The 112087-nt window shown below is 75.4% G+C and carries 96 protein-coding genes, 1 other RNA gene, 1 pseudogene and 1 CRISPR repeat array (1 of these 99 cut by a window edge); of the genes and pseudogenes, 47 read left to right on the forward strand and 51 right to left on the reverse strand.

Annotation, left to right across the window (positions count from 1 at the left end; genetic code table 11):
- Nucleotides 1–114 precede the first annotated feature (114 nt).
- A CRISPR array of direct repeats spans nt 115–2625; the repeat unit is 36 nt; unit sequence GTTTTGACCCCCTGAAAATCGGGTCTGCTGCTGAAA.
- A gap of 73 nt (nt 2626–2698) precedes the next feature.
- The 13 genes from cas2 to IEX99_RS00065 all read right to left on the reverse strand — a co-directional run bounded on the left by cas2 (nt 2699) and on the right by IEX99_RS00065 (nt 14865).
- A complete protein-coding gene (gene cas2, locus IEX99_RS00005) occupies nt 2699–3046 on the reverse strand; it encodes a CRISPR-associated endonuclease Cas2 (protein WP_188897190.1) in 348 nt (115 codons plus the stop codon).
- Between the two features lie 3 nt (nt 3047–3049).
- Nucleotides 3050–3811, reverse strand: coding sequence for a CRISPR-associated endonuclease Cas1 (locus IEX99_RS00010; protein WP_188897191.1), 762 nt, complete (start codon nt 3809–3811; stop codon nt 3050–3052).
- Complete coding sequence (gene cas1 / locus IEX99_RS00015) at nt 3804–4781, reverse strand: CRISPR-associated endonuclease Cas1 (protein ID WP_188897192.1); 978 nt, start codon at nt 4779–4781, stop codon at nt 3804–3806. The genes IEX99_RS00010 and cas1 overlap by 8 nt, the downstream gene beginning before the upstream one ends.
- 4 nt (nt 4782–4785) lie before the next feature.
- Entirely contained in the window at nt 4786–5070 is a 285-nt protein-coding gene (locus IEX99_RS00020) for a CRISPR-associated endonuclease Cas2 (RefSeq protein WP_188897193.1), read from the reverse strand.
- Between the two features lie 119 nt (nt 5071–5189).
- A complete protein-coding gene (locus IEX99_RS00025; RefSeq protein WP_188897194.1) occupies nt 5190–6458 on the reverse strand; it encodes a TIGR02710 family CRISPR-associated CARF protein in 1269 nt (422 codons plus the stop codon).
- The gene (gene csm5, locus IEX99_RS00030) at nt 6455–7600 is read right to left on the reverse strand and encodes a type III-A CRISPR-associated RAMP protein Csm5 (protein ID WP_188897195.1); all 1146 of its coding nucleotides are present in this window, start codon (nt 7598–7600) and stop codon (nt 6455–6457) included. Before csm5 ends, IEX99_RS00025 begins: the two co-directional genes overlap by 4 nt.
- Entirely contained in the window at nt 7597–8553 is a 957-nt protein-coding gene (gene csm4 / locus IEX99_RS00035; RefSeq protein WP_188897196.1) for a type III-A CRISPR-associated RAMP protein Csm4, read from the reverse strand. Before csm4 ends, csm5 begins: the two co-directional genes overlap by 4 nt.
- The gene (gene csm3, locus IEX99_RS00040) at nt 8553–9329 is read right to left on the reverse strand and encodes a type III-A CRISPR-associated RAMP protein Csm3 (protein ID WP_188897197.1); all 777 of its coding nucleotides are present in this window, start codon (nt 9327–9329) and stop codon (nt 8553–8555) included. The genes csm4 and csm3 overlap by 1 nt, the downstream gene beginning before the upstream one ends.
- Nucleotides 9326–9880 (reverse strand): type III-A CRISPR-associated protein Csm2, encoded by a 555-nt coding sequence (gene csm2, locus IEX99_RS00045; RefSeq protein WP_188897198.1) that lies wholly within the window; start codon nt 9878–9880, stop codon nt 9326–9328. The genes csm3 and csm2 overlap by 4 nt, the downstream gene beginning before the upstream one ends.
- 11 nt (nt 9881–9891) lie before the next feature.
- On the reverse strand, nt 9892–12381 hold the full coding sequence (gene cas10, locus IEX99_RS00050) for a type III-A CRISPR-associated protein Cas10/Csm1 (RefSeq protein ID WP_188897200.1): 2490 nt from the start codon (nt 12379–12381) through the stop codon (nt 9892–9894).
- Nucleotides 12371–13453: a CRISPR-associated ring nuclease Csm6 gene (gene csm6, locus IEX99_RS00055; RefSeq protein ID WP_188897202.1), complete on the reverse strand. Its 1083-nt coding sequence runs from the start codon at nt 13451–13453 to the stop codon at nt 12371–12373. The genes cas10 and csm6 overlap by 11 nt, the downstream gene beginning before the upstream one ends.
- Before the next feature lies 1 nt (nt 13454).
- Complete coding sequence (gene cas6 / locus IEX99_RS00060; RefSeq protein WP_188897204.1) at nt 13455–14348, reverse strand: CRISPR system precrRNA processing endoribonuclease RAMP protein Cas6; 894 nt, start codon at nt 14346–14348, stop codon at nt 13455–13457.
- Nucleotides 14349–14646: 298 nt separating this feature from the next.
- The gene (locus IEX99_RS00065; RefSeq protein ID WP_188897206.1) at nt 14647–14865 is read right to left on the reverse strand and encodes a transposase; all 219 of its coding nucleotides are present in this window, start codon (nt 14863–14865) and stop codon (nt 14647–14649) included.
- Between IEX99_RS00065 and IEX99_RS00070 the strand changes: the two genes are divergently transcribed.
- Entirely contained in the window at nt 14853–15734 is an 882-nt protein-coding gene (locus tag IEX99_RS00070; protein ID WP_188897208.1) for a transposase, read from the forward strand. The two genes, IEX99_RS00065 and IEX99_RS00070, sit on opposite strands and share 13 nt — an antisense overlap.
- 645 nt (nt 15735–16379) lie before the next feature.
- Complete coding sequence (gene trxA / locus IEX99_RS00075; protein WP_188897210.1) at nt 16380–16718, forward strand: thioredoxin TrxA; 339 nt, start codon at nt 16380–16382, stop codon at nt 16716–16718.
- A gap of 28 nt (nt 16719–16746) precedes the next feature.
- Here trxA and IEX99_RS00080 read toward each other — a convergent pair whose 3' ends face one another.
- The 4 genes from IEX99_RS00080 to petA all read right to left on the reverse strand — a co-directional run bounded on the left by IEX99_RS00080 (nt 16747) and on the right by petA (nt 20794).
- The gene (locus tag IEX99_RS00080) at nt 16747–17898 is read right to left on the reverse strand and encodes an aminotransferase class V-fold PLP-dependent enzyme (protein ID WP_188897212.1); all 1152 of its coding nucleotides are present in this window, start codon (nt 17896–17898) and stop codon (nt 16747–16749) included.
- 246 nt (nt 17899–18144) lie between these two features.
- Nucleotides 18145–18918, reverse strand: coding sequence for a cytochrome c1 (locus IEX99_RS00085; RefSeq protein ID WP_188897214.1), 774 nt, complete (start codon nt 18916–18918; stop codon nt 18145–18147).
- 4 nt (nt 18919–18922) lie between these two features.
- Nucleotides 18923–20194, reverse strand: coding sequence for a cytochrome b (locus IEX99_RS00090; RefSeq protein ID WP_188897216.1), 1272 nt, complete (start codon nt 20192–20194; stop codon nt 18923–18925).
- 15 nt (nt 20195–20209) lie between these two features.
- Entirely contained in the window at nt 20210–20794 is a 585-nt protein-coding gene (gene petA, locus IEX99_RS00095; RefSeq protein ID WP_188897218.1) for a ubiquinol-cytochrome c reductase iron-sulfur subunit, read from the reverse strand.
- A gap of 228 nt (nt 20795–21022) precedes the next feature.
- Here petA and hemF point away from each other — a divergent pair, with 228 nt between their 5' ends.
- Nucleotides 21023–21949 (forward strand): oxygen-dependent coproporphyrinogen oxidase, encoded by a 927-nt coding sequence (gene hemF, locus IEX99_RS00100; RefSeq protein ID WP_188897220.1) that lies wholly within the window; start codon nt 21023–21025, stop codon nt 21947–21949.
- 139 nt (nt 21950–22088) lie between these two features.
- A complete protein-coding gene (gene rnk, locus IEX99_RS00105; protein WP_188897222.1) occupies nt 22089–22535 on the forward strand; it encodes a nucleoside diphosphate kinase regulator in 447 nt (148 codons plus the stop codon).
- Nucleotides 22536–22587: 52 nt separating this feature from the next.
- Here rnk and IEX99_RS00110 read toward each other — a convergent pair whose 3' ends face one another.
- The 4 genes from IEX99_RS00110 to IEX99_RS00125 form a co-directional block, all read right to left on the reverse strand.
- On the reverse strand, nt 22588–23034 hold the full coding sequence (locus IEX99_RS00110) for a hypothetical protein (RefSeq protein WP_188897224.1): 447 nt from the start codon (nt 23032–23034) through the stop codon (nt 22588–22590).
- Nucleotides 23035–24099 (reverse strand): GTP 3',8-cyclase MoaA, encoded by a 1065-nt coding sequence (moaA, locus tag IEX99_RS00115; protein WP_188897226.1) that lies wholly within the window; start codon nt 24097–24099, stop codon nt 23035–23037.
- 105 nt (nt 24100–24204) lie between these two features.
- Nucleotides 24205–24960, reverse strand: a complete 756-nt coding sequence (locus tag IEX99_RS00120) for a sulfite exporter TauE/SafE family protein (protein WP_229677708.1) — start codon at nt 24958–24960, stop codon at nt 24205–24207.
- On the reverse strand, nt 24957–25112 hold the full coding sequence (locus tag IEX99_RS00125; RefSeq protein WP_373285143.1) for a DUF3553 domain-containing protein: 156 nt from the start codon (nt 25110–25112) through the stop codon (nt 24957–24959). The genes IEX99_RS00120 and IEX99_RS00125 overlap by 4 nt, the downstream gene beginning before the upstream one ends.
- A gap of 117 nt (nt 25113–25229) precedes the next feature.
- Between IEX99_RS00125 and IEX99_RS00130 the strand changes: the two genes are divergently transcribed.
- From IEX99_RS00130 to IEX99_RS00155, 6 genes are all read left to right on the forward strand, one after another.
- Nucleotides 25230–25871, forward strand: a complete 642-nt coding sequence (locus IEX99_RS00130; protein ID WP_188897230.1) for a histidine phosphotransferase family protein — start codon at nt 25230–25232, stop codon at nt 25869–25871.
- A 79-nt stretch (nt 25872–25950) separates the two neighbouring features.
- Nucleotides 25951–28620 (forward strand): hybrid sensor histidine kinase/response regulator, encoded by a 2670-nt coding sequence (locus tag IEX99_RS00135; RefSeq protein ID WP_188897232.1) that lies wholly within the window; start codon nt 25951–25953, stop codon nt 28618–28620.
- Nucleotides 28621–28771: 151 nt separating this feature from the next.
- Nucleotides 28772–29239, forward strand: coding sequence for a chemotaxis protein CheW (locus IEX99_RS00140; RefSeq protein WP_188897234.1), 468 nt, complete (start codon nt 28772–28774; stop codon nt 29237–29239).
- Between the two features lie 16 nt (nt 29240–29255).
- On the forward strand, nt 29256–29699 hold the full coding sequence (locus tag IEX99_RS00145) for a response regulator (protein ID WP_188897236.1): 444 nt from the start codon (nt 29256–29258) through the stop codon (nt 29697–29699).
- Nucleotides 29696–31036 carry a chemotaxis-specific protein-glutamate methyltransferase CheB gene (gene cheB, locus IEX99_RS00150; RefSeq protein WP_229677709.1) on the forward strand — a complete coding sequence of 447 codons (1341 nt, stop codon included), beginning with the start codon at nt 29696–29698 and terminating at the stop codon, nt 31034–31036. The genes IEX99_RS00145 and cheB overlap by 4 nt, the downstream gene beginning before the upstream one ends.
- Nucleotides 31033–31929, forward strand: a complete 897-nt coding sequence (locus IEX99_RS00155; protein WP_188897238.1) for a CheR family methyltransferase — start codon at nt 31033–31035, stop codon at nt 31927–31929. Before cheB ends, IEX99_RS00155 begins: the two co-directional genes overlap by 4 nt.
- Before the next feature lie 238 nt (nt 31930–32167).
- Here the strand turns inward: IEX99_RS00155 and ctrA are convergent, their stop codons facing one another.
- A complete protein-coding gene (gene ctrA / locus IEX99_RS00160) occupies nt 32168–32944 on the reverse strand; it encodes a response regulator transcription factor CtrA (RefSeq protein WP_188897240.1) in 777 nt (258 codons plus the stop codon).
- Nucleotides 32945–33062: 118 nt separating this feature from the next.
- On the opposite strand from ctrA, the gene IEX99_RS00165 reads away from it, so the two are divergent.
- The gene (locus tag IEX99_RS00165; RefSeq protein ID WP_229677710.1) at nt 33063–34523 is read left to right on the forward strand and encodes a FliI/YscN family ATPase; all 1461 of its coding nucleotides are present in this window, start codon (nt 33063–33065) and stop codon (nt 34521–34523) included.
- Nucleotides 34510–34962 (forward strand): hypothetical protein, encoded by a 453-nt coding sequence (locus IEX99_RS00170; protein WP_188897242.1) that lies wholly within the window; start codon nt 34510–34512, stop codon nt 34960–34962. Before IEX99_RS00165 ends, IEX99_RS00170 begins: the two co-directional genes overlap by 14 nt.
- A gap of 770 nt (nt 34963–35732) precedes the next feature.
- On the opposite strand, the gene IEX99_RS00175 is transcribed toward IEX99_RS00170, so the two are convergent.
- Nucleotides 35733–36461, reverse strand: coding sequence for an oxygen-binding di-iron domain-containing protein (locus IEX99_RS00175; protein WP_188897244.1), 729 nt, complete (start codon nt 36459–36461; stop codon nt 35733–35735).
- Between the two features lie 210 nt (nt 36462–36671).
- On the opposite strand from IEX99_RS00175, the gene IEX99_RS00180 reads away from it, so the two are divergent.
- From IEX99_RS00180 to IEX99_RS00215, 7 genes are all read left to right on the forward strand, one after another.
- On the forward strand, nt 36672–37037 hold the full coding sequence (locus IEX99_RS00180; RefSeq protein ID WP_229677711.1) for an ArsR/SmtB family transcription factor: 366 nt from the start codon (nt 36672–36674) through the stop codon (nt 37035–37037).
- Nucleotides 37021–37965 carry an SRPBCC domain-containing protein gene (locus tag IEX99_RS22240; protein ID WP_229677712.1) on the forward strand — a complete coding sequence of 315 codons (945 nt, stop codon included), beginning with the start codon at nt 37021–37023 and terminating at the stop codon, nt 37963–37965. The genes IEX99_RS00180 and IEX99_RS22240 overlap by 17 nt, the downstream gene beginning before the upstream one ends.
- A gap of 82 nt (nt 37966–38047) precedes the next feature.
- Nucleotides 38048–38986, forward strand: coding sequence for an SRPBCC family protein (locus IEX99_RS22245; protein WP_229677713.1), 939 nt, complete (start codon nt 38048–38050; stop codon nt 38984–38986).
- A 32-nt stretch (nt 38987–39018) separates the two neighbouring features.
- Complete coding sequence (locus IEX99_RS00200) at nt 39019–39501, forward strand: DUF1579 domain-containing protein (protein ID WP_229677714.1); 483 nt, start codon at nt 39019–39021, stop codon at nt 39499–39501.
- Nucleotides 39502–39998: 497 nt separating this feature from the next.
- Nucleotides 39999–40907: an S-methyl-5'-thioadenosine phosphorylase gene (locus IEX99_RS00205; RefSeq protein WP_188897246.1), complete on the forward strand. Its 909-nt coding sequence runs from the start codon at nt 39999–40001 to the stop codon at nt 40905–40907.
- 200 nt (nt 40908–41107) lie between these two features.
- Nucleotides 41108–41785 (forward strand): tyrosine-protein phosphatase, encoded by a 678-nt coding sequence (locus tag IEX99_RS00210; RefSeq protein ID WP_188897247.1) that lies wholly within the window; start codon nt 41108–41110, stop codon nt 41783–41785.
- Nucleotides 41786–41882: 97 nt separating this feature from the next.
- On the forward strand, nt 41883–42284 hold the full coding sequence (locus IEX99_RS00215; RefSeq protein ID WP_188897248.1) for a hypothetical protein: 402 nt from the start codon (nt 41883–41885) through the stop codon (nt 42282–42284).
- A 159-nt stretch (nt 42285–42443) separates the two neighbouring features.
- Here IEX99_RS00215 and hemA read toward each other — a convergent pair whose 3' ends face one another.
- Complete coding sequence (gene hemA, locus IEX99_RS00220) at nt 42444–43673, reverse strand: 5-aminolevulinate synthase (protein ID WP_188897250.1); 1230 nt, start codon at nt 43671–43673, stop codon at nt 42444–42446.
- 211 nt (nt 43674–43884) lie between these two features.
- Here hemA and IEX99_RS00225 point away from each other — a divergent pair, with 211 nt between their 5' ends.
- From IEX99_RS00225 to IEX99_RS00235, 3 genes are all read left to right on the forward strand, one after another.
- Complete coding sequence (locus tag IEX99_RS00225) at nt 43885–44838, forward strand: glycosyltransferase family 2 protein (protein WP_188897251.1); 954 nt, start codon at nt 43885–43887, stop codon at nt 44836–44838.
- A 35-nt stretch (nt 44839–44873) separates the two neighbouring features.
- Complete coding sequence (locus tag IEX99_RS00230; RefSeq protein WP_188897253.1) at nt 44874–45686, forward strand: phosphodiesterase; 813 nt, start codon at nt 44874–44876, stop codon at nt 45684–45686.
- A 201-nt stretch (nt 45687–45887) separates the two neighbouring features.
- Nucleotides 45888–46793 (forward strand): EamA family transporter, encoded by a 906-nt coding sequence (locus IEX99_RS00235; RefSeq protein WP_188897255.1) that lies wholly within the window; start codon nt 45888–45890, stop codon nt 46791–46793.
- Nucleotides 46794–46806: 13 nt separating this feature from the next.
- On the opposite strand, the gene IEX99_RS00240 is transcribed toward IEX99_RS00235, so the two are convergent.
- The 3 genes from IEX99_RS00240 to IEX99_RS00250 all read right to left on the reverse strand — a co-directional run bounded on the left by IEX99_RS00240 (nt 46807) and on the right by IEX99_RS00250 (nt 48761).
- Nucleotides 46807–47844, reverse strand: a complete 1038-nt coding sequence (locus IEX99_RS00240; RefSeq protein WP_188897256.1) for an enoyl-CoA hydratase/isomerase family protein — start codon at nt 47842–47844, stop codon at nt 46807–46809.
- Nucleotides 47845–47892: 48 nt separating this feature from the next.
- On the reverse strand, nt 47893–48330 hold the full coding sequence (locus IEX99_RS00245) for a hypothetical protein (RefSeq protein WP_188897258.1): 438 nt from the start codon (nt 48328–48330) through the stop codon (nt 47893–47895).
- Between the two features lie 62 nt (nt 48331–48392).
- Nucleotides 48393–48761, reverse strand: a complete 369-nt coding sequence (locus IEX99_RS00250; protein ID WP_188897260.1) for a DUF883 family protein — start codon at nt 48759–48761, stop codon at nt 48393–48395.
- 150 nt (nt 48762–48911) lie between these two features.
- Here IEX99_RS00250 and IEX99_RS00255 point away from each other — a divergent pair, with 150 nt between their 5' ends.
- Nucleotides 48912–50060 carry an ABC transporter ATP-binding protein gene (locus IEX99_RS00255; protein WP_188897262.1) on the forward strand — a complete coding sequence of 383 codons (1149 nt, stop codon included), beginning with the start codon at nt 48912–48914 and terminating at the stop codon, nt 50058–50060.
- A gap of 136 nt (nt 50061–50196) precedes the next feature.
- Complete coding sequence (locus IEX99_RS00260) at nt 50197–51258, forward strand: ABC transporter substrate-binding protein (protein WP_188897264.1); 1062 nt, start codon at nt 50197–50199, stop codon at nt 51256–51258.
- Between the two features lie 161 nt (nt 51259–51419).
- Here IEX99_RS00260 and IEX99_RS00265 read toward each other — a convergent pair whose 3' ends face one another.
- Nucleotides 51420–52424, reverse strand: coding sequence for a hypothetical protein (locus tag IEX99_RS00265; protein ID WP_188897266.1), 1005 nt, complete (start codon nt 52422–52424; stop codon nt 51420–51422).
- 328 nt (nt 52425–52752) lie between these two features.
- On the opposite strand from IEX99_RS00265, the gene IEX99_RS00270 reads away from it, so the two are divergent.
- Nucleotides 52753–53988: an argininosuccinate synthase gene (locus IEX99_RS00270; RefSeq protein WP_188897268.1), complete on the forward strand. Its 1236-nt coding sequence runs from the start codon at nt 52753–52755 to the stop codon at nt 53986–53988.
- A 15-nt stretch (nt 53989–54003) separates the two neighbouring features.
- Here the strand turns inward: IEX99_RS00270 and IEX99_RS00275 are convergent, their stop codons facing one another.
- Entirely contained in the window at nt 54004–56994 is a 2991-nt protein-coding gene (locus tag IEX99_RS00275; protein ID WP_188897271.1) for an N-6 DNA methylase, read from the reverse strand.
- 74 nt (nt 56995–57068) lie between these two features.
- Here IEX99_RS00275 and IEX99_RS00280 point away from each other — a divergent pair, with 74 nt between their 5' ends.
- The gene (locus IEX99_RS00280) at nt 57069–57536 is read left to right on the forward strand and encodes a hypothetical protein (protein ID WP_188897273.1); all 468 of its coding nucleotides are present in this window, start codon (nt 57069–57071) and stop codon (nt 57534–57536) included.
- A 105-nt stretch (nt 57537–57641) separates the two neighbouring features.
- On the opposite strand, the gene IEX99_RS00285 is transcribed toward IEX99_RS00280, so the two are convergent.
- Genes IEX99_RS00285 through IEX99_RS00310 form a run of 6 tightly spaced genes read right to left on the reverse strand, consistent with a single transcriptional unit; the run spans nt 57642 to nt 64025 of the window.
- Nucleotides 57642–58529 (reverse strand): glycosyltransferase family 2 protein, encoded by an 888-nt coding sequence (locus IEX99_RS00285; protein WP_188897276.1) that lies wholly within the window; start codon nt 58527–58529, stop codon nt 57642–57644.
- Entirely contained in the window at nt 58526–59419 is an 894-nt protein-coding gene (locus IEX99_RS00290; RefSeq protein ID WP_188897278.1) for a glycosyltransferase family 2 protein, read from the reverse strand. Before IEX99_RS00290 ends, IEX99_RS00285 begins: the two co-directional genes overlap by 4 nt.
- Complete coding sequence (locus IEX99_RS00295; RefSeq protein ID WP_188897280.1) at nt 59416–60546, reverse strand: glycosyltransferase; 1131 nt, start codon at nt 60544–60546, stop codon at nt 59416–59418. The genes IEX99_RS00290 and IEX99_RS00295 overlap by 4 nt, the downstream gene beginning before the upstream one ends.
- Nucleotides 60543–61628, reverse strand: a complete 1086-nt coding sequence (locus IEX99_RS00300) for a glycosyltransferase family 4 protein (protein WP_229677715.1) — start codon at nt 61626–61628, stop codon at nt 60543–60545. The genes IEX99_RS00295 and IEX99_RS00300 overlap by 4 nt, the downstream gene beginning before the upstream one ends.
- A complete protein-coding gene (locus IEX99_RS00305; protein WP_188897282.1) occupies nt 61625–63184 on the reverse strand; it encodes an oligosaccharide flippase family protein in 1560 nt (519 codons plus the stop codon). Before IEX99_RS00305 ends, IEX99_RS00300 begins: the two co-directional genes overlap by 4 nt.
- Before the next feature lie 49 nt (nt 63185–63233).
- Nucleotides 63234–64025, reverse strand: coding sequence for a sugar transferase (locus IEX99_RS00310; protein ID WP_188897284.1), 792 nt, complete (start codon nt 64023–64025; stop codon nt 63234–63236).
- 372 nt (nt 64026–64397) lie between these two features.
- Here IEX99_RS00310 and IEX99_RS00315 point away from each other — a divergent pair, with 372 nt between their 5' ends.
- A complete protein-coding gene (locus tag IEX99_RS00315; RefSeq protein ID WP_188897286.1) occupies nt 64398–66098 on the forward strand; it encodes a DUF6311 domain-containing protein in 1701 nt (566 codons plus the stop codon).
- A 22-nt stretch (nt 66099–66120) separates the two neighbouring features.
- Here IEX99_RS00315 and IEX99_RS00320 read toward each other — a convergent pair whose 3' ends face one another.
- The 11 genes and pseudogenes from IEX99_RS00320 to mdh all read right to left on the reverse strand — a co-directional run bounded on the left by IEX99_RS00320 (nt 66121) and on the right by mdh (nt 79994).
- Complete coding sequence (locus tag IEX99_RS00320) at nt 66121–67368, reverse strand: MFS transporter (RefSeq protein WP_188897288.1); 1248 nt, start codon at nt 67366–67368, stop codon at nt 66121–66123.
- Complete coding sequence (locus tag IEX99_RS00325; RefSeq protein ID WP_188897290.1) at nt 67365–68819, reverse strand: FAD-dependent oxidoreductase; 1455 nt, start codon at nt 68817–68819, stop codon at nt 67365–67367. The genes IEX99_RS00320 and IEX99_RS00325 overlap by 4 nt, the downstream gene beginning before the upstream one ends.
- Nucleotides 68812–69240: a PadR family transcriptional regulator gene (locus tag IEX99_RS00330; RefSeq protein WP_229677716.1), complete on the reverse strand. Its 429-nt coding sequence runs from the start codon at nt 69238–69240 to the stop codon at nt 68812–68814. The genes IEX99_RS00325 and IEX99_RS00330 overlap by 8 nt, the downstream gene beginning before the upstream one ends.
- 87 nt (nt 69241–69327) lie before the next feature.
- Nucleotides 69328–69612 carry a PGPGW domain-containing protein gene (locus IEX99_RS00335; RefSeq protein WP_188897293.1) on the reverse strand — a complete coding sequence of 95 codons (285 nt, stop codon included), beginning with the start codon at nt 69610–69612 and terminating at the stop codon, nt 69328–69330.
- Nucleotides 69609–70685 carry a DNA adenine methylase gene (locus IEX99_RS00340; protein WP_188897295.1) on the reverse strand — a complete coding sequence of 359 codons (1077 nt, stop codon included), beginning with the start codon at nt 70683–70685 and terminating at the stop codon, nt 69609–69611. Before IEX99_RS00340 ends, IEX99_RS00335 begins: the two co-directional genes overlap by 4 nt.
- A gap of 34 nt (nt 70686–70719) precedes the next feature.
- Complete coding sequence (gene lpdA / locus IEX99_RS00345) at nt 70720–72111, reverse strand: dihydrolipoyl dehydrogenase (protein ID WP_188897298.1); 1392 nt, start codon at nt 72109–72111, stop codon at nt 70720–70722.
- A gap of 383 nt (nt 72112–72494) precedes the next feature.
- Nucleotides 72495–73754, reverse strand: a complete 1260-nt coding sequence (gene odhB, locus IEX99_RS00350) for a 2-oxoglutarate dehydrogenase complex dihydrolipoyllysine-residue succinyltransferase (protein WP_188897300.1) — start codon at nt 73752–73754, stop codon at nt 72495–72497.
- Between the two features lie 36 nt (nt 73755–73790).
- Entirely contained in the window at nt 73791–76658 is a 2868-nt protein-coding gene (locus tag IEX99_RS00355; RefSeq protein WP_188897301.1) for a 2-oxoglutarate dehydrogenase E1 component, read from the reverse strand.
- A gap of 206 nt (nt 76659–76864) precedes the next feature.
- Nucleotides 76865–77743 (reverse strand): succinate--CoA ligase subunit alpha, encoded by an 879-nt coding sequence (gene sucD / locus IEX99_RS00360; RefSeq protein ID WP_188897303.1) that lies wholly within the window; start codon nt 77741–77743, stop codon nt 76865–76867.
- 4 nt (nt 77744–77747) lie between these two features.
- Nucleotides 77748–78950: pseudogene (gene sucC, locus IEX99_RS00365) on the reverse strand (ADP-forming succinate--CoA ligase subunit beta); the annotation flags it as partial.
- A 90-nt stretch (nt 78951–79040) separates the two neighbouring features.
- Nucleotides 79041–79994 carry a malate dehydrogenase gene (gene mdh / locus IEX99_RS00370; RefSeq protein ID WP_188897307.1) on the reverse strand — a complete coding sequence of 318 codons (954 nt, stop codon included), beginning with the start codon at nt 79992–79994 and terminating at the stop codon, nt 79041–79043.
- 258 nt (nt 79995–80252) lie between these two features.
- Between mdh and IEX99_RS00375 the strand changes: the two genes are divergently transcribed.
- Nucleotides 80253–80762 (forward strand): hypothetical protein, encoded by a 510-nt coding sequence (locus IEX99_RS00375; RefSeq protein WP_188897309.1) that lies wholly within the window; start codon nt 80253–80255, stop codon nt 80760–80762.
- Nucleotides 80763–80804: 42 nt separating this feature from the next.
- Here IEX99_RS00375 and IEX99_RS00380 read toward each other — a convergent pair whose 3' ends face one another.
- Together IEX99_RS00380 and zapE are read right to left on the reverse strand one after the other, a co-directional pair.
- Nucleotides 80805–81080, reverse strand: a complete 276-nt coding sequence (locus tag IEX99_RS00380) for a hypothetical protein (protein ID WP_188897311.1) — start codon at nt 81078–81080, stop codon at nt 80805–80807.
- A gap of 436 nt (nt 81081–81516) precedes the next feature.
- Nucleotides 81517–82713 carry a cell division protein ZapE gene (gene zapE / locus IEX99_RS00385; RefSeq protein ID WP_188897313.1) on the reverse strand — a complete coding sequence of 399 codons (1197 nt, stop codon included), beginning with the start codon at nt 82711–82713 and terminating at the stop codon, nt 81517–81519.
- A gap of 211 nt (nt 82714–82924) precedes the next feature.
- On the opposite strand from zapE, the gene IEX99_RS00390 reads away from it, so the two are divergent.
- Nucleotides 82925–84601 (forward strand): glycosyltransferase, encoded by a 1677-nt coding sequence (locus IEX99_RS00390; protein WP_188897315.1) that lies wholly within the window; start codon nt 82925–82927, stop codon nt 84599–84601.
- Between the two features lie 174 nt (nt 84602–84775).
- Here the strand turns inward: IEX99_RS00390 and IEX99_RS00395 are convergent, their stop codons facing one another.
- The gene (locus tag IEX99_RS00395) at nt 84776–85255 is read right to left on the reverse strand and encodes an urease accessory protein UreE (RefSeq protein ID WP_188897317.1); all 480 of its coding nucleotides are present in this window, start codon (nt 85253–85255) and stop codon (nt 84776–84778) included.
- A 1110-nt stretch (nt 85256–86365) separates the two neighbouring features.
- Between IEX99_RS00395 and IEX99_RS00400 the strand changes: the two genes are divergently transcribed.
- From IEX99_RS00400 to IEX99_RS00410, 3 genes are all read left to right on the forward strand, one after another.
- Nucleotides 86366–86689 carry an NIPSNAP family protein gene (locus tag IEX99_RS00400; RefSeq protein ID WP_188897319.1) on the forward strand — a complete coding sequence of 108 codons (324 nt, stop codon included), beginning with the start codon at nt 86366–86368 and terminating at the stop codon, nt 86687–86689.
- Between the two features lie 133 nt (nt 86690–86822).
- On the forward strand, nt 86823–88238 hold the full coding sequence (locus IEX99_RS00405) for a class II fumarate hydratase (protein ID WP_188897321.1): 1416 nt from the start codon (nt 86823–86825) through the stop codon (nt 88236–88238).
- Entirely contained in the window at nt 88235–88483 is a 249-nt protein-coding gene (locus IEX99_RS00410) for a ribbon-helix-helix domain-containing protein (RefSeq protein WP_188897324.1), read from the forward strand. Before IEX99_RS00405 ends, IEX99_RS00410 begins: the two co-directional genes overlap by 4 nt.
- An 81-nt stretch (nt 88484–88564) precedes the next feature.
- Here the strand turns inward: IEX99_RS00410 and IEX99_RS00415 are convergent, their stop codons facing one another.
- Nucleotides 88565–91480: an AsmA family protein gene (locus tag IEX99_RS00415; RefSeq protein ID WP_188897326.1), complete on the reverse strand. Its 2916-nt coding sequence runs from the start codon at nt 91478–91480 to the stop codon at nt 88565–88567.
- Nucleotides 91481–91531: 51 nt separating this feature from the next.
- On the reverse strand, nt 91532–95140 hold the full coding sequence (locus IEX99_RS00420) for a hydantoinase B/oxoprolinase family protein (protein WP_188897328.1): 3609 nt from the start codon (nt 95138–95140) through the stop codon (nt 91532–91534).
- Nucleotides 95141–95243: 103 nt separating this feature from the next.
- Between IEX99_RS00420 and IEX99_RS00425 the strand changes: the two genes are divergently transcribed.
- The 15 genes from IEX99_RS00425 to murC form a co-directional block, all read left to right on the forward strand.
- Nucleotides 95244–95810, forward strand: coding sequence for a hypothetical protein (locus IEX99_RS00425; RefSeq protein ID WP_188897330.1), 567 nt, complete (start codon nt 95244–95246; stop codon nt 95808–95810).
- A 119-nt stretch (nt 95811–95929) separates the two neighbouring features.
- On the forward strand, nt 95930–96706 hold the full coding sequence (locus IEX99_RS00430) for a TerB family tellurite resistance protein (RefSeq protein WP_188897332.1): 777 nt from the start codon (nt 95930–95932) through the stop codon (nt 96704–96706).
- An 88-nt stretch (nt 96707–96794) separates the two neighbouring features.
- Nucleotides 96795–97589, forward strand: a complete 795-nt coding sequence (locus tag IEX99_RS00435; protein ID WP_229677717.1) for an N-acetylmuramoyl-L-alanine amidase — start codon at nt 96795–96797, stop codon at nt 97587–97589.
- Between the two features lie 35 nt (nt 97590–97624).
- Nucleotides 97625–98071: RNase P RNA component class A (gene rnpB / locus IEX99_RS00440), an RNA gene on the forward strand.
- A 388-nt stretch (nt 98072–98459) separates the two neighbouring features.
- Nucleotides 98460–98957 carry a division/cell wall cluster transcriptional repressor MraZ gene (locus tag IEX99_RS00445; RefSeq protein ID WP_188897335.1) on the forward strand — a complete coding sequence of 166 codons (498 nt, stop codon included), beginning with the start codon at nt 98460–98462 and terminating at the stop codon, nt 98955–98957.
- The gene (rsmH, locus tag IEX99_RS00450; RefSeq protein ID WP_188897336.1) at nt 98954–99955 is read left to right on the forward strand and encodes a 16S rRNA (cytosine(1402)-N(4))-methyltransferase RsmH; all 1002 of its coding nucleotides are present in this window, start codon (nt 98954–98956) and stop codon (nt 99953–99955) included. Before IEX99_RS00445 ends, rsmH begins: the two co-directional genes overlap by 4 nt.
- A complete protein-coding gene (gene ftsL / locus IEX99_RS00455; RefSeq protein ID WP_188897338.1) occupies nt 99952–100767 on the forward strand; it encodes a cell division protein FtsL in 816 nt (271 codons plus the stop codon). The genes rsmH and ftsL overlap by 4 nt, the downstream gene beginning before the upstream one ends.
- A gap of 13 nt (nt 100768–100780) precedes the next feature.
- Complete coding sequence (locus tag IEX99_RS00460; RefSeq protein ID WP_188897340.1) at nt 100781–103075, forward strand: peptidoglycan D,D-transpeptidase FtsI family protein; 2295 nt, start codon at nt 100781–100783, stop codon at nt 103073–103075.
- Between the two features lie 4 nt (nt 103076–103079).
- Nucleotides 103080–104555, forward strand: coding sequence for a UDP-N-acetylmuramoyl-L-alanyl-D-glutamate--2,6-diaminopimelate ligase (locus tag IEX99_RS00465; RefSeq protein ID WP_188898214.1), 1476 nt, complete (start codon nt 103080–103082; stop codon nt 104553–104555).
- Nucleotides 104552–105937 carry a UDP-N-acetylmuramoyl-tripeptide--D-alanyl-D-alanine ligase gene (locus tag IEX99_RS00470; RefSeq protein ID WP_188897342.1) on the forward strand — a complete coding sequence of 462 codons (1386 nt, stop codon included), beginning with the start codon at nt 104552–104554 and terminating at the stop codon, nt 105935–105937. The genes IEX99_RS00465 and IEX99_RS00470 overlap by 4 nt, the downstream gene beginning before the upstream one ends.
- Nucleotides 105934–107022 carry a phospho-N-acetylmuramoyl-pentapeptide-transferase gene (gene mraY / locus IEX99_RS00475; RefSeq protein WP_188897344.1) on the forward strand — a complete coding sequence of 363 codons (1089 nt, stop codon included), beginning with the start codon at nt 105934–105936 and terminating at the stop codon, nt 107020–107022. Before IEX99_RS00470 ends, mraY begins: the two co-directional genes overlap by 4 nt.
- Nucleotides 107019–108413, forward strand: coding sequence for a UDP-N-acetylmuramoyl-L-alanine--D-glutamate ligase (gene murD, locus IEX99_RS00480; protein WP_188897346.1), 1395 nt, complete (start codon nt 107019–107021; stop codon nt 108411–108413). The genes mraY and murD overlap by 4 nt, the downstream gene beginning before the upstream one ends.
- A gap of 1 nt (nt 108414) precedes the next feature.
- Entirely contained in the window at nt 108415–109554 is a 1140-nt protein-coding gene (locus tag IEX99_RS00485; protein ID WP_188897349.1) for an FtsW/RodA/SpoVE family cell cycle protein, read from the forward strand.
- A complete protein-coding gene (gene murG / locus IEX99_RS00490) occupies nt 109551–110705 on the forward strand; it encodes an undecaprenyldiphospho-muramoylpentapeptide beta-N-acetylglucosaminyltransferase (RefSeq protein ID WP_188897352.1) in 1155 nt (384 codons plus the stop codon). Before IEX99_RS00485 ends, murG begins: the two co-directional genes overlap by 4 nt.
- Nucleotide 110706: 1 nt before the next feature.
- A protein-coding gene (gene murC / locus IEX99_RS00495; RefSeq protein WP_188897354.1) for a UDP-N-acetylmuramate--L-alanine ligase crosses the window boundary here: on the forward strand, nt 110707–112087 show its 5' portion. Its footprint extends 74 nt past the window's final position; 1381 of the gene's 1455 nt are visible here — the first part of the coding sequence; it begins with the start codon at nt 110707–110709; its stop codon lies beyond the right edge, outside the window.

The following is a 112087-nucleotide window of genomic DNA, read 5'->3' on the forward strand; positions in this document are numbered from 1 at the left end:
TGCTGCCATCACTGGAACAGCCTCGTCGATCAGCCATGGCGCATCATGTCCATCGGCCTGCGCGAATGGGCTCATGGGTTCCGATCAGTGGGAGTTGGTATAAGGCGGACCTCGGTTTTGACCCCCTGAAAATCGGGTCTGCTGCTGAACTCATCGAAACGGGAAGGGAGATGCTGGGCACGCTGGGTTTGACCCCCTGAAAATCGGGTCTGCTGCTGAAAAGTCATCGTATTGATGAATATTCTTGCGGGGATGGCTGTTTTGACCCCCTGAAAATCGGGTCTGCTGCTGAAAGGGGCCCTGGCGGGGAGATTGCTCCATGGCCGTTCGGTTTTGACCCCCTGAAAATCGGGTCTGCTGCTGAAAACACACCGGTCCGGTGCCACGCCGAGTTGGCCGGCGTGGGTTTTGACCCCCTGAAAATCGGGTCTGCTGCTGAAAGCCCCGCGAGGGGTCGCCAGAGCCCCCGCCAACCGGTTTTGACCCCCTGAAAATCGGGTCTGCTGCTGAAAAGGCGTATGGCGCCTATAGTCGGGTCATCGGGTGTTTTGACCCCCTGAAAATCGGGTCTGCTGCTGAAATTCTTGCGGACGTAGAGGCTCTGGAACGCCGCGCGTGTTTTGACCCCCTGAAAATCGGGTCTGCTGCTGAAACTTTTGCGGAGGATCACGGCCGGCGAGGCCGTCCGTGTTTTGACCCCCTGAAAATCGGGTCTGCTGCTGAAAGCAATGGGGGAAGCGAAGCGCTATTGAAATCGCCGCGTTTTGACCCCCTGAAAATCGGGTCTGCTGCTGAAACATCCCCAAGGGGAGCAATCCCCATCCCACGGGTTTTGACCCCCTGAAAATCGGGTCTGCTGCTGAAACGGCCTGAACGCCTACACGAAGTAACTAGGAACCGGGTTTTGACCCCCTGAAAATCGGGTCTGCTGCTGAAAGAGGCAGGGGTGGTGCCCTGCCTACCGTCCCGGTGTGTTTTGACCCCCTGAAAATCGGGTCTGCTGCTGAAAATGGCCAGCGCTTCGCGCTGATCGCGAGCGCAAGCGGGTTTTGACCCCCTGAAAATCGGGTCTGCTGCTGAAATCGAGACGGTGTGACATTGAGGGCCGGGCGCTGCGTTTTGACCCCCTGAAAATCGGGTCTGCTGCTGAAAGGAGACAGACCATGACCAAGACCCACATCGTGACCTGTTTTGACCCCCTGAAAATCGGGTCTGCTGCTGAAGCATAGACATGTCCGCTGCCGCCTGGGAGCAGGTTTTGACCCCCTGAAAATCGGGTCTGCTGCTGAAGGGTGGTTCCCCGCACACCGTCCCGGTGCCGCGGTTTTGACCCCCTGAAAATCGGGTCTGCTGCTGAAACATTAAATGACATCCACAGTTACCGTCTGACTGACGTTTTGACCCCCTGAAAATCGGGTCTGCTGCTGAAAAGGGACCGGCGGGGGAACAACCCCAAGGGGGGTGACGTTTTGACCCCCTGAAAATCGGGTCTGCTGCTGAAACGCGCAGCTTCCGCCATTCCTGCCGCGCGAACCCGCGTTTTGACCCCCTGAAAATCGGGTCTGCTGCTGAAGGTGGCGACGGGGGACCCCGAGGGACCGGCGGGGTTTTGACCCCCTGAAAATCGGGTCTGCTGCTGAAACGGGGCGGGAGGGTGGCATAGTCACCCCTGTCAGCGTTTTGACCCCCTGAAAATCGGGTCTGCTGCTGAAACAATCCAGGCCTGGGTCGGTGGCGACGGGGGACCCCGAGGGTTTTGACCCCCTGAAAATCGGGTCTGCTGCTGAAACACCCTCATCGAGCGCGTCCTGCTCACCGCGCGGGGTTTTGACCCCCTGAAAATCGGGTCTGCTGCTGAAACTGTGAGAGCCGGGGCCTGAACCCGCTCACGCGGCGTTTTGACCCCCTGAAAATCGGGTCTGCTGCTGAAGCACTGGAGGCAGCGTGAGCGTCTGGGTCTCCATGTTTTGACCCCCTGAAAATCGGGTCTGCTGCTGAAGCCGCGGGCGGCGCGCGGTGGCCGACCCGCGAGGTTTTGACCCCCTGAAAATCGGGTCTGCTGCTGAAACATGCGGGCGTTCGACCTCCAGGCGGGCGTCGAGGTTTTGACCCCCTGAAAATCGGGTCTGCTGCTGAACCAACGCGGAGGACGAGCCGATGCCCGACGCCATGGTTTTGACCCCCTGAAAATCGGGTCTGCTGCTGAAGGCACTGGCTGCGATCTATATCCGGCGATCTAGCGTTTTGACCCCCTGAAAATCGGGTCTGCTGCTGAAAAACCGGAGGATACCACATGGCACTGGACAAGATGTTTTGACCCCCTGAAAATCGGGTCTGCTGCTGAAAGAGAGGCGACACACTGCCTCTAGTGCCATTCGTGTTTTGACCCCCTGAAAATCGGGTCTGCTGCTGAATTTTCTGTGAAGGGCAACACCCTGACCATCACGGTGTTTTGACCCCCTGAAAATCGGGTCTGCTGCTGAAACGCTGCCCTCTGCGAGGCCACCGTCCCGGACCTGGGTTTTGACCCCCTGAAAATCGGGTCTGCTGCTGAAACCTCCATCTCCCGCGCGACTCCATCGTCGCCGCGTTTTGACCCCCTGAAAATCGGGTCTGCTGCTGAAACCCCCTCCAAGAAACGCCAACGAGATCAAGCCCCTGCAAGGAGGCTTCGCAAGATTCGCCGGCCGCTGGAAGGCTATGCCCCTTCCGGCTCGGTGTCATCCGAGACGATGCCCGACCGCAGCAGCCGTTGCAGCGGCACGGATCCCACGCCGCCCACCACGACATCCTCGGGCCAGCCCATGCCCCACAGTTCCAGCTCCGCGTTCTCGGCCACCGGCCATGCGCGCACGTCGTCGCGGCGCGGGTGGATCAGCGCCTCCAGCCCCGCCCACAGCGCATCCAACTCCGCCGTGGTCCAGCACCCGACGAACAGCGAGTATTGAAGGCGATAGGCATGCTTCTCCAGCAGCCGCGCCACCCGCCGCAACCGCCGGGGAGAGGCGATGTCATACCCGATCAGCCAGGTGCGGCGGCGCGGCATCGCTCAACCCTCCGCCGCCAGGCACATCGCCAGCCGCGCCAGCATCTGGTCGCGCCGACCGCACGGGGCCGCCCGCTCGAACAGGCGGATCACCTCCCGCCGCGCCGCCTCCTGCGGCGCCGCGGCCAATGCGCGCAGCGCCGGGCACAGCGGCAGGACCAGCGCCTCCCCCAGCATCTCCGGCAGGGGGAAGCATCCGCTGCGGCGGGCCAGGAACTGCGGCCCCACGCCCCGCCGGGCCAGACCCTCGGCGACGGCGGCGGCGCCGAGCCCGCGCAGCAAGGTCCAGGCCGCCTGGGCCGGCGCACCCTCCGCGCCGGCGCCGAGCCACAGCCGCACCATCGCGCCCGGGCGCAGGTCCAGCCCATCGGGGCCGCGGCCCTCGGCGCGCAGCGCCTCCAGCACGGCGCGGCGCGTCTCGGCGCGGCAGAAATCCTCGAGCCGGCGGCGAAAGCCGGGCAGGCTGGCCGCCGCGTCGAGCGCCGCGGCCAGATCGCGCCGCTGGGCCGGCGGCGTCATCGGCACCAGCACCGCCAGCAGCGCGCCGCGCCTGCCCAGCAGCGCCACCGGCACGCCGGCCTCGGCGCAGGCCAGCAGCGCCTCCGTCCGCCACTGCACGCGCGGGCCATGCACCACCACGCGCGACAGCCGCGGCAGCGGCGCGAACACATCCGCCATGCCGGCCCGGCGCAGCCGCAGCGCCGGGCCATCCAGCAGGACCGCGACCGGCCGCTCGGCCGCATCCAGGTGCAGCGCCTCAAGCATCGCCGGCGTCCTCGGCCAGCAGGGCCCCGCAGGCGGCGCGCGCCGCGCGCACCAGCGGGCGCAGGCCGCGGCGCAGCAGCCGGCGTGCCGGCGCCACCGCCTCCTCCCAGGCGGCGTAGAAGGCAAGCCGCCCCGCCTTGCCGAGCAGGCAGGCCTCCCCGTCCCGCGTGAAATGGCCGGCACGCAGCCTTTCCTCGGCCAGAAGCCGCCAGGCCAGCCGCTCGCACAGCGGCCGCAGCGGCTCGACCAGGTCGCAGGCCAGGCTCTCGCGTCCGGGGAACAGCGCGTGCAGGAAGCCGATGGCGGGATCGAGCCCGGCCCGCTGCGCCGCCGCCACCGCCTCGAAATGCGCGAGGGTGTAGGCGAGGGAGAGCAGCGCGTTGGCCGGATCGCGCGGCGGGCGGCGGTTGCGCCCCGCGAAGCCGGCCGAGGGCGGCAGCAGCGCCGCATAGGCCTCGAAATAGGCGGCCGCCGCCGCGCCCTCGATGCCCATGAGTTGCGCCGGTGCCAGCGCCGCCGGCCCGCGCAGGCGCAGCAGCGCCTCGGCCAGCGCCTCCTGCCCGCGCAGGAGCGCCCGCCGCCGGTCGGGACGCCGGCGCAGCCCCTCGGCCAGCAGCCGGCGCTGGCCGAGGAGCTTGCGTCGCAGCACCGCGCGCGCGATCGCCTCCCGCGCGGCAGGGTCCAGCGCAAGGCGGAACTGCCCGAGCCGGATCGCGGCATCGGCATGGGCGCCCCCGGCCATGATGCCGGCCACCCGCCCCTGCCGCCCCGTCAGCACGAGCAGCGCCGCCCCCTGGCCCGCGATGGCGGCGATGGCGCCGGTGGTCAGGCTGGCGGGGCCGCGCAGCACCACGCGCTCCACGGGCGCGAGCGGCGTGCGCGCCAGCGTGCCGTCCGCCCCGCGCACCAGCAGGGTGCCGTCCTGCGCCTCGATGACCGCGTCGCGGCGGTCGAGATAGAGCGTGGTCATGCCCTCACCCGACGATGCGGAAGCCCGGAGGCTGCGGCGGTTGCGCGATGCCCATGCCGCGCGGCGGCAGCCGGGGGTCGAGGCGGATGGACAGCATCCGGTCCGCCCGCGGATGCAGCATGCCGCGCATGGCGCGCAGCAGCGCCGCCCGCTCCGTGCCCGTCACCCAGCACTCATGGGCCGATTTCTGCCCGCCGCTGGCATGGCGGCGCGCCGCATGCAGCGCCCTGCGCAGCCGCGCCGGATGCGCGACGTCGTAGGCCAGGAGATGCAGCGCCCGCGTGCTCATGCCCGCCGCGGATAGCCGGCCGGCGCGCCCGTTGCAGCATTGACAAGATTGTCGCCCGCCGCCCCGCGAGGGGGCGGCGAGGCCGGTCGGATGCGGTTGTCAAAGAGCGGCGCGCGGCCTCAGAGGCCGAGCGCGGAAGGGTCCCGCGGAAGCTGCGGCGGCGGTTCGTGCGGCGCACCGGCCTGGCGCAGCAGCGGGACGAGCACCCCCGCGCGCACGCGCTCGGCGAAGTCGAGCCACCGCGTCCAATCCGCCTCGGACAGCGGCCGCTCGCCATGGGCGAGGAGGGACTTGTTGCGCAGATCGAGCATGTCCCTCTGCCGCGCCTCGCCGGTCTTGCTCCGGTCGCGGTGGGGGAAGCGGTCCGCGAGGAAGCGGGCCATCGGCCCTGCCGGCTCCTTCGCCGCGATCAGCTTCCAGGTCTGGGCCAGGCCGGAGAGCGTGGGCTTGCCGGCGTGGTCCGCGAGACCGGCGCGCGCCTGCTCCTGCGGCGTCACCCGCGACCAGTCCATGTTGCCGGCGTCGAGCCCGTGGCGGTGCGCGAGCCACCATTGCGCAACCCATTCGGTCAGGCGGTAGAACCGCGCCACCGCGTCGTCGTAGCGGCCGCGCGCGGCGCAGCGCTCGGCGTTGCGCCAGAGGTCGAGGATGCGGGCGGGCACGCTGTTCGCGCAGGCCTGCGCCTGCTGCGCCCAGGGGCCGAGCTTCGGATGGCTGGCCGAGATCCTGCGCAGCCGGTCCGCGGCCTCGGTGTGCTGGAAGCGGTCCCAGAGGTCGAAGGCGCGCGACACCTCGGCGAGGTCGGCAAGGCGTCGGCGCAGCGCCCCGGGGGCCTTCTCGTCCGTGCCGAGATCCGCGTGCAGGGCGGCGAAGCCGGCGGCGGCGGTGGCGTAGTCGAAGCCCGCCCAGGCGGCGCGCAGGCGCGCCTCGCCGCGCTCGGCGATCAGCCAGCCGGTGGCGATGGGCGCTGGCCGCTCGGTGCCGTCCCTGACCTTGTCCAGGTCGTCGCGGCGGCCGAGCATGAACTGCACCCCGGCGTCGGGCGTGGCGATGGCGGCCTGGAACATCGCGCCGGTCATGGATTTCGTGCCGCCCGTGTAGTCGAAGAGCAGGGTGGCGCGCGGCTGCTCGGCGCGCAGCCGGGCGAGGCGTTCGCGCAGGACCAGGAAGATCGCCTCCGGATCGTCGGGCGGGACGGTCAGGATCTCGTGCGGCTGGTTCGGGCGCCGCGCCTTGGCCAGGATCTCCGGCACCTGGCCCGCCGAGCCGGGCTGCGCGCCGGACGGGGCCGAGGCGAGGAAGAGGACGCGGTCGGGCCGCTTCGCCGCGATGGCGGAGGCGATCGGATTGGGCGAGCCGCCGACCGAGGCGACGAGGATCAGGGTCACGGCCGCTCCTCCCTCACCACCCAGCCGATCACCCAGCCGAAGGGGATGGGGTTGCTGTCGGCGTCGCGGGTGATGGTGCGGGTCAGGCCCCAGGCGTTGGGCGGGCGGATCCTGTCGGCGGGGTTCTTGGCCTGCGGGAAATGGCCGCGGCGCACGCCCTCGAGCGACTTGCTCTCGAAGTGGCCGAAGCGGCCGAGGCGGAGGAGGAGGAAGCGCGGGTCCCAGGCCGTGTTCCCGAGCGGCAGTCGCCCGACCGGATCGCGATGGGCCAGGAGCTTCCGCTGGATCTGATCCATCGTCGTGCCCTGGAAGAAGCGCTTCATCTCGGCGTTGAACAGGCCGACGTGGAAGGCGCGGCACCGCCACAGCAGCAGGCGCGGATCGAAACGCGCGTCGGAACGGGGGACGCATCCTTCCTCCCCCGCACGGCCGTCAATCCCGATCGTCACGGTGAAATCCGGCGCCTCGCCGCCGTCGGTCAGCGCGCGGGTGCGCTCGTAGTGCATCTGCATCTTGCCCGCCTCGGGGTTCTTGCGGTCCATGACCTCGACGCGGTCGATCAGCGTGGCGCCGTCGGGGAGAAACGCGTCCGAGACGTGCAGGAAGCGCAGCGGGTCGGTCTCGGTCCTGTTCGCGTCAAGGCCGAAGGCGGCGCTGAGCGCGGCCTCATGGCGCCAGCCCCCCGGCGGCTCGCGATCGCGCGGCAGGGCGGCGGAGGCAAGCGCGGTGCGCAAGGCGCCCTTGATCGAGCTGCCGGGGATGCAGGGCCGCCCGCCGCTGCGGACGAAGGGCCTCACCTGGCCAGAACGCAGCGCCGGATCGGCGAAGGCCCGCTGCAACTCGTTCCTCGCGCGGCCGGAGATGGGGATGCGCTCGAGGATGGCGCCCGCGCCGGCCCTGCGCAGCGTCTCCGCCGCCTCGCCGAGCCTTCCGGCGTCGAGCGCGCGCTGGAAGGCGCTGCGCTGGGCGGGCGTCATCGCGCGCATCGCCTTCGCCTGGTCGAAGCGGCAGAGCGCACCGCCCTCCAGCCGATACTCGTCGAGCCGCATCTCCGTCCCGTCGCCGATATGGACCGGCGTCAGCGGCACGAGGCGCAGCGTGAGCCGCGTCAGCGCCCGCGGCGGGCCCGCATGGACGTTCACGCCGCGGCCTCCGTGTACGGGATGGCGAGGTGGAAGGCGTTGTGGCCGATGGGATCGGCCGGGTCCTCGTCCTGGTGCAGGCCCGTGACCCAGGCGCCGAAGGGCCCCGGTCCTTCGGGGGCGAAGGTCGCGCCGGCCTCGGCCAGCACCAGCGGCAGCTTCCAGGGGCGGCGGCCCTCGGCCGCCATCTCGCGCCCGAGCTTGCCGAACAGCACGAAGCGCTGCCAACGCGCCTGCCGCATGTTGGCGGTCATCACGCCCTGCGAGAGCGAGAGCATCCGCGCCGCGCCGCCCCCCGCCGGCGCCTCGGCGAGCCAGCCGGCATCCTCGCTGCCCTCGAGCGCGAAGCGGCCGCGGCCCGTCGAGGCGTCGCGGCCGAAGCCCGTCTCGCCGACATGGGCGATCAGCGCCTCCACCTCGCGCGCGGGCAGCGGGCTCCGCACATAGAGATCGGCCTCGATCCGCCGCGGGCCGTCCTTCGCGATGGCCGGCCAGAGTTCGTCGGCGAACCAGAGGCCGCCGCCGCCCGCTTCGGGCGTGCGCCCGCTCTGGCGATCCAGGCGGTTGTGGGGGGTGCGGGCGGACCTGAGGAAGGGCGGGTCGTCCTGCGCCTTGCGCAGCGCCTCGGCGAGCGCCTTGGCCGTGGCGCCGACGCGCAGGCCGCGCCAGGCATCGAGCGATAGATAGCGCCGGCGCTTCAGCGCCTTGGCGTCCTCGGCCTGGCTTTCCTCGCGCGCGGGCGGCAGGAGCGGGCGCGGCAGGTGCCCGGCCGGCAGCAGGTCGGAGAGGGCGAAGGGCTCCACGGGCAGCCGCGCGAGCCAGGCGCGCAGCGCCGCCCGCCCCTCGCGCGCGCGCTTCGCCCAGCAGAGATGGCCGAAGAGCGTGCCCGAAGTGGGCGGCGTGCCGAAGGGCGAGAGCGGGTCGAGCACCAGCCGGTAGCGGCGGAGTTCCATCAGGCGGGCACCCCGAGGATGTCCTCGGCTCGGACGATGCCGGGCGGCCGCTCGCGGCTGAAGCGGTGGCCGCGGAAGCGGTTGTCGAGCGCGAGCGGCGCCCGCTCCGGCACGTGCAGCGCGAGATCCTCGAAGGCGATGCGCCCATAGCCGCGCGAGCCGGAACCGCCCAGCGCGTCCTCCTCGAGGAGCGCGAGGCCCTGCAGCGTCCAGTCCAGGCATTCGAGGTCGCGCGCCGCTCCGTCGCCGAGATCGTAGAGGCGGAAGGCCAGCTCGAAGTCAAAGGCCACGCCGGCGGGGACGCGCTCCTGCGTTCGCAAACCCCCGTCCAGCGCTTTGCCTTGAATGCGGTTGATCGTGACCTCGGTCTTCTCCTCGAAGAAGGCCTCGGGCGCCTCGCGATACCGCGCGCGGTCCGCCTCGCAGAGCGGGGCGTCGCGCACCATCAGCCGCGTCGGCCCGCCCTTCCAGTCCTTCAGCGCATTGCCGAAGATGCGCAGCACCGGATCGGCGGTGTCCACCGGCTGCTTGCCGTCGAAGCCCCAGGCCTGGCCGTCCGCGCGCACCGCACCGAACGCCCATTCCAGCAGGAAGCGCAGCTTGCCCTTGATCGAGGAGCCGGGGATGTAGGGCTCGCCGGTGTGCGGGTGCTTGAGGACGGGGTTGTCGATGCCGCCGATCTCGACGGAATCCTTGCCCGCGCCGATGTGCAGGCCGGACTTCAGCCGGATCAGGCCGGTGACGCGCACGCGGCCGGCTTCGCGGATGCTGCTCATGCGGCGGCGTCCTTCTTCCTCTCGAAGACCTTGTGGAAGGCCATCACGGCCTCGAAATGCGGCTGGAAGCCGCGCAGGAAGTCGTGCCGCGTCCTCACGCTCGCCGCGTGGCGGGTGAAGAAGAGGACGAGCTCGTCCGGGTATTGCGTCTGGCGCCCCCAGGTGTAGGCGGCCTTGGCGCGCAGCAGCGTCAGGTGCGCGCGGATCTCCTCGTCGCTCGCGCCGGCGAGTTCGACGCGGCGCTTCAGCGCCATCACCTCGGCATAGAAGCGGCGGAGCTGGCTGGCCGGCACCCCGGCGAGCTTCTGCGCCACCTGCTCCGCCTCCGTGCCGAGCAGGCCCGCCTCGATGGCCTTCGGATCGTTGGCGGAGAAGTAGCGCAGCGGCTGGGCGGGCGGGCGCAGCAGCTCCTCGATCCGACCGCGCGACCGGTGCCGGTCGCCGGCCCCTTGCGGCGTGCCCCCCTGCGCCGGTCTCGCGCCGCCCAGCCCGAAGTCCTGCCGCGGCGGCGGCCCGCCGCCCGGCCTCCCCCTGTTCCAGTTTCCCGACATCCGCGCCTCCTTCACCGGTTCCGCCAGAGCGCAACAGTCATCGCGATCTCCGCATCCGCCTCGCCGCCCCGTCCGGGCGGCGGCAGGGCGCGCAGCAGCAGCGCCCGCAGACTGTCGCGGGCCGCGGCCGGCGCGCGCTCGAGGAAGCGGGCCTCCTGGTAGCGCCATTTCGGGTTCCAGTCGGCGGCGCGTGCCTCGCCCGCCTCCGCCGCGCGGCGGCGCGCGGCGAACCACCGCATCCGGTGCAGGAAGGTGGGCGGCAGATGCTCCGCGCGCACCGCCCCGTTCAGCGCCTCGGCGAGATCGAGCGTGGCGCCGAGCCCCGCCCAGCTCAGCACGCGGCCGAAGACGCCGAGCCGGTCGCGCCCGCCCCGCTTCGCGGCCTCCAGAGCCTCCTCCGCCTCCTCCACGGCGAGCGCCAGCGGGTGCCTCGGATGGACGAAGGCGATCCCGGCCGAGAGCGTCAGGTTCGGATTGCCGCCCGAGAAGGCGCCGAAATCCTCGCGCAGCGCGAGCGCCAGCGGCAGGGCGAAGCGCCAGGGCGCGACCAGCAGCAGATCATCGCCCCCGGCATAGACGGTGTAGGTCGTCGGAAAGCGGCGCGCGAGAAGCCAGGGCAGGCGCTCGGCGAAATAGCCGTCGAGAAGGCGGGAGAGCTGCGCGACGCGCGCCGGCGAGCGGTCGCGGCCCAGGCCGTCGGCGAAGACGCGGCCGAGGAAGTCCACGTCCGCCTTCACGATCGCCAGCAGGTCGCGGCCGACAATGCGGCCCGCGTGCATCTCCAGCGCCTCGGCGCCGATCGCGGCGAAGGTCATCAGCTCGCCCGCGGCGCCGCGTTCGTCCTCGGGGATGCCGGCATGGGCGTAGCGCGGATCGGCGGGATCGCGCACCAGCGGGACATGCGCCGGGGCGCGGAAGACGGCGCTGCCCGCGCCCTCGCGCGCGAAGGCGAAGCTCGCCCGCGCCGCGGCGCCGCGTTCGGACCAGGGGGCGAGGCGGAGTCCGCCGGGCAGCGCGGCCGGCGCATCCTCCCTCGCGGCGGCTTCGGGTTCGAGCAGGGCGAAGCCCTCCGCCTTCGGCAGGCGCTGGCCGAGGCGACAGGCCGCATCGCACACGGTGCAGCGCCAGGCGCGATCGAGCGGCGTCTCGATCACCGCCGGCCGCACGCCGCAGCTCGCGCAGGCGCCGCGCGCCGGGTCGAAAGGCGCCGGGATCACGCCGGTGCCGACGAGGCCGCCCTCTCCGCACCACCCCGCGAGGGGTCGGAGCTTCGCCGCATCCAGCGCCGCGGCGAGCTTCGCGCGTTCCTGCCGGTAGCCCTCGGCCACCGCGTTGTCCGGGCCGCGGCGAAGGAACTGCCCGGCGGCGAAGGGCGGGCCGGCGGCGAGGACCAGGGCGAGATCGCCCTGCCAGTGCGCGACCATCCAGCGATCGAGTTCCCCGCGCACCGCCTCCAGCCGCGTCTCGAGATCGGGCAGGTCGGGCAGCAGCAGCTCCGCCTTGCCGCCGGCATTGAGCAGCACCGAGGAGAAGGGCAGGCCGAGTTTCTCGAGCATCAACTCGAGCGCCGCCTCCACCGTCTGGCCCATCAGGAAGGAGCGCGCGCGCAGGATCCGGCTCGCGCCCTTCTGCCCATCGAGCCGCAACAGCGCCTTCTGGATGCCGGAGAGGTCGAGCGCGGCGAGGCGGAACTTCGGCACGGAGCGGTCCTTCACCGCCGCGACCTCGTTCGTGTCCTTCGCCCCGTGCCATGCCGCCAGTGCCGCGGCGATGGCCGCCACCGCCCGGGCGTGCTCGTGCAGCGACACGTCGGGCTGATCCACGGTGGAGGAAGGCACGGCCCAGAGCAGCCGCTCGGACAGGCCGAGCAGCGCCCGCTCGAAGCGGCGGGCGGAGAGCCCATGGCGGCCGAAGGCGCGCACGCCCTCCTGCCACGCCGTCCAGAGAAGGCCGAAGCGGCGCGGCTGGTCCTTCGGCGCGGACGCCTGTGGCGGCAGCGCCTCGGGCGAGGCCTCCTCGGCCGGATGCCACATCGCGCCCGGCACGGCGCCGCGGCCGATCGCGATCGCGGGCAGCAGCGCGCGCAGCTCCCGCTCGCGGAAGGTCCCGCCATGCGCCTCCTCCGCCTCGTCCCTCTCCTTGCGCTCCAGGCCGGAGGCGAGGCGGTCGGCCTCGGCAAGGATCCAGTCGGAAGGGTCGTCGTGGCGCGGGGCGTGGTGGCGCACGGCCACCGCACCGAGCCGCGCGCCGTTGACCTCCTTCGGCCAGCGCAGCCCTTCGCGCTCGGCCTCGCGGATCGCGAAGTCGCTCCAGAGCGCGTGGCGATGGGTGTAGCGGCCGTCGCGCAGCGGCAGGATCGCGCTCTCGGTGCCGCCGGGATCGCCGCCATAGGCCGCGCGCAGGGCCGCTTCGTCGGGGTGCGCGCGCTGGGCGAGCTTGCCGATGTCGTGCAGCAGGCCGGCGAGCGCCGCCTCCAGGGGGGTGATCAGCTCAGCGGCCACGGGCGTCCTCGAGGATGGTGATCGCCCCGGGCGGCAGGGCGAGGCGGTAGCCGGTCATCGGCCTGCGGCCTTCGGCGCGGATCAGGAAGGGCTCTGCCGCCGGTCCCAGAGCCTCGCGGAAGGCGCGGTTGAGGCGCGACACCTTCTCGGCGAGGTAGCCGCGCTCCATGCCCTGGGCGAGCGCCCGGCGGGCCGCCCCCAGATCCCGGTCACCGGCGGTGCGGGCGAGCGCGGCGAGGCATTCGTCCGCCAGCCGCCGCGCCTCCTGCGCGCCGCGCCAGGCGAGCGGCGGCGCGGCGGCGCGGGCACGCTCGGCGAGCCAGAGCAGGATGCCCAGGGGCGTGGGCGGCAGGCGCAGCCGCCGCTCGCCCAGCAGGACCTCCCGCCGGGCGACATCCACGCTCAGCCTCGGCGGCGCCAGCCGCTGCTGCGCTGCGGCCACCGCGGCGGCGAAGGCGCCGGCATCGCGCCCCGGTCGCCACTGCGCGCGCAGCCGCACGAAGGGGATCTCGGCGAGCGTGAGCCCCGCCTCCGCGGTGCTGACGGTGCCACCCTCGGGCAGCGTCAGCAGGGCGGGCGGATCGGGCGGGAAGAAGAAATCCGCGCGCCCGAGAAGGCGCGGATCCACCAGCACATGGGACAACACGTCGCCCTCGCGGCCGCACAGGCCGATCGCCAGGGCGGCGAGCGCGCCCATCGTCTTGCGCCCGCCGGCGATCGAGAGGTGGATGTCGCTCCCCTCGTCCAGCGTCGCCTCGGCCACGGCCGCGAAGATGGCGTCCGCCGCATGACGGTTGTCGGCCTCGGTCACGATGTCATCCAGCACGCCCCCGTCCGGCCCGGTCAAGAGCCTCCATTCCGGCATCGGAAGCGCGGCGCCAAGCTGGGCGCCGAGTTGACGCAGGGCCGGCGGCAACAGCTTCTCGGCCACTTCGCGCCCGGCGCCGGTGGTCAGCACCGTGATGCGCCGCGGCAGACGCGGCGAAGGGCCCTGGGCGAGGCACCAGATGGTCTCTGTCACCACCTGCGGCGACAGGCCGGCCAGCGCCAGGAGATGCAGCGGACGGGTCATGTCAGGCGGCCGCGGCCTCGATCCGGCCAAAGCCCATGCTGGCCCCCTTGCCGAGATGCAGGACGGACGCGGCCCAGAGCAGCGGCCAGACGTGCCGCGCTCTTTCCAGGTCGAGCAGGGCCTCGCCCACGATTCCGCCCATCTGCATCGCGCTGTTCTGGCGGCTGGAGAACCTGGTCGTCTCGACCCAGCCAAGCCGCGGCTGCTCGAAGCGCAGCGTGGCCGCTTCGGCGCGGGCGGCATCCGCCAGGGCGGGCGACGCGGGCAGGCCGAGGATGCGCAGGCGCCTCAGCGCGGCGCCGACCAGGTGGCCTGGAAGAAGGGTGCGACCGGTCAGCAGATCGCCTCCCAGCCGGATCCGCAGCGGGGTGGTCATGCGCAGCCGGACCCTGGCCGGTGGTGGCGGGCAGTGGATGGCTTCGGGCGGCGGCAATGATCCGCCGGGATCGATCGGCTGGCCGGTGCCGGCGTCGGCGATGGCACGGCAATCCAGCGGAACACGACGCGCCGAGACGCCGGCGGCGGCTGCTTCGAGCAGCGCGCGCACGGCGTAGGCTGCGGCCGATTCGGCGGAGGGGAGCAGCGTGAGGCGGACCCGGAAGGCCTGCCCGGGGCGGATCAGGCCATCGCGCGGCGCGCGGTCGGGGCACAGGATGTAGGGCCTGCCGGCCTCGGCGGCGCTGTCTGCGCCGAAGAAGGCCGGATGGATGCATACCCCCGCAAGGGGGCAGCCCTCGCATGGCCGGAGCCGCATGGCGCAGACCATGCGCTTCAGCGCATGGCCGAACGCACCGCGCCACGCCGAACCGGGATGCGCCTGCACCGCAAGGGTGGCGCGGGGCACGAAGGTGAAGTCCACCCGGCGGATGCCGTGCAGACTGAACGCGGTCGCCATGCGCGCATTGAAGCAAGCGGCTGCGGCCGATGCCAAGGACGACAACATTGTCGCCAAGCTCCCGTGCTGCACTCCGCCCACATCCGGCGACAACCCGATGCACGCAGTCGGTCATCGGTCAGCGAGGTCGGAAGCCGAAAGACGCCTCGCCCGCCGTTCATCAACCGCATCGGTGAACCGGCGCCTTGAGAGGCCTCTGCGAAACCCGCCTGCTCGGCCGATGGAGACGTGGCGGCGGCCGGGAGGTGGCCTTGGCGGTCGGCTCGGCCGCCTGGCGGTGGTGCCGCACTGACTTTCGTCAGGCGCGGAGGCGTTCGGCGCGGCGCAGGTTCATGGTGGCGCAGAGCAGGGGCAGATGGGCGCCGTTGCGCAGCAGGCCGCGATATCGGACCCGGCGCCAGCCATAGCTGCGCTTCCGCGCGCCGAGGGGGCGCTCGACCTGGGCGCGGGCCGGCGCCAGCGCCGCGTTCCCCAGCGCTGCCAGGCCGCCAACGGGCGGCGCGCATGGCCGCAGCATATGATGCCGTCGGCGATGCCGGCCTTGGCCGGCGCCTTACGCCGGGCCGCGCTGTCACTGGCCTTGCCCATGAACACCGCCGCCCCGTCGCCCTGCGCCAGCCCACCCGCGGCCGGGCCGTCGCCGACATCGGTGCCGGTCAGCACGGCGTCGCGGATCAGGTCCGCGTCGAGATCCGCCGCGACATGCGGACGCCTCGAAAAAACCCCTGCCGCTGGCGGCGCCGGACCGATCCGCTGCGGCCGCTGACAAGGGGGGCCGCAGATGGCGGGGCAGCCCGGGATGCCCGACGCGGAGCGGCAGCTGCGCGGACCATCCGTCCCGGCGATCCGCCGCAACGGCTGCGGGCGGTGGTGGAGTTCGGGGTGTTCCGTTCGGAGCTGGCATTGCCGCGGGCGGACCGCAGCCGCGACGGGTGCCCGCCCGGGGACGCGGTACTGATGTTCCGCGCCCTGGTGCTGCAGGCACTCGACACGCTGTCGAACGGCCAGGCCGAATACCAGCTGCGCGATCGGCTGTCGTTCATGCGCTTCGCCGGCCTGGCGCTGCACGACGCGGGGCCGGACGCCAGGACGATCCGGCCCTGCCGCGAGCGGCTGACGCGCGCGGGCGCCCTAGCCCGGCTGTTCGCCAGCTTCGATGCGGTGCTGGCCGAGCGCGGCTTCCCGGCGCGGGGCAGGCAGATCGTCGACGCCACCGTGGTCGGTTTGGCCGCAAAGCGGACAAACCGGCGCCGACGGCTGAGCCGGGAGCAGAAGGCGGTGCCGCGCGGGACGCCACACCCGCGGGCTGGTCGCAGGCGCGCCCGCGCCAGACCGATCGCGATCGCCGCTGGACCATCACGCGCGCCGCAAGGTGAGACCGCCTGAGGGCGGCGCGCCGCACCAGGCCGCGACCGAGATCGCGGTGCCGATGTTCGGCCACAAGGACCGCCTCGGCACGACCGCGCGCACGGCTTCAGCCGTCGCTTCGTGGCGACCGCCGCGGCGCGCCACAACGGCGCCCAACTCGGCGCCGTGCCGGGCCCGGCCAATACCGGCAGCGGCGTGTGGGCCGACACCGCCTGCCGCAGCCGGGCCAGCCCACCTCGCCCGCGGCACCCCCAGCCGGGCGCCGCTGCGCCGCCGGGTCGAGCACGTCTTCCCGCCCCGCAGGCGTTGCCTGCGGCTCGCCGCCGGGAAGCGCCGCCTGGACCTGGTCGTGCGCCGCATCGGCCCGCTCCGCGCCACGGTGCGGATCACCCTCGCCAACCAGGCCTGCGCCAGGCGCCGCTTGATCCGGATCGAGGGACAAGCCGTGCCCGCCTGATCAATCCTCGCCCCGAAAAGTCGCGCACCCCGCGCCGAAGAGCCAGGCAGGGGCCCAACACCGCAGCACCCTCCGCCTCCCCCGGCCTCAGCAGCATCCATCCGGCCGGTTTTCGGGGTGTCCGCTTGACCCATCCCACCGGTCCACCGACCTTTACCCCGTCGCGGGCTTTCCGAGTCCCTCGGCGCCCGACCAGGAGACGCGCGATGAGTGAACTGACCAAAGCGGTCACCGACGACAGCTTCCGCCAGGAGGTGCTGGAGGCCCCCGGGCCGGTGCTGGTGGATTTCTGGGCCGAATGGTGCGGCCCCTGCCGCATGGTCGCGCCGATCCTGGACGAGATCGCGCGCGAGTACCAGGGGCGGCTGACCGTCGCCAAGGTGAACATCGACGACAACCCGGTGACGCCGAACGAGTACGGCGTGCGCGGCATCCCGACGCTGATCCTGTTCAAGGGCGGCAAGCAGGTGGACACCAAGGTCGGCGCGCTGCCGAAGGGCGCGCTGAAGGACTGGATCGCCAACGCCCTCGGCGACGCCGCCTGAGCGCGGCGGCCCGCGGCCCGGCCCTGCCTCACCGGGCGAGGCGGCGGAAGGCCCGCAGGAACGCCTCGACATCCGCCTCGTCGTTGTAGACGTGCGGGCTGATCCGCATCCGCCCGAGCCGCGGCGCGACATGCACGCCCTCGGCGGCCAGCGCCTCGATCAGCCCCTCCTGCATGCCGCCGGGGAATTCGAGGCTCAGCACGTGCGGGGCGCGGACCCGCGCCTCCGGCACCCGCACCCCGGCGCCGCGCAGCCCCTCGGCGAGCATCGCCGTGAGCATGGCGAGCCGCCGCCCGATCGCCGCCTGCCCCCAGCCCGCCATCATCTCCATCCCGACCGCGGCCATCTCCAGGCTGATGAGGTGGTCGCGCTCGCCCATGTCGAAGCGCCGGGCGCCCTCGGCGAAGCGGAGATCGGCGAGGTAGGGCGCGCGCTCGGAGGCGACGGCGCGGCGCGAGTGGCTCGTCTGCTCGAGCGGGACGCCCTCCTCCTGCCGCCGCCTGGCGACGTAGAGGAAGGCGCGCGCGTAGGGGCCGAGCACCCACTTGTAGGTCGGGAAGACCAGGAAGTCGGGATCGGTCCGGCGGACGTCCACCGCCATGACGCCCACCGCGTGCGTCGCGTCCACCAGCAGCGCCGCGCCCGCCGCGCGCAGCGCCGGCGCCACGCGGTCGAGGTCCACGACGCCGCCATCGGCCCAGTGCACGCTTGAGATCGAGGCGAGCGCGAGCGGCGCCGCGCCGGGGCGCGCGATGGCGGCGAGCACCGCCTCGGTCCAGTCGCCGTCCTCCGGCCGCCGCACCGTCTCCACTTCGAAGCCCCCGGCCCCGGCGCGGGTCATCCATTCGAGGGTCGGCGAGGCGTGGTCGTCCTCCAGCACCAGGACCCGCGCGCCGCGCGGGACGGGGAGGATCCTTCCCGCGGTCGCGACGCCGTAGCCGACCGAGGGGATGATGGCGATGTCCTCCGGCTCGGCGCCGATCAGCGCCGCCGCGGCGGCGCGGGCGCGCGCGAACTGCCGCGCCTGGTGCTCCGCCCCCCAGGTCCAGGGCCGCGCCTTGCGCTCCACCCCCGCATGGCCGGCGGCGAGGACGGCACGCGGCAGGGGCGACCAGGAGGCGGCGTTGAGGTAGGCGACCTCGCGCGGGATGTCGAACGCGGCGCGCTGGCAGGGCAGCATGGCGGCGGTCCTCCGTCTCGGCGCAGCCTAGCCTGCCACTGCGCCGAGCGTGCATACCGAAGCCGGGAACGCCGGGACGCGGATCGCCGGCCTGGACGGGACGGACCTGCCTGGCCCGGACACGCCCTGGACGGTCCGGGTCTCGAACCGGCGCCCCCTCCGCACCCCAATGCGAAAGGGCTGACCCGTGGGGCAGCCCTTCCCGAACGCGCGCCGTGAGCGGGCGGAAGCCCGCGCCGCCGGGTCCTAATGGGCCTCGCCCCAGACCTTGCGCTTCACTGCGTAGACCAGGCCTCCGAGGATGGTCAGGAACAGCACGATCTTCACGCCGAGCGCGCGACGCTCCTCGAGCTCGGGCTCGGCGGCCCAGGCGAGGAAGGTGGTCACGTCGCGGGCCATCTGCTCGACGGTCGCCTCGGTGCCGTCGTGGAAGCTCACCTGGCCGGGGTTGAGCGGCGGCGCCATGGCGATCTGCTGGCCCGGGAAGTAGCGGTTGTAGTGCATCCCCTGCATCAGCTCGACGCCCTGCGGCGGGTCCGAGTAGCCGACGAGCAGGGCGTAGAGGTAGTCCGCGCCCCCCGCGCGCGCCTTCACCATCACCGACAGGTCCGGCGGATACGCGCCGTTGTTCGCCGCGCGCGCCGCCATGGCGTTCGGGAAGGGGCTGCGGAAGCGGTCCGAGGGACGGCCCGGCCGCTCGAACATCTGGCCCTCGTCGTTCGGCCCGTCCTGCACCTGCACGGTGGCGGCGATCGCGCGCACCTCGGCCTCCGACAGGCCGAGCTCGGTCAGGTTGCGGTAGGAGAGCTGGCGCAGCCCATGGCAGTTCGCGCAGACCTCCATGTAGACCTGCAGGCCGCGCTGGGCGGAGGCGCGGTCGAAGGTGCCGAACAGCCCCTTGAAGGAGAAGGGAATGCTCGGCGGCGGCTCGGCCTCGGCCGCGCGCGGCGAGGCGGGGGCGGCGGCGAGGAAGGCGGCGGCGCCGAGGGCGACGGCGATCTTGAACAGCGGGCGGCGCATCGTCTCAGGCCTTCTCCATCGGCTTCGCCGCGGCCCCGGCGGGCAACGGCCCGCCCCCGCGCAGCACGGGGCGACTGATGCTCTCGGGCAGCGGCAGGGTCCGCTCGAACCGCCCGAGGAGCGGCAGGATCACCAGGAAGTAGGCGAAGTAGTAGGCGGTGCCGAAGCGGGAGAGCCAGACGTAGATGCCCTCCGGCGGCTTCGCGCCGCAGTAGAGCAGCACGAAGAACGAGACGGTCCAGAGGAACAGCGCGATCCGGGCGATCGGGCGGAACCGCATCGAGCGCACCGGGCTGGTGTCCAGCCAGGGCAGGAAGAACAGGATCAGGATCGAGCCGAACATCAGCACCACGCCGCCGAGCTTGTCCGGCACCGCGCGCAGGATCGCGTAGTAGGGCAGGAAGTACCACTCGGGGACGATGTGCGCCGGCGTCACCAGCGGATCGGCCGGGATGTAGTTGTCCGGGTGCCCGAGCAGGTTCGGGAAGAAGAACACCAGCACCGCGAACACCAGGAAGTAGGCCACCAGCCCGACGCTGTCCTTCGCCGTGTAGTAGGGGTGGAAGGGCACGGTGTCCTGCGGCCCCTTCGGGTCGATCCCGAGCGGGTTGTTCGAGCCGGTGACGTGCAGCGCCGCGATGTGCAGGAACACCACGCCGACGATGACGAAGGGCAGCAGGTAGTGCAGGCTGAAGAAGCGGTTGAGGGTGGGGTTGTCCACGCTGAACCCGCCCCACAGCCAGGTCACGATCGAGTCGCCGACCAGCGGGATGGCGCTGAACAGGTTGGTGATGACGGTCGCGCCCCAGAAGCTCATCTGCCCCCAGGGCAGCACGTAGCCCATGAAGGCGGTGGCCATCATCAGCAGGAAGATCACCACGCCGAGCATCCACAGCAGCTCGCGCGGCGCCTTGTAGGAGCCGTAGTAGAGCCCGCGCCAGATGTGGACGTAGACGACGATGAAGAACATCGAGGCGCCGTTGGCGTGCACGTAGCGCAGCAGCCAGCCGTAGTTCACGTCGCGCATGATCCGCTCGACGGAATCGAAGGCGTGGTTGACGTGCGGCGTGTAGTGCATCGCCAGGAAGACGCCGGTCGCGATCATGATCAGCAGCGTGACCATCGCGAGGGCGCCGAAGTTCCAGAGGTAGTTGAAGTTGCGGGGCGTCGGGAACGTCCCGTACTCCTTCTGCATCATGGTGAACACCGGCAGGCGCGCGTCGATCCAGCGCACCACCGGGTTGGTGAATTCGCTCTGGTGCAGGCCGCTGGCCATGGATCGGAGCTCTCCTCAGCCGATGCGGATCTGGGTGTCGGAGGTGAAGGCGTAGGGCGGCACCGCCAGGTTGCTCGGCGCCGGCCCCCTCCGGATCCGCCCCGAGGTGTCGTAGTGGCTGCCGTGGCAGGGACAGAACCAGCCGCCGTACTCGCCCTTCGGGTCGGTCGGCTTCTGGCCGAGCGGCACGCAGCCGAGATGCGTGCAGACGCCGATCATCACCAGCCATTCGGGCCGGATCACGCGCTGCTCGTCGGTCTGCGGATCGCGCAGCTCGGACAGCGACACGGCCCGCGCCGCCGCGATCTCCTGCTCCGTGCGCCGGCGCACGAACACGGGCTTGCCGCGCCAGACCACGGTGACCGCCTGGCCGACCTGGATCGGCGAGAGGTCCACCTCGGTGGTCGAGAGCGCGAGCACGTCGCGCGAGGGATTCATCGAATGGATGAAGGGCCAGGCGATCGCGCCGGTGCCGACGACGGCGAAGCCCGCGGTCACCAGCTTCAGGAAATCGCGCCGCTTGCCCCCGGCCGCCGCGGCGGCGCGATGCGCCTCGGCTCCATGAGGCGCCCCGGGTTGGGTCGCCAGCGTCTCCGCCATGCCGTCTCGTCCCTAAACGACGACCGAGTCCCGCCTACCTACCGGACCCGGCCGCATGCCCAATCATCCCTCCGACCGACCGCGCCGCGCACGTCGCGCGGCGCCGATCGGGCCGAGCAGCGACCTGCGCTGCCGCCCTCGCGCCGCGCGCGCTTATAAGGGCACCTCCGGGGGGTGGCAATCCGCCCGGGCGTCCGCCGCATGGTCCAGGGAGACAGACGAAGCGCCATGAGCCCCGCCGCAGCCGCCGCGCCCGAGCCGCGCGCCCCCGACGACCCCCCGACGGCGGCGCCGATGGCGCGGCGCGCCCGTGCCTGGTTCGAATCGCTGCGCGACCGGCTCTGCGCCGCCTTCGAAGCGATCGAGGACGAGTGCGACGGCGGCCCCTTCGCCGCCCTGCCCCCCGGCCGCTTCGCGCGCACCGCCTGGGAGCGTCCCGGCGGCGGCGGCGGCGTCATGAGCCTCATGCGGGGCGGGCGGGTGTTCGAGAAGGTCGGCGTCAACGTCTCGACCGTGCACGGCGAGTTCTCCCCCGAGTTCCGCCGCCAGATCCCGGGAGCGGAAGACGATCCGCGCTTCCTCGCCACCGGCGTCTCGCTGGTCGCGCACCTGCGCAGCCCGCGCGTGCCGGCGGCGCACATGAACACGCGCTACATCGTCACGACCCGGGCCTGGTTCGGCGGCGGCGGCGACCTCACCCCCATGCGCCTCGACGCGCCGGAGAGCATCGAGGACGCCGCGGAGTTCCACGCCGCCCTCAAGGCCGCCTGCGACCGCCACGATCCGGGCTACTATCCGCGCTTCAAGGCCTGGTGCGACGAGTACTTCTTCCTCCCCCACCGCAATGAGCCGCGCGGCGCGGGCGGGATCTTCTTCGACTGGCTCGGCGACCGCACGCCCGGCCACGGCGCGGAGGCCGACTTCGCCTTCGTCCGCGACGTCGGCGAGGCCTTCCTCGCCGCCTACCCGGCGATCGTCCGCCGCCGCATGCGCGAGCCCTGGACCGCCGAGGAGCGCGAGCACCAGCTCGTCCGCCGCGGCCGCTACGTCGAGTTCAACCTGCTCTACGACCGCGGCACGCTGTTCGGGCTGCGCACCGGCGGCAATGTCGAGGCGATCCTGATGAGCCTCCCGCCCGAGGTGAAATGGCCCTGAGGCGGCGCCGGCGCCGCCCCGCAGGGACCGCCGCCGATCCGGCAGCCGGCCGCCGGCGTTCCGTTCGCGCGCCGCCGGGGTCCCCCGCCCTCGCCCTCCCCCCGGCCCGCGGCGGCGCGACGCGAGAAGGAGCCTGCCCATGGACCACGAGACCAGGGCCGAGACGCTGCGCCCGCCGCTGCTGATGTCGGAGGACGACCACGCGCGCCTGGTTGCGCTGGCCGGCGCCGCCGCGCGCCGCGACCCGCTGGTCGCGCGCCTGCTGATGGAGGAGGCCGACCGCGCCGAGGTGGTGCCGGCCGAGGCGGTGCCCTCCGGCGTCGTCGCGCTCGGCTCGCGGGTCGAGTTCCACGACTCGGCGACCGGACGCGTCCGCACCGTGCAGGTCGTCCTGCCCGGCGAGGCCGACATCGCCGCGGGGCGCATCTCCGCGCTGTCGCTGGTCGGCGCCGCGCTGCTCGGACTTGCCGAGGGGCAGTCCATCGACTGGCCGACCCAGGACGGCCGCATGCGCCGCCTGACCGTTCGGCGGGTGGAGCGCGGCGGCGGCGCGGCTCCCGCGGATGCGGCGCGGCCGGGGACGTGACCCGCGCGATGCGGCGTCCGCGGCCGCGGGCCGGTGGCGCCCCGGCCGCCGCCTACCGGCCGCCGGGGCGCGGCCAGTCGAGCCGCGGCTCGCTCCGGCCGCCGCGCGCGGCGGCCGGCGCGGGCGGCGGCGCGTCCGGCCATTGCGCCGGCGGCGGGATCGGCGGGGTCGCCCGCGGCGGCACGTAGTCGTCACGGCGCGACGGCGCCTGCGGCGGGTCGATCCAGTCGTCCTCCACCGCGGCCGCCGAGCCGCGGCCGCGTTCCCGCGGCGGGGCGTCGGCGACGCGCAGCGCCAGCGCGCGGATCTCGGCCTGGATCTCGTCGAGCTGCGCCTCGATGCCCTCCAGCCGTCCCTTCACCCCGAACACGCTGAACGGCATCAGCAGGTAGGCCAGCGCCAGCAGCCCGAGCAGCAGCAGGAGAACGAGGCCGACCCAGTCCGGCAGTCCGGGGATCGCCAGGCGCGCCGCGAGGGCCTGCAGGAACTCGCCGCCCATTCAGCCCCCGGTGACGCTCATGTGGCGGGCGAGCGCCGGCCGGCGGTGGCGCCGGTCGATGACGAAGTCGTGGCCGCGCGGCTTGCGGGCGATCGCCTCGCGGATCGCCGCCTCCAGCCCCGCCTCGTCCGTCCCCGGATCGCGCAGCGGGCGGCGCAGATCGGCCGCGTCCTCCTGGCCGAGGCACATGTAGAGGGTGCCGGTGCAGGTCAGGCGCACGCGGTTGCAGCTCTCGCAGAAATTGTGGGTGAGCGGCGTGATGAAGCCGATCCGCCGCCCGGTCTCGCGCACCACGTAGTAGCGGGCGGGCCCGCCGGTGCGGTAGTCGGTCTCCTCCAGCGTCCAGCGCTGCCTCAGCCGCGCGCGCACGAGCGAGAGCGGCAGGTACTGCTCCGTCCGGTCGCCGCTGATCTCGCCGAGCGGCATGGTCTCGATCAGGCAGAGGTCGAAGCCGTGCTCGCCGCACCAGGCGATCATGCGGTCGAACTCGTCCTCGTTGACGCCCTTGAGCGCGACGGCGTTGATCTTGACCGCGAGGCCGGCGGCGCGGGCGGCGAAGATCCCGTCCAGCGTCTGCTCGATCCGCCCCCAGCGGGTGATGGCGGTGAACTTCGCCGGGTCGAGCGTGTCGAGCGAGACGTTGATCCGCCGCACCCCCGCCGCCCGGAGCCCGTCCGCGAGCCGCGCGAGCTGTGTGCCGTTGGTGGTGACCGTCAGCTCGCGCAGCCCGCCGGCGCCGAGCCGGGCGCCGAGCGCGCGGACCAGGCTGATGACGTTCTTCCTGACCAGCGGCTCGCCGCCGGTGAGGCGGATCTTCTCCACGCCGAGGCGGATGAAGGCGCCGCAGAGCCGGTCGAGCTCCTCGAGCGTCAGCACCTCCGCCTTGGGCAGGAAGGTCATGTCCTCCGCCATGCAGTAGACGCAGCGGAGGTCGCAGCGGTCCGTCACCGAGACCCGCAGGTAGGTGATGCGGCGCCCGAACGGGTCCACGAGCGGGGCGGCGGCGCCGCTCGCATCGGCGGCGGAGGCCGCGGCGGCCGGAGGCAGGCGGATGTCGGCGGACATGGCGGAGGGGATTTGGGACCCTCCCATCCCGGCCCGCAAGCCCTCCCTGCGGCATTTCCGTCCCGCGCCGCTCCTCGGGGTCCGGCCGGACGGCCCCGGCCCGGCTCAGGCGAGCAGCGCCACCCCGCCGGACCCGAGCAGCGCCGCCAGCGCGAAGCGCCGGTACCAGCCGACCGGCACCACATGGAACAGCCGCGCCCCGATCTGCACCGAGACCAGCAGCACCGGCAGCAGCAGCGCCGCCCGCAGCAGCACCGGCAGGTCGAGCAGGCCGCCGAGGGCCGGCACGACGACCGAGACCACCGCGATCAGGGCGAAGAACAGGATCAGGTTGGCGCGGTGGCGCCGCGCCTCCTCCATCCCGGCCAGCAGGTAGAGGATCACCGGCGGGCCGCTCATCCCCGTCGCCCCCTTCAGCAGCCCGGACAGCGTGCCCACGAACAGGTTGAGGCGGAGCGGGCGGGTTCCCCGATACCTCCAGCCGGAGAGCAGCAGCAGGCCGAACACCAGCACGAAGGCGCCGATCGCCCGGCGGAGCAGATCGGGGTCGGCGGTCAGCAGCGCCCAGGCCCCGAACGGGGTGGCCAGCGCCGCGGCGCCGCCGAGCGGCAGCACCACCCGCCGGTCGGCATCGCCGATCGCGCGCGGCAGGAGCTGGACGGAGACCAGCAGCTCCATCAGCAGCATGACCGGCACCCCGGCCCGCGGCCCCCACAGCGTGCTGTAGATCGGCGACAGCAGCACCGCCGTCCCGAACCCGGCATAGCCGCGCATCAGCCCCGCGGCCGCGGTGGCGGCCACCGCGGCCGCCATCTCCCAGCCGAGAAGGCCGCCTCCGAAATTGAGAACCGTCTCGGTCACGCCGGAGGGTCGTCCAGAATCTGGAGAGTGATCTTCGTTGCGATGATCAGTACCTTGCCGGCATGCTCGAAGCTCACGGTGATCCGGTCCCCCACCACCGACTGCACCTGACCGACGCCCCAGTCCGGACGATCGGGGTGACGGACCCGCATCCCTGGTTCGATCAGTCCCGGCACGGTGCCTCCGGCGAAGGGAACGGTCCGCGAAACGGAGTGGTCAGCTTGCCCCCGAATGATAGCCCGATGCCGCCGCCGCAGGACCCATCCACCATGCCGCAAGGTTTCCGACTGGCCCAACTGATCGCCGCGCGCATCTGCCATGACCTGGGCGGGCCGGTGGGGACGGTGGAGGGCGCCCTCTCCCTGCTCGGCGCCGGCTCGGACGAGGCGATGGCGGTGGCGCGCGAGGGTGCGGCCGCGCTCCGCCAGCGCCTGACGCTGTTCCGCGCCGCGTGGGGCGGCGGGCTCGGCGACGCCACCCTCGCCGAACTGCTCGCCCTGCTCGACGGCCAGGTGGCGGGCGGCCGCGCCCGGCTCGCGGTGGCCGAGGGGCTGTCGCCGGGAACCGCGTTCGCCGCCCCGGTCGCGCAGCTCATGCTGAACGCGGTGCTGCTGGCGGGCGACGCCCTGCCGCGCGGCGGCGTCGTGCTGCTTGGCGGCGATCCGTCGGGGGTGCTGATGGTGCGCCCGGAAGGCGAGGGCGCCGCCTGGCCGCCGGGGCTCGCCGCGGCGCTCGCCGCCGGCGGGCTCGATCCCCGGCGCGCGGCGGACCCGCGCGCGGTGCGGGCGCCGGCGCTCGCGGCCCTCGCCGCCGATCTCGGGGTGCCGCTCGCGCTCGGCCTGGGCGGGCCGGGGGATGCGGGACCGGCGCCGCTGCTGATCGGCCCCGCGCCGCCCCCGCCCGCGGCGTAGCGGCCCCGCGGCGCGGGCTTTACCGAATCTTCGCCCCCGCCCGTCACGCTGCGGCGGAACCCGACCGCGCGGGGGCGCAATGGACGACCTGCTCGCCGACTTCCTCACCGAGACCAACGAGGGGCTGATCGCGCTCGACGCGGCGCTGCTGCGCCTCGAGCGCACGCCGGACGACCGGCCGACGCTGTCGGAGATCTTCCGGCTGGTGCACACGATCAAGGGCACCTGCGGCTTCCTCGGCCTGGCGCGGCTCGAGAAGGTGGCGCACGCGGCGGAGAACGTGCTCGGCCGCTACCGCGAGGGCACGCTGGCGGTCACGCCGGACGGCATCAGCCTGATCCTGCGCGCGCTCGACTGCATCAAGGCGATCGTCGCCGGGCTGGAGGCGGGCGGCGCCGAGCCGCCGGGCGACGACGGCGCGCTGATCGCCGCGCTCGACGCCGCGGCGGAGGGCGGCGAAGCGGGCGCGGCCGCCCCGATGCCGCCGGCGGCCGAGGCGCCCGGGCCGGCGCCCCCGTCCGTCGCGTCGCCCGAAGCGAATCCGGCCCCCGGCGCCGCCCTGCCGGAGGACGCCGCCCCGCCGCCGCCCGGCGGCCCCGGCGCGGCGGCGCCGCAGACGATCCGCGTCTCGGTCGAGGTGCTGGAGGACCTGATGACGCTGGTCAGCGAGCTGGTGCTGACGCGCAACCAGCTCCTCCAGCTCGCCCGCGCCACGGGCGATTCGGCGCTGACCGTGCCGCTGCAGCGGCTGTCGCACATCACCTCGGACCTGCAGGAGGGGGTGATGAAGACGCGCATGCAGCCGATCGGCAACGCCTGGGCCAAGCTGCCGCGGCTGGTGCGCGACCTCGGCCTCGAGCTCGGCAAGAAGATCGTCCTCGAGACGCGCGGCGCCGAGACCGAGCTCGACCGCCAGGTGCTCGAGCTGATCCGCGACCCGCTGACGCACATGGTGCGCAACAGCGCCGATCACGGCATCGAATCGCCGGAGGAGCGCCGCGCCGCGGGCAAGCCGGAGACCGGGCGGATCCTGCTCAACGCCTGCCACGAGGGCGGGCAGATCGTGCTCGAGATCGGCGACGACGGCCGCGGCCTCTCGGTGGAGCGGATCCGCGCCAAGGCGCTCGCCCAGGGCCTCGCGACCGAGGCCGAGCTCGCGCAGATGAGCGAGCGCGAGGTCCTGCGCTTCATCTTCCGCCCCGGCTTCTCCACCGCCGGCCAGGTCACCGCCGTCTCCGGCCGCGGGGTCGGGATGGACGTGGTGAAGACCAACGTCGAGCGGATCGGCGGCACGATCGACCTGCGTTCGCGCGAGGGCCGCGGCACCACCTTCACGATCAAGATCCCGCTCACCCTCGCCATCGTCTCGGCGCTGATCGTCGAGGCGGCGGGCGAGCGATTCGCCATCCCGCAGATCGGCGTGGTCGAGCTGGTGCGCGTCGGCGGCGCGGGCGGCGGCGACGGCGCGACGGAGGGACAGGCGCCCCGCGTCGAGCGGATCAAGGAGGCCCCGGTGCTGCGCCTGCGCGATCGGCTGCTGCCGCTGGTCTCGCTCGCCGAGCTGCTGCGGCTGGACCGCCCGGGGGTGGAGGAGGCCTCGGAAGGCGCCGGCGACGCGGCGGAGGAGGGCTTCGTCGTCGTCACCCAGATCGGCGCGCACGTCTTCGGCATCATCGTGGACCGCGTGTTCGACACCGAGGAGATCGTGGTCAAGCCGGTGGCGCCGATCCTGCGGCACGTGACCATGTTCTCGGGCAACACCATCCTCGGCGACGGCAGCGTGATCATGATCCTCGACCCCAACGGCATCGCCCGCGCGACCGGCGTGGCCAGGGACGATGCCGGCGAGGAGATCGCCGGCGGCGGCGCGGCGGCGGACCATGCCGGCCCCGGCGCGACGGCCCTGCGCTCGGAGGCGCGGACCGCGGTGCTGCTGTTCCGCGCCGGCGGCGAGGAGACGCCGAAGGCGGTGCCGCTCGGCCTGGTCGCGCGCCTCGAGGACATCCCGCGCGAGCGGATCGAGCGCTCGGGCGGCATGCCGGTGGTGCAGTACCGCGGCCAGCTCATGCCGCTCGTGCCCCTCGGGACCGAGGGCTGGGCGCCCGAGGCGGCCGGATCGGGCGGGCGCCAGGCGGTGCTGGTGTTCAACGACCGCGACCGAGCGATGGGCCTGATGGTGGACGAGATCCTCGACGTGGTGGAGGCGCCGCTCAGGATCGAGCGTGGCGCCGCCGAGCGCCCGGGCTTCCTCGGCAGCACGGTCCTCCAGGGCCGGGTGACGGACGTGATCGACACCGCCTGGTGGCTGCGCCAGGCCGGCGAGGACTGGTTCGCCGCGCCGGCAGGCGGCGAGCCCGGCCGCGGCGCGGCGCGCATCCTGCTCGTCGAGGACAGCGCCTTCTTCCGCCATCTCGTCGTCCCCGCGCTCTCCGCGGCCGGCTATGCGGTGACGGCGGTCGAATCGGCGCCGCAGGCGCTGAAGCTGCGCGAGGCGGGCGCGGCCTTCGAGGCGATCGTCTCCGACATCGAGATGCCGGAGATGGACGGCCTCGCCTTCGCCCGCGCCGTGCGCGAGGGCGGCGGCGACTGGGCGGCGCTGCCGATGATCGCGCTCACCTCCCGCGCCGATCCGGCGGACGCCGAGCGCGGCCGCGCCGCCGGCTTCACCGACTACGTCGGCAAGTACGACCGCGAGGCGCTGCTCGCCTCGCTGCGCGACTGCCTCGCGCCGCCGGTCGCGCTCGGCTGAGCCGCCGTGCGGTGCGGTCCGCGGTCCCCGCCAACCGGTCGCAGCGCCGCTCGGCGCGAAGGTCGTCGGCCGACGCGACCCTGACCATCCGCCCCGGGAAAGGCATCCGCCCGTGCAGAGCATGACGACGCACCCGCCGACGCGCGCTACCATGTCCGGCCCGCCCGCCGCCCTCGCCCTCGCCGGGCGGGGCGAGGAGGAGACCTTCCTCACCCTCACCGTCGCCGGCCAGCCCTGCGCCCTGCCGGTGCTCGCGGTGCGCGACGTGCTCGCCGCGCAGGCGATCACGCGGATCCCGCTTGCCCCGGCCGAGGTGGCCGGCAGCCTCAACCTGCGCGGCCGGATCGTCACCGCGATCGACCTGCGTCGCCGCCTCGGCCTGCCGTCCCGCCTGCCCGGCGAACCGGCGGCGATGAGCGTAGTGGTCGAGCACCAGGGCGAGCTCTACTCCCTCCTCGCCGACGCGGTCGGCGAGGTGATCCCGCTGCCGCGCGAGGGCTTCGCGCCCAATCCGCCGACCCTCGACCCGCTCTGGCGCGAGATCTCCCGCGGCGTGCACCGCGAGGACGGGCGCCTGCTGGTCGTGCTCGAGGTCGAGCGCGTGCTGGCGATCGGCTGATCCGGCGAAGGCTGCGATGGATCCCGTCGGCGGCGCGGCGGATGGCGGGCGCGAAGGCGGCGTGGCGCCGCCCCGCCGGATCTGCCTCGTGGTGGACGACAGCCGCGCCGTCCGCGGCGCGGTGCGGCGCATGCTCGAGCCGCTCGGCCTCGCGGTCCGCGAGGCGGAGGACGGCGCCCAGGCGCTGTCCGCCTGCCGGGCGGACCTGCCCGACGTGGTGCTGCTCGACTGGAACATGCCGGTGATGGACGGGATCGCCTTCCTGCGCCGCGCGCGCGCGGAGTTCGGGCCGGAACGGCCGGCGATCGTGCTCTGCACCACCGAGCGGACGCTCGAGCGGATCGTCGAGGCGCTCGACGCGGGCGCGCAGGAGTACGTGATGAAGCCCTTCGACGCCGCGATCCTCGGCGACAAGCTGGCCCGGCTCGGCCTGATCGCGCCGCGGGGCGACGCCGCGTGAGCGCCGCGGAAGCCGCCGGGGCTCCGGCCGGCGCCGCCCCGCCGGCGGAGGCGGAGCCGGTGCGCGTCATGTTGTGCGACGACAGCGCGGTCGTCCGTGGCGCGCTCGCCCGGCTGCTGCGGGCCGATCCCGCGATCCGCATCGTCGCGCAGGTCGGCGACGGGCGCGCGGCGCTCGCCGCCCTGGCGGACGCGCGGCCGGAGGTGGTGCTGCTCGACCTCGAGATGCCGGTGATGGACGGCATGACGGCGCTGCCGCTGCTGCTGCGTCAGCCGGCGGAGCTTCGTCCGGCGGTGATCGTCGCCAGCGCCCTCACCCAGCGCGGCGCCGCGGCGGCGATGGCGGCGCTGCGCGCCGGCGCCGCCGACTACCTGCCGAAGCCGGCCGCCGCCGGCGGCGGCATGGCCGACCCTCTCTTCCGGGCAGAGCTGCTGGAGAAGGTGAAGGGCTGGGCGCGGATTCGCCGACGCCAGCGGATGCCTGCTTCCGCTCCCCGGACCGCGGATGCCGCCGCCGTCGCGCGGCGCGGCGCCGGGCGGCCGGGACCGGCCCCCTCGGGCCGGGCGACGCCGCGCGTTCCGGCGCCCTGGCCGGCAGGCCCGGAAGCTGCGACGCATGCCGCCGTGGCGAGGCGCACCGCGGCCCTGCCGCGTGCCGTCCCGCCGCCGGACCGCGCCGCGCCGCCCGCGGCCGTCCGCCCGGAAGGGACGCCGGACCGCGCCGCCGCCGCGTCGCGCACCGCGCCGCGGGTGGTCGTGATCGGCGCCTCGACCGGCGGGCCGCAGGCGCTGGCCGCGCTGGTGCGGCGCCTGCCCTCCGCGCCCACGGTGCCGGTCCTCGTGGTCCAGCACATGCCGCCCGGATTCACGGCCATGCTGGCCGACCACCTCGGTCGCCTCGGCGGCCCGCCGGCTGCCGAGGCGCGCGAAGGCGAGCCGCTGCGCCCAGGCCGGCTCTACCTCGCGCCCGGCGATCGCCACCTGTTGGTCGAGGCGGGGACGGAGGGGGCGCTGTTCGCCCGCCTGTCCGACGGGCCGGCGGAGAATTTCTGCCGGCCCGCCCTGGATCCGCTGCTGCGCAGCCTGGTCGCGGCCTGCGGCGGCGCACGGCTGCTGGTGGTGGTGCTCACCGGCATGGGGCAGGACGGGCTCGCGGGCTGTCGCGCCGTCGCCGCGGCCGGCGGCCAGGTCCTGGCGCAGGACGAGGCGTCCTCCGTGGTCTGGGGGATGCCGGGCGCGGTCGCGCGGGCCGGGCTTGCCCGGGTCGTGGCGCCGCCCGAGGTCCTGGCGGAGCGGATCGCCGCCGCCCTCTCAGGCCCGGGACCGCGCGCCGCATGAACGGACCGGAGAGCCTCGCCTTCCTGGCCGGACTGGTGCGGGCACGGGCCGGCATCGTGCTGACGCCCGACAAGGCCTACATGCTGGAGACGCGTCTCGCCCCCCTGCTGGCGCGCACGGGCCTCGGCTCGCTCGACGCGCTCGCGGCCCGGCTGCGCGGCGGCGGGCCGGGCGCGGAGCCGCTGGCCCGCGAGGTGGTGGAGGCGCTGACCACCAACGAATCCTCCTTCTTCCGTGACGGCAAGCCGTTCGAGCACCTGCGCCGGCTGCTGCCGCGCCTCGCCGCCGCGCGCCCGGCCGGCCAGCCGCTGCGGGTCTGGTCGGCGGCCTGCTCGACCGGGCAGGAGGCCTATTCGGTGGCCATGCTCGCCGCCGATCCGGCGACCTGGGCGGGCCGCGGCGCCGCGGCGCGGGTGGAGATCCTCGGCACCGACATCGCCCGCGAGGTCCTCGCCCGGGCGCGCGAAGGGCTCTACACTCAGTTCGAGGTGCAGCGCGGCCTGCCCGTGCAGCTCCTGGTGCGGCACTTCCGGCCGGAGGGCGACGGCGCCCGCTGGCGCATCGCGCCCGAGCTGCGGGCCATGGCGCGGTTCGAGGCGTTCAATCTGCTGGACGACCCGCGTCGGCTCGGCCGGTTCGACGTGATCCTCTGCCGCAACGTACTGATTTATTTCGATACCCCGACCAAGGCGGCGGTGCTGAACGCCCTCGCCGGCCAGCTCGCGCCCGACGGGGTGCTCTATCTCGGCGGCGCGGAGACGGTGCTCGGCCTCACCGACCGGCTCCAGCCGCTGCCCTGCGAACGCACCGCCTACACGCTCGCCCCGACGGGCGGCGCCGCGGCCACGACGGGCGCAGGGAGCAGCGGGCTGCGGCCCGCGCACGCCGCGTAGAGGCGTCGCGGCACAGCCCCGACGGCGGCGAGGCGCGCGGCGACGGACAGGACATCGCCGTGGTCGCCGGCGGGACGTGACCGCCGGCGCGTTTCCGGGCCGCCGCCGATCTTGGCTGAGCGCATGGCGGCGCCGGAACGCCGTCGGCCGGGAGACCGGCCCGCAGGTGCCATAGGCCTGCGGGATCCCCGGCCGCCGCCCCGGCGCGGCTCCCGCCGGCCGCGCGCGGGCCGCGCCCTCAGGCCGCCCGCATCGCCGGGGACAGCGACAGGTCCGCCCGCTCCGGCTCCGCTCGGCCCGCATCGCCGCCGGACGCCGCAAGGCGCGCCGCCGCTGCCGCCGTCGCGGCGTCGCGCAGGACGTAGCCGCGGCCCCAGACGGTGCCGATCAGGTTGTCCGCGCCGGCCTGGGCCAGCTTCTTGCGCAGCTTGCAGATGAAGACGTCGATGATCTTCGCCTCCGGCTCGTCGATCCCGCCGTAGAGGTGGTTGAGGAACGCCTCCTTGGTCAGCACCACGCCCTTGCGCAGCGTGAGCAGCTCGAGGATCGCGTATTCCTTGCCGGTCAGGTGCACCGGCCGGCCGCCCACCGTCACCTCCCGCGAATCGAGGTTCAGGCACAGCGGGCCGACGACGAGCGCGGGCTGCGAAAAGCCCTTGGCCCGGCGCACGATGGCATGGATGCGCGCGACCAGCTCGGCCGCGTCGAAGGGCTTGGTGATGAAGTCGTCGGCGCCCATGCCGAAGCCCTTCACCTTGGCCTGGGGCTTGGACTGGCCGGAGAGGATCAGCACCGGGGTCTCGACCCGCGCCGCGCGCAGGCGGCGGACCACCTCGTAGCCCTCCATGTCCGGCAGTAGGAGGTCGAGGATGAGGATGTCGTAGTCGTAGCGGCGCGCCAGCTCGAGCGCCTCCTCCCCCATGTCGGCGGTGTCGGCGACCATCCCCGCCTGCTTCAGCATCAGGGCGATCCCGCGCGCGGTCGTCAGATCGTCTTCAACCAGAAGGACACGCATTCTCGGCACCTCCACCCGTCCCGCGAGCAATCTCACAACTTTCGCGCGTCTTGTGAAGGGGAAATTCAGGGAACGGTCGTATGAAGATCCGTGACAGAAACCTTAAAAAGGATGAACGGTGCTGCAGGCGACCTGTTTCTCCATTTTTGCGCCATCCTCCCCGCCGGACCGCTCCGCTCGAAGCCTCGCCCGGCGCGCGCGCGCCGCCGCCGCGCGCCTCGCCGAGATCCCGGGGATCGAGGTTTCCGGCCGGGTCGCAGGCGTCCGCGGCGGGGCCCTGGCGATCACCGGCATCGCCCCCTTCGCCGCGGTCGGCCGGCGCCTGACGCTGCATCCCGCCCGCCCCGCGCCCTACGCCGCGGCCGCACCGCTGCTCGCCGAGGTCGTGGGCTTCGCGGCCGATGGCGAGACGGCACAGGCCCTCGCCTTCGGCCCGCTCGACGGGATCGGTCCCGGCACGCCGGCGCGGCTGGTCCCGGCCGCCGCAGAGGGACTCGCCGTCTCCGATGCCTGGCTCGGCCGCGTGCTCGACCCGTTCGGGCGGCCGCTGGACGGCGGACCGCCGCCGCTGCCGGGACCCTGGCGCCGGGCACCCCGCGCCGGCACGCCGCCGGAGGCCGGCCGGCGGGCGAGGCTCGGGCCGCGGCTCGACCTCGGCGTGCGGGTCCTGGACCTCTTCGCGACCTGCCGGCGGGGCCAGCGGCTCGGCCTGTTCGCCGCTTCCGGGGTGGGCAAGTCCACGCTGCTCGCCATGCTCGCCCGTCGCGCCGCCTGCGACGTCGCGGTGCTCGCCCTGGTCGGGGAGCGCGGGCGCGAGCTGCGCGAGTTCCTCGAGGACGAACTCGGGCCGGAGGGCCTCGCGCGCTCCGTCGTGGTCTGCGCCACCTCGGACGCGCCGCCGCTGCTGCGCCGGGAGGCGGCCTACACCGCGATGGCCGCGGCGGAGCACTTCGCCGCGGCCGGCCGGCACGTGCTGCTGCTGATGGATTCCGTCACCCGCTTCGCCATGGCGCTGCGCGAGATCGGCCTCGCCGCCGGCGAGCCGCCGGCCACGCGCGGCTATCCCCCGAGCGCCTTCGCCGAGCTGCCGCGCCTCCTGGAGCGCGCCGGCCCGCGCGAGGAGGGCAATCCCGGCGCCATCACCGGCCTGTTCACCGTGCTGGTCGAGGGCGACGACCACGACGAGCCGGTGGCGGACGCGGTGCGCGGCATCCTCGACGGCCACGTCGTGCTCGACCGGCGGATCGGCGAGCGCGGCGGGCGGTGGCCGGCGGTGGACGTGCTGCGCTCGCTCTCGCGCACCGTGCCCGGCTGCCTGGCGCCGGAGGAGCACGCGCTCGCGCAGCGCGCGCGGCGCATCCTCGCCCTGCACGCCGACATGGCCGACCTGATCCGGCTCGGCGCCTACCGCGCCGGCAGCGACCCGGCGGTCGACGAGGCGATCCGGCTCGCCCCCCGGATCGAGGCCGTCCTCGACCAGCGCAAGGAGGACGATTCCGGCCCGTGGGGCGTCGCCGGGAGCTTCGCCGCCCTCGCCCGCGCGCTCGACGGGGAGCCGCCGGCCGATGCGGGGGGATGAGGGCGGCGCGGGGGCGGCGCTCGTCGCCCTCCTCCGCCTGCGCCGGTTCGAGACGGCGGTCGCGCGGCGCCGCCTGGCCGAGCGGGTCGGCGCCGCCGCGGCGGCGGAGGCGCGCCGCGACGCCGCGCTCGAGGCGCTGCAGGCGGAGGCCGCGATCGCCGCCGCAAGCGAGGACGGCGCCGCGCACCACGCCGCCTGGCTGCCGCGCGGCCTCGCCGGCCGCGACCGCGCGGCGGCGGCGCTGCGCCTCGAGGAGGAGCGGCTGGAGGGCGCGCGGGCCGACCTTGCCGCGGCGCGGCGCGCCGAGCGCGCCGTGGAGGTCCTCGCGCAGGAGCGGGCCGCGGCGGCGCGGCGGCGCGCGGCACGCCGGGCGCAGGAGCGCCTGGACGAGATGGCGGCCGCCGCCGCCGCGAGAAGGATCGCGGCGCCTCGGACCTGACCGGTCCGGCCGCTCCGCGCGTGCAGCGCCCATGCCGGGCCCGCTGCCGGCCGCGCGCGGTCGGCGGGCATTTCCGCTCCGGAGCCCGCGCCGGCACCGCGGCCGCCGGGGAGCGGGGGAGAGGATGCGGAAGTGCGCCGGACCCGCCGGCGCGGCGCGGCCGGCGCCCCACTCAGGGCGCGCGTGTCGGGAGGTCGCGGCGTGGTGCCGCGGGCCCGGCGGCTCCCGGCTCGCGCGGCCCTGCCGGAGCAGTGCGGAGCCCGGGCTCCGCGGCGGCAGGGGGCGCCGCGTCCAGGCCGGGCGGCGGCAGCGCCGTGCCGCGCGGGCCGAAAGCGGCATCGTTCGGTCCGTCGCACGCGGCGGTGCCGATGCAGAGCGCAAGGCACGCGGACACGGCGCGGAGACGCGGAGCGCGGAACGGCATCGGCAGGACGACTCCCTCGGAGGGCAAGGACCGCGATGGGCGGCGCGGCGGCCACCCAAGGCCGCCCGACGCGCGGGCGCAACCCCCCGCGGGCCGCGTCGCGCCGCGGCCGGTGGCGCCGAGGCCGGCGAGTCCGTCGCCGGCGCGAGGACGCCGGCGGCGACGAGGGTCAGCGCGCAGGCCCGCGCCGCGGTCCTCCCGCCGCCGGTGGCGGCCGATCAGGACGGCCAGGATCCGGGGGATCGCCAGGCCGCGCGGGCGCGGCGGGACGCGGGGCTGGGCGCGGCCCGTGCCGCGGGCGGACGGCCTGCGCGGGCCGGAAATCCCCGCCCGCCGATCCCGGTCCTCAGGGCGTCGCGGCGCGCAGGCGCCGGTCGTACTCCGCCGCCAGCCCCTCCAGCGCCGCCGCGCCGTCGCCGGCGAAGGAGGAGCCGTGCATCGTCGCCAGCGTCCGCGGCGCGAGCGCCGCGAGGCGGCGGATCGTGCGCCCCATCCCGGGGCTGAGGCTGCTGTAGCCGAACAGGTCCTCCGCCGCGATGGAGGGGCCGAGGATGTCGTCCCGCGTCAGCGCCGGGCCGTCGCCGGCATGGGTGAAGAGGTCGCCGCAGAGCAGCGTGCCCGTCGTCTCCTCGAACATCACCCCCGCGTCCCAGCCGTGCGGGACGTGCGGCGTGTCGAGGTAGCGCAGGCGCCTGCCGCCGATGTCGAGCACCTCGCCGTCGGCGAGGATGCGCGGCGCGCGGTCGGCGACGTCGTTCAGCGTCACCAGGCAGGCGATCGTGCCGTGCGCGACCTCGGCGCGCGGGGCGATCGCGAGCCATTCGTTCATCGCGCCGCACTCGTCGGCCTCGTAGTGGCCGAAGGCGATCCAGCGCAGCCGCTCGGGCGGCACGATGCGCGCGACCGCCTCGCGCACCGCGGGGAACATGCGGCGCAGGCCGGTGTGGAACAGCAGCGGCTCGGCGCCGGCGACGAGGAATTGATTGAAGGTGAAGCCGGCCGGCGCGGCGACCTCCGGCACGAAGGTCGAAAGCCGATAGAGGCCGGCGGCGATCTCGTCGATCCGTGTCCGCATGGGGCGCACCTGTCCGAAGGCGCCGCCGGGGCGCGGCGGCGGGACCGGCATCATGCACGGCAGGCGCTGCCGCCGTGTGTCGGATCGGGTTTCGCGCGTTGCGCCGGCTGCGCGCGGCCGGCGAGTCGCGGGCCGGCCGCGTCGTCCTTGCGGAACGGCGTTGACGGCCGGGCCTCCGGCCTGTATTTAACCATAAGGTTTTTTAACCACTTGGTATATAACTTGGTCCCGGCCGATCGCCTCAGCCGCACCTTCGCAGCCCTCGCCGACCCGACGCGGCGCGCCATCCTCGCCCGCCTCGCCCAGGGCGAGACCTCGGTCACCGAACTGGCCGAGCCATTCGCGATGAGCCTGCCGGCCGTCTCCAAGCACCTGAAGGTGCTGGAGCGCGCTGGTCTGATCACGCGCGGCCGCGCGGCGCAGTGGCGCCCCTGCCGCCTGAATGCCGCACCGCTCAAGGAAGCGGCGGAATGGGTCGAGCACTACCGCCGCTTCTGGGACGAGAGCCTGGACCGCCTCGACACCTATCTGCAACGCCTGCAAGCGGGGAAGAAGGACGATGGGGAACCGCGGTAACAGCGACGCCGCCGCGGCGGCGGCGGGGGAGTTCGCCGTCAGCCGCACCTTCGACGCGCCGCGCGAGCAGGTGTTCGCGGCGTGGACGGAGTGCGCGCACCTGATGCGGTGGTGGGGGCCGAAGGGCTGCACCATGCTGTCCTGCAGGAACGACCTCCGCCCCGGCGGTACCTTCCACTACGGCATGCGCATGCCCAACAACGGCCCGACGCTGTGGGGCAAGTGGGTGCATCGCGAGATCGTCCGGCCGGAACGCCTTGTCTTCCTCGCCTCCTTCGCCGACGAGGCCGGCAACACGGTCCGCAACCCGTGGAGCGCCGAGTGGCCGCTGGAGACGCTCTCGATCGCGACCTTCGCCGAGCAGGACGGGCGGACGACGATCACGCTGCGCGCCGTGCCGCACGAAGCGACGGAGGCGGAGCGGAAGACCTTCGAAGCCGCGCATGCGTCCCTGCGGCAGGGCTGGAGCGGGACCTTCGACCGGTTCGCGGACCATCTGGAGGGGAGCGGAAGCATGAAGTCCCAGGCGGTGATCCCCTATCTGACCGTCCGCGGCGCCGCCGAGGCGATCGCCTTCTACGCGAAGGCGTTCGGCGCGGTCGAGCAGATGCGCCTGCCGGCGCAGGACGGCAAGCGCCTGATGCACGCGGCGCTGAGCATCAGCGGCGGCAGCCTGTTCCTGAGCGACGAGTTCCCGGAACAGTGCGGCGTCTCCGCGCCCGTCAACGGGCAGCAGCCGCCGGTCGGGGTCGTGCTCGACCTGGCTTCGCCGGCCGAGGTGGACGCCACCTACCGCCGCGCCATCGAAGCCGGCGCGACGAGCGTGATGGAGCCGTCGGACCAATTCTGGGGCGCGCGTTTCGCGGCGCTCGTCGATCCCTTCGGCCACCGCTGGATGCTCAACGCGGCGCCGGAAAAGGCGGCCTGATACGCGGCCAGCCGATCCGCCGGCGGGCGGGCCGACGGCGGCACGCCCGACCTCGCGACACACAAGCGGACGAGTCTGCCCCATGACGACAGCAAACCCCGCCTCCGCGGGATCCGGCGCCATCGACCGCGACCTGGTCCTCACCCGCGAGTTCGACGCACCGCGCGAGGTCGTCTTCCGGGCGTGGACCGATTCCGTGCGGCTGGCGCAGTGGTGGGGCCCGCATGGCTTCAGCAATCCGGTCTGCGAGCTGGATCCGCGGCCTGCCGGCGCGATCCGCATCCACATGCGCGGGCCGGACGGCAGCACCCACCCGCACCGCGGCCTCGTCCGCGAGATCTTGGAGCCGGAGCGGCTGGTCCTCACCATGGCCCTGGAGGACGAGGCGGGCCGGACCATCCTCGAAGTGCTGACGCGCGTCACCCTCGCCGAGGCGAAGGGCGGCGGGCGCACGCGGCTGACGCTGCAGGCGAGCGTCATCCGCGCCGCGCCCGGCGCGGAACCGTATCTGCGGGGGATGGCGCAGGGCTGGAACGAGAGCCTGCAACGCCTCGCCACGACGGCAGCGACGGGTCGCGCGGCCGAGGAGCCGAGCCTGGTCCTGGTGCGCCGCTTCCGGGCGAGCCCGGCGCTGGTCTACCGCGCCTGGACGCGGCCGGAGATGCTCGCGCAGTGGTGGGGTCCGCACCACACCCGCGTCGAGCGCGCGGAACTCGATCCGCGCGTCGGCGGGCGCTTCCGCGTGGTGCTGGTCGAGGCCGGCAGCGGCCAGCGGCACGAGGTCTCCGGCACCTACGCCGAGGTCGAGCCGGAGCGGCGGCTGGTCTTCAGCTGGGCTTGGGCCAGCACGCCGGAGCGGGTCTCGCGCGTGACCGTCACCTTCCGGCCGGTGGTGGACGGCACCGAGATCACGCTGCTCCACGACCGCTTCGCCGACGCCGACACCGCGACCCGCCACCGCCGCGGATGGACGGAATCGCTCGAGCGGCTGGCGGCGCGCGTCGCCGTCGGCGACGCCTGACGCAACCATCGCACCGGGGAGAAGACGCGATGATGGCCGAACCGCAAGCCGAGCACCGCTGGCTCCGGCAGCTCGTCGGCGCGTGGCGCTACGAGGTCGAGTGCACCATGGGGCCCGGACAGCCGATGTCGAAATCGTCGGGGACGGAAACCGTGCGCACGCTCGGCGGCCTCTGGGTGGTGGCGGAAGGCCGGGGCGAGATGCCCGGCGGCGGCCCGGCGACGATGCTGCTGACGCTCGGCTTCGATCCGCGGCGGGGGCGGTTCGTCGGCAGCTGGGCCGGCTCCATGATGACGCATCTCTGGGTGTATGACGGCGCGCTGGATGCGGCCGGGAAGGTGCTGACGCTCGACACCGAGGGCCCCGACTTCACCGCGGAGGGCAAGCACGCGAGGTACCAGGACGTCATCATCCTCGAGGACGACGACCATCGCCTGCTGACCGGCCGCCGGCTCGGCGATGACGGGCGCTGGCACGTGCTGATGACGGCCCGCTATCACCGGGCCAAAGGGTAGGCCACCGGCTGGTCCCGCTCGCGGCGCGCGCGGCCGCCCGGCGGGCTGCGCGGCCGGCGCGCAGGATCTTCCCGCCAGGGGCGCGCCGCCGCGGCGCGACCCGGTCTTCCGCCTCGCCCCCGGACCAAGCCGATCATGCCGCGGCGGCATGACCCCGGAGGGGCCGCGCCCGCCCGATCCGGCCGATCGCCGGCTGCCGCGGCTGCGGGACCGTGGCAGGCGCAGTCGGGGAGGCGGAGGCAACCTCTTCCCGCGCACCGCGCGGCGCGGCCGTGGACGCCGCCCGCGCCGCCGTGCCGCCGCCGGAGAACATGACGGCGGCCCGCCGGGGCTTCGCGCAGCCCGCCATCCGCATTACTAGGCGGCCTTCCTGCTCGGTCCCGACGGCACCCGGGTCGAGGCGGTCTGCCACCGCGCCTCGGCGCCGGGCGCCCGGACACGACCGCCAGGATCGCCAGGCCCCTGCCCCACCATCCGCGCCGCGGAGCCCGCCGCCCATGGACCAGACCAGCCCCCGCATCGAACCCGTGATCGGCCTGATCGGCGGCTCCGGCCTCTACGACATCGACGGGCTGGAGGAGCGGGAATGGCGCCGCGTCGAGACGGGGTGGGGCGATCCCTCCGACGCGCTGCTGTTCGGGCGGCTCGCCGGCGTGCGCTGCGTGTTCCTGCCGCGCCACGGGCGGGGGCACCCGACGCCGCCCTCGGCGCTCAACTACCGCGCCAACATCGCCGCGCTGAAGCGCGCCGGCTGCACGGAGGTGATCTCGCTCTCCGCCGTCGGCTCGCTGCGCGAGGAGCTGCCGCCCGGGCACTTCGTGATCGTGGACCAGTTCATCGACCGCACCTTCGCGCGCGAGAAGAGCTTCTTCGGCCCCGGCTGCGTCGCGCATGTCTCGATGGCGCACCCGGTCTGCGCCCGCCTCGGCGACGCGCTGGAGAGCGCGGCGCGGGGGCTCGGCCTGCCGGCGACGCGCGGCGGCACCTACCTCGTGATGGAGGGGCCGCAGTTCAGCACCAGGGCGGAGAGCGAGCTCTACCGCTCCTGGCGCTGCGACGTCATCGGCATGACCAACATGCCGGAGGCCAAGCTCGCCCGCGAGGCGGAGCTCTGCTACGCGACGGTGGCGATGGTGACGGACTTCGACTGCTGGCACCCGGAGCACGACGCGGTGACGGTGGAGCAGGTGGTGAAGGTGCTGTCCGCCAACGCCGACAAGGCGCGCGCGCTGGTCCGCGCGGTGGTGCCGATGCTCGGCGCGGCGCCGCGCGGCCCCTGCCCGCAGGGCTGCGACCGGGCGCTGGAGAGCGCCATCGTCACCGCGCCGGAGAAGCGCGATCCGGCGCTGCTCGCGAAGCTCGACGCCGTCGCCGGGCGGGTGTTCGGGGGAGCAGGCGGCGGCTGACACGGCGCCGCGGCGGGCCGGCCGGCGCGCCCGGCTCCGGGTTCCGCTGGCCGCCGGGACCGCGGACGGGATCTCGGCTTGCGGCGTCCTCGCCTCGCCTCTCCTCCGGAGCGAGCCCGAGCAAGGCGGCCGGAGGCCGGCCGTTCCCGGCGGCCGCTGGCGTTCCGCCGCCGCGGCGCCTATGCAGCCCTCGCCCGCCGATGACCGTCCCGCCGCCGTCGCCGCCCGTCCCGTCCCAGCGCCGCGCCGCCTGGCTGAACAGCCTGCTCGTGGACCACGCGCTGCTGCGCATCTCCTGGCGCAACTGGGGCGTGGTGGAGGGCGGACGCCTGTACCGCTCCAACCATCCCCTGCCCTGGCAGCTCCGCCAGGCGGCGCGGCGCTTCGGGCTGCGCACGGTGATCAACCTGCGCGGAGAGCGCGCGGAGTGCGGCTCCGACCGGCTCGGGCGCTGGGAGGCGGCGGCGCTCGGCCTCGCGCATTTCGACGCGCCGTTCGAGAGCCGCGGCGCCCCGCACCGCGAGCGCGTTCTGCGGCTCGCGGAGATCTACCGGACGATGGCGGAGCCGGCGCTGATCCACTGCAAGTCGGGCGCCGACCGCACCGGCCTCGCGGCGGGGATCTGGCTGCTCCTGCAGGGCCGGCCGGTGGAAGCGGCGATGGCGCAGCTCTCGCTGCGCTTCGGCCATGTCCGGCAGAGCCGGACCGGCGTGCTCGATGCGTTCTTCGCGCTCTACGCCGCGCACCTGCGCGAGCGCGGGCCGAAGCCGTTCCTCGACTGGGTGCGCGAGGACTACGACGAGGAGGCGCTGCGCCGCGCCCACGCCTCGCGCGCGTGGGCGGACCGGCTGGTGGACGGCGTGCTGCGGCGCGAGTGACGGCGATGGCGCGGCCGGGCGCGCCGCACGCCGAGGTTGCGCGATCGGGGGCGGCGGGTAACATTCCTCCCCCGCAGTAATGGATCCGGGCCGCCGAATGCCGCTTCGCCGCACCTTCCCCGTGCTCGTCCTCGCCGCGGGGGGCCTCGCCGGCGCGGGCTGCGCGCAGCCGCAACCGCAGCAGGTCGTCGTCGCCCCGCCGGCAACCCGGCAGGTCGTGGCGCCGGCCTGCGACACGCGGTTCCGGGTGGTCAACCGCTCGACGATGACGGTGCGGAACCTGCAGTTCAGCCACTCCAGCCTGAGCGGCTGGGGAGCCGATCAGCTCGGGGCGAGCATGCTGCCGCCCGGTCAGGCCATGCTTTTCCGGGCTGCGAACACCGGCAACTACGATTTCCGCGCCACCTGGGTGAACGGCCACACGGCCGAGCGCTACGGCGTCAACGTCTGCGCCCTGCGCAACGTGATCATCACCAACTCGGGGATCGCGGTGGACTGACGCCGCTGGCGGCCGGTGCCGACCCATCGGCCGCCCCCTCGCAGGCCGGCGCAAACCTCCGGTCCGCCAGGCTTCGCCGCATCGGTGGCGGGCCGCGCGGGGCACGGCATCGCTTGCCGGGTGATGTCGCCAGCATTGCGGCGCCGGGCGCGGCGAAGGCTACGCCGCGCGCGCCCCGGCAGCGCGCGGCAGCACGGCGCGCAGCGCCGCGACCAGCTCCGCCATCATCGCGTCCGTGTGCAGCGGCGTGGCGCAGAGGCGCAGCCGCTCCTCGCCGCGCGGCACGGTCGGGTAGTTGATCGGCGTGGCGTAGACGGCGTGCTCGGCGAGCAGGCGGCGCGCCACCTCGCGGCAGAGCGCCGCCTCGCCGATCCGGAGCGGGACGATGTGGCTCGCGCTCGGCATCCGCGGCAGGCCGGCGGCGTCGAGCGCCGCCTTCAGCGCCGCCGCGCGCTCGGCGAGCCGCGCGCGCGGCGCGGGATCGGCGCGCAGCAGCCGCACGCTCGCCAGCGCGGCGGCGACGACGTGCGGCGGCAGGGCGGTGGTGAAGATCAGCCCGCCGGCGGTGGAGCGGATGTAGTCCACCAGCGCCGCGTCGCCCGCGACGTAGCCGCCGTGCACGCCGAAGGCCTTGGCGAGCGTGCCCTCGATGACGTCCACGCGGTGCGCGACGCCGTCGCGCTCCGTGATCCCGCCGCCCGTGGCGCCGTAGAGGCCGACGGCGTGCACCTCGTCGCAGTAGGTGATCGCGCCGTGGCGCTCGGCGAGGTCGCAGATCGCGCCGATCGGGGCGATGTCGCCGTCCATCGAGTAGACGCTCTCGAAGGCGATCAGCTTCGGCGCCTCCGCCGGCGCGGCGCGCAGCTTGGCCTCGAGGTCGGCGAGGTCGTTGTGCCGCCAGATGTGCCGCGCCGCGGGGGCGCCGCGCATGCCGGCGATCATGCTGTTGTGGTTCTTGGCGTCGGAGAAGACGTGGAAGCCGGGCAGCGCCGAGAGCAGCGCCGAGAGCGCCGCCTGGTTCGCCACGTAGCCGCTGCCGAACAGCAGCGCCGCCTCCTTGCCGTGCAGCGCGGCCAGTTCGGCCTCCAACGCCGCGTGCAGCGGCGAGGTGCCGGAGATGTTGCGCGTGCCCCCCGCCCCGGCGCCGTGCGCGCGCAGCGCCGCCTCCGCCGCCGCCAGCACCGCGGGGTGGGTGCCCATGCCGAGGTAGTCGTTGGAGGACCAGACCGTGACCTCGCGCGGCGCCTCGCCGCCCGGCGGATGCCAACGGTAGCGCGGGAAGCGCCCGGCGATCCTCTCCAGGCGCGCGAATTCGCGGTAGCGGCCCTCGCGGCGCAGCCCGTCGAGGCTGTCGCGGGCGTGGGCGAGGAGCGTGGTGCGGGTGTCCATGGCGCGCGGCGACAAGAGCGCCGCGGCTAATGGCACACGAGGGGTCCGCGATCCAGTGGCGCCGCCGTCCATGGCCGCATTCGGACACCCTCCGGTCGGCGATCGCGTTGACCTGGATCAAGCCGCGCGGCGGGTTCCCGGTCCGGGACGCCGCCCCTTGCGCTCCCGCGCCCGGGCGTGATTTCACGCACGGGGCGGAAGGCAGGGGACGATGGAGGACGCCGCCGCGGTCGCCGCCGCGCTCCGGCGCGTGACGGCGGTGACGGTCACGCACGACAGCGCCGCGGTGATCGGCGGCTTCCTCGCCGCCTGCCCGGACGGGCTGCGCGTGGTCGTGGTGGACAATGCCAGCGCCGACGGCACGGCGGAGGCGGTGGCCGCCTCCGGCCGGGACGCGGTGCGGCTGCTGCGCGCCCCGGCGAACCGCGGCTTCGGCGCCGGCTGCAATCTCGGCCTCGACGCCGTCGAGACGGAGTTCGCCCTGCTCGCCAATCCCGACGTGCGGCTCTCGGCGCCGGCGATCGCCGCCCTCGTCGCGGCGGCGGACCGCTTCCCGGAGGCCGCGATCCTCGCCCCCGCGCTGCGCACGGCCCCCGATGCGGCGCATCCCGGGGGCCGGCCGGTGCGCTCCTGGAACGCCGCGCCGCACCGCCGGCCCCTGCTGCCCCGGCGGCGCGACGCCGAGCCCTGGCCGGAGGGGCCGATCTGCGCCGGCTACGTCTCCGGCGCGGCGATGCTGCTCCGGCGCGCCGACGCCGCCGCCTGGCTGCGCTTCGACGAGGGGTTCTTCCTCTACTACGAGGACGACGACCTCTGCGCGCAGGCGGCGGCGCGCGGGCGGAGCGTGGTGCTGGTGCCCGGGGCGGCGGTGGTGCATGCGGGCGGGCGTTCCTCCAGGCCCTCCGCGCGCCTCGCCTGGCGCAAGGCGTTCCACATGGCGCGCTCGCGCCTGCGCTTCACGGCGAAGCATGCCGGCGCGGCGGCGGCGCGGGCGGAGGCGCTGCGGCGGCTCGGGCGGCACGCGGGCAAGGCGCTGGGGCACGCGGCGACCGCGCAGGGCGGCAAGCTGCTCGCCGACCTCGCGGGCGGCGCGGCGACGCTCGCCTGGATCGCGGGGCTGGGGCGCGGCGGCGGACCATGCCGGCCCCGGCGCTGGGGCGAGTGAGCGGGGCGAGCAAAAGGGACAAGGGCCAGGCGAGGATGACGGAACCCCTCAGTTTCCTGCACCTGACGGACCCGCATCTGGTCCCGCCGGGGCAGCGCCTCTACGGCCTCGACCCCGCGGAACGGCTGCGCGCGGCGGTGGCGGACATCGTCGCGCGTCACGGCCCGGACGGGCCGGCGCCGGCGGCGTTCGCACTGCTCACCGGCGACCTGGCGCACCACGGCTCGGCGGAGTCCTACGCGCTGCTGCGCGAGATCCTCGCGCCGCTGCCGATGCCGGTGCACCTGCTGCTCGGCAACCATGACGACCGCGCGGCGTTCCGTGCCGCCTTCCCCAGAGTGCCGGCGGACCGGCACGGCTTCGTGCAGAGCGCCTTCGCCACGCCGGTCGGGCGCTTCCTGCTCCTCGACACGCACGAGCCGGGGACCGCGGCAGGCGCGCTCTGCGCGCGGCGGCTCGCATGGCTCGCGGAGCGGCTGGCCGAGGCGAACGACGCGCCGGTGTTCCTCGCTCTGCACCACCCGCCGGCGCGGTCCGGCATCGCCGGCATGGATCGGATCCCGCTGCGCGACGCCGAGGCGCTGTGGGAGGTGCTCGCGCCGCACCGCGCGCGCATCCGCCACATGTTCCACGGCCACCTGCACCGGCCCTTCGCCGGATCCTGGCGCGGCATCCCCTTCTCCTCGCTGCGCGGGACGAGCCATCAGGTCGCGCTCGACCTGGCGGAGCGGACGAAGGTGCCGGGCAGCCACGAGCCGCCGGCCTACGCGCTGGTGCGGGCGAGCGCGGAGGAGGTGGCGGTGCACATGCACGACTTCCTCGACGCCACGGCCCGGTTCCACCTCTAGGCCGCGACCGCAGCCCGGCGCGAGGCCGCCCTGGCGCGATCCCGCGCTCCGCGCCATGCTGCGCGGCCGAGGGGGACTGCCGCACCGCCACGCCATGCCGACGCCATCCGCCGCGCGCTGCCGCGTGGGACGAACGCCTCGCATCGCAGCAGAGAAAGCCCGGCGCGCCGAGCGTCCGCGGCGCGCCGCGAGGTCCGGCTGATGCCGCTCTGGCTCGCGGCGACGCTCGCCGCCGCCCTGTTCCAGACCTGGCGCACCGCGCTGCAGCAGCGCCTGCGCGGCCAGCTCTCGGTCAACGCCGCGGGGGTGGTGCGCTACCTCTACGGCGTGCCGGTCGGCCTCGCCATCTTCCTCCTCTACCTCGCGCTGTTCGAGGCCGCGCCGCGGCCGATGGGCGCGGAGTTCCTGCTCTGGTGCGCCGGCGCCGGCATCCTCCAGATCCTCGGCACCAACCTGCTGATCATGGCCTTCGGGCCGCGCGGCTTCGCCGTCGGCACCGCCTACGCCAAGACCGAGGCGGCGCAGGGCGCGTTCATCGCGCTGCTCCTGCTCGGCGAGGAGCTCTCGGCGCTGGCCTGGGCCGGCATCGGGGTCTGCGTCGCCGGCACGCTCTACCTCTCCCTCGCCGGGCGGACGCAGGGGCTGCGCGAGATCTTGCGCGCCACGGTGCAGCCGGCGGCGCTGTTCGGCCTCGGCTCGGGCTTCTGCTTCGCCTTCACCGCGGTCTGCATCAAGGGGGCGAACCACGCGCTGGGCGGGACGGAGCTGGTGCTGAACGCGCTGCAGTCGCTGGTCGTGACCAACGTCATGCAGACGCTGATGCAGGGCGGCTACCTGCTCTGGCGCGAGCCGGACCAGCTCCGCGCCGTCGTCGCCACCTGGCGCACCAGCGCGCAGGCCGGCGCGCTCTCCGCCTGCGGCTCGGCCTGCTGGTTCACCGGCTTCGCGCTGGCGCCGGTGGCGATGGTGCGCGCGGTGGGCCAGGTGGAGATCCTGTTCACCCTCGCCTTCAGCCGCTGGTACCTGCGCGAATCGCCGACGCGCACCGACATCCTCGGCGCGCTGACGGTGGTCGCGGGCGTGGTGCTGGTGCTGCTCGGGCGCTGACGGCGGGCGCGGGTCAGCCCCTCTCGGGCGGGAACAGCGCGGCGATCGCCGCCGGGTCCACCTCCTCGACGGTGGGCGGCGTCCAGCGCGGCGCGTTGTCCTTGTCCACCAGCACGCTGCGCACGCCCTCGGCGAAGTCCGGATGGCGCGTGATGGTGCGGGTCAGCGCCAGCTCCAGCTCCAGGCACTGCTCCAGCGTCAGCCCGGCGCCGCGGCGCAGCAGCTCGTGGGCGACGAACATCGCGGTCGGCGACATGCGGCGGAGCGTGGCGAGCTGCTCGCGCGCCCAGTCCGTGCCCTCGCGCTCGAGCGCGGCGAGGATCGCCGGCACGGAGCCGGCGCCGAAGCAGCGGTCCATCGCCTCGCGGTGCGGGGCGAAGGAGGGCGGGGGCGGCGGCTCGGCGAAGCGCGCGACCACGGCGTCGGCCTCGCCCTCGGCGACCAGCGCCGCGCGCAGGGCGGGCAGCCTCTCGCGCGGCACGTAGTGGGTGGCGAGGCCGGCATGCACCGCCTCTCCGCCCCGGAGGCGCGCGCCGGTCAGCGCCAGCCACAGCCCGATCTTCCCGGGCAGCCGCGGCAGCACGTAGGAGGTGCCGACGTCCGGGAACAGGCAGATCGCCGTCTCCGGCATGGCGAGCAGCGCGTGCTCGGTCACGACGCGGTGGCTGCCGTGCACCGAGACGCCGATCCCGCCGCCCATGCAGACGCCGTCGATCAGCGACACCCAGGGCTTGCCGAAGCGGGCGATGGCGCCGTTCACGCCGTACTCGGTGGCGAAGAAGGCCTCGACCCCGGCGGCGTCGCCGGCCAGCGCCAGCTCGCGGATGCGCCGCACGTCGCCGCCGGCGCAGAAGGCGCGGCCGCCGGCGCCCTCCAGCACCACGAGCCGCACCGCGGGATCGTCGCGCCAGGCGGCGATCACCTCGGCGAGGGCGCGCACCATGCCGAGGTCGAGCGCGTTCAGCGCCCGCGGCCGGTTCATCAGGATGGTCCCCGCCGCGCCCTCGCGGCGGGCGATCACGCTCGGTTCGGTCGTGGCGGTATCGGACACGCGCGCGCTCTCCCCTCGGGCGAAGTCTCCGGAGAGGCGGTTAGCCGCTCACCTGCGGGAGAGCAACCCGATCACCACGGCGGTCAGGGCCGCGCCGATCAGGCCCTTCTTCGCGCTCTGGCTGCGCAGCAGCGGCACGAGCGCGAGCATCCGCGCGCCCGTCTCCGTGACCTCCTGCATCGCGTCGCGGCGCACGCGCAGCGCCTCGACCTCGATCGGGTCGTAGGGCCGGCGGCGGGCGAGGAAGCCGAACAGCGCGAGCAGCACCAGATCGCCCCCGGCGACGATCAGCGCCGCCCACGCCGCGCCGCGCTCCGGCGTGTTCAGCGCCGCCCAGGCCGCGAGGTGCAGCATGACGACCAGCATCAGGCCGAACAGCGCCGCCGCCGCGCCGAGGCCGGCCTGGATCGCGTAGCCGCGGCCCATGCGCCGCAGGTGCAGCCCCTCCGCCTCCGCGGCGAGCCGAAGCAGGCGGAAGAGCCGCATCGTTCACCCCCCTTCCCGCGTGGCCGGATCCGTTCCGCGCGTGCGCACGTGCGCGGGCGCGTTCAGCGCCGGTCCGAGGAATAGACGTAGGTGGTGCCGCCCGTCAGCCGCCCGATCAGGAAGCCGGCGAGCGCCGCGACGCCCACCGCGAGCAGCGGCCGCTCCCGCACCGTCGAGGAGAGCGCGTCGGCCTGACGTTCGATCCGGTCGCGCGCGCGGGCGGCGTAGTCCTCCACCGTCTCGGCGGCGCCGGCGAGGGCCGGGGTGACGCGCTCCTGCATCAGCTTCTCGACCTGGGCGCGCAGCCGCGCCAGCTCCTCGCGCGCGTCCTCGGCCAGGCGTTCGGCGGAGGCCGCGGCCTCGCCCTTCAGCTCGCGCATGTCCTCGCGCATTCCGGCGGCGGTGCTGGAAGATCCGGTGTTCTGGGACATGGCGCGCACTCCTTCCCTGCGGGCAACGTTGCCCGGTCAACGCGGCTCTCCCGCCCCCGGTTCCTCCTTGTCCGCCTGCCGGCCGGCGCAACCCGCTTGACGCGCCGGCGGCGCGGGGGGGAGCTTGCGCGCCGCGACCGGGGGGCGGGGATGGCCGGAACGAGGCCGGAGGCGGAATCGGCGGCGGCGACGTTGGTACGGTTCGAGGGCGTGCGCAAGGAGTATGCGCCGCCGCCGGCGCCGCCGGCCGTGCGGGAGCTCGATCTCGCGGTGGAGCGGGGCGAGCTGTTGACCCTGCTCGGCCCCTCGGGCTCGGGCAAGACCACCACGCTGATGATGCTGGCCGGGTTCGAGCGGCCGACCGCCGGGCGCATCCTGCTCGAGGGCCGCGACATCGCGGGCCTGCCGCCGCACCGCCGCGGCATCGGCGTGGTGTTCCAGAGCTACGCGCTGTTCCCGCACATGACGGTGGCCGAGAACATCGCCTTCCCGCTGGAGGTGCGCGGCGTGCGCCGCTCCGAGCGGGCCGCGCGGGTCCGGCGCGCCCTCTCGCTGGTGCGGCTCGAGGGCTATGGCGACCGGCGCCCGAGCCAGCTCTCCGGCGGGCAGCAGCAGCGCGTGGCGCTCGCCCGCGCGCTGGTGTTCGAGCCGCCGATCGTGCTGCTCGACGAGCCGCTCGGCGCGCTCGACAAGAGCCTGCGCGAGGAGATGCAGCTCGAGCTGCGCGCGCTGCAGCGGCGGCTGCGGGTGACGATGCTCTACGTCACCCACGACCAGCAGGAGGCGATGACCCTCTCCGACCGGATCGCGGTGTTCGAGGGCGGGCGGATCCGCCAGCTCGCCGCGCCGCGCACGCTCTACGAGGAGCCGGGCAACGCCTTCGTCGCGGGCTTCGTGGGCGAGAACAACCTGCTCCCGGGCACCGTGATCGGGCCGGGCGAGGAGCACGACGAGTGCCGCGTCCGCCTCGACGTCGGGCTGGAGGTGGAGGCGCGGGTCGCCGACGCCGGCGGTCCGGGCACGCGCTGCGTGGTCGCGGTGCGGCCGGAGCGGGTGGCGATCGCCGCCGTCCCGGCGCGCGAGTTCGGCGAGGAGGGCGGCGCGCTGGCGGCGGTGGTGATGGAGAGCATCTTCCTCGGCGACCATGTGCGGCTGAAGGTCTCGCTCGGCGACCGCGGGGAGATCGTCGCGAAGCGACCGGCGATGGGCCCGCCCCCGCCGCCGCCCGGCACGCATGTCTCGGTCGCCTGGCACGCCGCGAACGCGCGCGCCTTCCGGATCGAGGAACCTTCGGGCTAGGCCGCTCTCGCCCGGCCGCGCGCCGCGGCGGCCCCGGCTCGCCGTTGGTCGCGCAGATCCGCGCTTCCGGCCGGTTCCAGCCGTCCGCGATCTGCTCTAGGATGCGCCGCAAGCGGGAGGCGAAGAAGCAGGACCGATGCTGGGGCGGAGAAGGCTCGCGCTGGGCGGCGGGGCTGCCGCGCTCGCCGCGGGAGCGGGCGCGCGGCGCGCGGAGGCGCAGACGCGCGACCTGACGATCGTCTCCCGGGGCGGCGCCTACCAGGACGCGCAGCGCGAGGCCTATTTCCGTCCCTTCGCGCAACGGACCCAGACCCGCATCCTGGAGGAGACGTGGGACGGCGGCATCGCCGCGCTGCGCCAGCGCGCCGCCTCGGGCACCAGCACCTGGGACCTCGTGCAGGTGGAGGGCGAGGAGCTCCTGATCGGCACCGCCGAGGGCCTGTTCGAGCCGCTCGACTGGGAAGCGATCGGGGGCCGCGACGCCTACATCCCCCAGGCCGTGCATACCCACGGGGTGGGCGCAGTGCTCTACAGCGTCGTGCTCGCCTGGGACCGGACCCGGCTGGCCGAGGCGGCCGCGCCGCGCGGCTGGGCCGACCTGTTCGACATCCGCCGGATTCCCGGCAAGCGCGCCTTCCGGCGCGGGCCGAAGACGACGCTGGAGATCGCGCTGCTCGCCGACGGCGTCGCGCCGGGGGAGGTCTATCCCCTGCTCCGCGCCGGCGAGGGCGTGGACCGCGCCTTCGCGCGCCTCGATTCGATCCGGTCCGAGCTGGTCTGGTGGGAGCGCGGCTCGCAGCCGCCGCGCTGGCTGGCAAGCGGCGAGGTCGCGCTGAGCGTCGCCGACAACGGCCGGATCTGGGCCGCGAACGCCGCCGAGGGCGGGCGTGACCTCGGCCTGCTCTGGACCGGCCACCTGATGGCGATGGACTCCTGGGTGGTGATGCGGGACAGCCCGAACCGGGCGCGAGCGCTGGAGTTCCTGCGCTTCGCCGGGCGCCCGGAGGTGCAGGCCGAGCTGCCGCCGCGCATTCCCTACGGCGTGACCGCGCGCGGGGCGGACGAGCGGTTGCCGCCGCATGTCGCGCTGCGGCTGCCGACGGCGCATCTCGAGCAGGGCCTGTGGATCAGCGACCGGTTCTGGCTGGAGCACCTCGACGTCCTGACGCGCCGCTTCGACGACTGGCTCGGCGGCTGACCGCCGGCCGCCCGGCCGGCCGCCGACGCGCGGCGGCATGCGGGGCGGCGGCCGCGCCGGGGGAGCGGAACGCAAAGGGCCCTGTCGGGTCCGGGAGCGGCGTCCGGCCCCGCCACGGTCCGGCACCGCCGCGGAACTGCGGCAGCGCCCCGGACCGACCGCTACCCGCCGCAGCGGGTCGTCCGCCCCTCCGCGAAGTCCAGCAGGCAGGCGCCGTAGCGCTGCGTGAACCGCCAGTCGGCGCCGGCGCCGTGGCCGGAGAAGTCCTGCGGCCGGTCGAGGAAGAGCAGCGCGCCGACCCGCGGGCCCGACAGGGCGCGGAAGATCGCGGCCCGCTGCTCGGGGTCGGGGTCGAAGGGATCGTCCGCGAAGTTGGCGACGACCACGCGGGCCTTCGGGTTCTGCGCCGCGGCGACGACGCGGCGGAGGTCGTCGAGCGCCCAGGCATGGGCCGGGCTGCCGGTCGGACCATGCGCGGCCGGCGCGATCGCGACCACCGCATCGGCCAGCCCCGGCCGGTCGAGCGCCTGCAGCGCGTTCCACGCCCCGCGCGACTGGCCGCCCACCACGATGCGCCGGTAGCCCTGGGCGCGCAGCGAGGCGAGGGCCTCGCGCAGCCAAGCCGCGCCCGCCTCCGTCTCGTCGGTGGCGGGGTCGCGGTCGAAGCGCAGGACGTCGTAGCCGGCGTGGTTGAAGGGGCGGACATGGGGCTGCGGCTGCGCGCCGCGGCTGTCGATGCCGTTCGGCGCCCGGCCATGGGCCCAGACATAGGCGCCGCGGGCCGCCTGCGGACCGTGCCAGAGGAAGCGCGCGTCGGGCACCACCGCATAGCCCGGCCCGGCGACGAGGGGCCGGTCCGGCACCGCAGGCGCCACGGCCTCGAGCCCCGGCCACAGGACGGCAAGGTCGCGGGCGTAAAGCCGGCAGTCGCTGCCGCCCCAGCGCCGGCAATTGGCGAGGGCGCGCTCGGCGGTCCGCTCCGGATCGCTCTCGATGCCGGAGGCCCAGCCCCAGGCGCCCTCGCGGCTGACCGCGAAGGCGCGCGGCAGGGGGCGGAGCAGGAAGCGCCGGTAGTCCTCCCGCCCCTCCTGCGGCAGGTAGGGGACGCGGCTGGCATCCAGGAGGGCCGCGATGGCGACGTCGGCGGACGCAGCGGCAGGGGCCATGGCCGCCGGCGCGGGTTGTGCCGGCGGCGGCGCGGTGACGGATGCGGCGAGGGGCGGACCGGTTTCGGCCGCGCGCGGCGCGTCGTGACCCAGGCCGGTAAGTGCGGCCAGCGAGATCCCAGCCGCAATTAGAGCGGATACAATGTAATTGAACATTGCGTGAGGTCCCTGAAAGGCAGGGAACCATAGGCAGGCCGCTTGCGGCAAGAGGGTCGCGAGGGCATGGTCCGCGCCTCCCGCCGGCCTTGGCCGAGCCTGCGCCGCCCCGTCCCCGCGCGGCAGCGCCGGCCCACCCCGCCCGATCCGGCGCCGTTCCTGGGGATTCGCCATGCGCGTGAAGGACGTGAAGAAGGTGGTGCTCGCCTACTCCGGCGGGCTCGACACCTCGGTCATCCTGAAGTGGCTGCAGACCACCTATCGCTGCGAGGTCGTCACCTTCACCGCCGATCTCGGCCAGGGCGAGGAGCTGGGGCCGGCGCGCGAGAAGGCGCGCCTCCTCGGCATCAGGGAGGAGAACATCTTCGTGGACGACCTCCGCGAGGAGTTCGTCCGCGACTTCGTCTTCCCGATGTTCCGCGCCAACGCCCTCTACGAGGGCTTCTACCTGCTCGGCACCTCGATCGCCCGCCCGCTGATCGCCAAGCGCCAGATCGAGATCGCCGAGCGGACCGGCGCCGACGCCGTGGCGCATGGTGCGACCGGCAAGGGCAACGACCAGGTGCGCTTCGAGCTCAGCTACTACGCGCTGAAGCCCGACGTGAAGGTGATCGCGCCCTGGCGGGAGTGGGACCTGACCTCGCGCACCAGGCTGCTCGAGTTCGCCGAGGCGCACCAGATCCCGATCGCCAAGGACAAGCGCGGCGAGGCGCCGTTCAGCGTGGACGCCAACCTGCTGCACTCCTCCTCCGAGGGGAAGATCCTCGAGGACCCCTGGGTGGAGCCGGACGAGATCGTCTGGCAGCGCACCATCCGCCCCGAGGACGCGCCCGACCGACCGGAGGAGATCACCGTGGAATTCGAGCGCGGCGATCCGGTGGCGGTGAACGGCGAGCGCCTCTCCCCCGCCGCGCTGCTGACCAGGCTGAACGAGCTGGGCAGGCGCAACGGCATCGGGCGGCTCGACCTGGTGGAGAACCGCTTCGTCGGCATGAAGTCCCGCGGCTGCTACGAGACGCCGGGCGGCACCATCCTGCACGTCGCGCACCGCGCGATCGAGAGCATCACCCTCGACCGCGAGGCCGCGCACCTCAAGGACGGCCTGATGCCGAAATACGCCGAGCTGGTCTATTACGGCTTCTGGTTCTCGCCGGAGCGGCGGATGCTGCAGGCGCTGGTGGACGAGAGCCAGAGAAGCGTGACCGGCACGGTGCGGCTGAAGCTCTACAAGGGCAACGTGATCGTCACCGGGCGGCGCTCGCCGAACAGCCTCTACTCGATGAAGCACGTCACCTTCGAGGAGGACCAGGGCGCCTACGACCAGTTCGACGCGCAGGGCTTCATCCGGCTGAACGCGCTCCGGCTGCGGCTGGCGGCGATGGCGGGGCGGAAGGGCGGGGGGCTGTAGGGCGCGGGGGGCCGCTCAGCCCCCGCCGAGCAGGCGGGCGACGAGGGCGTCGATCCGGGCGGCGATGCCGTCCGCGGCGAGGGCGGCGCGGATGGCGCGGCGCTGGGCGGTGAAGTGCGCGGATTCGTCCAGTGCGACGCGGGCGGCGACGCGCTCCGCCCGCTCGGCCGCGGCGGCGAGCTCGCGGTGCAGCGGGACGGCGCTGTCGTAGAGGGGAATGGGGAGTTCCCAGACCAGGTTGTCGAAGTGCCGCGCGCCGCCCTCGCCGCGCGGTTGCAGATGCGCGACCTCGGCGCGGGTGGTTTCGCTGTTCAGGATTGCGGCCAGGTAACGCGCCTCGTTCATGTTGCGCGCCGGAGCCCAGTAGGCCGCATGCTCCACAATCGTGGTCCGGTCGTCCAGGATCGCCGCGGCGGGCAGGAGCCCCGATGCGGCGTAAACGACCCGCAATGGCGCCGGCCGTGCTTGCGCCGACAGCTTGCGCATGTGGTCGAGCTGCTCGCTCAGCGTCATCCGCAACCGCCCGTCAGGGCGCCGCTTCGCGTGCGCGGCCCATTTCGCCTCGATGTCGCGCAGCCACGCGGCGAGGTGGCGGTAGCCGGCGCTGGCGGCGGCGCGCGCATCGAGGATCGTGCCGTCCTCCTCCATCGGGATCACCCCCAGCACCTCGCGCGGCAGCAGCCGGAACGGCGCGATCCCCTCGCCGAGCAGCACCGGGCGCTGGAATTCGATCTCCACCGGCCCGCTCGGCGGCGCCACCGCGTTCCAGGGGTGCTTGTCGAGCGCGCCGGTCCGCCCCGTCACCCGCGGCGCGGCGCGGTTCACGCCGAGCCGCCCGCCGGTCTCGCGCGTCACCAGGAAGAATCGCCGCGGCACGATCGTCGCGCCCTGCCTGAACCGCGCCCGGTAGGGCGAGTTCGCGGTCAGCGTCCGCAGCTCCGGCCACGGCTCGCGCCGCCAGCGCAGCGCCCGCTCCGCCTGCGCCGCCGTCGCGTCGCGCGCGGGCAGGTCGCCGACGGCCCGCCATATCCGGTCGGGCGGCGGACCCTGGGCGTCGCGCCGGCCGATCAGCACGCAGGCCGGCACCGGGAACAGCGGCGAGACGTCCTGGTTGTCCAGGCTCCACGCCTCCTCGATCCGCACCTGCACGTCGCGCAGGTCGCCGGCGCGCAGCCCGGCGAAGACCGGCCCGGTCAGCGCCGAGCGCGGCATGACGAAGGCGATGGTCCCGCCCCGCTTCAGGTAGCGCTGCGCGCAGCGCGCCCAGAACAGCGCCGCGAGGTCCTGGTTCGTCGCCAGCGCGCCGCCGACCCAGAGGTTCATCCGCTCCAGCGCCTCCTTCACCCGCGCCTTCATCTCCGCCGAGAGGTGCCGGTAGGCGACCCAGGGCGGGTTGCCGATCACCACCTCCGCCCGCTGGTCGGGGCGCGCAAGCCAGAGCGGCCGCGCCAGGTTGCGCAGCACGAAGGGCCAGATCGCGTCCCGCCCCTGGCGGTAGAGCGCCAGCACCTGCGCGTAGGTGGCGGCCATCGCCTTCGCGTCCGCCGGCGCGACGCCGGGGATGCGGGCGAGGCGCCGCGCCATGGCCTCCTCCTCCACGCCCTCCGCCAGCCCGTCGGCCAGTTCGCGCACGCCGCGGTCGTAGAGCGCGGGGTCGCGCGCCAGGCCCTCCGGCACCCGCAGCGGGCGGCCCTCCGGCACGCTCACCTCCATGTAGGTCGCGCCGACCGCCTGCTGGCGCGCCCACTGCATGGAATCGCCGAGGAACACCGGCACGTGCAGGTCGCCCTCGCGCCGCGCCACGTCCTCGCCGAGCGCGAGCAGCCAGGTCACGCGGGCGATGATCGCCGCGACGGGATGCACGTCCACGCCGCGCACCTGCTCCTCGCACGCCTTGAGCGCCCGCGCCGGCGTCCAGCCGGCCTCCCGCGCCGCCGCGCGCAGCCGGCGGATGGCGTGGAACAGGAAGGTGCCGGAGCCGCAGGCCGGATCGAGCACGCGGCTCTCGAGCGGCCGTTCGATCGCCCGTGCGACGAGGCGCGCCGCGAGCCAGTCGGGCGTGTAGTACTCGCCGAGGCCGTGGCGGTCGCGCCGGTCAATCAGGCTCTCGTAGAGCGCCTTGAGCACGTCCACCTCGGCCCGCGGCAGGTCGAAGCGCGCGGTCTGGCGGGCGAGGCGGAGCACCAGGTCGCGCCCCTCCGCCTCCTCCAGCACCCAGTCGAAGAAGTCGCTCTCGACGGCGCCGTGGATGCCGTCCGCGCGCAGCGCCGCGCCGGAGAGGATGTCGGCGGCGTCGAGCCGCTCGATGTCGAGGGCAAGGACGCGCGTCGCCATCGTCTTGGTGACGATGGTGAGGTAGGTGTGCTGGAGGAACAGCGAATCGTCGCCGGTTTCGGCGCCATAGACCACGCGCAGCAGACCGTCCCAGAGCTGGCGCTTCAGCCGCACCTCCGGATGGTCCTTGAGGCGCGCCCAGAGCGCCTCGAGCCGCCCCATGGCGCGGCCGAAGGCGAGGCTCTCGCGCCCCAGCTCGCGGCGCACCGTGAGCGGGTCGGGCGGCAGCGCCGTGCGGTCGGAGACGGCGGATTCGAGCCAGGCGAGGAGGGCGGCGCCGTCCTCGGGCCGGGTGCGGTGGCGGCCGATCTCGGCGAGCGCCCGGCCGCGCAGCTCGAAGGCGACGAACTCGGCGCCGTCGGTGGCGATGCCGACGTAGCTGCGGCGCTGCCGGGCCTCGCACTCCGCGAGGTAGTCCGGCAGGCGCGCCAGCACGTCCGGCATCTCGCGCCGCAGGTCCCTCTTGAACTCGAAGACGGTGGCGCCGAACAGCATGTCGGCGCGGCCCTGCACGGCCTCCAGCCGGACCTCGTGCTCGATCTCGCGGTAGGCGACGCCGAGGCCGTTGGCGAGGATCTCCTGCACCAGGGCCGCGACATTGTTGTGCCCCGGCCGGCGGGCGAGCTCGGCGACGAGCTCCGGCAGGCGCCGCTGGCGCCAGGACTCGGACATGCAACGAGCATGGCGTCGCGCCGGCGTGACCGGCAAGCCTGCCCGCGCCGCCCGGGACCGGGTAGGATGCCGCCATGCACGGGACGCGACTCGGCCGCCAGGGCGACCTCTTCGCCCCCCAGCCCGACCTCTTCGACCAGGCCGGAGGCGGCGCTGCCGTGCCGCCGGGCGAGGAGGAGGCGCCGCCGGAATTCGTCGCGCGCCTGCGCGCCGAGCTGCACGCCACCCTCGCCCGCGTGCAGGCGGCGGAGCGCCTCCCCTTCCGCGACCTGACCCGGGCGGCGCTGGCCGAGATGCGCTTCCACTCGATCAGCCGCACCTGGCTGCCGCCCGGGGAGGCGGAGGCGCTGCGCGCCGCGTTCGAGAAGGAGATGGCGCGGCTCTACGCCGCCGAGGACGCCGCGGCGGAGCAAGCACGGAGCGCGGCCGCGCCCGCCCCTCCCCCGCCGTGCCGATCGGCGCCGGCGGCGCGCCCTCCCGGCTCCGCCGGTGCGCCGGTGGAAGATGGGGGCCACGCCCGGGGCGGCGAGCGGTTGCGGTGAAGAGGGCCTTGGCCGCGGCCCGGGCGCGGCATCACGCGCGCCATGCCGCCGGCGGCCACGGGATCGGCGACAACCGCGCCCCGCAGGCCTCTGCGCGCGGGTCTCCTAGAGGTCGAGGATCCGCCGCGGATCGGCGCGCCCGCGCAGCAGGTCCCGCAGCGCCAGCAGGTTGCCGCGGAGCCGGCCGACGCGGTCCACCTCCGGCTCCGGCGCGAGCGAGCGCAGGGCGTTGATCGCGCAGTGGCGCAGCGCGCTCGGGATGGCGTGGCTCCAGGGGAAGCTGCCCTTGCGCGCGAGGTAGAGGGGGTTCGCCACCTGGCTGTAGCCGAGCCGGAGGCCCGGCGTGCGCGCGGCCTTGACGCCGAGATGCACGCCGCGCGCGCCGGCGAGCCGCAGGATCGCCCCCCCGCTCGCCGCGGCGAGGCGGCGGGTGAAGTCGATGTCCTCGTACCAGGCGTAGAGCGGCAGCGCCTCGTCGAAGCGCAGGCCGTGCGCGCGCACCGGCGCGAGGCGGACCGCCATGTTGCAGCCGTAGCCGTTGAAGTGCGGCGCGGCGGCGAGCGGGTCGGCGGCGCCGGGATCGCGCGCGAGGATGGCGCGGCCCTCCGCGACCGCGATGCCCGGCCCCTTGGCGCCGTCGGCGATCACCTCGCCGGTGGCGACGACGCAGTCGGGCCGGGCCGTCATCACCGCCTCGAGCACGGCGAGGTAGTCGGGCGCGGGCAGGAAGTCGTCGTCGAGGAACAGCAGCACGTCGCAGTCCGGCCCCGCCGCGTCGAGGATGGCGTTGCGCTGGCGCGGCAGCCCGGCCTCGGCGCGCAGGAAGGCGACGCCCGGATGCGCCTCGGGCAAGGCGGCGACGTCCTCCGGGCCGACATGGCAGACCAGCACCCGCTCCGGCGCGCGGCGCTGGCGGGCGAGCTCGGCGAGCGTCTCGGCGAGGATCGCCGCGCGGCCGCGCGTGGCGATGCCGACGGCGATGCGGAGGCTCATGCGGGCCATTCCTGCGGCGCCGGCTCGAGCGGCGCGAGCCTCCGGCCCGCCGCCGCCTCGCCGCCCGCGAGGAGGCCGAGCAGCCGTCCGCGCAGCGTCGCGGCGTAGTAGGCGAATTCGAGCCGGCGCAGGCGCAGCGCGGCGAACGCCATGCCGCCGAGCGGGCGCACCAGGAAGCGCAGCCACACCCCGGGCGAGGGCGCGTGCCGGCGCAGCACCAGCCCGAAGCCGGCGCCGTAGAGCGCGGCGCGCTCCACCGCGACCGGCGTCAGCCGCTTGTCGGGATGGACGACGCGCTGCCCGAGGTCGTAGCGCGCGGCGTGGCCGGCGCGGATCGCGCGCGCGACGAGGTCGTTGCCCTCGCCCGAGCCGAAGCGCGTGCCGGGGCCGAGCCGCTCGTCGAAGCCGCCGAGCGCGAGGGCGAGGTCGCGGCGCAGGAACAGGTTGAACTCGATGACGCTGGTCCAGAGGGTGTCGAGCGTGATCGGCCCGCCCTCCTCCCGCCAGCGGCCGGAGCCGAGGCCGCCCGCGGGCGATTCCGCCGGGCCGGTCAGCACGGCGAGCGCGGGATCGGCGCGGAACGCGGCGTCCACGCGGTCGAGCAGGCCGGGCGGGTAGAGGCAGTCGTCGTCGGGGAAGCCGACGATCGCCCCGCGCGCGGCGCGCAGGCCGAGGTTGCGGGCATGGCAGGCATTGTTCCGCGCCGAGCGCAGCCGGAGCAGGGGGAGGCGGCCGGAAAAGCGCGCGACCACGGGGGCGAGGCGGTCGTCGTCGTTCTGGTCCACGACGATCGCCTCCGCGTCGGCGCGGTCCTGGGCGAGGAGGGAGTCGAGGAACTGCGCCAGTTCCTCGACCCGCCCGCGCGTGGCGACGATCAGCGAGAACCTCACGGCCCCGCCCCCGCGAGGTGGCGCGCGACGAGCGCGGTGATCTCCTCCCGGAAGCGCGCCTGGCCGAAGCGCTCGGCGTTGCGCCGGCAGGCCTCCGGGGTGATGGCGGGCGCGAGCGCGTCGAAGCGGGCGAGCGCCGCGACGAGCGAATCGGCGGTCTGCTCGGCGAAGAGCAGGCCGGTGGGGGCGGGATCGGGCGGGACGCGGACGATGTCGCGCGCGCCGCCGCGGCCGAAGGCGATGACCGGGGTGCCGCAGGCCTGCGCCTCGACGAGGGCGATGCCGAAATCCTCCTCGGCGGCGTGGATGCAGGCGCGGGCGGTCTGCATCAGCCGCACCAGCTCCGCCTGGCCGACGCGGCCGCGCAGCTCGATGTTCGGCGCCTCGCCCGCGGCGGCGCGCACCGCCGCCTCCCCGGGGCCGTCGCCGACGACGATCAGGCGGCGGTCGGGCATGCGGCGGAAGGCCTCGGCGACCAGCTCGACGCGCTTGTAGGGCACCATGCGCGAGGCGACGAGGAAATGGTCGCCCTTCGCGCGGTGCATGGCGAAGGCCCCGACGTCCACCGGCGGGTGGATCACCACGGATTCGCGCCGCCAGGCCTTGCGGATGCGCTCGGCGATGTAGGCGGAGTTCGCCACCAGCACGTCCACGCCGGCGGCGCTCGCGCGGTCCCAGGCGCGCATCCGGTGCAGCAGCCAGCGGGTGTAGGCGCCGCGCAGGCCGCGCTCGAGCCCGGCCTGGCGCAGGTACTGGTGCTGCAGGTCCCAGGCGTAGCGCATCGGCGAGTGGATGTAGGAGACGTGCAACTGCCCCGGCCCCGTCAGCACGCCCTTGGCGACCGCGTGCGAGGAGGAGACCACGAGGTCGTAGCCCGAGAGGTCGAGCTGCTCGATGGCGAGCGGCATCAGGCCGAGATACCAGCGGAACCGTCGCCGCGCGAAGGGCAGGCGCTGGATGAAGGTGGTGCGCGGGACGCGGCCGCCGAGGAAGTGGCGCTCCGGGTCGGGGAGGAAGTCGCAGACGGCGAAGAGGTCGGCCTCCGGCCAGCAGTGCAGGAGCTGCTCGACCACGCGCTCGGACCCGGCGTAGGTCTCGAACCACTCGTGCACGATCGCGACCTTCATCGCGGCGCCGGTCCTTCCGGTGGGAGGAGGCGCAGCAGCGTCCCGGCCGCGCGGCGCCAGGTGAAGGATCGCGCGCGGTCCCGGCCCCGCGCGCGCAGCGCATCGGCGAGGCCCGGCTCGTCGAGCAGGCGGCGGAACGCCCCGACGAGGCTCTCCGGGTCGGCCGCGTCGAACCACAGCGCGGCGTCGCCGCAGATCTCCGGCACCGCGCCGGAGCGGGCGGCGAGGACGGGGCAGCCGCACAGCATCGCCTCCACCGGCGGCAGGCCGAAGCCCTCGTAGCGCGAGGGGAAGACGAGGCAGAGCGCGTTCTCGTAGAGCGCGCGCAGCTCGGCGTCGCCGACGCGGCCGAGCGCGATCGCGCCCCCTCCCCCGGCGCCCGCGGCCGGGCGGAACACCGCGGGATCGGCCGCGCCCGCGGCGGCAAGCGCGAGGCCGCGCGCGGCGAGCAGCGCCGCCGCGCCGCGCAGCGCGTCGAGGTTCTTGTGCGCCGCGCGGCTGCCGACCGCCAGCGCGTAGCGCCGCGGCGCCAGGCCGTGCCGGGCGAGCACGGCGGCATCGGCCGGCGCGCGCAGGATGTGCTCGGCCCCCTCGGGCATCACCCCGATCCGCGCCGGATCGAGCCCGAGCCGCGCCGCGATCCGCCCGCGGGAGAATTCGGAGACGGTGACGATCCGCGCGCCCGTGCGGGCGAGCGTCCGGTGCAGCAGCCGGTACCAGGCGCGGAAGGGCAGCGCGTAGGAGTCGGGCGTGTCGAAGGCGCCGGCGTCGTGGATCACCACCGCCTGGCGGCGCCCCGCCAGCACCGGCGCGGTGTTGCCGAGGTTGAGCAGGAAGGCGCCGCGCGCGGCGCGCGGCAGTTCGAACTGCTCCCAGGCCTGGCCGCGCAGCCGCCCGACCTCCGCCACCTCGAGGTGCCGCAGCGCCGGCGGCGCGGCGCCGCGGGGCACGAGCACGCGCGTCGCCGGCCACGCCCCTTCGCCGGCCAGCGCGTCCATCGCGGCGGCGAGCTCGGCTGCGAAGCGCTGCACGCCGGTCAGCGCCTGGGTCAGGAAGCGGCCGTTGAGGACGAAACGGGTCACGGCGCCCCCCTCGGGCGCGCCGGCCACCTCCGCGGCCGGGGCAGCGCGGCCAGCAGCGCGGCGCGTTCGTCCGCCGGAACGGCCCGCCACGCCAGCCCGGCGAAGCCGCCGAGCACCGCCAGCCCGGCCGGCGCCGTCACGGCCGCGCCGGCCGCAACGCCCGCGGCGAGGGCGGCGACCGCCGCCAGCCCGGCGCCGCCCAAGGCCAGGGCCGGCGCCAGGTCGCGCACGGCGGCGGCGGCCGGCGGGTAGAGCCGCGCCGCGAGCCAGAGCCGCCCGCCGCACTCCACCGCCGCCCGCGCGCTCCAGGCCAGCGCCACGCCCTCGATGCCGAAGCCGGCGACGAGGAGCAGCGCGCCGAGCGGCAGGTAGACGGCCGCCTGCGCCAGGGCGAAGCGCGCCGTCGCGTCCGGCCGGCCGATCGCGTCCAGCAGGCTGCCCGGGGCGAAGCCGACGCAGGAGAACAGGATGCCGACGCCGAGGATGCGCAGCACCTCCGCCCCGCCGGCGGCGAAGGCCGCGCCGAGCCAGAGGCGCAGGATCGTCTCGGCGAAGGCCACCAGCGCCAGGCAGGCCGGCAGCACCAGCGCCGCGATCAGCAGCGCGCCGCGGCGCAGCAGCGCGGCGGTCTCGCCCGGCATGGCGCGGAAGCCGGAGGCGAGGGCGGGCAGCAGCGCCTGCGCCACCGCCACGGGCAGGATCCACATCCGCATCACCAGGTCGAGCGGCGTCGCGTAGTAGGCCACCGCCGCGAGCGAGAGCAGCGCGCCGATCAGGAAGCGATCGGCGTGGAGCAGCGCCTGGGTGAGCGCGCCGGAGACGCTCATCCACCCGCCGAGCCTGAGCAGCGGCAGCGCCGGGGCGAGGCGCGGCCGCGCGCGGGACAGCCCCGGCACCAGCCGCCGCACCAGCCAGGCGTAGGAGAGCGTGTTGGCGAGCCGGCAGGCGACGAGGGCGAGCACCACCGCGACGAGCGAGTCCCAGACCAGCAGCGCCAGCATCGGGCCGAGGTAGTAGAAGGCGCCGACCGGGATGCTCACCAGGTTGGCCGCGCGGAACCGCTGGTGCGCGGCGAGCACGCCCCAGAGCGCGGCGTTCACCACCACCAGCGGCGCGGCGAGGACCAGCAGGCGGAAGGCGCGCACCGCCTCCGCCTGCAGCGCGGGCGGCACGTTCAGCACGCGCCCGACCAGCGCCGGCATCGCCCACCACAGCAGCGCCGCGCCGGTCAGGCTGATCGCGGCGAGGACGAGGACGGCCGCCGCGACCAGCTCCGCCTCGCCCGCCCGCGCGCCGCCGCCGGCGCCGAGGCGCTCCGCCAGCGCCCGGGTCAGCGCCGGGCCGACGCCGAGGTCGAACACGCCGAACACGCCGACCAGGCCGAGCGCCAGGGTGAACAGCCCCCAGCGTTCGATGCCGAGCTGGCCGAGCAGGACCGGCGTGACCAGGAGGGCGAGCAGCAGCGGCAGCCCGCGCCCGGCGGCGTTCCACGCCGCGCCGGAGAGGAGGCGGCGCCCGGCGCCCGCGCCGCGCCTGTCGTCCGTTGACCCGTTCATGCGAGGGCGCGCAGCGAAGCAGCCGCGCGGCGCGGCGGCAAGGAGGCGTTCAGTAGGCGCCGCGGCGGAACAGCACGGCGGCCGGGGTGCGCAGCAGGATGCGCAGGTCCTCGCGCAGCGAGGGCCGGGTGACGTAGGCGACGTCGAGCGCGACGCGGTCCGCGTAGCTCGTGTCGTTGCGCCCGCTCACCTGCCAGAGCCCGGTGATGCCGGGCCGCACCGCCTTGTAGTGCTCCGCCGCGGCGCCGTAGCAGGCGGCGAGCTCGGCCTCGGGCACCGGGCGCGGGCCGACGAGGCTCATCTCCCCGCGCAGCACGTTGATGAGCTGCGGCAGCTCGTCGAGGCTCGAGGCGCGCAGGAAGCGGCCGATCCGGGTGATGCGCGGGTCGTGGCGCAGCTTGCGCGTCGCCTCCCATTCGGCGCGGGCGGCGGGGTCGGCCTCGAGCAGCGCGGCGAGGCGCGCCTCGGCGTCCGGCACCATGGTGCGGAACTTCAGGCAGCGGAACGGCGCGCCGCCGCGGCCGACGCGGCGGTGGGCGAAGAGCGCCGGCCCGCCATCGGCGCGGACCAGCAAGGCGATGAGGCCGAGCGGCACCGCCAGGGCGGCGAGCAGCGCGGCGGCGCCGAACAGGTCGAGCGCGCGCTTGAGCGCGGGGCGCAGCCGCTCGCGCAGCGGCTCGGCCGCGCCAGGCCGCGCCGGGAGCCCGCCCCGGCGCGGCAGCCGCATCTCCTCGGCGGGGGCGCCAAGGAAGGCGAGTTGCATGCCGGGCGCCAGGACGGGCGCCGGCGCGCGCGCCGCAGCCTCCTGCCGCGAGGGCTGGCCGACATCCACGCCGCGCATGGTTTGACCTCTGTACCGCACCACCGCTGTGCCCCAAGCAAGCCGATGGCCTCGGCGGAAGGCGCAGGCGGCCCGGGGCGCCCGGATCGCGGACCGGCGGTCCCGCGACGCGGCCCGTCATGCACCTTTCCGGAAGGCTCCCCGGCGGAGGCGCAACCTGCGATCGGGCGGCGACGGCATTGCGACCGGCTTTGGGCAAGATTGTGGCATCGAAACCGTATCGGCAGGGGCCGCCCCGTCCGCGATCCGCGCCGCCGGCGCCGCGGCCGGCGCGGCGAGGGCCGGCCGCGCGGCTTGCCCAGCGGCTGCGGGCGCCGGTAGAGGGCCCGCTCCGGCGGCGCGCCCGCCATCGGTCAGGAAGGGGATCGCGAGGTGGGAGAGGCCGGCGCCGGCACGCAGCGGATCGCGCCGGCCGCCGCCGCGCCGGAGCGGACGCTCGCGCCCGGCGCGGCGGCGGCGCTCGCCTACGCCGCGGCGGCGCTGCTCGGCGGCGCGCTGGCGCTGGCGCTGCTCCCGCCGGACTTCCTGCTGCCGGAGGCGGGTCGGCCGTGGAAGCCGGTGGGCGACGCCGCCCAGCACATCGTCGCGCAGCGCTACTTCCTGCGCGACCCCGCCTGGCACTGGCCGCCGCTGCTGGCGCCGCATCTCGGCACCGCCGAGGGCGGGACGAACATCGCCTTCGCCGACGGCATCCCGCTGCTGGCGCTGGCGCTGAAGCCGCTCGCGGCCTGGCTGCCGCCGGGCTTCCACGGCATCGGCCTCTTCTACGGGCTCGCCATGCTGGCGCAGCCCCTCGCCGCGCTCTGGTGCCTGCGCGGCAGCGGCGAGCGGCGCCTCCTGCCCGGGCTCGGCGCGGCGCTGGCGGCGGCGAGCATGCCGGCCTGGCTGAACCGCTACGGGCACGCGGCGCTGATGGGGCATTTCCTGCTGCTGCTCGGCCTCGGCCTCTACCTGCGTCTCGTCGGGCGGCAGGGCGCGCGGCTCTGGGGCGCGGCGGCGGCGCTCGCGGTCGCGGCGCTGCTCGTCCATCCCTACCTCGCGGCGATGGTGCTGGCGCTGCTCGGCGCGGTGCCCTTGACGCGGCTGCTGCGGCCCGGCGCGCCCGGCGTCGGCGCGGCGCTGGCGGGCTGCGGCGCGGCGGGCGCGACGGTGCTGCTGGCGATGGCGGCGTTCGGCTATCTCGGCGCGACCGGCGAGGGCGGCTACGGGCAGTTCGCGATGAACCTGCTCTCCCCGGTCTGGCCGCACCGCTCCGGCCTGCTCCCCGGCCTGGTCGCGGCGGAGGTGGACGCCACCGGACACGGCGGGTGGGAGGGCTACAACTGGCTGGGCGCCGGGCTGCTCGCCGGGGTGGCGGCGGCGCTGCTGCTGCGCCCGCGCGCGCTCGCCGTGACGCTGCGCCGGCATGCCGGGCTGGCGCTGGCCCTGCTGGCGCTGACCCTGCTCGCGCTGTCGCATCGCGTCGGGGCGGGGAGCGCGGTGGTGCTCGATCTCGGCGCGGTGCCGGCGGTGCTGGGGCAGTTCCGCGCCTCGGGCCGGTTCTTCTGGCCGGTCGCCTATGCGCTGCTGATCGGGGTGGTGGCGGTGCTGGCGCGGCATCCCCGGCGCGGGCTCGGCGCCGCCCTCGCGCTGGCGGTCGGCCTCCTGCAATTCGCCGACGCGGCGCCGCTGCGCGCGGCGCTGCGCGACTGGGCGGCGGCGCGGCCGGGCTGGACGCTCGACGCCCCCGCCCTGCGCGCGCTGTTCGCGCGGCACGCGCGGCTGACGCTGCTGCCCTCCTGGTCCTGCATCGCCCGCGGCGCCGAGCGCGACTACGCCGAGGCGCTGGAGGCCCTGGTGCTGGCCTCGGAGACCGCGCTGCCGGTCAGCACCATGTACGTCGCGCGCTGGCGCGGCGCGCCGCCCGCCTGCCGCGACGCGGCGCTGGCGGCGGCGCCGCTCGGGCCGGGCGAGCTGCGCCTGATCCTCCCCGGCGCGGTGGCGCAGGCCCTGCCGCTGGTGCCGCGCGCGGCGGAGCGGTGCGTCGCGCTGGGCGAGGCCGTGGCCTGCGCCGCCGCCGCGGCGGGACGGTAGGGGGTGGCACGGCCCGGCGCCCTCAGCCGGGGCGCAGCGGCGGCGCAGCCGGGGGCGCGGGCCGCAGCGGCATGAGGCAGAGCAGCGCCGCCACCCCCAGCGCGCCGCACAGCGCGAAGGTCCAGGCGGCCGGCAGCGCCTCCACCGCCGGCGCGGCGAGGGTCGGCGCGACCGCCTGGGCGATCAGCACCGGCATGGCCAGCTGCCCGAGCAGCGTCGCGTAGCCGCGCGGCCCGAACAGCGCCAGCGGCACGGCGCCGCGGCTGATCGTCAGCAGGCCGTTGCTGACGCCGTGGAAGACGGCGAAGGCGACGGCCGCGGCGCCGATCGCCAGCGGCCCGGGAACCAGCAGCACCGCGACGCCGAGCGGCAGCGCCAGCGCGCCGAGCCGCGCGACGGTCAGCGGATGCGCGCGCGGGCCGAAGGCGAACTCCAGCACCCGCCCGGCCACCTGGCTCGGCCCGACCAGCGAGGCGACCGCGACCGCGGCGGCGAGACCGAGGCCGATCCCCTCGAGCAGAGCGATGAGGTGCACCGCCATCACCGCGCCGACCACGGCGCGCAGCGTGAAGAAGGCCGCGAGCATCAGGACGGCGCGGCGCATCCAGGCGGCGCCGGCGGGCTCGGGCGGCGCCGGCGGCCGATCGGCGGGCGCCGCGGCGTCCGGCGGTGGCAGCGGCGGCGCGGCCGGCACGAGCAGGAGGTAGAGCGGCAGCACCAGGAGGAGCTGCGCCGCCGCATAGGCGAGACAGGTGCCGCGCCAGCCGAGCAGCGGCAGCAGCGCGGTCGAGACCGGCCAGCCGACCGTGCTGGCGAAGCCCGCGATCAGCGTCACCTGGGTGATCGGCCGCCGCGCCTCGCGCCCGTAGAGGCGCCCGAGCGTGGCGAAGGCCGGATCGTAGAGCCCCATCGCCATGCCGAGGCCGAGCACCGCCCAGCCGGCGAACCAGCCGGCGATCCCCGGCAGCAGGCCGAGCAGGGCCAGCCCCGCGGCGAGCACGAAGGAGGAGGCGACGAGCACGCCGCGCCCGCCCCGCGCCTCGATGGCGCGGCCGACGCGCGGGGCGCAGAAGCCCGCGACCAGCAGCGCCGCCGAGAAGGCGCCGACCACCACCGCGCGCGGCTGGCCGAGCTCCTCGGCCACCGGCGCGGCGAGCACGGCGGGCAGGTAGTAGGTGCAGGCCCAGGCGACGGTCTGGGCGAGGCCGAGCGCGAGCGCGACGCGCCCGCTCCCGCCGCGCGCGCGCGCTGCCGCGTCCGGCGCGCTCAACCGCAGCAGCCGCCGGCGCGCGCCGGCGCCGGCTCCGCCCGCCGCGCGGGGCCGCAGCAGCCGGAGGGGAGGGACGCGGCGACGCGCGCCGGCTCCTCCCGCGCCGGGGCGCGGGATGCGGCCGCGGCGGGCGCCGGACCGCAGCAGGCGGAAGCGGCGACGGAGTCGGGCAGGCGCGTGGCCGAGCAGACCCCGGTCTCGGGCAGCTCGAGCATCACCGCCGCGGCCGCCGCCGCGTCGCCGGCGAGGTGCGCGGCGATGGAGCGCACCTGCTCGTGGCCGGTGGCGAGCAGGAAGGTCGGCGCGCGGCCGTAGCTCTTCATGCCGGCGGCGAAGAAGCCGGGCTCCTCCGGATGCGCGAGCGCCGCCGCGCCGTGCGGGCGCACCGTGCCGCAGGCGTGGAGGTTCGGATCGATCAGCGGCGCCAGCGCCGGCGTCGTCTGCAGCGACGGGTCGAGGGTGAGGCGCAGCTCGCCGAGGAAGGCGAGGTCGGGACGGAAGCCGGTGGCGACGATCATGCGCTCGGCGCGCACGGTGCGCGCCGCGCCGCCCTCGGCCGCGCCGGTGACGCGCAGGGCGCCGTCGTCCTCGCGCGCGATGCGCTCGACCAGGAAGGGGGCGAGCGCCGCGACGGCGCCCGATTCGACCAGCATGCGCGCATGCTCGCCGAGTTCGCCGCGCGCCGCCAGGGCGTCCGCCGCGCCGCCGCCGAAGTTCACCGCGGCGAGCGGGCGGCGGAAGGCCCAGAGGACGCGGGTGCCGGGCGCCGTCTCGGCCAGGCGCACCAGGTCGAGCACCGCGTTCATCGCCGAATGCCCGCCGCCGAGCACGAGCGTGGTGCGCCCCGCGTAGTGGGCGCGCGCGGCGCCGAGCACATCCGGAATGCCGTAGGCGAGCAGGCCGTCGCGCGCCGCCGCGGCCTCGCCCGGCGCGGGCAGGCCGTGGGCGCCGGCCGGGCTCGGCGTGAACCAGGTGCCGGAGCAGTCGATCACCGCGGCGGCGAGGATCTCCTCCGCCGCGCCGTCGGCGCCGGCGACCTGCAGCAGGAAGGGCGCGGCGGCGCGCCGGCCGTCGCGCATCCGGTCGTGGTGGCGGCGCGCGACGCCGAGGACGCGGGCGTTCAGCCGCAGCCGCGCGGCGATGGCGGGATGCGCGGCGAGCGGGGCGAGGTAGCGCGCGTGCAGCTCGGCCCCGGTCGGGTGCTCGCCCTCCGGCGGGGGGCGCCAGCCGGCGGGTTCGAGCAGGGCGCGGGCCGCGGCGTCGGTGTTGAAGCGCCAGGGCGAGAACATGCGCACATGCCCCCAGGCGCGGACGGCGTGGCCGGCCTCCGGCCCCGCCTCCAGCACCAGCGGCTCCAGGCCGCGGGCGAGCAGGTGCGCGGCGGCGGCGAGGCCCACGGGGCCGGCGCCGATGACGGCGACGGGGAGGCCGCGGGCGGCGAGGTCAGTCATGGCATCGGTCCTTTCGGCTGGAAGCGCGGCAGCGGCCCGCGGCCGTGCCGAAGCCGCGGCAGCAGTCGCGGAGGGCGTCGGTCGCCTCCAGCCAGGCGGCGAGGGCGACGCGGAAGGCCTCGCGGCCCGCCGCGGTCAGCGCGTAGACGCGGCGGCGGCGGCCCTGGACCACCTGGTCCTCGCCGGTGACGAAGCCGCCCTCCTCGAATTCGCGCAGCACCGGGTAGAGCGCGCCCTCGGAGGGCGAGCAGCAGCCGCCCGTCATGCGCTCGACGGCGCGGGCGAGGTCGTAGCCGTGCATCGGCCCGTCGTGCAGGGCGCGGAGGAGGAAGAACTTGGAGAGCCCCATCTTGATCGTCCCGGCCCAGTAGGCGCGGGAGCCGTAGTCCACGCGGGGCGGCTGGGGCGCGGGCCTGCTCATGGCGCGACCCTATGCCTCGTCCCCTAATATGTCAATGGGCGATGCATCGGACCGGAGAGCAGCCCGCCCGGCGGAGGGCGGGCGCGGTCAGGCGCGGCCGAACAGCAGGGAACGGAGCCGCCGGCGCCAGTGGCGGACACGGTCGACGAGGCGCGCCTCCAGCGCCTCCACCGCCGCGACCTGCCGCGGCCAGCGCGCCTGCGCCCAGGCCATGCCGCGATGGGCCCAGCGGTACTGGTGGCGCAGCACGAACAGGCCGAGGGCGATGAACAGCGCGCCCTGCAGGACCGGCAGCACCGAGCCGAGCGCGCCGAGGCCGAGCAGCGACCAGCCGAAGACCTTGCGCCCGAGGGACGGGCGGTACTCGATCATTCCACCCTCTCCTCCGCGCTGGCCGGCGGACGGGCCGCGGCGAGCCCGGGCACCGGCCGCTCGGTCAGGACGTAGAGGTATTCGACGTTGCGCAGCCGGCCCACCGTGCCGACGCGCTCGCCGCGCGGGTTGTGGATGCCGATCTTCGCGCCGACGTAGCGGTCGTGCGGGATCGCGATGACCTCCAGGTGGCCGCCGCGCGCGCGCAGGATCGCCTCCAGCTCCGCGCGCGAGAGATGGCCCTCGTCGTTGAAGGAGACAAGCAGGGCGCGGCAGCGCAGCGCGCCGACGACGCGCGCGAGCGCCGGGCCGATGCTGCGGCGGCCGTTGAAGGCGCTGACGCGGCTGCGGCAGTCGGCGCGCTTGCAGGCCACGCCGTACACCTCCGGCCGGTCCCAGCGGACGATGGTCTCCCAGACGTGGTAGTTCCGCAGGTAGGAGTGCTGGTTGTAGGGGGGGTCGAGATAGGCGAGGTCGGCCTCGACGCAGGGGGCGAGGCGCTCGGCGTCGGCGCAGGTGGCGACGCAGGGGCCGGCGGCGGGGCGCGGGAGCAGGCGCGGCAGGCGCAGCTCCAGGTCGTTCAGCGCCCGCGGCGCCCACCGCTTCATGTAGGCCATCTGCAGGCCCGCCGTGGAATCCACGCGGTCGGCCGCCTCGAGCAGCGCGGTGAGCAGCACCGCCTCCAGCTCCGGCTCGGCGGAGAGGGCGGCGATGGCGTCGCGGATCGCGTCGATGCGCTCGCCGTTCTTCGGGTGGAAGAAGCGGGAGCGCTGGCAGAAGGTCTCGGTCACGTAGCCGGGGCGGCCGGGCAGGCGCTGCAGCTCGGCGAGGATGCGCCGCGCCGGCTCCGCCCAGCGCTCGGCGTCGGCCTGGACGTAGCAGGTGGCGATGGCGTGGGCGTAGGCGTTGTGGTCGTTGGCGAGCACGCGGTAGCCGGCGGCCTTCAGCGCGTGCCCGACGCGCGCGGTGCCGGAGAAGAGGTCGGCCACCGTCCCGCCGGGGGGCAGGACGGCGCCGATCGCGCGCAGGATGTGCGGCAGGAGCGCGCGCTTGGAGCCGATGTACTTGATCACCGCTCCCGCCGTCCGGCGCGGCGCGCCGCCGTCCCTAGATGTGCAGCGCCCGCCCGTCCACCGCGAGCGCCGCCTCCTTCACCGCCTCGTTCAGCGAGGGGTGGGCGTGGCTGGTGCGCGCGACGTCCTCCGCGCTCGCGCCGAACTCGATGGCCAGCGCGAGCTCGGCGATCAGCGTGCCGGCGTCGGGGCCGATGATGTGCGCGCCGAGCAGGCGGTCGGTCGCCCTGTCGGCGAGCAGCTTCACGAAGCCGTCCATGTCGCCCATCGCCCGGGCGCGGCCGTTGGCGGTGAAGGGGAACTTCCCGACCTTGTAGGCGACGCCCTCGGCCCTGAGCTGCTCCTCGGTGCGGCCGACCGCGGCGACCTCGGGCCAGGTGTACACGACGCCGGGGATGGCGTCGTAGTTCACGTGGCCCGCCTGGCCGGCGATGATCTCGGCCACCGCCGCTCCCTCGTCCTGCGCCTTGTGCGCGAGCATCGGGCCGGCGATGCAGTCGCCGATCGCCCAGATGCCCGGCACGCTGGTGGCGAAGCGCCCGTCGGTCGCGACCCGTCCGCGCTCGTCGAGCGCGACGCCGACCGCGTCCAGGCCGAGGCCGTTCACGTAGGGCCGGCGGCCGATCGCCACCAGCACGACATCGGCCCGGACCTCCTCGGCCCTGCCGCCCTCCGCCGGCTCCAGGGTGAGCGTCACGCCCTCGTTGCCCTTGCGCGCGCCGGTGACCTTCGTCTTCAGCCGGAACTTCAGGCCCTGTTTCGCGAGGATGCGCTCGAACGCCTTGCCGACCTCCGCGTCCATCCCCGGCACGATGCGGTCGAGGAATTCGACCACCGTCACCTGCGCGCCGAGGCGGCGCCAGACGCTGCCGAGCTCGAGCCCGATGTAGCCGCCGCCGACCACCACCAGGTGCTGCGGCACGCGGTCGAGCTCCAGCCCGCCGGTGGAGGTGACGACCATCCGCTCGTCCACCTCGACGCCGGGGAGCGGGATGCTCTCGCTGCCGGTGGCGATGACGATGTGCTTCGCCGCGTGTTCCTCGCCGTTCACCGCGACCCTGCCGGGGGCGAGGATGCGGCCCTCGCCCTTGAGCCAGGCGACCTTGTTCTTGCGGAAGAGGAACTCGACGCCGCGGACGTTGGCGCTCACCACCTCGCCCTTGCGCGCCTGCATGCGGGCGAGGTCGAGCGTGACGCCGGCGACGCCGACGCCGTGGTCCTTGAGCTTGTGCGTCGCCTCCTCGAACAGCTCGGAGGACTGCAGCAGCGCCTTCGACGGGATGCAGCCGATGTTGAGGCAGGTGCCGCCGAGCGTCTCCCGCTTCTCCACGCAGGCGACCTTCATGCCGAGCTGCGCGGCGCGCAGCGCGCAGACATAGCCGCCGGGGCCGGCGCCGATGACGATCACGTCGAAGGAATCGGGCATTCGAGGGGGTATCCTCGTCAGGAACGCGGCCGGAAAGTGGCCCGCGCCGCGCCGCGGATCAAGCGCGCGGCCGGCGGGTGGCCCCGGAGAGGCCGCGCATCGGGCCGGGCCGCCGCCTCCTCGTCGCTCGCATCGCCCGCCGGTCCCTCGCCCTTCGTGACGCGGCGGCCGACCAGACGCCCGCCGGACCGAGGCGAGGCGCGCGAGCGGCCGCAACATGAGCGGCGGACGGTAGCACGGCCCGCGCCTCGCGCACGCATCCCCGCGCCACCGTCAGCCGGACCTTTTGCGATGCCGCCGCGAACCCGGCCGCGGACAGGCGCTGCCCCGTGTCCCAGGTCAGGACCCGAGGACGCCGCCGCTCCGCCATCGCCCGGCCCGGATCACAGATCGAGCATCAGCCGCCGCGGGTCCTCGACCGCCTCCTTCACCCGCACGAGGAAGCTCACCGCCTCCTTGCCGTCCACGATGCGGTGGTCGTAGCTGAGGGCGAGATACATCATCGGCCGCACCTCGATCTTGCCGCCCACCACCACCGGCCGGTCCTCGATCTTGTGCATGCCGAGGATGCCCGACTGCGGCGGGTTGAGGATCGGGGTGCTGAGCAGGCTGCCGTAGATGCCGCCGTTGGTGATGGTGAAGGTGCCGCCGGAGAGCTCCTCCAGCTTCAGCGCGCCGTCGCGCGCGCGCCGGCCGAAGTCGGCGATGCGCTTCTCGATCTCGGCGAAGCCCATGCGGTCGGCGTGGCGCAGCACCGGCACGACCAGGCCCGCGGGGCCGCCCACGGCGATGCCCATGTGCACGAAGTTCTTGTAGATGATGTCCTCGCCCTCGATCTCGGCGTTGACGGCGGGGAACTCCTTCAGCGCGGCGACGCAGGCCTTGACGAAGAAGGACATGAAGCCGAGCCGCACGCCGTGGCGCTTCTCGAACGCCTCGCGGTACTCGCTGCGCAGCGCCATCACCGCCGACATGTCCGCCTCGTTGAAGGTGGTGAGCATCGCGGCGGTGTTCTGTGCCTCCTTCAGGCGGCGCGCGATGGTCTGGCGCAGGCGCGTCATGCGCACGCGCTCCTCGCCCTCCTCGAGCGGGCGCGGCGCCGGCTTCGCGGCGGGGGCGGGCGCCTGCGGCGCGGCGGGCGCCGCGGCGCGCTGCAGGTAGGCGAGCACGTCGCCCTTGGTGATGCGCCCGCCCTTGCCGGTGCCGGCGCCGATCTGCTCGGAGGTGACGCGGGCCTCCGCCATCAGCCTGGCCGCGGCGGGGAGCGGCGCATGCTCGCCGGGCCGCGCGACCGGGCCGGCCGGCACGCGCGGAATCTCCACCTGCGGCCGCGCCGGCGCGGGCGCGGCCGGCGGGGCGGGCGGGGCGGCGGCGGGGGGCGCGGCGGCAGGCCTCGCCGGCGCCGCGCCCCCCGCGATGGTGCCGAGCACCGCGCCCGGCGCCACCTCCGCGCCCTCCTCCACCATGATCGCCTCGAGCGTACCGGCCGCGGGGGCGTTCACCTCCACCGTCACCTTGTCGGTCTCGAGCTCCACCACCGGCTCGTCGGCCGCCACGGCCTCGCCGGCCTTCTTGATCCAGCGCGCCACGGTGGCGCTGGCCACGCTCTCGCCCAGGGGGGGCACCACGATCTCGGTCGCCATGGTCTGCGTCTCTCTTCGTCCCGATGCCGGCGTCGCCTAGAGGCCGAGCGCCTCGCGCACCAGCGCCTGCTGCTGCTCCTGGTGGACCTTGGCGAGGCCGGTCGCCGGGCTCGCCGCCTCCTCGCGCCCGACATAGCGGGGCCGCTTCGCCGTGCCGTCGAGCGTCTGCAGCACGCGCTCGAGCCGCCGGTCCATGTAGGTCCAGGCGCCCATGTTCTCCGGCTCCTCCTGGCACCACACCACCTCCGCGTTGCGGTAGGGCGCAAGCGCGGCGCGCAGGCTGTTCACCGGGAAGGGGTAGAGCTGCTCCACCCGGATCAGCGCCACGTCCCGGATGCCCCTCTCCCGCCGCTCCGCGAGCAGGTCGTAGTAGACCTTGCCGGTGCAGAGCACGACGCGCCGCACCTGCTCCTCCGGCACCAGCGCGTCGGTCTCCGGGATGACGTAGCGGAAGGCGCTGCCGGGCCCGAACTCCGCCAGCGAGGAGACCGCGAGCTTGTGCCGCAGCAGCGACTTCGGCGTCATCAGCACCAGCGGCTTGCGGTAGTTGGCCTTGAGCTGGCGGCGCAGGCCGTGGAAGTAGTTGGCCGGCGTGCTGAAGTTGCACACCCGCATGTTGCGCTCGGCGCAGAGCTGCAGGTAGCGCTCGAGCCGCGCCGAGGAGTGCTCCGGCCCCTGCCCCTCGTAGCCGTGCGGCAGCAGCATGACGAGGCCCGACATGCGCAGCCACTTCGTCTCGGCGCTGGCGACGAACTGGTCTATGATGACCTGCGCGCCGTTGGCGAAGTCGCCGAACTGCGCCTCCCACAGCACCAGCGTGTGCGGGTCGGCGAGCGAGTAGCCGTACTCGAAGCCGAGCACGCCGAACTCCGACAGCAGCGAGTTGAAGCACTCGAACCGCTTCTGCCCCTCGCGGATGTTGTTGAGCGGCACGTATTCGGCCTGCGTCACCTGGTCGATCAGCACGGCGTGGCGCTGGCTGAAGGTGCCGCGCTGCACGTCCTCGCCGGAGAGGCGCACGCGGTGCCCCTCCAACAGCAGCGTGCCGAAGGCGAGCGCCTCGGCGGTCGCCCAGTCTATCCCCTCCCCCGCCTCGATGGCGGCGCGCTTGGCCTCGAGCTGGCGGGCGATCTTCGGGTTGACGTTGAAGCCCTCCGGCACGCGGGTCAGCGCCGCGCCCACCTCGCGCAGGGCGGCGAGGTCCACCGCGGTGCCGTGCAGCCGCTCCACCTCCTCGGCGGAGCCCACCGCCTTGAGGCCGGTCCAGTGGCCCTCCAGCCAGTCGGCCTTGTTCGGCTTGAAGCCCTGCGCCGCCTGGTAGGCCCGCTCCAGCTCGGCGGTGAAGGCGTCGAGCATCGCCTGCGACTCCTCCGCCGGCACCACGCCCTCGCGCGCCAGGCGCTCGGCGTAGAGCGTGCGGGTGGTCGGCATCTCGCGGATGCGGGCGTACATGATCGGCTGGGTGAAGGCCGGCTCGTCGCTCTCGTTGTGGCCGTGGCGGCGGTAGCAGACGATGTCGAGCACGACGTCGGTGGCGAATCTGTGCCGGAACTCGGCGGCGAGGCGGGCGCAGAACACCACCGCCTCCGGGTCGTCGCCGTTCACGTGCAGGATCGGCGCCTGCACGCTCTTCGCGACGTCGGTGGAGTAGAGGCCGGAATAGGCGTGGGCGGGGACGGTGGTGAAGCCGATCTGGTTGTTGGTGACGATGTGCACCGTCCCGCCGGTGCGGTAGCCGATGAGCTGGCTCATCGCCAGCGTCTCGTACACCACGCCCTGGCCGGCGAAGGCCGCGTCGCCGTGCAGCAGGACCGCCATGACGGAGCGGCGCGTCCGCGTGTCGCCCGCCATGTCCTGCCGCGCGCGCACCTTGCCCACCACCACCGGGTCCACCGCCTCGAGGTGCGAGGGGTTGGGCTGCAGCGAGAGGTGCACCTTGCGCCCCTCGATCTCGATGTCGGTCGAGGTGCCGAGGTGGTACTTCACGTCGCCCGAGCCCTGCACGTCGTCCGGGTTGGTGCTGACGCCGGCGAACTCGGAGAAGACCTGGGCGAAGGGCTTCCTCACCACGTTGACCAGCACGTTGAGCCGGCCGCGGTGCGCCATGCCGATGGCGATCTCGCTCACCCCGTCGCGCGCCGCCTGCGCGATCACCTCCTCGAGCGCGGGGATGGTGCTCTCGCCGCCCTCCAGGCCGAAGCGCTTGGTGGTGGCGTACTTGCGCGCGCAGAACGCCTCGAAGCCCTCGGCCTCGGTCAGGTGCTGCAGGATCCCGCGCTTGGCCGCGGCGTCGAAGGCGCGGGTCCAGGGCGCGCCCTCGATGCGCTGCTGGATCCAGGACTTCTGCTCCGGGTCCTGGATGTGCATGAACTCGACGCCGATCGGGCCGCAGTAGCTCGCGCGCAGGATCGCCATGATCTCGCGCAGGGTGGCGGTCTCGCGCCCGAGCACGCCGTCGATGTAGATCGGGCGGTCGTAGTCGGCCTCGGTGAAGCCGTAGGTCGCGGGGTCGAGCTCCGGATGCGGCTTCGGCTGCTGCAGGCCGAGCGGGTCGAGCCGCGCCTCCAGGTGCCCGCGCACGCGGTAGCTGCGGATCAGCATCAGGGCGCGGATCGAATCCACCACCGCCTGGCGCTGCGCCTCGACCGCCTCCTCCGGCGCGGCGGCCTTGCGGGCCACCGGCGCCTCCGGCTCCGGCGCGAAGCCGCCGCGCGGGCGCGGCGCCCAGGAGGCGCCCATCGCGTCGGTCAGGATCGCGCGGGCGTCGTCGTTCAGCGCCTCGAACAGCGCCGCGAAGGAGGGGTCCACGCTGTCGGGGTTCTCCACCCAGCGGGCGTAGAGGTCGGCGAGGAAGGCGGCGTTCGCCCCCGTCATCGCGCTCGCGAGGATGTCCACTCCGGCCATCGTTCTCCTCCTCGCCGGCGGGCCGGGCCCGGCCGCCCGCCGGTGCGGTTCCGATCCAGGCGCGCACCGATGGTGCGCGACAAAGGGGAGGCGCCGCCCGCGTCCTGCGGCGGCGCCCCGGGGACGCATACATAGGGTGGGGGGCGGAACTGCGGCAGGTTCCCCCCGCCGGACCTGTCCCGGCGCGGACCCGGACCGGCGCCGGCCTAGCCCTTCAGCGCCTTCACCATGGTCGAGCCGAGCGCCGCCGGGCTCTCCGCCACGTGGATGCCGGCGGCGCGCATCGCCTCCATCTTCGCCGCCGCCGTGTCCCTGCCGCCGGAGATCACCGCCCCCGCATGGCCCATCCGCCGCCCGGGGGGCGCGGTGGCGCCGGCGATGAAGCCGACCACCGGCTTGCGGCCCCGGTTCTCGCGCCTCAGGAATTCCGCCGCCTCGATCTCGCTCTGCCCGCCGATCTCGCCGATCAGGATGATGGACCGGGTCTCGTCGTCGGCGAGGAACATCTCCAGCACCTCGACGAAGTCCATGCCCTTCACCGGATCGCCGCCGATGCCGACGCAGGTGCTCTGGCCGAGGCCCGCCGCCGTGGTCTGCGCCACCGCCTCGTAGGTCAGGGTGCCGGAGCGGCTGACGATGCCGACCGAGCCGCGCCGGTGGATGTGCCCCGGCATGATGCCGATCTTGCACGCCTCCGGCGTGATCACCCCGGGGCAGTTCGGCCCGATCAGCCGCGACTTCGACCCGCAGAGCGCCCGCTTCACCCGCACCATGTCGAGCACCGGGATGCCCTCGGTGATGCAGACGATCAGCGGCACCTCGGCGTCGATCGCCTCGAGGATCGCGTCCGCGGCGAAGGGGGCGGGGACGTAGATCACGGAGGCGTCGGCGCCGGTCGCCGCGCGGCACTCCGCCACCGTGTCGAACACGGGGAGGCCGATGTGGGTCGTCCCGCCCTTCCCCGGCGTCACGCCGCCGACGTACCTGCTGCCGTAGGCGATGCCCTGCTCGGCGTGGAAGGTGCCCTGGGCCCCGGTGAAGCCCTGGGTCATTACCTTGGTGTCCGCATCCACCAGGATCGCCATGGCGCTACGCGGCCTCCCTCACGGCGCGGACCACCTTCTCGGCGGCGTCGGCCAGGTTGTCGGCGGGGATGATCTTGAGCCCGCTCTCCGCCAGGATGCGCCTGCCCTGGGCGACGTTGGTCCCCTCCAGCCGCACCACCAGCGGCACCGTGAGCGTCAGCTCCTTCGCCGCGGCGACGATCCCCTCGGCGATCAGGTCGCACTTGGCGATGCCGCCGAAGATGTTGACCAGGATCGCCCTCACCTTCGGGTCGGAGGTGATGATGCGGAACGCCGCCGTCACCCGCTCGCGCGTCGCGCTGCCGCCGACGTCGAGGAAGTTGGCCGGCGCCGAGCCGTAGAGCTTGATGATGTCCATCGTCGCCATGGCGAGCCCGGCGCCGTTGACCATGCAGCCGATCTCGCCGTCGAGCGCGACGTAGTTGAGGTCGTGGCGCAGCGCCTCGACCTCCTTCGGGTCCATCTCGGTCTCGTCGCGCAGCGCCTCGAGGTCCCTGTGGCGGAACAGCGCGTTGTCGTCGAAGGCCACCTTGGCGTCGAGCGCCACCACCTCGCCCGCCCCGGTCACGACCAGGGGGTTGATCTCGATGATCGAGCAGTCGAGCTCGACGAAGGCGCGGTGGAGGGCGCTGACGAACGCCGTGAAGACGCCGACCTGCGCGCCCGCGAGGCGCAGGCCGAAGGCCAGCCTGCGCGCGTGGAAGGGGGAGAAGCCGGAGGCCGGGTCCACCGCGACCCGCAGGATCCTCTCCGGGTGCTTCTCCGCCACCTCCTCGATGTCCATCCCGCCCTCGGCCGAGGCGACGATGGCCACGCGGCCGCTCGCGCGGTCCACCAGGAGGGAGAGGTAGAGCTCGCGCGCGATGTCGCAGCCGGCCTCGACATAGACCCGGTGGACGACCTTGCCCGCCGGCCCGGTCTGCTTCGTCACCAGCGTGTGGCCGAGCATCGCCGCGGCGTGGGCGCGCGCCTCCTCGGCCGAGCGCGCGATCCGCACGCCGCCCTTGCCCGAGGGGTCGTCGGCGAAATGCCCGGCGCCGCGGCCGCCGGCGTGGATCTGCGCCTTCACGGCGCAGACCGGCCCGGGGAGCGTCCGGGCGATGGCCTGCGCCTCCTCCGGCGTCGTCGCCACGCCGCCGTCGAGCACCGCGACGCCGTAGCGCCGCAGCAGCTCCTTCGCCTGGTATTCGTGGATGTTCATCCGCCCGTCCCCTGCCGCCCGCGCCGGTTCCGGCCAGCCGCCCCCGGACGCCGCGCGGCGTGGGGCACCGCGGGCGCCCGCCCGGCCGGCCGGACCTTAGCCGACGAGCCGCTTCGCCGCCTCGACCAGCTCGCGCACCGCGGCGCAGGACTTCTCGAACGCGGCCTTCTCCGCGGCGTCGAGCCGGATCTCGACGATCCGCTCCACGCCGCCGGCGCCGATCACCACCGGCACGCCGACATAGAGGTCCCTGATGCCGTACTGGCCGGTGAGCCAGGCGGCGCAGGGCAGGACCCGCTTCTTGTCCTTGAGGTAGCTCTCGGCCATGGCGATGGCGGAGGCCGCCGGGGCGTAGAAGGCGCTCCCCTTCTCCAGCAGCTTGACGATCTCGCCGCCGCCGTTCGCGGTGCGCTGCACGATGGCGTCCACCTTCGCCTGCGTCGTCCAGCCCATCTTCACGAGGTCCGGCACCGGGATGCCGGCGACCGTCGAGTAGCGGGTGAGCGGCACCATGGTGTCGCCGTGGCCGCCGAGCACGAAGGCGGTCACGTCCTCGACCGAGACGTTGAACTCCTGCGCGAGGAACAGGCGGAAGCGGGCGGAGTCGAGCACCCCCGCCATGCCGACCACCTTGTGGTGCGGCAGGCCGGACTTCTCGCGCATCACCCAGACCATCGCGTCGAGCGGGTTGGTGATGACGATGACGAAGGCGTCCGGGCAGTGGGTGCGGATGCCCTCGGCGACCTGGGCGATGACGCCGGCGTTCTTGCCGATCAGGTCGTCGCGGCTCATGCCCGGGGTGCGCGGGAAGCCGGCGGTGACGATCACCACGTCGCTGCCCGCGATCGCAGCGTAGTCGGAGGTGCCGACCATGTTGGCGTCGAAGCCGTCCACCGGGCCGGACTGCATGATGTCGAGCGCCTTGCCCGCGGCGACGCCGCCGAAGATGTCGAACAGCACGACGTCGCCCAGCTCCTTGAGCCCGATCAGGTGGGCGAGGGTGCCGCCGATGTTGCCGGCGCCGATCAGGGCGATCTTGTTGCGGGCCATGTCGCTCTCTTCGCAGGTGCGGAACGGGTTTCGCGGTCGGGCGGCTCCCTACACCGCCCCGCCGGGCCCGGCAAGGCGAGGGGTCGGCCAGGCCGCGGCGGCGCCGTGCCGGGTCCGCGGTCTCGGCTGCGAGCCGCCCGGGCGAGTCGGGTGCGGGCGGCAACGATTGCCGAATGCCGGAAGTTGCCGTATTGTTCTGAAGTGTCTTGTATTGTTTCGCCGCGCCCCGGGGGGACAGGGCGCCGCGCAGCGGCGGCCATGGCGGTTGCCGGCGCGGCCCTCGGCCTCGCCCTTCTGGTTCCCGCCAGGGGGGCGGTCGCCCAGGGCACGCACTACCGGTTCGGTGTGCCGGGCGCCGGCCTGCCCGAGAAGGGCGCGTACGGCCCGGGAGTCCTCACCCCGCAGCAGGTGGAGGCCTGCCTGCAGCGCTGGCAGGCGCTGAGCGCCGCGCGGGAGAAGCTGCAGCAGGACGAAAGGCAGCTCGACCAGTTGGAGGCGGAGCTGCAGGCTCCCCGCCGGGGCGCCGCGGCACAGCGCGGCGCGGGGCAGCGGCGCGGCGGCGCCCAGGCGCCGGCGGTCCCGCCCGCGCAGGCCGAGGCCGAGCACCAGGCGAAACTCGAAACCGCCTACTCCCTGCGGCGGAGCTACATGGAGGCGGTCGCCCAATACGGCGTCCGGGTCCAGGGCTTCAACGCCGAATGCGCGACGCGCCGCTACTACGAGGAGGACATGCGCGCCGCGCGGACCCGCCTCGGCATCGCCGACTGACGCCGGGCGGCGGCAGCCGCGCGCCAGGCCCGCCGCCTGCCCTCAGAGCGGAACGCAGCGCACCACGTCGTCGTGGCCCCGCGCCAGGGTGGCGAGCGTGCCGTCCGGGCATGCGCGCTGCGAGAGATCGGCGGGCGGAAGCCCCGCCTGCCAGTGCAGTCCGCGCCCGCCGCCGGCTTCGCCGGCCCCGGCGCCGCGGCAACGGCCGCCCCGCGCCGGCTTGCCGCCGCGCGGACAGAGCTGCTGCGCCGAGGCGTAGCGCGAGTCGAGCGCGGCGACGCCGCGGCCGGCCGCGGCGCTGGTTCGGCCCTGGACCACCCCGCCGGGCCGATCCTCCACCGCCGCCCGCCCGCTGCGCCCGCCCGGCGCGAGCCGCTGCCCGCCCCTGGCGGCGGGACGGGCCGCGCCGGCACGTGGCGCTCCCCCCCGACCGGCCACGGCCCGGCCGGAGCCGGAGCGGCTCGCGGCCGCGGCGCGGGGGGCGGCTCCGGACCGGACCGCCGCCGGCGCCGTCGCGGATCGGCCGGCGGCGGGCTGGCCGACCGAGGCGCGTCCGGCCGGATCGCCGCGCTGCGCCGCTTCCGCCCCGGGCGCGACGGTCAGCAGCAGGGCCATCATCAGGAAGCACAATGCGCGCACGCCGAACCCTCGCCATGAATCCGATTCGCGCCGCTCACGGCGCCGGGAGCGCTTCATTGCACCAGCAGGCGGGCCGCCGGCAATATCCTTTCGCGCGGGATCCGCCCCGGCGCGGTCAGGTCAGATGCGGAAGCGCCAGGTAGTCCTGGCTCTGCATCTCGATCAGCCGGCTCGCCGTGCGCGCGAACATCGCCGCGTTCTCGCCGCGCGCGTAGAGCTCGTCCGGCATCGCGTCGGCCGAGGCGATCAGCTTGCAGCGGTGCTCGTAGAGCGCATCCACCAGGGTGATGAAGCGCCGCGCCTTGTCGTAGTTCTCCGGGCCCAGCCGCGGCACCGCATCCAGCACCAGCGTGTGGTAGTGTGTGGCGAGGGCGAGGTAATCCGCCGGGCCGAGCGGGCGGCCGCACAGCGCCTCGAAGTCGAAGCGCGCCACGCCGCGCGCCGCCTGCGGCACCTCGAGGCGCCGCCCGAGCAGGGCGAGATGCTCCGGCGCGCCGTGGGCCTGGCCGGTCAGCTCGGCGAAGGCGGCGTCGAGCGCGCGCTCCGCCCGCGCATCGGCGGGGACGTGCCAGGTCGGCAGGCCGCGGATGCGGTCGCGCCGGTAGTCGCGCGCGGCGTCGAGGTGCAGCACCTCGAGCCGGCGCTTGATCAGCGCGATGAAGGGCAGGAAGGCGTCGCGCCCCGGCTTGCCCCTGAACAGGTCGTCGGGCGCGGTGTTGGAGGTGGCGACCACCACCACGCCGCGGGCGAACAGCGCCTCGAACAGCCGCCCCAGGATCATCGCGTCGGCGATGTCGTGGACCTGGAACTCGTCGAAGCAGAGCAGCGCCGCCTCGGCGGCGATCGAGTCGGCGAGCGGCGGGATCGGGTCCGCGGCGTTGCCGTGCTCCTGCTTCCAGGCGTGGATGCGCCGGTGCGCCTGCTGCATGAACTGGTGGAAGTGCAGCCGCCTCTTCCGCGGCACCTCGGCGCAGGCGAAGAAGAGGTCCATCAGCATGGACTTGCCGCGCCCGACCTCGCCGACGAGGTAGAGTCCCTGCGGCGCGGCGCCGTTCTCCACGCCCTCCTCGGGCGGCCGGCGGCGGAACAGGCGGGCGAGGAAGCCGGGCGCGCCGCCGTTCTCGTCCTGCGCGAGCGGCGGCGGGTCGTAGCCGCGCAGGCGGCGCCAGAGGTCCTGCAGCGTCTCCGCGGCCAGCTCCTGCGCCGGATCGGGCAGGAGCTGGCCGGCCGCGACGCGCGCCCGGTAGGCGGGCAGCGGGCCAGTGGCGGCGGGATGGGATGCGGGCGAGGGCGGGGCCACGGGGGCATGCATGGCGGGCGGCGGGATAGCCCGGCCTCCGGGGACGGTAAACCGCCCCGGCATGCGCGCCGGCCGGGCGCGGCCCGCCGCGCCGATCGCCCGCGCGTTTGACACGCCGCGGGCGCGCACGCAGCCTTGCCTGCAGGCATCCCGGGGCGCCGAGCCCGCGCCCGCCGCAGGGAAGGACGATGATCCCAGCCCCCGAGGCCGGCGCGAGGCGCGCATGACGACGCCCAACGCCGCCATCTTCTACGACCCCGACGGCTACGACACGACCGCCGCGCCGATCATCGGGCGCCGCGTCGCCGGCGAGGAATTCCTGCGCGCCTTCGTGCGCCACTCCGGCTTCGACCGCCTGCGCGCCGTGGTGCGCCTCCCCGAGCACGGCGAGCGGTTCCGCCACCAGGTCGCGCGGATGGGCGCCACCGTCCCCGCCGACTGGGTGCCGCACGACGAGCCCCACCGCATCGCGGGCATGGGCAGCCTGTTCCTGCCCGGTCCGGGCCTGCCGCAATACGCCTGGCAGCGCCGGCGCCACCGGCAGGATGCGTATTCGCTCTGCGGCGTGACCCACACCACCTGCACCGACCGCACCATGGACTCGATCGGCGACCTGCTGGTCTCGCCGACCCAGCCCTGGGACGCACTGGTCTGCACCTCGCGCGCGGTGCGCGACATGGTGGCGCGGCTGCTGCAGGAGCACGCCCTCTACCTGCGGGACCGCCTCGGCGCGCGGCGGATCGAGGGGCCGCAGCTCCCGGTCATCCCGCTCGGCGTGGACAGCGAGGCGCTGGCCCTGCCGGAAGCGGCGCGGGCCGGCTGGCGCGGCCGCCTCGGCATCGCCGAGGGCGACGTGGCGGCGCTGATGCTCGGGCGGCTGTCGCACGCCACCAAGGTCAACCCGCTGCCGATGTATCTCGCCCTCGGCCGCGCCGCGCGGGCGGCGGCCGCGCCGGGACGGCGGGTGCACCTGATCCTCGCCGGCTGGTTCGACGGCCCGGCGGCCGAGCGCGCCTTCCGCGAGCCGCCGGCGACGCTCTGCCCGGAGGTGACGGTGCACGTCCTCGACGGCCGCGCGCCGGAGGTGCGGCGCGGGATCTGGGCCGCCGCGGACTTCTTCACCCTGCTCGTGGACAACATCCAGGAGACCTTCGGCCTGGCGCCGGTGGAGGCGATGGCGGCGGGGCTTCCCGTGGTGGTCAGCGACTGGGACGGGTTCCGCGACACGGTCGAGGACGGCGTGCAGGGCTTCCGCATCCCGACCCTGATGGCGACGGCGGGCGGCGACCTCGCCTCGCGCTACGCGGTCTGGGCCGACAGTTACGCCGACTACGCCGCCGGGGTCGGCCAGTTCGTCGCGGTGGACGTGGCCGCGGCCGAGGCCGCCTATCGCACGCTGATCGCCGAGCCGGAGCGGCGCCGCGCCATGGCCGAGGCGGCGCGCGCCCGCGCCCGCGCGGCCTACGATTGGCGCGTCGTGATCGGCCAGTACCGCGCGCTGTGGGACGAGCTGGCCCGGCTGCGGCAGGGCGCCGCCTCGGCGGGCAGCGAGCGCGCGCCCCCTGTCGCCGGGCGCGAGCGCGTGCCGCTGCGGCCCAATCCCTTCGCCGCGTTCGCGGCCTATCCGACGCGCCGCCTCGCGGCAGCGATGCGCTTCGCGCCCGCCCCCGGCGTCTCGCGCGAGACGCTGCAGGCGCTCGGCGCCGTGCCGGGCGCGGTGGTGCGCGGGGCGCTGCTGCCCTCGGCGGCGGAGATGGAGGCGGTGCTCGACCGCCTGGCCGCGGACGGCCCGGCGAGCCTGGAGACGCTGACCGGTCTGGTGCCGCCGGGGCGGCGCCAGCGGCTCGCGCGCGGTCTCGCCTGGCTGGCGAAGCTCGACCTGGTGCGGGTGGCGGAGTGACGGCGGCGGCAGCGGTGACCGAGCGGTGCCGAGGCCGCGAATGCGGCCCGCCGCCCTTGCGGCGAAGCCGGGCAAGCCGCGGGTTCGCGCCGGCGTCCGGGCGGCGGCCGACGAGGCACATCGGCCGCCGCGGCCACGAGCCGGGCACGGGCCACCCGCGAGGCGGCGCCGCGCTCAGGCGCTCCGGCCGCGGTCCGGGTCGCGCATCGGGCCCGCGCCGCCGTCGGGATCGAACGGCGCCCGCACCCGCGCGAACCTCGCGCCGAGGCGCTCCAGCACGCGCAGGCCGTCCGGCTCGTCGCGGATGCGCAGGCGCCCGCCGCCGATCTCGCAGGGCAGGCGCCGGCTGCCGAGATGCCAGGCGATGCGGGCGAGCTGATCGGGCGTCGCCGCCGCCACCTCGACCAGCGGCTCGTCCGCCGCGCGGACGAGGACGAGGCTGCCGTCCTCGAGCTCCAGCCCGTCGCCGTCGTGCAGCACGGGGGCGCCCGGCAGGTCGAGCACGAAGGCGAGGCCGCCCTCGCCGAGGCAGCGGCGGCGCCCGAGGCGCGACCGGTCGGCGTAGGACAGGACGACGGCGTCGCGCGCCGCATCCTCCTGCCAGGCGCCGGCGCGGTGGAGACTGGTCGCGCGGGGCAGCAGGGCCTCGACCACCGCGGCACCTTCCCCGTCAGGCCGGCAGGCCGGCGCAGGAATGCCCGACAGCCGCGGCGAGGCCGGACCGACGCCGCGCGGTCCCGCCGCCGCGACGGCGGTGCGTCGGACCGCGGCGGGCGCGGGCGCCGGCATCACGCGCCCCGCCCGCGACGCGTGCCGCGATCCCCGGCATCCTCGCCGCGATCGGCTCCCGCGCCGGCGCCGCAGGCCTTGCGGCGGCCTCGGCCCGGCGGCCGCATCCAGCCCGGGTCATGCGCTGCGCCATGGCAGGAAGGTATGGTGCCGGCGCGGCACGGATCAAGCGAGCGGCGCCCGTCGCAGGACCGGAGCATGCGCCGGCAGGCCGTTGCGCCACGCCGTCGCGCCGCGCAGCATCGGGCGGACCGGGGAACCGAGGAGGGCGATGCCGCCGGAGCCGCTGTTCGTCAGGCTGGGGTCCGCCCGCTACGGCATCGAGCGGCCCTGGGGCGCGCTGCCCGCCACGCCGGGCAGCGTCGTGACCGACGCCGCCTGCGACGCCGCGGGCAACGTCCTCGTGCTGATCCGCTCCGACGGCCACACGGCGGGCGCCGCCAATCCGCGGTGGTCGTGCTCGCCCCGGACGGGCGCCTCCTCCGCGCCTGGGGCGCCGGCGCGGTGGCGGACGGGCACCACAAGCCGATGGCGGCGCATGGCGGGCCGGACGGCACGCTCTGCGTCACCGACCAGACGCCGCGGCTGCCCTGGCTCTCGGCGGAGGGCGCGCTGCTAGGGCGCTGCCGCCCGGTGCTGAACGGCGCCCGCGGTATGGCGCGACGCCGCCTCGGGCGCGCTCTACCTCGCGGAGACGAACCCGAGCCGCATCACGCGGCTGGTGCCGGTCGCCGGCTGAGCGGGCCGCCCGCCGGGACGCGGCGCGCACGGGGGGCGCCGACAGGAGTGCCCGTCGCCGACCCGCTCCGCGTGGCCGGCCCCACACCCGGCGGCAAGCCGCGCGGCATCGCGCCGCGGCCGACACGCCCCGGCGCGCGCGTGCCCCCTCGCGCCGCGGGAGGCGCGGTCGGCGGTGGCGCGCGCGGTCAAGCCGAACTAGCCTCGGCGCGCGGGCATCGGGAGGGAGCGCGCGCCATGATCGTCGAGGAACGCATCTACACCCTGCATCCGGGCCAGGCGGGGGCCTACCTCAAGGCCTACGAGGCCGAGGGGATGGCGATCCAGAAGCCGATCCTCGGGCGCATGGTCGGCTACTACCAGACCGAGTTCGGCACGCTGAACCAGGTGATCCACATGTGGGCCTACGAGGACCTCGCCGAGCGCGCGGAGCGGCGGGCGCGGCTGCAGGCGGACACGCGCTGGCAGGCCTACGTCGCCAAGGTGCGGCCGCTGATCCTCAGGCAGGAGAACAAGCTGCTGCTGCCCGCGCCCTTCCTCGAGGTGAAGTGGCAGGACTGACCGGCGCGGGGCGGGAACGGGCGGCGGACCCGCCCCCGCCCGCCGCGCCGGGCCGGACGGGAATCCGCTCGGGACCGGCACCCGCATCGGCCGACCCGCGTTCCCATCCGCGCGAGACCAGGAGGGCAGGAGCATGGCCGAGCCGACCCGCACCGAGACCGATTCCCTCGGCAGCATCGAGATCCCCGCCGAGCGCTACTGGGGCCCGCAGACCGAGCGGGCGCGCCGCCTGTTCCGCATCGGCTCCGAGCGCTTCCCCGCCGCGCTGATCCGCGCCGTCGGCCTGCACAAATGGGCCTGCGCCGAGGCGAACCGCCGCCTCGGCCAGCTTCCCGACGCCATCGCCGAGGCGATCAAGCAGGCCGCGCTCGAGATCGCCGAGGGGAGGCGCGACGAGGACTTCCCGCTGCCGGTCTGGCAGACCGGCTCCGGCACCCAGACCAACATGAACGCCAACGAGGTGATCGCCAACCGCGCCAACGAGATCCTCGGCCGCCCGCTCGGCGCGCGCGAGCCGGTGCACCCGAACGACCACGTCAACCGCGGCCAGTCCTCCAACGACAACTTCCCCACCATGATGCACATGGCCGCGGCGGAGGTGGTGGAGGGGCGGCTGCTGCCCGCCCTCGGCCGGCTGCACGCCGCGCTGTGGCGGCGCTCCGAGGAGTGGGCCGGCATCGTCAAGGTCGGGCGGACGCACCTGATGGACGCGGTGCCGGTCACGCTCGGCCAGGAATTCGGCACCTGGGCGCGCCAGGTCGAGCTCGGCATGGCGCGGCTGCGCGACGCGATGCCGCGCCTGCTGCTGCTGCCCCAGGGCGGCACCGCGGTCGGCACCGGCCTCAACCGCCACCCCGACTTCGACCGCGTCTTCTGCGAGATCGTCGCCGGGCGCACCGGCCTCGCCTTCGCGCCCAGCCCCGACAAGTCCGAGGGCATGGCCGCGCACGACGTCTTCGTCGAGCTGCACGGGGCGATGAACGTGATCGCCGTCTCGCTCAACAAGGTCGCCAACGACATCCGCCTGCTCGGCTCCGGCCCGCGCTGCGGCATCGGCGAGCTGGTGATCCCGGCCGACGGCCTCTCCTCCTCGATCATGCCGGGCAAGACCAACCCGACGCAGGCGGAGGCGCTGACCATGGTCTGCGCGCAGGTGATGGGGAACACCGTCACCGTCACGGTGGCCGGCGCGCAGGGCCACCTCGAGCTCAACGTCTTCAAGCCGGTGATCATCCACGCCGTCTTGCAGTCGGCGACCCTGCTCGCCGACGCCGCGGAGAGCTTCGCGGCCAACATGGTGGACAAGCTGGAGCCGAACCGCGCGCGGATCGCCGAGAACCTGGCGAAGTCCCTGATGCTGGTCACCGCGCTCAACCCGCGCATCGGCTACGACAAGGCGGTCGCGATCGCGAAGAAGGCGCTGGCCGAGGACCTGACGCTGAAGGAGGCCGCGGCGCGGCTCGGCCACGTCTCGCCGGAGGACTTCGACCGCTGGGTGCGCCCCGAGGACATGGTGGCGCCCGGCGCCACGCTCGAAGGGGGCGGATGAGCGAAGGCACGGCAGGCCGCCACCTGCGCAAGCGCAGCTTCACCCTGGCCGGCCACCGCACCTCGGTGGCGCTGGAGCCGGAGTTCTGGGCGGCGCTGGAGGCGGCCGCGGCGCGGCGCGGCGTCAGCCTCGCCGGCCTGGTGGCGATGCTGGACGCGCGCCGGACGGAGGCCGCCGACGGCATGCCGCTGGCCAGCGCGCTGCGCGTCTTCGCCCTGCGGGAGGCGGCGGCGCCGCGCGGCTGACCGCGGCCCGCGCCGGGCGCGGACGCCACGCGGCTCGCGCTCGGCAGGCGCCGCCGGCCGTCCCCCCGTCCGCGATCCGCCCTATCCCCGTTCCGCCCGCCAGCGCGCCCAGGCGCTGGTCTCCGCGAGACGCCGCGGGTCGGCGAGGTTGCCGGACAGCCGCAGCCCGATGTCCGGCGCTTCGGCCTGCGCCGGCCGCGCCGCAATCTGCAGGTCGAGCGCGCCCCGCGCCAGGTCGATCGCGCCGCTCGCGCTCGCCGCGGTGCCGCCCTCGCCACCCAGCCGCGCCTGCTCGAGGACCGCCCGCCCGTCGAGGAGGCGGGCGGCGACCTCGAGCCGCTCGAAGGCGGTCGCGCCGCCGCCAGGGCCGTCGCTGACGCCGAGCGCGCGGCGCACCGCCTCCTCCGCCGCCTCGGGCGCCTCCTCGGCGGAGGCGGCGACCAGCGCGCCGAGGTCGAAGCCCACCATCACGCCGTTGCGCACCGCGAGGCGCAGCTCGCCTTCCAGGGTCGCCAGCAGGGCCGCCGGACTGTGCCCCCGTCCGTTGACCCGCAGTTCGCCCTCGGCGTGGCCCGCCGTCAGGTCGAGCACCGGCAGGCCGAACAGCGGCCCGGCGATGGTGGCGCCCTCCAGCCGCAGCGCCGCGCTCACGGCCGGCGGCTCGGCGGCGCCGCCGCGCACGGCCAGCGCGCCCTGAACGGTGCCGCCGCCGAGCCGAGCGCGCAGGCCTTCCACCTCCAGCCGGCCGGCGGCGAGCCGCACGGCGCGTGCCTCCACCGCCTCCAGCGCCGGGGCGCCGGGGATCTCCACGAGGGCCGCCTCGACGGCCAGTTCCGCGTCCAGCCGGTCGAGCAGGGCGAGGCCCAGCGGCTCCGTGCCGTGCCAGCGCAACGGGGGCAGCACGATGCGCTCGGCGAGGAAGCGCCCGGTCAGCTTCGGCCGCGGCGCGGCACGATCGAGCGCGAGCGCGAACTGATGCCAGCGCCCCCGCAGCCCGGCCAGGGTCAGGTCGAGATACTCCGCCGCCACCCCGCTCGGCGCGGCGACGAGACCGGAGGCGACCAGCGACAGCGAGCCCTCGCCGAGCCACTCGACACCTCCGAGGCCGAGCCCTTCGGCGAGGAACCGCGGGGCACCCGGATGCCGCAGGGCGAGCGTGCCGGCGAAGCGCGGCGCCCGCGCGTTCAGCGTGCCGGCCGCCTCGACGCGCAGCTCGCCGAGCTCGGCCTCGCCGCGCAGCGCCAGCGCCTCCGCGGGGCCGCCGCCGGAGAGCCGCAGCGCCAGGGGCTGGGCCGCCAGCCTCGTGCGGTCGGGCCAGTCCCCGGGCAGCAGCGCGGCGATGCCCGCGGCGTTGGCGGCCGTGGCCTCCAGGCTGAAGTCGGACAGCCGCAGGGTCGGCCCGGCGTTGCCGTTGCCGCCCTCCGGCGCGACCGCGCCCGAGACCGTCAGGTCGGCGCCGGCGACGTGGCCCGAGAGGCGCCGCAGCACGAGCCGGCCGCCCTCCAGCGCCGCATCCAGCGTCGTGCGCTCCGCCGCCACGCCGCGCCAGGCGACGTGCTCGGCGGCGATGCGCAGATTGGCGTCCAGCCGGCCGAGCGCCGCGGCGAGGTCGGCCCAGCCCAGCCCCTCCGGCACCAGGCCGTCCAGCGCGAGCCGGTCGAAGCTGAGCCCGGCGCCGATCGCCGGGCGCGGCCCGGCGAAGCGCAGCACCCCGGCGCCGGAGACGCGCGCGCCGTCGATCGTCGCCGCGAGGTCGGCGATCGAGGCCTGGCTCTCCTCGAGCACCAGGCGCAGCCGCCCCTCCCCGGCGCCGGGCCGCGACGGGTCCGTCCCGCCGAGCGGCACGCCGAAGGCGAGGAGCGTCTGGCGCAGGTTGGCGCCCTGGAAATGCAGCGCCAGCTCCAGGCGCCGCGCGGCCGAGGCGCCGGCGAGCTCGACGATCGTCTCGCCGGGCAGCAGGGCCGAGACGTCGGTGAGCGTCAGCCGCTCGTCCTCCAGCGTCGCGGCGCCGCGCAGCCGGCGCAGCGCGACGCCGCGGAAGCTCGCGGCCTCGGCCGAGAGATCGAGGCTGGTCGGCATGGCAGGCCGCCCGACCGCGGCGCGAAGCGCGGCGATCCAGGCGTCGAGATCGAGCCGGCTCGCCGCCAGCGCGATGTCGAGCCGCGGCCGCGGCAGCAGCCGCAGCGCCGCCGCCCCGCGCGCCGGCACGCCCGCCAGATCGAGAACGATCTCGTCCGCGGCGATCAGCTCCGCCCTGGCGATCAGCCGCCCGGAGCCGCGGAACGGGCCGCGCGGCGCGGGCAGCAGGGCGGCGAGATCCTCGCCGGCGGCCTCGACGCGACCCTCGAACCCGCCCTCGGGAAGCAGCGCGCCGCGGGCGGTGGCGGTGGCGCCCGCCGCGCCGAGGGTGAGGTCGAGGGTCGAGACGCCGTCGTAGCCGGGGCGCCCGAGGACGGCCGCGAAGCGCGTCGGCATGCCGCGGAAGGCGAACCGCCCCTCGACCTCCACCGCCTCCAGCGCGCCGCCGGCCGAGAGCCGCGCCGCGACGTCCTCGAGCACCGCCTCGCCGATGCGCACGCGCCCCTCCTCGATGCGGGCGTCGAGCGCGAGCAGCCAGGGCGGCGGACGCAGCGCCAGGGTGGTGGCGGGCGGCCAGGGCAGCCGGATCTCCGCGCCCACCAGCGCGATCTCGCGCGGCTCGATCCGTCCGGCGAGCAGCGCGCCGAGGTCGAGGCGCAGCCGCATGGTGCGGGCCGCGACGTCGATGTCGTCGCCGGCGGTGCCGACCCGCACGCGCGACGCCTCGATCCGCGGCTGCGGCAGGAGGGCGAGGCGGAGGTCGCCCTCGATGGCGACCGCCCGGCCGAGGCGGACGGCTGCCATCGCGGCCAGCCGCGGCCGCTGCGCCTCCCAGTCCACGAAGCGCGGGCCGAGCCAGAGCGCGCCGCCAAGCGCGGCGAGCAGCAGCGCGAGCCCGAGGACGAGCCGGCGGGTCATGGGCGAGGGCTCATGGGCGAAGGCGGCCGGCGCGGCGCGCCCGCTCCGCTGTCACGGTGCCGCGCCCCATCCGCCCCCGCCCGGCGTCTCCAGCCCGAACACCTCGCCGGCGGCGAGGAAGGCGCGGTCGCAGCCCTTCAGCCATTCCACGCGCCCGTCCGCGCGCTCCACCCACTGCCGCCCCGGCGCGCCGTCCCGCCCGCCGGCGAGCCCGTGCGGGGCGACGGTGCGGCGCGAGGCGACGATCACCGCCTGCATCGGGCGGAGGAAGCGGATGCGCCGGCGCGCCCCGTCGCCGCCGCGCCAGCGCCCCGCCCCGCCGGAGCCGCGGCGGACCGAGAACTCCTCGAGCCGGACGGGGTAGCGCAGCTCCAGGATCTCCGGATCGGTCATGCGGGTGTTGGTCATGTGGGTCTGCACCGGGCCGGTGCCGTGGAAGCCGGGCCCGGCGCCGGTGCCGCCCGCGACCGTCTCGTAGTACTGGTAGGCGGCGTCGCCGAACAGCACGTTGTTCATCGTCGCCTGGGCCGAGGCGCAGGCGCCGAGCGCGGCGAGCAGCGCGTTGCACGTCACCTGGCTGACCTCGGTGTTGCCGGCGACGACGGCGGCGCCGGGGCGGGGCGAGAGGAAGGTCCCCTCCGGCACCACGATCTCGAGCGGCGCGAGGCAGCCGTCGTTGAGCGGGATGTCCTCGCCGACCAGGCAGCGGAAGCAGTAGAGCACGACGGCGCGGCAGATCGCGGCGGGCGCGTTGAAGTTGCCGGGCCGCTGCGGCCCGGTGCCGGTGAAGTCGATCACCGCGCGGCGCCGGGCGCGGTCCACCCGCACCGCGACGGCGAGCGGCGCGCCGTCGTCGAGCGCGGTGCGGAACGCGCCGTCCGGCAGGCGGTCGAGCACGCGGCGCACGCTCTCCTCGGCGTTGTCCATGACGTGGCGCATGTAGGCGCGCACCGTGTCGAGGCCGAACTCGCGCACCGCCCGGCGCAGCTCCTGCACCCCCTTCTCGTTCGCCGCGACCTGCGCCTTGATGTCGGCGAGGTTCACCTCCGGCGAGCGCGCGGGGTACTTCGCCGAGCGCAGCAGCGCGAGGAACTCCGCCTCGCGGATGCGCCCCCGCTCGACGAGGAGGAAGTCGTCTATGACGACGCCCTCCTCCTCGAGCGTCGCGGAATCGGGCGGGGTGGAGCCGGGGGTGAGGCCGCCGATGTCGGCGTGGTGGCCGCGCGAGCCGACGAAGAAGAGGATCTCGCGGCCCTCCTCGTCGAACACCGGGGTGATGACCGTCACGTCCGGCAGGTGGGTGCCGCCGTTGTAGGGGTTGTTCAGCGCCACCACGTCGCCGGGCCTGAGGGTGCCGCCGCGCAGGCGGATCACCGTGCGCACGCTCTCGCCCATGGCGCCGAGGTGCACCGGGATGTGCGGGGCGTTCGCCACCAGCCGCCCCTCGGCGTCGAAGATGGCGCAGGAGAAGTCGAGCCGCTCCTTGATGTTGACGCTGAGCGCGGTGTTCTGCAGCACGGCGCCGGTCTGCTCGGCGATGCTCATGAACAGGTTGTTGAACAGCTCCAGCATCACCGGGTCGGGGCGGCCGGTCGCCGCGACGACGGCGTTCGGCCGCGGCTCGGTGCGGCGCAGGATCAGATGGTTGCGCGGCGTCACCTCCGCGCCCCAGCCCGGCTCGATCACGGTGGTGGCGTTGGCCTCGCGGATCAGGGCGGGGCCGGCGATGCGATCGCCGGCGCGGAGCGCCGCGCGGTCGAACACCGGGGCGGCGTGCTCGGCGCCGCCGGTGAAGAGGGCGACGCGGTCGATCGGGGCGAGCGGCTCATCCGGCGCGCGCGGCGGCAGCGCCGCCTCCTCCACCGGCTCGCCGGCGGCGGTGACCTCCGCCACCGCCGCCTCGACGATCACCGCCCGCTCGGGGGTGGCGAAGCCGAAGCGGCGGCGGTGCGCCTCGGTGAAGGCGGCGAGCACCTCCTCATGCGTCCCGAAGGGGACGGCGAGGAAGGCGTCGGTGCCCTCGTAGCGCAGGTGCAGCCGGCGCGCCGCCGTGATGCGCGCCTCCGGCGCGCCCTGGCGCAGCAGCTCGGCGCGGCCGTCGGCGGCCAGCGCCTCGAGCCGGCGGGCGAGCTCCTCCATCAGGCCCGGCGCCAGCGGCGCCTCCACCGCCGCCTCGCGGATCACGGTCTGGTCGGCGAGGCCCATGCCGTAGGCGGAGAGCACGCCGGCGAAGGGATGGATCAGCACCGTCTCCATGCCGAGCTCGTCCGCCACCAGGCAGGCGTGCTGCCCGCCGGCGCCGCCGAAGCACTGCAGGGCGTAGCGGGTGACGTCGTGGCCCTTCTGGATGCTCACCTGCTTGATGGCGTGGGCCATGCCGGCGACGGCGACGCGCAGGAAGCCCTCGGCCACCGCGCGCGGGTCCCGCGCCGGCTCGCCGGTGGCGGCGGCGATCTCCTCGGCCAGCGCGGCGAACCGCGCCCGCACCGCCTCGGCGTCCAGCGGCTGGTCGCCGCCGGGGCCGAAGATCGCCGGGAAGTGCGCGGGCTGGATCTTGCCCACCATGACGTTGGCATCGGTCACGGTGAGCGGCCCGCCACGGCGGTAGCAGGCGGGGCCGGGGACGGCGCCGGCGCTCTCCGGCCCGACGCGGAACCGCGCCCCGTCGAAGCGCAGGATCGAGCCGCCGCCCGCCGCCACCGTGTTGATCGCCATCATCGGCGCGCGCATCCGCACGCCGGCGACCACGGTCTCGAAGGCGCGCTCGAACTCCCCGGCGTAGAGGGCGACATCCGTGCTGGTGCCGCCCATGTCGAAGCCGATGATGCGGTCGAACCCGGCCATCGCCGCGGTGCGCGCCGCGCCGACGATGCCGCCGGCGGGGCCGGAGAGGATCGCGTCCTTGCCCTGGAAGCGCCCCGCCTCGGCGAGCCCGCCGTTCGACTGCATGAAGTAGAGCCGCACCCCCGGCAGCTCGCCCGCCACCTGCTCGACGTAGCGGCGCAGGATCGGCGAGAGGTAGGCGTCCACCACGGTGGTGTCGCCGCGCGGCACGATGCGCGGCAGGGCCGAGACCTGGTGGCTCAGCGAGACCTGGGAGAAGCCGATCTCGCGCGCGATCGCGCCGAGGCGCAGCTCGTGCGCCGGATGCGCCCAGGCGTGCATCAGCACCACCGCGACGGCGCGGATGCCGTCGGCGAAGGCGGCGGCGAGCGCCGCCCGCGCCCCGGCCTCGTCGAGCGGCTCGATCTCCGCCCCGTCGGCGGCGATCCGCCCGCCGATCTCCGCCACCCGCTCGTGCAGCAGCTCGGGCAGGCGGACCTCGAGGTCGAACAGCCTCGGCCGCGCCTGGTTGCCGATGCGCAGGAGGTCGGCGAAGCCGCGGTTGACCAGCAGCAGCACCCGCTCGCCCTTGCGCTCGAGCAGCGCGTTGGTGGCGACGGTGGTGCCCATCTTCACCGCCTCGATCAGCCCGGGCGGGATCGGCGCCGCGGGCGGCAGGCCGAGGCAGGCGCGGATGCCGGCCACGGCGGCGTCGCGGTAGCGGCCGGGATTCTCCGAGAGCAGCTTGCGCGTCGAGAGCCGCCCCGCCGGGTCGCGGGCGACGATGTCGGTGAAGGTGCCGCCGCGATCAATCCAGAACTGCCACTTTCCCGACATGAGCCCTGCCCGAACTGCGAAATGGCGCCGGAGAATGGGATCGCGTGCCGCTTCGGGCAACCGCGCCGTTGTCCGGCGCCGCCGGCGCGGATTAGAAATGCGTATGTCCCGGCTCGCCGTCGCCCTCCTCGCCCTGCTCTTCGCGCTGCCCGCCGCCCGGGCCGCACGGGCGCAGCAGGACACGGTCGTCTCCCGCCACGGCGCCTGGGTCCTGGTGCGCGACGGCCGCGCCGCCAACGGACCCTGCTTCCTCTCCCTCACGACCGAGGAGACCCCCCCCGCCCTGCGGATGGACTGGGTGCCGCGGGAGGACGGCAGCCTGTTCCTGATCTTCGCGGTCCGCGGCCTCGCGCTGGCGCAGCCTGTGGCGCCGCGAAACCGCGTCGCCTTCGCCTGGCGGCCGGATGCGGCGGACGCGCCGGAGCGGAGCGCCGTCCTCACCCTGGCCGGCTTCCGGGTGGTGCAGGAGGAGCCGCGGGCGACGGTGATGCACGTCGCGATCGGCAGCCCCGAGCTGGTCCGCGGGTTCCTCGCCAACGCCGTCGGCACGGTGGGTCTCCGCCTCACCCTGCTGCGCGCCATCGAGGTCACCTTCGACACGCGCGGACTGCCGGAGGCCTGGATGGCGCTCAAGGCATGCAATCCGGCGGTCGGCGCCGCGCTGCCCTGACCCGCGCCCGGCGCCGGGCGGCCGCGGCGCCGGAGCGGGCCGGGCCGCTCCCGCGCGCGGCGCCCGCATGCTAGGAGCAGGCCTCGGCGCAGCGGCGGGCAGGCGGAGGACCGGCGGCCTTGGGCATCTGGGGCAAGATCATCGGCGGCGTGGCCGGCTTCGCCATGGGCGGGCCGCTCGGCGCCATGGTCGGCGCCGCGCTCGGCCACGCGGCCGACGAGGGCGCGCTGTCCGGCGCCGCCGGCGGGCGCCGCATCCCGCCGCACGCCGCCGACCTCGCCGCGCTGCTCGGCGGCAGGGAGAGCCTGTTCGCGATCGGCGTCGTGGTGCTCGCGGCCAAGCTCGCCAAGTGCGACGGGCCGGTGCGGCGGGCCGAGATCGACGCCTTCAAGCAGTACTTCCGCATCCCGCCCGAGAACCTGCGCGAGGTCGGCCGCCTGTTCGACCAGGCGCGCGAGAGCCCGGAGGGCTGGGAGCCCTTCGCCGAACGCCTCGGCACGGCCTTCGCGGACAACAAGGGCATGCTCGAGGACGTGCTGGCCGCGCTGTTCGGCATCGCGCGGGCGGACGGACCGCTGAACAGGGCGGAGCAGGGCTTCCTGCTCGGGGTGCACGCGCGCTTCGGCCTCGACGCTGCGGCATGGGAGCGGGCGCAGGGCGGCCGCACCCGGCCTCCGGACGCCGAGCTCGGCGTGGACCCTTACGGCGTGCTCGGCCTGACGCGGGAGGCGACGGACGAGCAGGTGCGCGCCGCCTGGCGCAAGCTGATGCGGGAGAACCACCCGGACAGCCTGGCGGCGCGCGGCGTCCCGGCGGAGTTCGTGCAGCGCGCGACGCGCAAGGTCGCGGAGATCAACGCCGCCTGGGACCGGATCAAGCGGGAGCGCCGGCTGTGAGGGGCGCCGCCGGCCTCGCACGCGCCGTCCGCGCGGGGCGGCTCCCGGTCGAGGCCGACGCCATGCCGCGCCGCGCCGGGCCGGACCCGTGAGCGCGCCGCGCATCCGCGACCTCGCGAGTCCGAACCACGACGCGCGCCCGGCCGGCGCGCCGATCGACACGCTGGTGCTGCACTACACCGGCATGCGGACCGCCGCCGAGGCGATCGCCCGGCTGCGCGACCCGGTGGCGCGGGTCTCCGCCCACTACGTGGTGGAGGAGGACGGCGCGGTCTGGCGCCTGGTGCCGGAGGAGCGGCGCGCCTGGCACGCCGGCGTCTCCTTCTGGCGCGGGCGCGAGGGGCTGAACGACCGCAGCATCGGCATCGAGGTGGTCAATCCGGGCCACGAATGGGGCTACCGCCCCTTCCCCGCGCTGCAGATGGCGGCGGTCTGCGACCTCTGCCTCGCCATCCTCGCGCGGCATCCGATCCCGCCCTGCAACGTCGTCGCGCACAGCGACATCGCGCCGGACCGCAAGCGGGACCCGGGCGAGCTGTTCGACTGGGAGGGCCTGGCGGCGAACGGCGTCGGACTGTGGCCGAGGGGGGTGGAAGGCGGCGATCCGGCAGTGCCGGCGGACGGCATGGTCCGCGCCGCGGCGCTGCTCGCGCGCATCGGCTACCGGGTGGCGGCGGCGCGGCCGGAGGTCGCGCTCGCCGCCTTCCAGCGGCACTGGCGGCAGGAGCGGGTGGACGGGGTGGCGGATGCGGGGACCCTGGCGCGGCTCGCCGCGGTGGCGGCGCTGTGCGAGGCGGAGCAGGACGCGCCGGCGGCGGCCGGGCCCCGCGTCGGCGGGCGCCGGGTGGTGGCCCGACGCCCTCCGCGTGCCGCGGAGCATTGACCGGCGCCGCGCGCGTGCGCACATCTGCAGCGGCGCCAGACGGCCGGACGGCCGCCGGTCCCGCGGCGGCAGCGGCCGCGGCGGGGCTGGAGGAAAGTCCGGGCTCCACGGGAACGCGGTGCCGGCCAACGGCCGGCGGGGGAGTTCCGGCGGGCCGCGAGGCCCCTCGGCGCGACCCCAGGGAAAGTGCCACAGAGAACAGACCGCCCGCGCGCCGGTCGGCCCGCGGGCAAGGGTGAAACGGTGCGGCAAGAGCGCACCGCGTCCCCGGCGACGGGGATGGCACGGCAAACCCCACCGGGAGCAAGGCCGAATAGGGGCGGCCGGCGTGGTCCTCGCCTCGGCGGGGGCGGACGCGAGGGTGTTCCCGCCCTGCCGCCCGGGTTGGCCGCGAGAAGCCGGCGGTGACGCCGGCTCCAGAGGAATGGCCGTCCCCAGCCTTGCGGCTGGGACAGAACCCGGCTTACAGGCCGTTTGGCGCCGCTTTCCCCCGATGTCCACAGGCTGTGGATGGTGGCCTGTGGATTGTTTTCCGCAAAGAACAAACAACGAATTCTCGGAATCGGGGATGTCGTATGCCGGCCAGCGAAACGTCGTGAGAGAAGGGGCCGTTAAGGGACTGTAAAGACTATAGCTTTTCCGCAACACTCCGGACGGCCTTCGCGCCATTGCCCTTGCTGTCCCGTTCCATCCCGTGCTATCCCATATCCGCCCGCAGGAGACCGGACAGCTCGGGGGGGCGAGCGGTTCTCCGGGCGGGCGGTCGGGCGAGCCGGCGAGGTCGGGGGGCCTCGCCGGCCGCTGATCGGGCGGGGGAGCGCGGCCGCCGAAAGGCGGCCGCAGCCTTCAGGGGGGCTGGCAACCGGCGAGATGACCCCGTTCCTGGGCACCCATCTCGGCAAGCTGGACCGCAAGGGCCGCATCTCCGTCCCCGCCCCCTTCCGTTCGGTCCTGCAACGGTTCGGCTCCGACGTCCTCATCCTCCGCCCCTCGCACAGCCTGCCCTGCATCGAGGTCCACCCCGAGAGCGAGTTCCAGCGGCTGACCAGCGGCCTCCAGCGCCTTAACGCCTTCTCCGACCAGCAGGACGACCTCGCCACCGCGCTCTTCACCGAGGCGCACGCCCTCCAGCCCGATGGCGAGGGGCGCCTGGTGCTGCCGGAGCCCCTCGTCGCCCATGCCGGGCTGACCGACGCGGTCGCCTGCCTCGGCCTCGGCAGCCTGTTCCAGATCTGGGAACCGGAGGCCGCCCGGCGCCGCATCGCCGAGGCGCGCCTGCGCGTCCGCGAGCGCGGCATGACCCTCCCCGCGCCGCCTGCGGCCGCGCCGAATCCCCCCCTCAACCCGACTCCGCGCGACGTGCCATGACCGCCGGCGACACCCACGTCCCCGTCATGCTCGCGGAGGTGCTGGCCATTCTCATGCCGCCCGGGCGCGAGGCGGCGGCGACGCCGCGCTTCTGCGACGCCACCTTCGGCGGCGGCGGCTATGCCGCCGCCATCCTCGAGGCCGCGCCGCGCTGCGTGCTGTGGGCGATCGACCGCGACCCCGACGCGATCGCCCGCGGCGCCGCCCTCGCCGCCCGCCACCCCGGCCGGCTGCACCTGATCGAGGGCCGCTTCGGCGACATGCTCGACCTGCTCGCCGCGCGCGGCGTCACCGAGCTTGACGGCGTGGTGATGGATCTCGGCGTCTCCTCCTTCCAGCTCGACCAGCCGGAGCGCGGGTTCTCCTTCCGCGCCGACGGACCGCTCGACATGCGCATGGAGAAGCGCGGCCGCACTGCCGCCGACCTGGTGAACACGCTGCCCGAGGCGGAGCTCGCGAGGATCCTCTCGACCCTCGGCGAGGAACGGCACGCCCGGCGCATCGCCCGCGCCATCGTCGCCGCGCGCCGCATCGCCCCCATCGAGACCACCGGGCGGCTCGCCGAGATCGTGCGCAGCGCCGCCCCCCGCGACCCCTCGGGCATCGATCCCGCCACCCGCTCCTTCCAGGCGCTGCGCATCGCCGTCAACGACGAGCTCGGCGAGGTCGAGCGCGGCCTCGACGCGGCGGCGCGGCTGCTCGCGCCGGGCGGGCGGCTGGTCGTCGTCGCCTTCCATTCGCTCGAGGACCGCATCGTCAAGCGCTTCATGGCGGAGGCGGCGGGGCGCGCCGGCGCGCCGTCTCGCCACCATCCGGCCGCGCTCGCCGCGGCGCGCCGCGCCGCGCCCCGCTTCCGCCTGCTGACGCCGCGCGCGCTCCGCCCCGGCGCGGCCGAGATCGCCGCCAATCCGCGCGCGCGCTCGGCCCGGCTGCGCGCGCTCGAGCGTCCCGCCTCCGCCTCTCCCGCAACGCCTGCCACCCCCCGGGGGGCCGCATGATCCGCCCGCTCACCCTCGTCAGCCTGCTCGCCGCGGGCGGCGCGGGGCTCTATCTCTATCAGGTCAAGCACTCGGTCTCGCTGCTGGACCGCGAGCTGCGCGACCTGCACCGCCGGATCGAGGCGGTGCGCGAGCACACCCGGGTGCTGCACGCCGAATGGGCCCTGCTCAACGAGCCGGAGCGGCTGCGCCAGGTGGCCGAGCGCTACCTCTCCGACCTCGTTCCGATGGCGCCGGCGCAGTTCGTGCGCCCGCAGGACCTCGAGCGCCGACTGCCGCAGCCGGTCGCCTTCGCCGGCGCGCCGGCGCCGTTCGGCTCGCCGCTCCTCGCGATGCCGGACGCGCCGGCCCCGGGCCCGGAACAGGCCGGCGCCGCGGTCGTCGTCGCGGCGGCCCCGCCGTCGCGCCCCGCCGGGGCGGGCTCCGATGGCGGCCGGACCGCTCCGACGGCCGGCGCGCCCGGACGCGCCGCGACGGAGACGGCGACGGTCGTGGCGCCCCTCGCCGCGGCGACCGTCGCCATGGCGGCGGCGCGGGGCGCGCGCGCCGGCGAGGCCCGTCCCGCCGCGGCCCCGCCCCCCGCCGCGGTCGGTTCCGTCCCCGCCGTCCCGGGCGCGGCGGCACCGGCGCGGCCGCGTGGCGGCGAGCGGCCGCCGCGGACGGCGGCGGAGGCGCCGCCGGCGGCGGTGGTGCCGGCGGCCGTCTCGGCACTCGGCGGCGCGCCGTCCCGCGCTCTCGCCCCGCCGGTGCCCTTCGGCGCCGTCGGTGCCGCCGTCGCCGCCTCGTTCCCGCCCCCCGCGCCGCCACGTTGAGCCCCGCCTTCCCATGACCCCCCCTGCTCCGCCCCCCGAGGAGCGCCGCCCGCCGCCGCCGGACTCGGCGCCGTCCGGACGGCGCTTCGCCGCCGCGACCGCGGAAGGCGGCGCGCGCGCCCTCATGGCGCCGGCCGGCGGCCTGCCCGCGACGGCACGGGAGCGGGCGGCGCTGGTGCGCGTGACCCAGCCGGAGCTCGCCCGCCGCGCCGTCATCGAGCGCACGCGCGGGCGGCTGGTGCTGACGGCCCTCGGCTTCGGCCTGCTGTTCGGGGCGGTCGGCCTCAAGCTCGCCCTGGCGACCGTGTTCGACCCGATGCAGCCGCGCCGCACCGCCGCCGCGGCCGGGGTCGCGGCGCCCGCCCCCACCCCGGCCGCCGCCGCCCCGGCCAGGCGGCGCGCGCCGATCATGGACCGCAACGGCGAGCTGCTCGCCATCTCGCTGCCGATCACCGCGCTCGCCGCCAATCCGCGCCAGATCCACGATCCGGCGGAGGTGGCCGACCGGCTGCGCACCGTGCTGCCGGAGCTCGACCGCGAGCGGCTGATCCAGCGCCTGTCGGGCGAGCGGCAGTTCGCCTACGTCCACCGCTCGCTGACGCCGCGCCAGCAGCAGGCGGTGAACGACCTCGGCATCGCCGGCCTGTTCTTCGAGGAGGCCGAGCGGCGCTACTACCCGCAGGGCCGCGCCGCGGTGCACGTGCTCGGCGCGGTGGACGTGGACGGCAACGGCATCGCCGGCGTCGAGCGCAGCTTCGACGAGCGCCTGCGCCGCGGGGAGGCGCTGCGCCTCGCGATCGACGTGCGGGTGCAGCTCGCGCTCCGCGATGCGGTGCGGCGCGCGATCGCCGAGTTCGACGGCATCGGCGGCGCCGGCGTGCTGATGGACGTGGGCACCGGCGAGCTGCTCGGCCTGGTCAGTCTGCCAGACTACGACGCCTCCGACCCGGCGGGGCTGCAGCAGCGGGCCGGCGCGGGCGGGGAGAGCGAGCGCGAGCGGCGCGAGCGCCAGGCCAACGACCCCCGCTTCAACCGCGTCACCGTCGGCGTCTACGAGCCCGGCTCGACCTTCAAGCTGATGACCGCGGCGATGGCGCTGGAGTATGGGGTGGTGCAGCCGTGGCACGGCTACAGCGCCGCCGCGCCGATCCGCTACGGCCGCTTCACCATCAATGACTTCCGCGGCAAGGGGCGCTGGCTGGCGCTGCCTGAGATCATCGCCTACTCCTCCAACATCGCCTCCGCCCACATGGCCGCGGCGGTCGGCCCGACGCGGCAGCGCGAGTTCCTGACGCGCATGGGCATGGCCTCGCGCCTGCGGGTCGAGCTGCCCGAGACGGCGCTGCCCCTGGTGCCGCGCGCGCAGGACTGGCGCGAGATCAACGCCATGACCATCGGCTTCGGCCACGGCATCTCGGTCACGCCGCTGCACGTGGTGACCGGCGTCGCCGCGCTCGCCAACGGCGGCATCTACCGCCAGCCGACGCTGCTCGCCCAGCCGCCGGGGACGGTGCGCGAGGGGACGCGGGTCATCTCCGAGCGCACCAGCGACCTGATGCGCCGGCTGATGCGCCTGGTGGTGACCGAGGGCTCCGGCCGCAGCGCCGAGGTGGCGGGATATTTCGTCGGCGGAAAGACCGGCACGGCGCAGAAGACGGGCCCGCGCGGCGGCTACCTGCCGAACAAGCGCATCGCCGCCTTCGTCGGGGTGTTCCCGATCCATGCGCCGCGCTACGCCCTCTACGTGATGGTGGACGAACCCAAGCCGAACGCGCGCAGCCACGGCTACGCCACGGCGGGCTGGGTGGCGGCGCCGGCGGCGAACATGGTGATCAGCCGCGTCGCGCCGATCCTCGGCCTGCTGCCGGAGACCGACCGGGCGCAGGAGATCGGCCAGCAGATCGCCATGCCGATGAACGGCCGGATGACGCTGCCGCCGATGGGCGAGCGGCCGGAGTGGATCCTCGCGCAGCAGGCCGCGGCGCAGCAGGCCGCCGCGGCGGCCGCGGCCGCCACCGCCGCGCGGGCCGGTGCCGGCGGCGCGCGCGGCGGGACGCGCCCGGCACGCGCGGCCTCCCCTGCCGCGGGAAGCCCCTCGCCCGACGCCCCGGCCGCCGCGCGGCCGCCGCGCGCCGCCGCACCGCCCGCGGCGGCGCCCTCCGGCGCCGCGCCGCCGCGGCGGCCAGCGGCGGCGCCGACCGCCGCCGGCGCGGGCACGCCGCCGGGCCGCGCCGCCGAGGCGCCGCCCGCCCCCGCCGCCGCACCGGCGAGGCCGGCGCGGGAGGCGCGGCTTGCCGAGGCTCGGTGACCTCATGCGCGCCCTCTCCGACATCGCGCCGCTGGCGGACCGCGCCGCGGCGGCGGCCGGCACCGCGATCACCGCGCTCGCCGCCGACAGCCGCGCGGTGACGCCGGGGGCGCTGTTCGCCGCCCTGCCCGGCGCGCGCGCCGACGGCCGCGCCTTCATCGCCGAGGCGGTGGCGCGCGGCGCCGCCGCCGTGCTGGCGCCCGAGGGCACCGTCTGGCCGGCGGGCGTGCCGGAGCGCCCCCTGATCACCGCCGCCGACCCGCGCCGCGCCCTCGCCCTGATGGCGGCGGCCTTCCACGGCGGCGCGCAGCCGCGCCGCGTCGTCGCCGTGACGGGCACCAACGGCAAGACGAGCACGGTGGACTTCCTGCGCCAGCTGTGGACGCTCGACGGCGCGCGCGCCGCCTCGCTCGGCACGCTCGGGCTGGTGGCGGAGGGGTTCGAGGCGGGGCCCTCGCTCACCACGCCCGATCCGGTGGCGCTGCACGCGACGCTCGCCGCGCTCGCGGCCGCCGGGGTCGAGCGCGCGGCGATGGAGGCCTCCTCGCACGGCATCGCGCAGCGGCGGCTCGACGGCGTGCGCCTGGCGGCGGCCGGGTTCACCAACCTGACGCGCGACCACCTCGACTACCACGGCACGATGGAGGCCTACCGCGCCGCCAAGCTCCGGCTGTTCGAGGCGCTGCTCGCCCCCGGCGCGCCGGTGGTGCTGAACGCCGACATGGAGGCCGCGACGCGCGAGGCCGTCGAGGCGATCGCCCGGCGGCGCGGCCTGCCGCTGCTCCCGGTGGGCGAGCGGGGGGGCGAGCTGCGCCTGCTGCGCCAGGTGCCGCTGCCGGACGGGCAGGCGATCCGCGTCGCGCGCCCGGGCGGCGCGGCGGAGGAGATCCGCCTCGCCCTGCCCGGCCGCTTCCAGGCCGACAACGCGCTGCTGGCCGCGGGCCTCGCCATCGCCACGGGGATGGAGGCGGCGCGCGCGCTGGCGCTGCTGCCGCGCCTCAGGGGCGTGCGCGGGCGGATGGAGCTCGCGGCGCGGCTGCCGAACGGCGCCGCGGTCTATGTGGACTACGCGCACACGCCGGACGCGCTCGAGCGCCTGCTCGCGGCGCTGCGCCCGCATGTCGCGCCGGGGGCGCGGCTGCACGTGCTGTTCGGCGCGGGCGGCGACCGCGATCCCGGCAAGCGCCCGCTGATGGGCGCCGCCTGCGCGCGGCTTGCCGACGTCTGCTGGGTGACCGACGACAACCCGCGCAGCGAGGACCCGGCGGCGATCCGCGCCGCCGTGCTCGCCGGCTGTCCCGGCGGGGTGGATGCGGGCGACCGCGCCGGGGCGATCGCGCGCGCGCTGGCGGCGCTCGGACCGGGCGACGTGCTGGCGGTGGCGGGCAAGGGGCACGAGAGCGGGCAGACCATCGCCGGCGTCACCCATCCCTTCGACGACGCGGAGACGGTGCGCCGCCTCGCGGGGGCCGCAGGATGACCGGCCCGCTCTGGACCGCGGACGAACTGCGCGCCGCGACGGGCGGGACGCTCGCGGGCGAGGCGGCGGCCGGCGGCGTCTCGATCGACTCCCGCCAGATCCGGCCCGGCGAGCTGTTCGTCGCGCTGCGCGACGCGCGCGACGGGCACGACTTCGTCGCCGACGCGCTCGCCCGCGGCGCCGCCTGCGCGATGGTGGACCGCGAGCCGCCGGGCGTCGCGCCGGGCGCGCCGCTGCTGCGCGTCGCGGACACCCTCGCCGGTCTCGCCGCGCTCGGCGCCGCCGGGCGGGCGCGGAGCGGGGCGCGCGTCGTCGCGGTGACCGGCAGCGTCGGCAAGACGACGACGAAGGAGATGCTGCGCCACGCGCTCTCGGCCTGCGGCGCGACCCACGCGGCGGAGGCGAGCCACAACAACCACTGGGGGGTGCCGCTCACCCTCGCCCGCCTGCCGCGGGAGGCGGCCTTCGCCGTGGTCGAGATCGGCATGAACCACCGCGGCGAGATCGCCCCGCTCGCGCGCCTCGCCCGCCCGCACGCGGCGGTGATCACGGCGGTGGCGCCGGCGCACATCGGCCATCTCGGCTCGCTCGAGGCGATCGCCGACGAGAAGGCCGACATCCTCGCCGGGCTGGAGCCGGGCGGCAGCGCGATCCTGCCGCGCGACACGCCGCTGTTCCTCCGCCTCGCCGCCGCCGCCGCGCGGTGCGGCGCGCGCGTCGTCGGCTTCGGCGAGTCGCCGGAGGCGGAGGCGCGGCTGCTGTCCTACGCCGGCACGGCGGAGGCGGGGCGCGCGGAGCTGGACCTGCACGGGCGGCGGCTCCGCCTCGACCTCGCGGCGCCCGGGCAGCACATGGCGATGAACGCGCTGGCCGCGCTCGCCGCCTGCGCGGCGCTCGGCGCGGACCCGGGGCTGGCGGCGGCGGCGCTCTCCGGCTTCGGCGCGGTGGCCGGGCGGGGAATGCGGCTGACGCTGCACCTGGCGGGCGGCACGGCGCTGCTGCTCGACGACAGCTACAACGCCTCCACGGCCTCGATCCGGGCCGGGCTCGCGGTGCTGGCCGCGCAGCCGGCGCGGCGGCGGATCGCCGTGCTCGGCGACATGCGCGAGCTCGGCGCCTACGGTCCGGCGCTGCACGCGGAGCTGGCGCCGGACGCGGCCGCCGCGGCCGACCTCGTCTTCTGCTGCGGCCCGCTGATGCGCCACCTCTACGACGCGCTGCCGGCGGAGCGCCGCGGCGGCCACCAGCCCGACAGCGAGCGCCTCGCGCCCGTGGTGCGCGACGCGCTGCGCCCGGGCGACGCGGTGCTGGTCAAGGGCTCGCTCGGCTCGCGCATGAAGGTGGTGGTCGAGGCGCTGACGCGCGGGGAGCGGCCGGCATGATCTTCAACCTGTTCGCCCCCTACGCGGACGAGTTCGCGCTGTTCAACCTGGTGCGCTACATCACCTTCCGCTCCGGCGCGGCCTGCCTGACCGCCTTCGTCTTCTCGCTGGTGCTCGGCCCGAGCGTGATCCGCTGGCTGCGCGCGCGCCAGAACGGGGGCCAGCCGATCCGCGCCGACGGGCCGGAGCGCCACCTGATCGAGAAGCGCGGCACGCCGACCATGGGGGGCGTGCTGATCCTCGCCTCGATGGTGCTGGCGACGGTGCTCTGGGCGGACCTGCGCAACGGCTTCATCTGGGCGACGCTGCTGGTGACGGTGGGCTACGGCCTGCTCGGCTTCGCCGACGACTTCCTCAAGGTGACGAAGCGCAACACCAGGGGCGTCCCGGGGCGGCACAAGCTGGTCGCGCAGGCGGCGATCGGCCTCGCCGCGGCGGTGTGGATGTACCTGCTGCTGCCGGGACCGCTGGCCGACAAGCTCGCCGTGCCGATCTTCAAGGACGTCCTGATCCCGCTCGGCCTCGCCTTCCCGCTCTTCGCCATGCTGGTGATGATGGGCGCGTCCAACGCGGTGAACCTGACCGACGGGCTCGACGGCCTCGCCATCGTGCCGGCGATGATCGCGGCCGGGGTGTTCGGGCTGATCGCCTACCTGGTCGGGCGGGTGGACTACGCGAACTACCTCCAGCTCCACTACGTGCCGGGGTCGGGCGAGCTCGCGGTGTTCCTCTCCGCCCTGCTCGGCGCGGGGCTCGGCTTCCTCTGGTTCAATGCGCCGCCGGCCGCCGTGTTCATGGGCGACACCGGCTCGCTCTCGCTCGGCGGGGCGCTCGGCGCGGTGGCGGTGGCGACCAAGCACGAGATCGTGCTGGCGATCGTCGGCGGGCTGTTCGTCGTCGAGACGCTCTCGGTCGTGATCCAGGTGGTCTGGTTCAAGCGCACGGGAAGGCGCGTCTTCCTGATGGCGCCGCTGCACCACCACTTCGAGAAGAAGGGCTGGCCGGAGCCGACCATCGTCATCCGCTTCTGGATCATCGCCATGGTGCTGGCGCTGATCGGCCTCAGCACGCTGAAGATCCGATGAGCGGCGCGGCGCCGAGCCTCACCCCCTTCGCCGGGCGGCGCATCGCCGTGATGGGCCTCGGCCGCGCCGGGCTGCCGGCGGCCGAGCGCCTCGCCGCCTGGGGCGCCGAGGTGGCGTGCTGGGACGACCGCCCCGAGGCGCGCGCGGCCGCCGAGGCCGCGGGACTGCCCGTGCGCGACCTCGCCGCCGGCGCGTTCCGCTTCGACGCGCTGCTGCTCTCGCCCGGCATCCCGCACCGCCTGCCGGCGCCGCACCCGGTCGCCACGCGGGCGGCGGAAGCGCGCGTGCCGGTGCTGTGCGACGTGGAGTTCCTGTTCGCGGCGGTGCGCGCGGCGGGCTCCGGCGCGCGCTTCCTCGGCGTCACCGGCACCAACGGCAAGTCCACGACGACGGCGCTCGCCCACCACCTGCTGCGCGGCGCCGGCCTGGCCGCCGAGGCGGGCGGGAACCTCGGCCCGGCGGCGCTGTCCCTCAACATGTTGGGGGATGAGGGCGTATACGTCCTCGAAATGTCGTCCTACATGTTGGAGCGAATCGCCGCCGTGCGCTTCAACATAGCGGTAATGCTCAACCTCAGCCCCGACCATCTCGACCGCCATGGCGACATGGCCGGCTATGCCGCTGCGAAGGCTCGCATCTTCGCGCGGCAGACGCCGCAGGACGTCGCCGTGCTCGGGATGGACGACGCGCCGAGCCGCGCCATGGCCGCCGGCATCGCGGCGCGGCTGGTGCCCGTCTCCGGCGTCGCGGCGCAGCCGGCCGGCGGCATCTGGGCCGAGGGCGAGCGGGTGCTGCGCGACGGGGAGGGCCCGATCCTCGACCTGCGCGAGGCGCCGGCGCTGCCCGGCGCGCACAACGCGCAGAACGCCGCCGCCGCCTGCGCCGCCGCCTTCGCGCTCGGCGTGCCGCGCGAGGCCGCGGCGGCGGGCCTCGCGAGCTTCCCCGGGCTGCCGCACCGGCAGGAGCGGGTGGCGGAGATCGGCGGCGTGCTGTTCGTCAACGACAGCAAGGCCACGAACGCCGATTCCGCCGCGCGCGCGCTGGCGAGCTACGAGCGCGTGGTCTGGATCGCCGGCGGCACCGGCAAGGCGGGCGGGATCGCCGCCCTGGCGCCGCTCTTCCCGCGCGTCGCGAAGGCGCTGCTGATCGGGCGCGACGCGCCGGAATTCGCGCGCACCCTCGCCGCGCACGGCGTCGCGCACGAGATCGCCGGCACGCTGGAGGCCGCGGTGCCCGCCGCCGCCGCCGCCGCGCGCGCCGGGGCGGCGCCGGTGGTGCTGCTCTCGCCCGCCGCCGCCTCCTGGGACCAGTTCGGCGGCTTCGACCAGCGCGGCAACCGCTTCCGCGCCCTCGTCCAGGCGCTGGCCCGCGTCGAAGGGAGGGCCGCCTGAGATGGCCGCCTTCTCCCGCGCCGACACCTCGGTCCTCGGCCGCTGGTGGTGGACCGTGGACCGCTGGACGCTCTCGGCGCTGTTCGCGCTGATCGGCTTCGGCTACGTGCTGCTGCTCGCCGCCTCGCCGGCGGTGGCGGAGCGCATCGGCGCCTCCTCGCGCCACATGTTCATCGTCAAGCAGGTGATCTTCCTCGCCCTCGCCGCGGCGGTGATGGTCGGCACCTCGCTGCTCTCGGTGAAGGGCGTGCGCCGCGCCGCGCTGCTCGGCTGCGCCGTGGCGCTGGCGCTGACGGCGGCGACCCTCGTCGTCGGCGTCGAGATCAAGGGCGCGCGGCGCTGGCTGCCGATCCCGGGCCTCTCGCTGCAGCCCTCGGAGTTCCTCAAGCCCTGCTTCGCCGTCGTCGCCGCCTGGCTGATCGCCGAGGGCAAGGCGCCGGGCTCGCGCTTCCCGGGCGCGCTGGCCGCGATCGCCCTCTTCGGCGTGATCGCCCTCATCCTCAAGGGCCAGCCGGACATCGGCATGCTGCTCGTGGTCTCGGCGGTGTTCTTCGCCCAGTTCTTCGTCGCCGGGCTCAACATGGTCCTCGTCGGCATCGTCGGCGCCATGGGCGTGGCGGGGGCCGTCGCCGCCTACTTCATGTTCCCGCACGTGCAGAGCCGGGTGCACCGCTTCCTCGACCCCTCCTCGGGCGACAACTACCAGATCACCGTCGCGCTGGAGGCCTTCGGCCAGGGCGGGCTGCTCGGCCGCGGGCCGGGCGAGGGTCGGGTGAAGAACCTGCTGCCCGACGCGCACGCCGACTTCGTCTTCGCCGTCGCCGGCGAGGAGTTCGGCATGGTGGTCTGCCTGCTCATCCTCGCCCTCTTCGCCTTCGTCGTGGTGCGCGGGCTGCTCCGGCTGCTCGCCGAGAACGACCTGTTCGTGGTGCTGGCCTCGGCGGGGCTGCTCGCCCAGTTCGGGCTGCAGGCCTTCGTCAACATGGCCTCCTCGCTGCACCTGATCCCGACCAAGGGGATGACGCTGCCCTTCGTCTCCTACGGCGGGTCCTCGGTGATCGCGGTGGCGCTCGGCATGGGCTTCCTGCTGGCGCTGACGCGCCGGCGCCTGCACCGGCAGCCGGAGGAGGCGGCGGCATGAGGGGTCCCGCGGTGCGCCCGATCGTGATCGCCGCCGGGGGCACGGGCGGCCACCTCTTCCCGGCCGAGGCGCTGGCGGCGGAGCTGCTCGCGCGCGGCGAGCGCGTGGCGCTGATGACCGACGCGCGCTCGGCCGCCTACGAGAGCCCGGCCTTCGCCAACGCCGAGCGCCTGGTGCTGCGCGGCGGGGGGCTCGCGGGGCGCGGCGTGCGCCGGGCGATGGCCGGCGCCGCGGCGCTCGCGCTCGGCGTCGTGCAGGCGCGCCGGCTGCTCGGCCTGCTGAACGCCGCGGCGGTGGTGGGCTTCGGCGGCTACGCCTCCTTCCCGCCCCTCGCCGCCGCGCGGCTGCTGCCGGCGGCGCGCCGGCCGGTGACCGTGCTGCACGAGCAGAACGCGGTGCTCGGCCGCGCCAACCGCGTGCTGGCGCGCGGGGCGGACGTGCTGGCGCTCTCCTTCGCGGCGACCGCCGCGGTGCCGGCGGCGGCGGCGCAGCGCGTGGTGGTGGTCGGCAATCCGGTCCGCCCGGCGCTCGCCGCCCTGGCCGGCCAGCCCTATCCGGCGCCGGCCGGCAGCGCGGCGCTGCGCCTGCTGGTGCTCGGCGGCAGCCAGGGCGCGCGCGTCTTCGCCGACGTGGTGCCGGAGGCGGTGGCGGCGCTGCCCGAGGCGCTGCGCGCGCGGCTGCTGGTGACGCAGCAGTGCCGCCCGGAGGACCTCGCGCGCGTGCGCGAGGCCTATGCGCGCGCCGGCGTGCCCGCCGACCTCGCGACCTTCTTCCCCGACGTCGCCGGGCGGCTCGCGACGGCGCACCTGGTGATCGCGCGGGCCGGCGCCTCGACCGTGGCCGAACTCGCCTGCGCCGGGCGGCCCTCCATCCTGGTGCCGCTGCCGCACGCGATCGACGACCACCAGAGCGCCAATGCCCGCGCGCTCGCCGGCGCCGGCGCCGCGGTGGTGATGCCGCAGCCGGGCCTCACCCCCGGCACGCTGAGCCGCCGCCTCGCCGCCTGGCTCGGCGATCCCGCCGCACTCGCCGCCGCCGCCGCCGCCGCTGCCTCGCTGGCGCGGCCGAACGCGGCGCGGCGGCTGGCGAGCCTCGTCCTCTCCCTCGTCGCGCAGCGCGGCTCCGCGCCTGCCCTGCCGGAGTCCCGCTGACATGCGCGCCCTGCCCCTCTCCATCGGCCCCATCCACTTCGTCGGCATCGGCGGCATCGGCATGTCCGGCATCGCCGAGGTGCTGCACAACCTCGGCTACCGCGTGCAGGGCAGCGACATCGCCGAGAACTACAACGTGGCGCGGCTGCGCGAGGCCGGCGTGCCGGTCGCCATCGGCCACGACGCGGCCAATCTCGGCGCGGCGCAGGTCGTCGTGGTCTCGAGCGCGGTCAGGCGCGACAACCCGGAGGTCGCGGCGGCGCGCGCGCGCCTGATCCCGGTGGTGCGCCGTGCCGAGATGCTGGCCGAGCTGATGCGCCTCAAGTGGTCCATCGCCATCGGCGGCACGCACGGCAAGACGACGACGACGAGCCTGGTCGCCGCGGTGCTGGAGGCGGCGCGGCTCGACCCCACCGTGATCAACGGCGGCATCGTCAACGCCTACGGCACCAACACCCGCCTCGGCGCCGGCGAGTGGATGGTGGTCGAGGCGGACGAGAGCGACGGCTCCTTCCTCAGGCTCCCCGCCGTGGTCGCGGTGGTGACGAACATGGACCCCGAGCACCTCGACCACTGGGGCACGGCCGAGGCGATGAAGGAGGGCTACGCCCAGTTCGTCGGCAACATCCCCTTCTACGGCTTCGCCGTGCTGTGCATGGACCACCCGGAGGTGCAGGCGATGATCCCGCGCCTCTCCGACCGGCGCATCGTCACCTACGGCTTCTCGCCGCAGGCCGACGTGCGGGCGGAGCGGCTGATCACCGACCGCATGGGCGCGACCTTCGAGGTGACGGTGACGGACCGCGCCCTCGGCCGGAGCCGCACGCTCAAGCCCTTCCGCCTCCCCATGCTCGGCAGCCACAACGTGCAGAACGCGCTCGCCGCGATCGCCGTCGGCGTCGAGATGGACATAGACGAGCAGACGATCCGCACCGCGCTCGCCGGCTTCAAGGGCGTGAAGCGGCGCTTCACCCGCGTCGGCGAGGCGGGCGGCGTCACCGTGATCGACGACTACGGCCACCACCCGGTGGAGATCGCGGCGGTGCTGAAGGCGGCGCGGCAGGCCGGCGCGCGGGACGTGATCGCGGTGGTGCAGCCGCACCGCTACTCGCGCCTGCACTCGCTGTTCGAGGAGTTCTGCCAGTGCATGAACGACGCCGGCACGGTGATCGTGGCCGACGTCTATCCGGCCGGCGAGCCGCCGATCCCCGGCGTGGACAAGGACGCGCTGGTCGAGGGGCTGCGCGCGCACGGCCACCGCAGCGTCGTGCCGCTGCCGGGGCCGGAGAGCCTCGCCGAGATGATCAACGCCATCGCCCGGCCCGGCGACTACGTGGTCTGCCTCGGCGCCGGCAACATCACCGCCTGGGCGCACGCGCTGC

It is taken from the genome of Caldovatus sediminis (assembly GCF_014644455.1).
Lineage (GTDB): Bacteria > Pseudomonadota > Alphaproteobacteria > Acetobacterales > Acetobacteraceae > Caldovatus > Caldovatus sediminis.

Bases quoted from the DNA above. Each gene is read 5' to 3' on its own strand.
- cas2 (WP_188897190.1), bottom strand. From the start codon at position 3,046: ATGCCGCGCCGCCGCACCTGGCTGATCGGGTATGACATCGCCTCTCCC.
- IEX99_RS00010 (WP_188897191.1), bottom strand. From the start codon at position 3,811: ATGCTTGAGGCGCTGCACCTGGATGCGGCCGAGCGGCCGGTCGCGGTC.
- cas1 (WP_188897192.1), bottom strand. From the start codon at position 4,781: ATGACCACGCTCTATCTCGACCGCCGCGACGCGGTCATCGAGGCGCAG.
- IEX99_RS00020 (WP_188897193.1), bottom strand. From the start codon at position 5,070: ATGAGCACGCGGGCGCTGCATCTCCTGGCCTACGACGTCGCGCATCCG.
- csm4 (WP_188897196.1), bottom strand. From the start codon at position 8,553: ATGGAACTCCGCCGCTACCGGCTGGTGCTCGACCCGCTCTCGCCCTTC.
- csm3 (WP_188897197.1), bottom strand. From the start codon at position 9,329: ATGAGCAGCATCCGCGAAGCCGGCCGCGTGCGCGTCACCGGCCTGATC.
- csm2 (WP_188897198.1), bottom strand. From the start codon at position 9,880: ATGTCGGGAAACTGGAACAGGGGGAGGCCGGGCGGCGGGCCGCCGCCG.
- csm6 (WP_188897202.1), bottom strand. From the start codon at position 13,453: ATGACCCGTCCGCTGCATCTCCTGGCGCTGGCCGGCCTGTCGCCGCAG.
- cas6 (WP_188897204.1), bottom strand. From the start codon at position 14,348: ATGGCGACCGCGTTCAGTCTGCACGGCATCCGCCGGGTGGACTTCACC.
- IEX99_RS00070 (WP_188897208.1), top strand. From the start codon at position 14,853: ATGGCCGCAGCATATGATGCCGTCGGCGATGCCGGCCTTGGCCGGCGC.
- IEX99_RS00065 (WP_188897206.1), bottom strand. From the start codon at position 14,865: ATGCTGCGGCCATGCGCGCCGCCCGTTGGCGGCCTGGCAGCGCTGGGG.
- trxA (WP_188897210.1), top strand. From the start codon at position 16,380: ATGAGTGAACTGACCAAAGCGGTCACCGACGACAGCTTCCGCCAGGAG.
- IEX99_RS00080 (WP_188897212.1), bottom strand. From the start codon at position 17,898: ATGCTGCCCTGCCAGCGCGCCGCGTTCGACATCCCGCGCGAGGTCGCC.
- IEX99_RS00085 (WP_188897214.1), bottom strand. From the start codon at position 18,918: ATGCGCCGCCCGCTGTTCAAGATCGCCGTCGCCCTCGGCGCCGCCGCC.
- IEX99_RS00090 (WP_188897216.1), bottom strand. From the start codon at position 20,194: ATGGCCAGCGGCCTGCACCAGAGCGAATTCACCAACCCGGTGGTGCGC.
- petA (WP_188897218.1), bottom strand. From the start codon at position 20,794: ATGGCGGAGACGCTGGCGACCCAACCCGGGGCGCCTCATGGAGCCGAG.
- hemF (WP_188897220.1), top strand. From the start codon at position 21,023: ATGAGCCCCGCCGCAGCCGCCGCGCCCGAGCCGCGCGCCCCCGACGAC.
- rnk (WP_188897222.1), top strand. From the start codon at position 22,089: ATGGACCACGAGACCAGGGCCGAGACGCTGCGCCCGCCGCTGCTGATG.
- IEX99_RS00110 (WP_188897224.1), bottom strand. From the start codon at position 23,034: ATGGGCGGCGAGTTCCTGCAGGCCCTCGCGGCGCGCCTGGCGATCCCC.
- moaA (WP_188897226.1), bottom strand. From the start codon at position 24,099: ATGTCCGCCGACATCCGCCTGCCTCCGGCCGCCGCGGCCTCCGCCGCC.
- IEX99_RS00125 (WP_373285143.1), bottom strand. From the start codon at position 25,112: ATGCGGGTCCGTCACCCCGATCGTCCGGACTGGGGCGTCGGTCAGGTG.
- IEX99_RS00130 (WP_188897230.1), top strand. From the start codon at position 25,230: ATGCCGCAAGGTTTCCGACTGGCCCAACTGATCGCCGCGCGCATCTGC.
- IEX99_RS00135 (WP_188897232.1), top strand. From the start codon at position 25,951: ATGGACGACCTGCTCGCCGACTTCCTCACCGAGACCAACGAGGGGCTG.
- IEX99_RS00140 (WP_188897234.1), top strand. From the start codon at position 28,772: ATGTCCGGCCCGCCCGCCGCCCTCGCCCTCGCCGGGCGGGGCGAGGAG.
- IEX99_RS00145 (WP_188897236.1), top strand. From the start codon at position 29,256: ATGGATCCCGTCGGCGGCGCGGCGGATGGCGGGCGCGAAGGCGGCGTG.
- IEX99_RS00155 (WP_188897238.1), top strand. From the start codon at position 31,033: ATGAACGGACCGGAGAGCCTCGCCTTCCTGGCCGGACTGGTGCGGGCA.
- ctrA (WP_188897240.1), bottom strand. From the start codon at position 32,944: ATGCGTGTCCTTCTGGTTGAAGACGATCTGACGACCGCGCGCGGGATC.
- IEX99_RS00170 (WP_188897242.1), top strand. From the start codon at position 34,510: ATGCGGGGGGATGAGGGCGGCGCGGGGGCGGCGCTCGTCGCCCTCCTC.
- IEX99_RS00175 (WP_188897244.1), bottom strand. From the start codon at position 36,461: ATGCGGACACGGATCGACGAGATCGCCGCCGGCCTCTATCGGCTTTCG.
- IEX99_RS22240 (WP_229677712.1), top strand. From the start codon at position 37,021: ATGGGGAACCGCGGTAACAGCGACGCCGCCGCGGCGGCGGCGGGGGAG.
- IEX99_RS22245 (WP_229677713.1), top strand. From the start codon at position 38,048: ATGACGACAGCAAACCCCGCCTCCGCGGGATCCGGCGCCATCGACCGC.
- IEX99_RS00200 (WP_229677714.1), top strand. From the start codon at position 39,019: ATGGCCGAACCGCAAGCCGAGCACCGCTGGCTCCGGCAGCTCGTCGGC.
- IEX99_RS00205 (WP_188897246.1), top strand. From the start codon at position 39,999: ATGGACCAGACCAGCCCCCGCATCGAACCCGTGATCGGCCTGATCGGC.
- IEX99_RS00210 (WP_188897247.1), top strand. From the start codon at position 41,108: ATGACCGTCCCGCCGCCGTCGCCGCCCGTCCCGTCCCAGCGCCGCGCC.
- IEX99_RS00215 (WP_188897248.1), top strand. From the start codon at position 41,883: ATGCCGCTTCGCCGCACCTTCCCCGTGCTCGTCCTCGCCGCGGGGGGC.
- hemA (WP_188897250.1), bottom strand. From the start codon at position 43,673: ATGGACACCCGCACCACGCTCCTCGCCCACGCCCGCGACAGCCTCGAC.
- IEX99_RS00225 (WP_188897251.1), top strand. From the start codon at position 43,885: ATGGAGGACGCCGCCGCGGTCGCCGCCGCGCTCCGGCGCGTGACGGCG.
- IEX99_RS00230 (WP_188897253.1), top strand. From the start codon at position 44,874: ATGACGGAACCCCTCAGTTTCCTGCACCTGACGGACCCGCATCTGGTC.
- IEX99_RS00235 (WP_188897255.1), top strand. From the start codon at position 45,888: ATGCCGCTCTGGCTCGCGGCGACGCTCGCCGCCGCCCTGTTCCAGACC.
- IEX99_RS00245 (WP_188897258.1), bottom strand. From the start codon at position 48,330: ATGCGGCTCTTCCGCCTGCTTCGGCTCGCCGCGGAGGCGGAGGGGCTG.
- IEX99_RS00250 (WP_188897260.1), bottom strand. From the start codon at position 48,761: ATGTCCCAGAACACCGGATCTTCCAGCACCGCCGCCGGAATGCGCGAG.
- IEX99_RS00255 (WP_188897262.1), top strand. From the start codon at position 48,912: ATGGCCGGAACGAGGCCGGAGGCGGAATCGGCGGCGGCGACGTTGGTA.
- IEX99_RS00260 (WP_188897264.1), top strand. From the start codon at position 50,197: ATGCTGGGGCGGAGAAGGCTCGCGCTGGGCGGCGGGGCTGCCGCGCTC.
- IEX99_RS00265 (WP_188897266.1), bottom strand. From the start codon at position 52,424: ATGGCCCCTGCCGCTGCGTCCGCCGACGTCGCCATCGCGGCCCTCCTG.
- IEX99_RS00270 (WP_188897268.1), top strand. From the start codon at position 52,753: ATGCGCGTGAAGGACGTGAAGAAGGTGGTGCTCGCCTACTCCGGCGGG.
- IEX99_RS00275 (WP_188897271.1), bottom strand. From the start codon at position 56,994: ATGTCCGAGTCCTGGCGCCAGCGGCGCCTGCCGGAGCTCGTCGCCGAG.
- IEX99_RS00280 (WP_188897273.1), top strand. From the start codon at position 57,069: ATGCACGGGACGCGACTCGGCCGCCAGGGCGACCTCTTCGCCCCCCAG.
- IEX99_RS00285 (WP_188897276.1), bottom strand. From the start codon at position 58,529: ATGAGCCTCCGCATCGCCGTCGGCATCGCCACGCGCGGCCGCGCGGCG.
- IEX99_RS00295 (WP_188897280.1), bottom strand. From the start codon at position 60,546: ATGAAGGTCGCGATCGTGCACGAGTGGTTCGAGACCTACGCCGGGTCC.
- IEX99_RS00305 (WP_188897282.1), bottom strand. From the start codon at position 63,184: ATGAACGGGTCAACGGACGACAGGCGCGGCGCGGGCGCCGGGCGCCGC.
- IEX99_RS00310 (WP_188897284.1), bottom strand. From the start codon at position 64,025: ATGCGCGGCGTGGATGTCGGCCAGCCCTCGCGGCAGGAGGCTGCGGCG.
- IEX99_RS00325 (WP_188897290.1), bottom strand. From the start codon at position 68,819: ATGACTGACCTCGCCGCCCGCGGCCTCCCCGTCGCCGTCATCGGCGCC.
- IEX99_RS00330 (WP_229677716.1), bottom strand. From the start codon at position 69,240: ATGAGCAGGCCCGCGCCCCAGCCGCCCCGCGTGGACTACGGCTCCCGC.
- IEX99_RS00335 (WP_188897293.1), bottom strand. From the start codon at position 69,612: ATGATCGAGTACCGCCCGTCCCTCGGGCGCAAGGTCTTCGGCTGGTCG.
- lpdA (WP_188897298.1), bottom strand. From the start codon at position 72,111: ATGCCCGATTCCTTCGACGTGATCGTCATCGGCGCCGGCCCCGGCGGC.
- odhB (WP_188897300.1), bottom strand. From the start codon at position 73,754: ATGGCGACCGAGATCGTGGTGCCCCCCCTGGGCGAGAGCGTGGCCAGC.
- IEX99_RS00355 (WP_188897301.1), bottom strand. From the start codon at position 76,658: ATGGCCGGAGTGGACATCCTCGCGAGCGCGATGACGGGGGCGAACGCC.
- sucD (WP_188897303.1), bottom strand. From the start codon at position 77,743: ATGGCGATCCTGGTGGATGCGGACACCAAGGTAATGACCCAGGGCTTC.
- mdh (WP_188897307.1), bottom strand. From the start codon at position 79,994: ATGGCCCGCAACAAGATCGCCCTGATCGGCGCCGGCAACATCGGCGGC.
- IEX99_RS00375 (WP_188897309.1), top strand. From the start codon at position 80,253: ATGGCGGTTGCCGGCGCGGCCCTCGGCCTCGCCCTTCTGGTTCCCGCC.
- zapE (WP_188897313.1), bottom strand. From the start codon at position 82,713: ATGCATGCCCCCGTGGCCCCGCCCTCGCCCGCATCCCATCCCGCCGCC.
- IEX99_RS00390 (WP_188897315.1), top strand. From the start codon at position 82,925: ATGACGACGCCCAACGCCGCCATCTTCTACGACCCCGACGGCTACGAC.
- IEX99_RS00400 (WP_188897319.1), top strand. From the start codon at position 86,366: ATGATCGTCGAGGAACGCATCTACACCCTGCATCCGGGCCAGGCGGGG.
- IEX99_RS00405 (WP_188897321.1), top strand. From the start codon at position 86,823: ATGGCCGAGCCGACCCGCACCGAGACCGATTCCCTCGGCAGCATCGAG.
- IEX99_RS00410 (WP_188897324.1), top strand. From the start codon at position 88,235: ATGAGCGAAGGCACGGCAGGCCGCCACCTGCGCAAGCGCAGCTTCACC.
- IEX99_RS00415 (WP_188897326.1), bottom strand. From the start codon at position 91,480: ATGACCCGCCGGCTCGTCCTCGGGCTCGCGCTGCTGCTCGCCGCGCTT.
- IEX99_RS00420 (WP_188897328.1), bottom strand. From the start codon at position 95,140: ATGTCGGGAAAGTGGCAGTTCTGGATTGATCGCGGCGGCACCTTCACC.
- IEX99_RS00425 (WP_188897330.1), top strand. From the start codon at position 95,244: ATGTCCCGGCTCGCCGTCGCCCTCCTCGCCCTGCTCTTCGCGCTGCCC.
- IEX99_RS00445 (WP_188897335.1), top strand. From the start codon at position 98,460: ATGACCCCGTTCCTGGGCACCCATCTCGGCAAGCTGGACCGCAAGGGC.
- rsmH (WP_188897336.1), top strand. From the start codon at position 98,954: ATGACCGCCGGCGACACCCACGTCCCCGTCATGCTCGCGGAGGTGCTG.
- ftsL (WP_188897338.1), top strand. From the start codon at position 99,952: ATGATCCGCCCGCTCACCCTCGTCAGCCTGCTCGCCGCGGGCGGCGCG.
- IEX99_RS00460 (WP_188897340.1), top strand. From the start codon at position 100,781: ATGACCCCCCCTGCTCCGCCCCCCGAGGAGCGCCGCCCGCCGCCGCCG.
- IEX99_RS00465 (WP_188898214.1), top strand. From the start codon at position 103,080: ATGCGCGCCCTCTCCGACATCGCGCCGCTGGCGGACCGCGCCGCGGCG.
- IEX99_RS00470 (WP_188897342.1), top strand. From the start codon at position 104,552: ATGACCGGCCCGCTCTGGACCGCGGACGAACTGCGCGCCGCGACGGGC.
- mraY (WP_188897344.1), top strand. From the start codon at position 105,934: ATGATCTTCAACCTGTTCGCCCCCTACGCGGACGAGTTCGCGCTGTTC.
- murD (WP_188897346.1), top strand. From the start codon at position 107,019: ATGAGCGGCGCGGCGCCGAGCCTCACCCCCTTCGCCGGGCGGCGCATC.
- IEX99_RS00485 (WP_188897349.1), top strand. From the start codon at position 108,415: ATGGCCGCCTTCTCCCGCGCCGACACCTCGGTCCTCGGCCGCTGGTGG.
- murG (WP_188897352.1), top strand. From the start codon at position 109,551: ATGAGGGGTCCCGCGGTGCGCCCGATCGTGATCGCCGCCGGGGGCACG.